Source organism: Deltaproteobacteria bacterium, from assembly GCA_026129095.1.
Classification (GTDB): Bacteria; JAGRBM01; JAGRBM01; order JAGRBM01; family JAHCIT01; genus JAHCIT01.
The window spans coordinates 1-115,343 of the sequence record JAHCIT010000009.1; the positions used below are offsets into that span (position 1 = coordinate 1).

Here is a 115,343-nt window from a genome sequence, read left to right on the forward strand (position 1 = left end):
GCTCGACGGCGCAACCCTGCGCGGTGACTATAGAAAACCGTTCTCGTTCTGGGCGGAAAACGGCGATCGTCTCTTTTGGCGGAGGGTGTGAGATTCGAACTCACGAGGGCCTTGCGACCCTGGCGGTTTTCAAGACCGCTGCCTTAAACCACTCGGCCAACCCTCCAGAGTCCCAGAACTTCGTCCGGGACGGTCGCAGTATGCGCCAAGACGAATACCGACTCAAACTGCTATTTTTTCCTGGCGCGCTCAACCCTGCCCTCTTCCACATCAGCCTCCCACGCTTCGTTCAGCAAACGCTGTTCTTCGGCGCGTATCCCCTCCGCCTTACGCCCAGTCATCCGGGTCAGGCTGTGATCCAGCCTTTTACCGGGAAAATACCCGGAACGGATCATGTGGCGCTCCCCCTGGGGATCAAAGAAGACAAAGTGGGGAACCTTGTCTTTCCACCTGGGATCAATCGAATTGAAGATCAGTTCCCGGTCGGTTTCGCTGGCCGGCATAAAGGTTTCCCACTTGACACCCGCACGCTTGAATAACGCCTCTGCCTGCGCCTTCGTTGAATCCCCATCCATTACGATTGTCCAGAGTTCCACCGGTTCCTTGGCCCAACGCGCTTTCCAGACTTCGCCAATTGAGCGGAAATCCTCCTCACAGGTGGTACACCAGGAGCCCCAGATAATGATGACCCGCCATTTGCCAGTGCCCTTCTGGAACTTGGTCTGAAAAGCCTTGCTGTCCATTTTAGGAAACGCATTTGCGGCCAGCGGCATGACCATACCCATGAGAATGGCCGCCATAATCCCGAAGGCCATACGCCGGACGGTTGCAGAATGACGTGAGATCATAGGCCTGAGCGTAGCCCTACACTGCCATTTCCGCAACGAACCCGACGCTTTGGGCCATATGGCCAGCCAGTTTCTTCTTGACCACCGGAACCATCCACGGGTAAACGGCGTCGGACGGGGAACGGGGACAACGGCCTCCACAACAGACCGCACAATGCCCATGAGCGAAACCAACGACATCTTTGACGTGACCATCCTGGGTGCAGGACCGGTCGGGATGTACGGCGCCTATTATGCCGGTTTCCGGCGGCTCAAGATGAAGCTGATCGATTCGCTCACGGAAGTGGGCGGCCAGATCACGGCACTGTATCCGGAAAAAGACATCTATGACGTGGCAGGCTTCCCTCGCATCCGTGGCAAGGATCTGGTCCGGGCCCTTGCCGACCAGATGAACCAGTACGAACCGACCCTGGCGCTGGGTGAGAAGGCGATGGGCCTTACCCGCCGTGAAGACGGGCTCCTTGAGATCCGCACTGACAAGCAGGTCCATCTGACACGGGTGCTGCTGATCGCCGGCGGTATCGGCCTGTTCACTCCGAGAAGGTACGCTGACGAGAGTATCAACAAGTATGAATGGAAAGGTCTCTACTACGTGATGACCGATCCGCATATCTACCAGGACAAGCGGGTACTCGTCTCGGGTGGCGGCGATTCCGCCGTGGACTGGGCGCTCCATCTTCACCGGATTGCCCGTGACGTGGCCATTATTCACCGCCGGGACGAATTCCGGGCGCATGAGGATTCAGTCCACAAGATGCGTCAGGCGGTCAAGGTGCTCACCCCCTATGTGCTGAAAACTCTCGAAGGCGACAACAAGGTTGAGCGGGCCATTATCACCAACACCAAGACCAAACAGGACGAAGTGTTCGAATGCGACATGGTGCTCGGGTGCCTGGGTTTCATTGCCAATGCAGGTCCTATCAGGGAATGGGGGCTTGAGCTGATCAACGACGGTGTGAAGGTCAATATCCGGATGGAAACCTCAATTCCCGGCGTCTATGCCGCAGGTGATATTTCCCAGTACGAGGGCAAGCCCAAGATCATCAGTGTCGGCTTTGGGGAGGCGGCTGTCGCCATCAATAACGCTTCGGTTTACATCGATCCGCAAAAGCGCATTTTCCCCGGCCACTCTTCGGGGCATTGAGATTTTTCCCGCGGCTGGGTGATGCCGGTACCTCTATCCATTTCAGGCAGTTCCCGCTAGACTCACTCCGCGATGCCGACCTATGGCCTTTCACCGGTACATCCGGTCACCCGTAACGAGATTCTGTCTTTCATCCGCTGGGAAACTGCACTTGCCCGCGATCGGGCTCTAAGACCTCATCGCCTCACTTCTTCACAGTTCAACCAGGTCCGCTATGTCATCAATTTCGCCCGGCTGACGCGCTTCCGGCCCGGCACCGCCGGCAAGGCCACGCGTCCGGAGGGGATATCCCGCTTCGAGATCGACCTGACACAGGAGCTGACGGTCTTTCGAACCCGGGTTCATCGTGTTCTGGGCGAGGCATTCTCCGGTGGGCGCATCCGCTACACCCAGCTCCTCAACGCCACCTGGCGGCTATGGGACGACATGCTGGCGCTTCGCCGCCAGATTATCCTCCGTCATGCCGACGAAATGTCCGAAAATGAACTGGATGCCGAGGTCTGCCGCAAGACGTGGGTCAGCGTTGCGGGCGGCGGTGGTGGCGCAGGATATGTCTATATCGGTGCCTACAAGGTGATGCATGAGCACGGATATGTACCCGGATATATCGTGGGGTCATCCATTGGCTCGATTATGGGCCTGTTCCGCGCCCGTGACCGGGAGCCGGATTTCGACGGCATGATGCAGCTCGCCTATGACATGCGCTGGGACAACTTGTTCAGGGCAATCAGCGTGAAACGCAGGTACGGGCTGCCTGGGCTGCTCCGGCTGTTTCTGCGCGCCGGGATCAGTTCCTACTTCAACCTGCCTGACGGGCGGCCCATGCGGCTGCCGGATCTCGGGATACCTTATGAGGCCGTCGTCGCAGGACTTCCCAAAGGCGCACTGGGAGAAACGATGGAGGAGTTCGAGCACCATCTGCACCCGTTCACCCGCCAGATACCCCCATGGCAGTTCCGTGCCCAGATCGCCCGGCAGCTCGTCAAGCTCGTCGCCTACATGAATCCGCTGCTATGCAAGGAGCTGCTGATCGGCGGCGATGAGCTCACGCGGGATTTCGATGCCGTGGATGCGGCCGGATTTTCGTCAGCCGTGCCAGGCATTCTCCATTACGACGTTACCCGCGATGATCCCGTCATGCACGGAATCCTTGCCGAACTGATGCGTCGAGAAGGGCTGGCTGCACTTGTTGATGGAGGTGTGGCTAACAACGTCGCATGCCGGACCGCATTCCACAGGGTCATGGATGGCAATATAGGCACCCGGAATGTATTCATTCTGGGATTCGACTGCTTCGCCCCCAAGTGGACACAGGAACTGTACCTGCAGGGCATTCAGCGGGTGATCCAGCTCCAGGTTGCCCTGAACAGGCCTTACGCAGCCGATATAGTCGAATTTCCCCGAACACTCTCTCCGCTCAATCTGGTCCCTTCGCGTGCCCAGGTCGACTGGGCGGTCGCGGAGGGATCCCGTATCATGCGAAAAGAGATGGACTGGATCCGCATTCTGATGGAGCCAGTCGAGTTCCGGGCCTGAAATCAGTGCGTGTGGTGATGCAACGACGCCTTGATTGATTCCAGCATCGCAATTGCCATTTCCCCGGTGGTCATTCCATCAAAATCCACGCCGTCCAGCCAGGTATCATAGGCCGCACCTGCCAAAACATGGGTACGGCCCGGTTCGTCCAACTGCAAGGGGCTGGAATTACCACTTTCGTCTTTCAGTTCGATAGTACCGGTGAACGAACTGGCAGATGTGATCAGAAACGGTTCTTCATCATCATATTCACCTTCCAGGTAAATGCTCAGTCCGACCATATCCGGATCATCCGGGAGCCCTTCGGCGTCATCATCAGCCGGACCGATCTGGATGCGTATGGCGCAGTATTCTCCGACAGGTGGTGCCAGTTCCGCAACGGGATATTCCTCGCCAATAATCTCGCTCACGTCAGCCACCACCGGTATACCGCTCTTCAGCGGCGTCGACGGTACATGGACCGGTCCAATAGCTTCCGCATCCAGATTGCCACAGGGAACCAGTTCCACCGACGTCACTACAATGAATGCCCGGTCCAGCGTGATCAGATATCCTTCATCGTTCTCGAACGGATCAACGTGGAGATGGCCTTCGTGCAGGGGCGACAGGCCGGCAGAGAGTGTCATCGTTGTTTCCGCAGCGGAATGCACCCAGAGACCCACTTGCACCTCAATTCCCTCATGGGAATGGCTGCAGGCGGTCATTGCACATGACAGCAGGAGTGCCGTGAACAACTTACGGGGTCTTTGTGGTTGAAAAGTCATATATCATACCTCCCTGTATATAGACACCTTCCTGATGACTCCCATTCAGGCCGTTCGCGGCAGGAATACGGGCAATCACATGAACCAGAAAATCCTCAATGGGACTCCAGATCACACCGGGTGAAACAAAAAGTATTGCACCACCGGAGTTGGGCTGAATAACCCCGCCTTCCCGGTCCCTGCGGGACCAGCGGGTATCAAGCCCCGCCTGGACAGCAACCTGCCTGACAATCTGGTACTGGAGAGTTCCCGATGCGAGAAACGCCTTTCCAGCTTCGTACTGAAGACGCCCCTCAGATGGAAGATGTGCGTAGACAGTCAGATGCATCGACCACGGGTTCCGGTAGTAGCCATACCATCCGCCGATGTTCCCGGCCCATGCACCCGTACCGGGCTGGGCCTCGATCGCAAGCGGAGCACCTGTACCGTCTTGTTCCGTCCTGCTGGTGGGAAAGCGGAGCCCAGCCAGGATACCGAAAAGATGGCGCCGGTATCCCGCATCCGAACCGGGCCAGAAAAACAGTTTGGCGGTCAGTTCGATATCGCCAAGGCCAAACGCTCCCTGCTCTGCGAGGTTAGGCTCGGTCATCTCCTTGCGGACAAGCGGAACCTGAATACCCGCCATCAAACTTTCTACCGGAGCCCATGCCGCTCCGAGTGTAAAGCGGTCCTCTGTAGACCTGATTCGGCCTGCCTGCATGGCACCCGTGCTTTCCGAGCGGCGCCGGTACTCAAGCGATGCCCGGAACCGGTTTTCGAAGGGTTTTTCCTGACCGAAAAGGGTCAGTGTCGGATCGCCGCACGCACAGGAAGCACAGGCAAGAACTGGAGATGGGGAAAGTCCGGTAACCGGCAGCACTGCCAACAGTAACAACATCAACCAGCGCACGCCTGCCGTTATCCTGCCCTTTCGCTTCTGGCATCAGCTACCAGTGCGCAGGTTGCCCTAACAGGCCGCGCCGGATGCGGCAACCTCAGGATATCTTTTCCGGCTCGCGAACAACGGCCGACAGTTCGAGCACGGAAATCTCCGGAGGGCAGTTGAACCGCCAGCGGGGCCCCGCATAGCCAACGCCACGGCTTACGAACAGCCATCCCTGCTCGTTCAGCCGCCGGTCCGGCGGGAACCAGCCGCGGTCATAAAACGGGCGAAGCAACCGGAACTCCGGCAAAAATGGGATATTCGGCGAGATCATCCCGCCATGCGTATGGCCTGCCAGCGTCAGATCAAACGCCCGCTGCACCATCCCGCCCCGCACGACCCACGGACGGTGAGCGAGCAGGATCCGGTATCTGGTCCGGTCGCCCCACAACCATTGATCATCCTTCATCCCGCCGGCGCTGGCTGGGAGTTTGGGATTCTGGCTTACCGGATCATCTATACCGACAATCTCGATCCCGTGTTTCTGCAGGAACTGCTCGTCTGCCGAATTCCGCAGAAACCGCACGGCCGTCCGTTCCTCGACAGCCCTCTGGAGCCGGTCTGCACCCCAATAATGATCGTGATTGCCCGTTATGGCGATAGCCGGAATCTCGTACGGCAGTTCTGAAAGCGGGGCGATGAACGGCTCCAGCCATCGGTCGTTCACCCGGTCGATAAAGTCTCCCGTCAGCGCAATAAGGTCCGGCCGTTCCTTCACTGCCATCTGGAGCGTGTGTCTCCATGCAACGCTGTCGAACATGGGGCCGACGTGCGGATCGGTCACCTGCACGATACGAAAGCCGCTCGCGGCAGCCAGATGCAGCGGTACAGGAACCTTCCACCGTTCAATGATGATCTCGTCAGGCCGGACACGCGAGGACGCCAGAGTCCCAATCCCGGCCAGAACGAAACCGCCACCGGCGGCATTCTTCAGCAGATCTCTGCGGCCAATCGTTACGGCGTTTGCCCGATCGGGTAACGCAGCTTGCGACCGGCCAAACGACAGGCGCCATATCCATCGTCCCCCGAACAGCACCGTAACCAGCAGCGCCGTTATACCGAACAGATAGTGGCCGGTGACAACTCCGTTGTAGAAAGCCCGGTAGATGAAATCTTCTTCGCCAGGCAGCACCCACCTGCCGGGAACCTGGCGCTTGATTCCATGGGCCGCGAGGTTCATTCCCGCAAGCAGTGCCCACAGTGTCCACATGACTCCCTTGCGATGACCTGCAAGGCGCCGTATCCAGTAGACCTCCAGAGCTAGGAAAATGATGAGTCGGAAAAGTGCTGACACGCTGGCTAACAGCCTCCTGCCCCGTTTTTACATTGACACGGCTGCCGCAACAGGGTTAGTGACCTGCGTCATGTCCGCAAGCCGCCTGTCCCTCATCCGGCGATCCTTAGTTTTACTGGTTTTCATCTGTTCTGTTGCAGTTCCAGCCTTCCAGGCTGCTGCCGAAAGTGCAGATGAAACGATTGCCGACACGCCGCCAGCCTCTTCTCCATTATCGCCAGAATCGTCTGTTATCTCCGGAGAGGCTGCCGGCAGTTTCAGGCTCTGGGGAGAGGAACGTCGCCCCTCACAGAGCGAACTCCGCTCCGGGCACAGATTTGACCGTGGCTGGTTTCTGCTGGGTTCACTGGCGGGCGGCTTCTGGCGTGGACACTATCTCACCCCCGGCTCTGTCGGCGGATATCTGACGCCAGATGGTTTCCGGGGAGAACAGCCTCCTGAAGTGGACATCGTATACAGCGCCAATGTGGCAGGCGGACGTTTCATCACGCCCTACTGGTCTCTGGAAATCAATTTTGCCGCCGCGGTCGGTCTGAAACGTCAGAAAGGGCGCGTTGCATTCGGTATCTCGGATCCACCGGGCAGCGGCGACCGTGTATCATCCATTTCCGCCTATCACCTCAGAAACCGGTTTTATCTCTACGACTTCGACGCCGAACGCCGGTTTTTTGCGATCTTCGGAGCGGGATGGACCCAGTTCAACGACTCGTATTATCTGCCCCATACATCAACCACCGAGGCGAAATCGACGATATTTGCACCTTCAATTTCGTCCGGCGCCGGGCTGACCCTGTTACATACCGAAAATTCCCTCGTTTATGTTGAGGGGAACCACTATCACACCTTCAGCACCAAGAATCTCGATTCCAGCCAGGTCTACACATTTGGCATCGGCCTGTCTTTCCCGCTGGACTCCAAGGTATATACGGAAGCAGACATAAGCGAGGTGGCATTCTCCAGGCCGGGGCAGCCCGCTCAGGCCGCATGGCTGGATGCCGGTCCGCTCTCTCCGGTTCTGCCGGGAATGCACCGGCAACGCATTCTCAGCACCGGAGACCTGCGCCTCATTGCCTATCAGAATGCGACAGGCCCCGGCATTCCCAGGGACGCACTGATGCCCCCTGTACGCAGCGGCCTGGATTTCACCGTTGATACAATTGTCATTAGCGGCGTCATCATGGGATTCAAGCGGGCGCTGAATGTCACGTCGGCCAGAGGCCTGCTGCGGGGAGGCTACGAACGGTGGCCGGATAATGTCAGTCAGGTTCCACCCTGGAATGATGGCAACCAGTTCTACACGAACTGGATTCTCCACCCCTATGCAGGGGCCGTTTACTATATGTATTACCGGGACCGCGGCTACTCACGGCTGGCCAGCAGCCTTGGGTCTTTCCTTGTTTCCGCAGTGCACGAGTATCTGATCGAATCGATCTATGAGCCTCCCTCTGGAATAGATATCATTCTGACGCCGGGACTCGGTGTGCCTCTCGGAATCATCATGGATGATACCTCGGTCCAGTGGGCACGCTCCGATTCCGGTCTTAAGCGCACAGCCGCCTATTTTCTGAACCCAATGCTCGGAATGCCATTCGCCCGGTTCCGGCGTGGGCCATACTATGATCCGTCAGCAGACAATCCCTGGACGTTAAACTGGAACTGGAACTGGTAAGGGTTGGTCTCCCTCACCGAACCGTCTAGAGTTAAAGGCACAGGCTGAGGGCATATTGCGGCTTCCTGCTGCGTGGATGCCATTCATGCCAAACCGTTCAATCTATTGGGGTCTACTTGCCGCGATGTTTCTCGCCGGTTGTGGCGATTTTATGGGCGGCACCGGTGGTCCTCCCGGCGACGGTGCTGACGAAAGCATCCATATCATTGCCGTAAAAAACAATCAGCCTGTTCCAGTCACGGTGGGTTTCGACGCCAGCGCAGGTGTTACGGGCGGGCAGGTCACGAGCGGACAGCGCCGTGAATTCTGCTGCTTCGCCCCCGGAACCGCACTCCCAAAAGTAACCAGTTCCCTCGGCCCCTGGTATGAAGAGCCGGGTCCAGTGGTAAATTTCACTGATGCCGATACCAAGACAGCAGAATATGCTGTTGGCTGGAACTCGATATCGCTGTCAGGATCAATTACCTGTTCGAACTGCCCCTGAAACTCCGGGGTTAGTCGTCTGCCACACTAATAAACGGCAGGTTTCTGTACTGTTCATTGTCATCCATGCCGTAACCCACCACAAACGGGTTCCCTTCCAGCTCAAATCCCACGAAGTCTATCAGCTTGCGGAGTTCGCCGGAATCCGGAGCCGTCGCCTTGAACAGCAGGGCGACCGTCCAGAGAGATTCCGGGGATTTCCCCATGAGGTGGCTCCGGATGTATTTAAGCGACATCCCGCTATCAACAATATCCTCAACGATCAGCACCCGCCGTCCGGAAATATTCAGGCTGATATCGGTGAGCAACCGGATTTCACCCGATGATGTACGCGCAGCGCCGTAACTGGCCACTCTCAGGAAGTCGATCCGGCAGGGGCGCTCGATCTGCCGCACCAGATCGGACAGAAAGACAAATGACCCCTTCAGGATTCCAATGACGTCCAGTTCCCCAGGAGGCAGCGTGCGGTTGATCTCACCGGCAACCGCAGTGACCCGATCGCGCAACTGCATGTCCGTATAAAGAGTACGTATCCCGTTCACCGGCCTAACCTATCCCAATCTGAATGCGCCGGGTAGAAGCTTCCTGAGTCTTGCCCGCTGAACCGGACCTGCTCCGCGGTCAAGCACGATCTCCAGATCAGGAAAAAACTCGCTCAAGACCTGCAAACACGCCCCGCAAGGCCGGGGGTATCCTGCCCCTTTGGCTGACACCGCGAGCCGCTTTATCCTGGATGGTTCGATGCCGTCGGAGACCATTCGGGAAATAACACTTCTTTCGGCACAGATAGAAAGACCATAAGAGGCATTCTCGATATTGCAGCCGCTGATATACGCCGACGTCTCTCCGGCGACACGCAGTTCCATCGCTGCGCCCACATTATAGCGGCTATATGGCGCATATGCCTTTCCCGCGGCATTACGCGCGTTTTCGATCAGCGGGTCGCGGTGAAAGCGTTTCGACACGGAGCGTTTCCTCTATCAGCCGGGCCAGAACTGGCTGCATTTCCTTTGACCTGGCGACCACATCGTCATGGGACAATTTCCCGCCAAAACCCCCGGCAAGATTCGTTACCACCGACAACCCCAGCACCCGCATTCCCAGATGCCGAGCAGCGATAGCTTCGATTGCAGTGGACATACCTACGACATCACCGCCGAGCCGGGCAAACGCCTTCACCTCTGCCGGGGTTTCATATGATGGCCCGCGCACCTGGACATAGATGCCGTGCTTCATCCGGACAGCTAGCCGGCGCGCTGCTCTCCGGGCAGCCTTCCTGAGTTTGAGATCATAAACCCAGTTCATGTCCGGAAACCTTGTACCCCAGCCTGCCACATGCTTTCCCTCCAGCGGATTGGCACCGGACAGGTTGATATGGTCATCAAGTATAACGATCTGGCCGGGCTTGTATTCACGGCGAAGCGACCCGGATGCGTTGGTCAGGACCAGATTCTTCACGCCCCATCGTGCCAGTGCCCGCACCAGCCGCACGCATGTTTCGGCCGAATGGCCTTCGTATAGATGAAGCCTTCCGCAGACCAGCAAGAAGTCCTTTTCGCCCGGACGGATCAGTTCCCCCCGATGCCCCTCAACAGACGGCCCAGGTATCCCCGGAAGATCAGAAGATGGTACCTTCACGGCGGGACTGCCCCCCGCAAGCATCTCCGCAACTTCACTTTGCCCTGACCCCAGAACTATCGCGGTGCCCGGAGGAGCACCAAACCGGCCTTCGAGTGCTGCGCGAAGGGCTTCGACGGCCGAGGTCCACGAATTCATTCCGTCTATCCTATCCGTTTCATTACCAGTGGCTTCGCACGAACGGGTGAAGCGGCCACTGCAACGGCTCCCTTCAGGCTCTGAAGCGCATCATCCAACCTGGACCGGTGAGCGTAGTGCAATTCGAGAATTATATCACCGCGGGATACTTTCTGGCCGCTGCCTGCGTGGACAATGGCACCGGCAGCAGGGACAATTTTGTCTGAACGCCGGGCACGGCCAGCGCCCAGTAACCGCAGGGCTTCGCCGAACCGCCAGGTTTCCCGCCACTCCACCCATCCATCCCGTGATGCCGGCAGTACGAATGTCCTGTGGCGGGGAACTATCGACCACGGCCGGTTCATCCATTTTGTCTGTCCCCCTTGCGCCCTGACCATCCGGGCGAATGCCTCAAAGGCGGCTCCCGACGAAAGCACCGTAAAAAGCCTGCGCCGAGCGCTGTCATCGGTTTTTTCCACCTTGGCCATTCGCAGGAGCTCAGACCCGAGCCGCAGCGCCAGTTCCACGACCCGCGCCGAGCGCGGCGATACGTCTCCCCGGAGAATCTCGACGGCCTCTGCCACTTCAACTGCATTGCCGGCCGCCAAACCAAGCGGCTCATGCATATCAGTCACGAGCGCCCGGGCATCCAAACCAAGATCACGCGACACGCTCACCAGTGACCGGGCAAGATGGGCCGCACTCACACTGTCACGCATGAATGCGCCAGAGCCCGCCTTCACGTCATAAACAATATGAGCGACCCCCTCGGCGACCTTCTTGGATACGATGCTTGCGGTAATCAGGGGGGTCGATTCGACCGTCGCCGTGGCATCACGGAGAGCATACAGGATGCGATCGGCTGGGGCGATGGAGGCCGACTGGCCCACGATTGCCCCTCCAGCGTATCTGATCACGGACTGGAATGACCGCAGTTCCAGCGCCGTCCGGAATCCGGGAATGGCTTCCATCTTGTCGATGGTACCCCCGGTAAACCCAAGCGCCCTGCCCGCAATTGTCGGAACCCTGAGCCCGCAGGCAACAAGCATTGGTACCAGCAGAAGCGTTATCTTGTCGCCTTCTCCGCCGGTCGAATGCTTGTCCACCGTCGGAGGCGCGCCTCGCATCTTCCAGTTCAACTGGCGGCCAGAGGCCGCCATCGCACGCGTCAGCTCGACCGTTTCGTCCGGATCAAGCCCGCTCAGCCTCACCGCCATCAGCCAGGCAGACACCTGGTAATCAGGTACCGTATCGCGTACCAGTTCGCTCACAAATCTGGCAATGGCACCCGGTGGATGAGAACGGCTTTCTGCCTTGGTGCGGATAAAATCAACCACATTCATGCGGGAATATCCCCAGACTTGCCGGCCACCGTGGCTTCATCCGGAATTACAATGCCCAGTTCCCGCTCCAGCCGGTTTAGTGCTGCCTCCGGGCCGAGCCGTTCACACAGATGCGATGAATAGAACGCCATGCGTAAGACCCGATTCTGGTCCGCATAGAAGAATGCAGGAACGACAGGGACACTGCTGCTTTCGGCAGCAATGGGGACGCATCCAAACTGTTCCGCGATCTTCCGGTCCGGATCGGCGTGAATAACAACCGGCGCATCTCCGAGCGACAGCTTGAGCTTCTCTTCCATGTCATTCGCCACCAGATGGAGGCTGATGCCGCCCAGGAGCAGCTCTTCAGCCAGTGGACCCAGACCGTTGAGTTCCAGCCGGGAAAACGGCTCGTTTGTACCGGCATTCAGAACGATGACTGCTGGCCAGTTGGCACCCGGCAGGACTGCCGGCACCGGCATTCCGGCCGAAAGCCGTTTTTGCGGCCCAGCAAGCGGGGGATCTGGGAAACGCAAATAGATGAGGTAGAGGAATGACGGGAGTGCGAATCCAACGACCAGCGGGTTCCCGCCGTACATGACAACAAGGATGGCATTCAGAATGGCTGCGAGTGAAAGTCCGACAGGAAGAGGCGGATACCGTGAAAAGTCCCATGCGCGCCAGCAGGCCCACCAATGGGACACTGGCGCTGACACCGAAAAGGCGAGCGTAAGCAGGAGGGCGTGATTTAGCTGGATTGCAGACAGAGGTTTTTCCTATCGGTTCAAGGACCAGTCGTACCGTCTGAACTCAAATCTTGCACTATGCGCATGCTCCCTTAGCCATTCGGCGGTTTTGGCATTATCCAGCCATGACGCCAAAAACCGGGACAGGCCCGAAGGCATGCCCCCAAAATCATCCGCATAGTATTTGAAAATGGACGAGGTCGTCACCAGCTTTGTTCCACTATCAACCACCGTTTCGGCATTGATAAAGGCCCGGGTTGCCATACTGAGCTGGGTGTCGAGCCCCGTTTCTTCATAGAAGCCAATAGGCGGGCACCTTTTGGAGCCGCACACCAGCGCAAAATGAATACGGGGATCCAATCGCCCGAGGGCAAGGACGAGCTGAGACGAACCGGGTGCGAAGTACGGTCCAGATAAAGGATATGGCGGACGGGCGTTTGCCCGGAGAATCCCGTGCTCAATCATGTCAGCAGTCAGAATATGCCCGCCCACATCGTATGCCACACGGGAAAAAACGAGCGGAACCTCCCATACTGTGCTGCGTATGCCCAGTTCTGTAATCGCATCAATAATCATGGCATTATAAAGGTTGATCCAGAACGCCTTGGCTGCATCATCCCTCTTCAGATTCAATGGATTGAACTGGCGCAGGTTCGCGGTGAGGGAGCGAATACCCTGCCATTCGGAACTCTCCCGAAGCCTCTGGTAGTCCACCCGGCCGGTTGCCGGATCGTAGAAGTCCCCTTTAAGCGATATCAGCCTCGACTGGAGTTCAGCCGCAAGAGTGGCTTCTGACGGTCCGGCCCTGGACGCTTCAGCCCGGTTCAGGATGATTTTCCAGCTCAACCCTTTCGGGAATGGCCTCAGTCTCACTGCTTGGACGCTCCCTCGCTGGTTCCATAAGCATTAACGGGACTTGGCCAGCCCGTCGGAATCCTTTATAACTCCCAATGACTGTCCCGTGAAACACCCTGTCAGCCATATGGTTGGCGGCCCTATTTTCAGAGGTTCTGGGTCCATGTTCAACAACAAGAAAGATTCCACCTCCACCGGGAGCAAGGTCGCGGGACTGATTGGCGGTACGCCCAAGCATACATTGACGGCACTCCTCGATGCCGGAACGGCATTTGAAGGACGACTGACCTTTTCGGGGACTATCCATATCAATGGCAAGTTCACTGGAGAAATATCCGGTAATGACCACCTTGTTGTTCTGGATAAGGGAACCGTCAACGGCGAAATCGAGGTAGGCACCCTGGAAATCGCCGGTGAAGTCACCGGCCAGGTCCGGGTTCGCGAGAAGATAATCATTACCTCTACTGGCCGCTTCCGTGGAGAACTGGAAGCCCCTGCGGGCAGCCTCGAAATCCACAACGGCGCGAACTTCGAGGGCACCTGCCGGATGGGTGCGACTACTTCGGGTACCTCCCGGCTTACCCTTGCCGCCGCAGAACCCAGTCGTGGGAAATAGCGGGATTTCGCCAGCCTGGAATGGCTGGAATGGGTATTCCGGTCAGCGTTCACCAATCGTTCAAACAGTCTTGACTTGAAGCAGTCCGGCGGATATTCGCTAGGCCGCTTGGAACGGAACAACGCGCAGTTCCGCCAACTGCCGGATGCTTCTGACGCCCTGTTTCCGGCCCAAAATCACGTTCTTTGCACACTCAAAGGGGAGATGAGTGGACTCTCTGATCGAAACGCTCAGCCATCCGCTTCCCGGCTTTGAAGGCCAGATACCACTTTCCTTCTTTTTCATGCTCCCGATCTTCTGGATCGCGGTTGTCGCCCTGAACAAACTGATGTTCGAGCCGGTGCTTGCGACGGTTGAACGCCGCAAAGCCGCCTCCACGGGTGCCAGTCAAGGTGCAGCTACCCTTCAGGTGGAGGCCGACACACTCGCCCGTGACTATGCGGCCCGCGTGAAAAACGCGACCGACGAAGCCATGACCATGCGGGAAAAACTCATCGGGCAAGCCCGCTCCGAGTGTGAGCAGAAACTCCTTCAGGCCCGCACCGAAGCGGAGCGGAATCTCGACAATTCGCGCAATACCATCCGCAACGAGGCCGAGACCACCCGGGTTGAGCTTCGCAATGAAATCGAGCGCATCGCGACCGAAATGGCCCGCAAGGTAATCGGAGGGGCTGCATGATCTGCCGTCCGGTTACCCTCGGGTTAACATTCGCACTCCTTCCGGTATCAGCGGCTTATGCAGCCGGAAACGGGGAGCACTCCTTCGGCCATACGGTCATTGTTGGAGTGGTAAACTCGGGCATACTTTTCACGGCCCTGATCTTCGCACTCCGCAAGCCGCTAAGAGAGTATTTTTCCACACGTGCCCGCGACTTGAAGGAAGCCATCGAAGCAGCCGGCAAGGCCAGGGTCGAAGCAGAGCGCCTGCTCGCTGAGGCCAAAGACAAAATTGCCAAGGCCGATGCCGATGTAGCAACCCTCCGCCAGCGGTTTGAGACGGAAGCAAAGGCCGAGAGTGAACATCTCCGCCGGGAAGCCGAAAAGACTGCCACCCGGATAGTTGAGGATGCCAGGGCCATGGCCGAAGGCGAGCGCGAGCGCGCACTGATCGCCCTGCGGGCCGAGGCCAACCGGCTGGCAACCGAACTGGCCGAGCAGAAAGCCCGGTCCACCATTACTGCCAACGACCAGACACGGCTCGCCGGGGAGTTCGTGACCCGTCTTGGAGGCGTGCAATGATCAACCGCGCCGTTGCCAAACGCTATGCCCGTGCGCTGATTGAAGAAACCGGCGCCGCGGCACCGGCGGCACTAGCCGCCTTGACAGATCTGGATGCCGAGATTCGGGGGCACGCACATCTCGAAAAACTGCTCTATGGGGGGCTATTCAGTACGGCCCAGCGGCTGGCCGTATTTGAGGACATTGCGGGCAAGCTTGGGATGCCCAAGGCTGCCGTCAACCTGGTCAAAATACTGATCGTGCACAATCGTACACGGGTACTCCCGGTTATTATTGATGAATTCCAGCGTCTTGCCGACGAAAAAGCCGGCATCGCCAGGGCCCAGATCGCAAGTGCCTCAGAACTGTCCGGTGAAATCCGTAGCAAGCTGCAAGTCCAGCTGGAACGGATTGCAAGACGCAAGGTCGAGTGCAGTTACGCGCTCGATCCGGATCTGATCGGCGGGGTTCGGGCACGTATCGGTGACACCGTGCTGGACGGGACCGTCCGGACGCAACTCCAGAAGCTGTCACGGCGCATTGAGCAGGGAACCTGAGCAGGTTCCGGAACAGGATTTAACGCCGTGTGGCGTCCCAATACGGGCTCTGCATGGACAAACTGACGCAAGCGGGACTGTAAAAGTCCCCGGGAACGGAAACCAGGATGAAGATATCAGCCTCTGAAATATCGTCCATCATCAAAAAGCAGATTCACGACTATGAGGCCGCCATTGAAGCCGAGGAAGTCGGAACTGTGCTGCAGGTCGGTGACGGTATTGCCCGCATCCATGGACTGTCCAACGTCCAGGCATCCGAACTCGTGGAGTTCCATAACGGTGTCCGCGGCCTCGTCCTGAACCTGGAAGAGGACAACGTGGGCGTCGCCGTACTGGGTTCCGACGCCGAAATCCGTGAAGGCGACATCGTCAAGCGCACGAAGAAAATCGCATCGGTTCCGGTGGGCAAGGAACTCTGCGGCCGTGTCATCAATGCCGTCGGCGAGCCCATCGACGGAAAGGGCCCGATCAACTCCACCCAATCCCGCTATATCGAGATGAAAGCGCCCGGCATCATCGAGCGCAAGTCAGTCCATGAACCTCTCCAGACCGGTATTAAGGCCATTGACGGCATGATTCCGGTGGGCCGAGGCCAGCGGGAACTGATCATTGGAGACCGCCAGACCGGCAAAACCGCCGTCGCCGTCGATACCATCATCAACCAGAAGACTACCGGCGTATTCTGCATCTATGTCGCTATCGGCCAGAAGGGCTCGACCATCGCACAGGTGGTCGACAAGCTCCGCCAGCACGGAGCAATGGACTACACCATCGTCGTCGCTGCCACAGCTACCGATCCCGCACCGCTCCAGTTTGTGGCCCCATACGTTGGCGCGACAATCGGCGAATACTTTCGCGACAACGGAATGCATGCACTTATCATCTATGACGACCTTTCGAAGCAGGCTGTTGCCTATCGCCAGCTCTCGCTGCTGCTCCGCCGTCCGCCCGGACGCGAGGCCTATCCGGGCGACGTGTTCTATCTTCACTCACGGCTCCTGGAGCGCGCCTGCAAGCTGTCGGACGCCAAGGGTGCCGGCTCGCTTACGGCACTGCCGATCATCGAAACACAGGCTGGTGACGTTTCGGCCTATATCCCGACCAACGTTATTTCGATTACCGACGGCCAGATCTACCTCGAAACGGATCTGTTCTACTCGGGCGTCCGGCCTGCAGTGAACGTGGGCCTCTCGGTATCCCGCGTCGGCGGCAACGCCCAGATCAAGGCCATGAAACAGGTGGCAGGCCAGCTCCGGCTTACCCTCGCCCAGTACCGCGAACTGGCGGCTTTTGCCCAGTTCGGCTCGGATCTGGACGAAGCAACCCAGGAATCGCTGGCCAATGGCGAACGGCTGGTGGAACTGCTCAAGCAGGGCCAGTACGAGCCGATGCCGGTGGAAAAACAGGTCATCCAGATCTACGCCGGCACACAGCGCAAACCCGACGGGAAGACATGGATTCGCGCCTACCCGGTGCCAGCCATCCGCCGCTACTTCAGTGAACTGATCACCTTCATGGACGCCAAGCACCCTGAAGTTGGAAAGCTGATTCTGGAGAAGAAGGAGCTTTCCAAGGAAGTCCGCGAGGCACTCGACAAGTCGCTGGCGGAATTCGCCGGCCAGTTCAAGGCCTGATCCCAGCAACCGGAGCAGCCACCTAACCCATCACACGGAGCCTTGTCCCGATGCCGAGCCTGAAAACCTACCGCACGCGCATCAAGTCTGTGAAGAACACGCAGAAGATCACGCGTGCGATGAAGCTCGTTTCGGCCGCCAAGCTCCGCCGCGCCCAGATGGCCGCTCTCAATCACCGGGAATATGCCAACGGTCTGCGCCGGATCATTACTGAGATGGCCCGGCGCGCTGAACATCGTGGCCACCCCCTGCTCCAGCAACCGGAAAATGGAGCTGACCTGATTGTTCTGGTAACCTCAGACAGGGGCCTGTGCGGCGGCTTCAACGGGAATCTCAGTCGGCGCCTTCGCGGGCAGATCATGCCTGACGACCAGTTACCCTCCCCTGAGAATATCCAGATCCGTTTTGTGGGCCGCAAGGGGCAGGAGTTTTTCAAGGCCTGGGGCTGGAAATCTGATTCCAGCGTCCCGTCCACATCCCCGACATCGCCCAAAGCCGCCCAGGAACTGGAACGGTTCGTGGTAGAAGGATTTACGGGTGGGAAATACCGGTCGGTCACTATCGCCTACAACAAGTTTAAGTCGGCAATTGCCCAGGAAATCACTTTCGAGAAGCTCCTGCCCATCAGTGTTGAAAACGATCCGGCAGTTCCGGCACCACCAGACTACATCTATGAGCCTGCCCGTGAGGAGATACTCTCCACGCTGCTGCCACGATATGTGGCAAGCTGCATACAGCAGGCAATTCTGGAATCGGTGGCGTCTGAACATGCCGCCCGGATGACGGCGATGGAGAGCGCGACAAAGAACTGTTCGGAAGCGATTGGCTCGCTAACGCTCCAGATGAACCGTGCCCGCCAGGCACTGATCACCAAGGAGTTGATGGAGATCATCGGCGGCGCCGAGTCGCTCAAGGGTTGAAATTTCTAGCGAAACGGACCGGGGTGAATACCCCGGTCCAATGGAAACGAGAGGTCAGACAACATGGCAGCCGGTAACGGACGAATTCTGCAGGTAATGGGGCCCGTCGTGGACGTCGAGTTCACTGACACCGCCATTCCCGAAATCTACACGGCTCTTACCGTCACCAACCCGTTCATCAACGACCAGGCAGACAATCTGGTACTCGAAGTGGCACTTCACCTGGGCGAGCATATCGTCCGGACAATCGCCATGGACACGACCGACGGCCTGAAGCGCGGTATGGAGGCCAGGAATACCGGCAAGGGCGTCACGACACCCGTGGGCCGTGAAACACTGGGCCGGATCATGAACGTGGTCGGACAGCCGGTTGACGACGTGGGTCCCGTGACCACCAAGGAACGCTGGGAGATTCACCGCCCGAGCCCGAAGTTCGCCGACCTTTCCACCAAGGTCGAAATGCTGGAAACCGGTATCAAGGTGATCGACCTGCTGGAACCCTACTCCCGCGGCGGCAAGATCGGCCTGTTCGGTGGTGCCGGTGTGGGCAAGACCGTGCTCATCATGGAGCTCATCAACAACATCGCCAAAGGACACGGCGGATTCTCTGTGTTTGCCGGCGTGGGTGAACGCACCCGCGAGGGCAATGACCTTTACCACGAAATGATTGAATCAAACGTCATCGTGGCTGAAAAGGACGACAAGGGGCACCCAAAGAAAGGCCCACACGGTGGTTATGTAATCAAGGTTGACCAGTCCAAATGTGCTCTCGTTTATGGACAGATGAATGAGCCGCCGGGAGCCCGCGCACGTGTGGCGCTTACCGCCCTTACCGTCGCCGAGTATTTCCGCGATCAGGAAGGCCAGGACGTACTCCTGTTCGTCGATAACATCTTCCGGTTTACCCAGGCTGGTTCGGAAGTGTCTGCGCTCCTCGGCCGCATCCCTTCGGCCGTGGGCTACCAGCCGACGTTGTCCACTGAAATGGGCGAGCTTCAGGAGCGGATCACGACAACCAACAAGGGATCAATCACTTCCGTCCAGGCGATCTACGTGCCTGCCGACGACTTGACCGACCCTGCCCCGGCGACGGCCTTTGCGCACCTCGATGCGACGACCGTGCTTTCGCGGCAAATATCCGAGCTGGGCATCTACCCCGCCGTCGATCCGCTCGACTCGACTTCCCGTATCCTCGATCCACAGGTCGTGGGCGAAGAGCACTATCAGGTCGCCCGTCAGATCCAGCAGATTCTCCAGCGATACAAGGATCTGCAGGACATCATCGCGATTCTGGGCATGGATGAACTTTCCGAAGAGGACAAGACCGTTGTGGCCCGCGCCCGGAAGATCCAGCGTTTCCTGTCCCAGCCGTTCCATGTCGCCGAGCAGTTCACCGGACAGGCCGGCCGCTATGTGAAGGTGAAGGACACGATCCGTTCATTCAAGGAAATCCTCGAGGGCAAGCATGACGCCCTGCCCGAGCAGGCGTTCTACATGGTCGGCTCCATCGAGGAAGCCATTGACAAGGCCAAGCAGCTGGCCGGTGCCGCCTGAGTGGCCCGGCGCTAGCGAGGGAGTCAACCAGAAATGGCCGTAGCTGGACCGTTCCACTGTGAGGTGATTACCCCTTTCCGGAAGGCGGCATCACTTGATGTCATAGAGGTGATTGCTCCGGCGGCCAGCGGGGAAGTCGGTATACTTCCTGGCCACACGCCTTTCCTGGCAATGCTGGGCAGCGGCCCCCTTCGCCTGCGTGAACCGGGCGGCAAGGAGCACATCTTCGCCTGCCACGGTGGCTTCCTGCAGGTAAGTGAAAAGGGGGTTGTCGTGCTTGCCGACAAGGCCGAATCCCTCGACGAACTCGATCCTGTGGAGATCGAAAAACAGCGTAACGAGCTTGAGCACGTGCTGAAATCCATCTCGTTCACGAGCGAGGATTACGCCCGGACGGTTTCCAATATCGAGGAAAACCGGACCCGTGCCCACGTTGCACGCCAAAAGACGCACTAACTCTATTTGTATTTCCATCGGTCCCCGGCGGGACCATAGTTAGTCGTGTGGAGATAGCCAGGGTCCATATCGGTATACCCAGCAGCACGTACCGTTTCGATCAGACGGACACGTGAAACACGGTTTGGATCGAACCTGACGTTCAGTATCTGTTTCCTGCGATCCATCCGGGCCTCCAGAAACCCATTCAGTTCTGCCAGATGGCTTCTCAGCTTTCGTTCGTCTTCATCACTCTGGACATTGCAGGTCAGCACTCTGGCTTCATTCTCCGGCAGAGCCTCCTCGATACTAGGCACCCACTCCGTAGCCGCGGATGGTGTTTCCGTACCCCCCGGCTGGAACCGGGTGAGCCGGAGGGCATTTGTTACTACCAGCACCGACGAAAGCGACATGGCGAGCGCCCCATACATGGGGGGAAGGAGGCCTGCCGCAGCTACGGGAATCGCAACGGCATTGAACAGGAATGCCCAGACAAGATTCTGCCGTATATTGGACGCGCACTCCCTGGCCCCTTCCAGTGCGTCAGCGAGCAGATTCATATCATTTCGCAGAAGGACGATATCCGCTGCAGCCTGGGCGGCGCTGGTGCCCGTCCCCATCCCGATGGACAGATCGGCTGCCTGCAGGGCCGCCGTGTCATTGATCCCGTCACCAACCATGGCTACCGGGCCCAGTTCCGAGCGTATCTTCTGGATACGGTCGAGCTTGGCCGCTGGTAACTCATTCGCATGAAACCGGGAGATCCCAAGCGTCTTTGCCACCAGCCCCGCGGCCTGTTCGTTGTCGCCAGTGGAAAGCACCGGCTCTATTCCAGAAGCCCGGAGCCGCGAAACAGCGTTTTCCGCTCCACTACGTATCGGGTCATTCAGGTAGAATATGCCGCCAAGTTTGCCATCTATTGCGACATAGCTACGTGTGGCGTGCGGATGCAGTCCGATCATCCGGAGCAGGTGCGACCGGTCAATCTGATGCCGGGTGACGACATATTCCCGGGAACCCACTGCCACGGCCTTCCCGTTCCACTGGGCGGAGATTCCTTCGCCGGGAAAGTTCATTATCTCCGTAAGTGTTATATCCGCGAGATTTCGGGGCGAGAGATACCGCTCAATGGCCCGGGCAAGGGGATGCTCGCTTCGCCGCTCCAATGCCAGTGCAACAGCCAGCACCTCATCCTGCGGGATAATCCGTGACTGGTGGACATATTCAACCACCTCCGGAAGACCTTGCGTAAGCGTCCCCGTCTTATCCAGAACAATTGCCCTGAGCTGCGGCGATTGCTCAATGGCTTTGCCGCTCCGGATCAGGATCCCCCGCCTGGCCGCCCAACCCGCCAGTGCGGAAACCGCCGCAGGCGTGGCCAGTCCCAAAGCGCAAGGGCAGGCAATCACCAGCACCGTGACCGCCGGGACAAGAGCTTCTGCCAAGTCTCCGGTGAGATACCACCAGATACCAAATGTTAGCCCCGCAATCGCGGCAGTCACCGGAACGAACCAGGCCGAAACCCGGTCGGCCAGCTTCTGGATGCCAGGGCGGATATTCTGGCCTTCACGGGCCAGCCGGATGAGATTCCCGTGGAAACTCGATTCTCCGGTAGCTGTCACCCGGATCGTCAGCGGGGCGTCATTATTGACAGATCCGGCGATAATTCTCGACCCAGACTCCTTCAGAACCGGCAGTGGCTCTCCGGTCAGAAGTGCGGTACTGACTGACGAACGTCCGCCGGTTACCTCCCCATCTGCCGGGACCGCCTCCCCCGGGCGGACAATGATGAGATCGCCGGGAACAAGTGCCGTGGCAGGCACATCATCAGGTTCACTGCCGGCGCCAAGCCGGTGAGCCCACTGGGGAATTGCCTTTTCCAGCTCCTCAAGTGATTCCCCCGTCCGCCGGGAAACCTTTTCCTCCAGATATTTCCCCATCGTGACAAATGAGAGAATGAGGCCCGCTGCCGGGAAATCCACCAGCCGGTGATCGTCCAGCGCTATTCCAGCCCAGCCGGCCATGAAGGCTGTTCCGCTACCCATGGCGACCAGAGAGTCCATGTTCAGGGTCCCCCGCACCGCTGCCCGGAAAGCCCGGCTGTAAATGGCACGGCCAGGCCCCACAACGATAGCGGTAGCCAACGCACCGGATACCAGCATCACGGCAGCCCCGTGACCGGCAAAATGAAGGGCCAGAAGCGGAACTGAGAGAATCAGGGCGATAATTGCATTCTGGCGAGCTGCGTTCACCCGGATGGCAGAGCCGGATTCATCGGTATTGCTTGAGCCCATCGGGCGAAGTTCATAGCCAAGGGACCGAACCGCCGTCTCCATAGCTTTGATATCAGCCTCACCACTTACCTGCGCCTGCTTGGCAGCAAAGTTGACGGCGCAGGATTCCACGCCGGGGATGCTTCTCAAGGCATCCTCGACACGCACTGCACACGATGCACAGTGCATCCCTTCAACCTGATAGTGGTGAACACTGCCCATGATTGCCACTATCTTAACACGGCAAAAACCGGCGGGGGTAGGTTTATTGCCCGTCGGCCTGTTTCAAAAAGATCGCACCCAGGGGAGGAAGCGTCAGTCGCGCTGACCACTGGTGCCCATGCGCAGGAATCTGCTCGGTATCGATACCGCCAAGATTTCCCTGCCCGCTGCCACCATAGTAACGGGAATCGGTATTCAGCAGTTCGGCCCACCGCCCGCCCATCGGCAGTCCGATCCGGTACCCATGCCGGGGCACAGGAGTCAGGTTGAATACCACAGCTACCAGTCGGTCCGGCTTCGTACCCCGCCGAAGGAAACTGACGACGCTTTGCTGGCTGTCGTGACAGTCAATCCACTGAAATCCATCAGGAGCCGCATCAAGCTCGTGCAAGGCCGGCTCACCACGATAGAGACGGTTCAGGTCACCCATCAGGCGCTGCATTCCCGCATGCAGCCCCGTGTCGGCCAGATGCCAGTCAAGGCTCTGGTCGTGATCCCATTCCCGGCGTTGACCGAATTCGGAACCCATGAATAGCAGCTTTTTTCCCGGCTGGGCGAATTGCGCGGCGAACAGGAGCCGCAGGTTGGCAAACTGCTGCCACTCATCCCCTGGCATCTTTCCCAGCAAGGAGCCTTTTCCGTGAACTACCTCGTCATGCGAAAGCGGCAAAACAAAATTTTCAGTAAATGCATAAAGCATCCGGAACGTGATCTGGTTGTGATGAAACTGGCGGAATACCGAATCAAGGGAAAAGTATTCCAGCATGTCGTGCATCCAGCCCATGTCCCACTTGAGCCCGAACCCCAGCCCCCCGACATAAACAGGCTTGGACACCATAGGCCAGGCCGTCGATTCTTCGGCGACTGTCTGCACGTCCGGGTACTGGGCATAGATGGTCTCATTCAGCCATCTCAGGAATGAAATGGCCTCCAGGTTTTCCTTGCCCCCATACCGGTTCGGGATCCATTCGCCTTCCTTGCGCGAATAGTCGAGGTAAAGCATAGATGCGACGGCATCCACCCGAAGGCCATCGGCATGATATTTATCCAGCCAGAAAACTGCGCTGCTCGCCAGGAATGATCTCACCTCATGGCGGCCATAGTTGAAGATATAACTGCGCCAGTCCGGATGATAACCGAGCCTCGGGTCCGCATGCTCATAAAGATGCGTGCCATCAAAGTAGGCAAGCCCATGTTCATCGGAAGGAAAGTGTGACGGCACCCAGTCGAGAATAACGCCGATCCCCTCCTGATGCAGGTGATCGATCAGGTACATGAAATCCTGCGGATTGCCGTACCGGCTGGAAGGGGCGAAATACCCTGTCGTCTGATAGCCCCACGACGCATAAAACGGATGTTCCATGACCGGCAGCAGTTCGACATGGGTAAAGCCCATACGGCGGACATAAGCCGCCAGGCGGGGAGCAACCTCCCGGCACGACAGGATTCGGTCCGGTTCGGAAGGATCCCGTATCCACGAACCCAGGTGAACTTCGTAAATGGAAACCGGCGCCTGCAGTGAGTGATAGTCCCGCCGGGAAGCCATCCAGGCCCGATCATTCCACTCATAATCAAGGTTCCAGATTACTGATGCCGTTTGTGGCGGTATCTCTGCAAAATTTGCGAATGGATCGGTCTTGTCCACCGAATAGCTGCCGATACGCGATTCAATGAAATACTTGTAGCGTTGCCCGGCTGCAGCCCCAGGTACGAATAGTTCCCATACACCGGAACTGCCCCTCGGCTCCATCGCATGGCGGCTCTTGTCCCACCCGTTAAACTCGCCGATTACCGCGATCCGGCCGGCGTTCGGTGCCCATACCGCAAACTGGACGCCCGCAATACCATCCTGAACTACCGGATGGGCGCCAAATTTTTCGTACAAGCGGAAATGCGTCCCCTCGTTGAAGAGGTACAGGTCGTGATCCGTCAGCTTCGCTGGATGGGTCACAGCGTGTCAGCCTCCAGAACTGCCAGTAGAACCGTTCCGTATACGATTTACGAGCGCCAGCAGTTCCATAACCGCCTTGTCGCCAGCCATCGCCCCTATATCGAGGCGGGAGCGACGGCTCCAGTTGGGACATTCGTGCTGGGTACCGGGGGTGTTCTGGGGGTGTTCCTCCCCCCACAGGTCTTCCAGATTGATCAGCATAAGCCACGCGGGGCTCGCAGCCAGCCACTGAAGGCAGGCCCGCAAGACCCCTTGAGGACTTTCATCGCTTTCTGCCATCAATCCCTGTCGCCGCAGGTAGGCAACCACCGACTGCCGGAGCCGGGCCCTCTGCTCCCGTTCATTGCCTGCCATACTCTCGTCAATATGACCCATTACGAGCCGGCGCTCGATATCGCTGCCGCTCCAGAAGGCGGCAAATGGCGGCAGATCGTGTGTATTGAAACTGGCCGCCATTGAAGGCAACGGTGGCTCGATTGCGGCTTCTGCGTTTTCACGGCAGGCGAACTGCATGACATAGAGCCGCTGGAATGAACGGCGCTCCATGCCGGAACGAACTTCATCAGGAACGGTCCCCAGATCCTCTCCGATAACTACCGCGCCCTGTTTTTTGGCCTCTAGTGCCGTTATCGCCTGGAACTCGTCAGCTTCATACCGGACATAGACACCCTCGGTGGCCGGAGCACCCTGGGGAATCCAGTAAAGCCGGTGCATGGCCATCACATGATCTATCCGGAGCAGTTTTGCGTGGCGGAAATGGTGCTGAAGGACTGCCCGCCAGTATGCGTATCCTGCTTCCCTGAGCTGTTCAGGGTGCATGGGGGAAAACCCCCAGTTCTGGCCGCCCATAAAAAACGGATCGGGCGGCGCCCCCGTTGCAATTCCGGTAGCGAACAGGTTTCGGTACTTCCACGCATCATAGCCGTCCGGATGGACGCCGACAGGAAGATCCAGATAGAGCCGGACACCGGCCTTTCGGCAACTTTCTGATGCTGAACCAAGCTGTCGCTCCGAGATCCACTGGGCGTAAATGTAGTAGTCCTGTACCGCAGGGTCGTAGTCCGCATGCAATAGCTGGCCATTACGCGCAGATTCCGGCCAGTTCCACCATGCCGTGTCGTGTTTTTCCATCGCGGCCCGGAAGGCCGCGTAGTCTGCCACGTCAGGCCGGCTTTTACGCCATTCTTCAAATATGTCCCGGCGCTGACCGGTCCGGTCCATCAGGATCCGTGAAAGAGGCTCCAGCAGTTCGCGCTGAAGACGGTATGCCTCCCGCCAGTCGACCAACTCGCCTTCACTAAAGGTTCGCAGCCGGTCCATGCGGCCGGCCATTGAAGCCAGCAGCCCTGAATGCTTTGCCACAGAGTATTCGTGCGTGGCCTCGGCATCTATGTATATTTCATTCCAGAACAGGCGGCTGACCGGTGCATAAGGGCTTGGATCGAACGGCTTGTCCATGAATGTGGGAAGCAGTGGAAGCGTGGCGACTGCAGCCCCGCCCTGCCTGCCGATCCATTCACCCAAACGCCCCAGCCCGGTGTAGGTTGCCGAGCCACTACCCAGCGAATAAAGCGGCAGGAAACCGCCCCACGCCCGTCCAATACCGGTTTCTGCCGGAGACGGCGCCCTTGACGGGGCCTTCACCAGCAGGCTTTGTGCGCCCAGATGTCCGTCAGTAAGTTCCAGCCGGTAGTAATCAGGAACCAGCGAGTCTGGCAGCTCCATTCTTTTGGGAATGGTCCCCGCCTCTTCAAACCGCTCGACATTCGCATCGGGAAGTTGCTCCGGGTAAAAATCAGACGAATAAACTGGAGATCCATCTTCGGTCAGGATATTCAGTTTCCAGGCGCGCGAAAGGCCCTCCACCGGCAAACGGAAGGCAACCGCCCCCGGTTCACCATCCCAGTGGACGACAACCGGGGGGAGTAGGTTCCCGCCTAAGGTTCTCCGTCGCCTGATAGTCGCATCAGAGCAGCTGGCCAGACCTTCAAGCCCGGCACCAAGCGAATTCAGGATCTGGCGGAGTCCCTCTTCGCTGGCATGACGCTCAACGCCCCCGATATCAAAATATGACGTCTGAACGCCATAAAGCCGGGCAAGCTCCCAAATCGTGTTATCTGCGGCCACTTCCCGCTCCCTATCACGAGAAATGGTGTTTCCCAATCCGTCAGCTGGCGATGACGATTGTCAGGAACACCGCAGGGAAGGCGGGTGTTTCAGGCTCGCTGGGCGCGGGGTTTCTTTCGCGTAGAATCCCGCCGGGACTGCCGGGACTGAAGATATCTGGTTACCAGGATAAATACTGGCGACGCCACGAATATCGACGAATAGGTTCCAAAGATGACACCCCAGAGCATGATAAAGGCAAAATCGTGAATCACGCCACCGCCAAAGATCAGCAGTGCCGCTGCTGAAACCGCCGTCGTTCCGCCCGTAATGATCGTGCGGGACAGTGTATCACTGGCACATTGGTCGAAAAGATCCCATAGATCAGCGGTGCGATGGCGGCTGAGCCGCTCACGAATCCGGTCAAATACAACAATCGTGTCATTCACCGAGTAGCCAACCACGGTCAGGAATGCCGCCAGGACCGGAAGTGAAAATTCGTACCCGAAAAGCACAAACATGGCCATCACCATAACGACGTCATGGAATGTGGCGAAAACTGCGCCAGTTCCGAAACCAACCGCCGATGCAAAATCCAGCTGGGAAAACCGGATCAGGATGTAGATGAACAGGAACAGCATGGCATAAACGACAGATTCAATGGCTTTCCGCGACAGATCCTTCACGGCCGCGGGGCCTGCACCCTCCTGGCGGAGGATTTCATATCCGCGCTCACCGAAACCCTTGGTCAATGCCGCCCGGACCGCGGCCGCCCGTTCTGAAATATCCTCACCTTCCATCTTCACCTTGATCAGGTATTCGGGGCCGGTGAGATTCAGGGGCTCGTCCGCTGCTTCCGGCAAAACCGCCGTCGCCTTGCCTGCCTCTTCGGAAATTTCCGTGCCGTCTTTAGCCGGTTCGGCTGCCGCTGTTGCAGCGGCTTTTCCGACCGGAGGCTCAGCCTCACTGCCAGACGCTGTTTCTTCTCCTGCCGCTGTTTCTGCTTGCTTCTCCGCAGTAGCAATGGAACCGGCAGAAACAACTTCTCCCGTTTTCTGGCCCTCCGCCGTCAGCCCCTGGATCAGAACATCGGTCAATCCGGCTTCAGAAAGCTTCTTGCGGACTGCTGCCGTGTTCACACCAGGCTCAAACCGGACCTGAAGATCCAATCCGCCGGCGAAGTCGATCCCGTAGCGGAACTGGCCCGAAAAATACTGCCAGCCGGCAAACACGAACAGGAGCATGGAAAACGCACCGCAAATCTTTGCTGCCCTGGAAAAACGAATCAGGGTGCCCGGTTTGACAAAGGATGTGAACGGGAACTCGGGGAGCTTCTTGCCAGACATGTATGTTCGTCCTCCGCCCTACAGGCTCAGTTGCTTGGGCCGCGCCGACTGGACGAGGCCGTCATAGAAAATCCGCGTGCACCAGTAGGCGGTAAACAGGTTTGCCACCAGCCCGATGACCAGAACCACGGCAAAGCCCTTGATTGGCCCGGTTCCGAAAATAAACAGCACGAACCCTGTAATCAGCGTCGTAAGGTTTGAATCGAAAATCGTCGTGAATGCCCGGTCATAGCCGGCTTCCACCGCGCCCCGGATCGTCTTGCCCGAATAAATCTCCTCACGGATCCGCTCAAAGATCAGCACGTTCGCATCCACGCCCATGCCGACAGAAAGAGCGAGGCCCGCAATACCCGGGAGCGTAAAAACGGCGTTAAATGCCATCATAACGCCCAGAACGATCAGGACGTTCATCATGACAGCCATATTGGCCACCAGGCCGCCGACCCGGTAGTAGACCGCCATGAAGGCCAGGACAGCGAAGGCACCAATCAGCATGGCCCTGACGCCTTGACGGATCGAATCCCGTCCAAGCGTGGGGCCCACCGTGCGCTCTTCGACAATCGTGATCTTCACCGGCAGTGGACCGGACCGAAGCACGACGGCCAAGTCCTGCGCCGATTGCTGGGTGAAATTGCCCGAAATGATTCCATCGCGTGTAATCCGTGCCCGGATGACCGGCGCCGATTTGATCACATCGTCGAGAACAATCGCCAGCTGCTTCCCACGATGAGCCCCGGTCATCTCGCCAAACTGTTGCGCCCCTTCGGCACCAAACCGGAACCCCGTTGCAGGAGCACCGTCCTGGTCAGCCGTCAGGAATGCGTTTTCCAGGAGCGATCCGTCAACAAAGGGAGTCGTCTTGACCAGGTACCATGACGCTTCCTTCCCCGTTGTATCATCGACTTCGGGATAGACCTCAAAGCCCGCCGGTACTTCGCCGCCGTGCGGCTCCAGCAGTTGCCGCCGCGTCGGGGCTTCGGACTCCACCAGCATGAACTTCAGCACCGCTGTCCGCTGGATCACACCCTTCCACCGGGCCGATGAGGCCTGGCCAGCGAGCTGGACGACAATCTTGTGCATCCCCTGCGGATGGATGATCGGTTCAGTGACACCCATTTCGTTAATCCGGCGGTCCACCGTATCGATCGTCTGGGCGATCGTCCGGGCGCGGACATCACGCAGATATATCGACTCAATTGTTACATCCGCCTGGGTGCCGCTAATGCTCAGGCTGGCAATGTTACCAAGGTAATCCTTGATGATGGAGCGGGCGGTCTTTGCCTTCTCTTCGTCAGGGAAACGGATGGCCAACCGGTCAGGGTGCCTCTCGAATACTGCCCCTTCAATACCCTTTTCTTTTAACTGGCTATCCAGCCCGGATTCGATCACCCGGTGCTCATGGTCCAAAAGATCCTGATCATCCAGACGAAGAACCAGATGCACTCCACCCTGCAAGTCGAGGCCCAGTACCGGCGGCCATTTGAACAGGAACAGGAGGGCGATGAGGCTCATTACAATAGCCACGCCAGTCGCCCGGAACCGCACCGCGGCCGGCGCAAGAAATACGGCGCCAATGAGGGCTACGGCCACAACCCCCACCACGATCTTGATTACTAACTCCACTGGATTTCCTTTCCTTCCCGAAGCGGCTCCGCCGGTTGGCCAGACCAGAAAAAGTCATGGCTCATCTGACCGCACACTCACGGCCCTGGAGCCGTGTGGGCAATCACCGTATTTTCCCTTAAGACTTGCCGGATTCGGCTTCCTTCTCTTTGTCTTTCTTGTTGCGAACCGAGGCAACAGCCGAACGTTCAAAATCAACACGCACATTCTGGGCGATCTCGATCGTAAAGATTCCATTCTCAATCCGGGTGACCTTGCCATGAATGCCGCTGCTGGTCACCACGCGATCACCAACCTTGATCGCTTCCAGCATCGTCTTGACCTCTTTTTCCCGTTTTACCTGTGGGCGGATCATCAGGAAATAGAACAGCAGGATCAGAATCGGGAACCAGCCGAGCATGGCCCACACACTCGGCTGCTCCCCCTCTGCCGGGGGTGCTGCCATGGTCAAAGTTCCAATGATTTCAATCAGGTGAGTCACTTGTCATCCTCGCAAGGCGCGAACCCTTATATTCCACAAACCGCCCATCATCAATAGCGTCCCGGGCCTCCTTTAGCAGGGTTTGATAGAAGTGGAGGTTATGTAAGGCGAGCAGTCTTGGAGCCAGCATTTCGTCGGCCAGATAGAGATGCCGCAGGTAGGCCCGCGAGAAGTTCCGGCAAGCCTGACAGTCACATGTTTCATCAAGCGGACGGGGGTCGTTCCTGTACTGAAGGTTCTTGATCTTGACGACGCCCCCGCTGGTAAAGGCCTGCCCGTTACGGCCATTGCGGGTCGGGATCACGCAATCGAACATATCCACGCCCCGTTCGATGGAATTCAGGATATCTTCTGGACGGCCAATCCCCATCAAATACCGTGGCCGGGCCGGGTCCATTGCTTGTGCGGTCGCCTCCACAGTGTCCAGAAACTGCGTTGCCCCTTCACCGAGCCCAAGACCCCCGATGGCGAGACCATCAAACCGGCGGCCATCCAGTTCCATCCTGCCCAGAAGCTCCGCATGGGCCACCCGGCGTCTCGGATCAGCAGCGCCCTGCACTATCCCGAACAGGGCCAGATGCGGCTTTCGCCATGCTCTCAGTGAACGCTCCGCCCAGCGCGAAGTGCGAGCGATGGCCTGATCAAGCAGCTTTTCCGGAGCATCGTGAGGAGGACATTCGTCCAGGACCATCATGATGTCGGACCCCAGACGCTCTTGGATATCAATGACACGTTCAGGGGTCAGTTGTCCGGTACTGCCATCCAGATGGGACTTGAACTCTACACCTGTGTCGTCGAGTTTTCTCAGACTTTCCAGCGAATAAACCTGATACCCGCCAGAATCGGTCAGTATGGGCTTGCCCCATCCCATAAACCGGTGCAGGCCACCCAGTTCCTCAATCAGCTCCACACCCGGACGTAGAAACAGGTGATATGTGTTTGACAGGATGATCTGCGCGCCCATGCCCGTGAGTTCATCGGGGGTGATTCCCTTGACAGTCCCTGCCGTCCCCACGGGCATGAATACCGGAGTCTCCACTTCACCATGAAAAAGCCGCAAACGGCCGCGCCTGGCCAGGCCGACGGTCTTCGTCAGCTCGAAACCGGGCCGGAAGTTGTCAGGCGATGAAACAGGCGTCGCCATAGCTGTAAAACCTGTAACCCATTCCAACCGCCTCACGGTAGGCCTTGAGGATATTTTCCCGGCCCGCGAACGCCGCCACGAGCATCAGCAGACTGGATTGGGGCAGGTGGAAATTGGTAATGAGCCCGTCAATACAGCGAAACGTATAAGGTTCATGAATAAACAGCCGGGTGGACCCCGTGAGGGCTGGCGGTGTCACGCGCCATGCCGACTCCAGTGCCCGAGTCGTTGTGGTCCCAACGGCAATCACCCGTCTGTTTTCTGATCTCGCCTGCACAATCGCCCTAGCTGTTTCAGCAGGGATTTCATAGGTTTCCGACTCCAGCACACCCTGCTCAAGCACTTCATTGCGGACCGGCTGGAAGGTGCCCCAGCCCACGGCCAGATCAAGAAACCGTATAACGACATTCTCCCTGCGAATCCGGTCCAGAAGCTCTGGAGTAAAGTGAAGCCCCGCGGTGGGCGCGGCCACAGACCTGGCCTGCCCTGCGTAGACTGTTTGATACCGTTCCCGATCCATCGGCTCCGCCTTACGTTTAAAATACGGCGGGATCGGCATCTCCCCCACGCGGGAAAACCACTCGTCAGCAGTCAGTCCGGTGTCCGGAGTCAGCTTTACCAGCAGATGTTCTCCCAAACGTTCCCCAACCGACACGGTTGCCTGCGGCAGAATGAGGGGTTCGCCCGGTTTCAGCTTTGTCGTTGGCTTGGCCCGGACCTTCCATATGCCCGGCGCATGTTCTTCCAGAAACAGCAACTCGACGCCGCCGCCCGTGGCCCGCTTTCCCCGGACCCGTGCCTGGCGAACTTTCGTACGATTCAGGACCAGCACATCGCCCGGCCTGAGAAGGGCCGGCAGATCCCGGAATACCCGGTGCTGCAGCGCGCCAGTCTGCCTGTCGATTACCAGCAGGCGCGATTCGTCCCGCTGGGCCGCCGGATACCGGGCGATCTGGCCCTCCGGCAGGTCAAAATCGAAATCCTCAAGTTTCGGGACAGATTCAGTCACGCTCGATCCGCACGCCAAGGTAGTAAAAGCCGAGAATGGCAGGGTAATCCCGTCCCTCTAGAGCCATCCCCTGTGCCCCCCACTGGCAGAGGCCCACTCCATGCCCGTAGCCGGACCCGATAAAATCCACTTTTCCGCCGATCATATCTGCACGGCAGCGCAGGCTCCGAAGCACTGTAGTCCCGGCGGCCGAACGAAACTTTGGCGCATCCACTTTCTCCGTCCCGGCATCCGTCGTAAGGACAAACTCGCGGGCCCGCTTCGATGAAGTTTTCGCGCCCACCTTGATTGCCATCAATTGGCTGCCCTTCGCTCCTGCCTGCGCAGCGGCGGCCATGACCGTTTCTGTCTCTACCTTCGCAGACCACAAATACTCCGGAGCTTCCCGGCAGAATTCACATTCCACGCTCCGTAAATAAGGTGTATCGCGCCCCCACAAGGCAGAACCGGATTCGGTCATTCCACCACAACAGGAGTGAAAAACCGTTTCCGCTATTTTCCCGTCATGGGAGAGCCACTGGCCACTGGTTTCAGCAACCGCCCTGGTGATATTTGCATGATCGCAAACGCCACCGTACGCCTTGTCCTGCGGGCCTGCGACAAAATCATAGTCCGCGTTCCGGCTCCGCCGCCCGCGGCGCAGCCGCTCCATTGCATAAGAACGTGCACACACTGCCTGAGCCTGATGAGCCGCACTCTCCCACGAGGCATAGGTCTCGGCCATCACCACGCCCGGCAGATAATCTTCCATCTGGAGCGTCTCCAGCAGCCGAATCAGGTCGCCCTCAGCCTTCAGTACCAGTTCGCCAGCATACCGGCTTCCGCCGATCAGGATTTCAGGATTTACAGAGGCGGAACTCCCCAGTTTCTTGCCGTCGGCAACGATGGCTCCGCCCGATGCGGATACTGTTACCGGGCCGGTGCCAAACTCCCGTCGCCCAATCCGGAGAGGGAACCCGCGCAAGGTGACCGGCCCCCTGCCTTCGTGGATAAGTATTGTCACACGGGGCCCGCTGGACGCTGTTGCCCTGCGACGCCAGGCAAACGCGGCCGTGGCAGTAACCGCAACCGCGCTTCGGACAAAGACCCTGCGAAAGATATTCCGGCTGCCCATCGGCCTAGATTGCGCCTTCACCGCGTAGCCGGTCCACGTCGGTCTTGCCATAACCAAGTCCGGTCAGCACCGCGACGGTGTGCTCACCAAGCCCTGGTGCCGGGCGCTGATGCGTTGCCGGGGTTTCCGAAAGCTGGAACCCAAGTGCCGGATGCCGGAGCGGCTCACCCGCCGAATTAGGTGCTGTATAAACCATTCTGCTCGCAGCGATCTGGGGGTCTTCACCCGACTCCTTCACTGACTGGACCGGTCCAAAGCAGATATCTTCATCCTCCAGGAGTCCGAGCCAGTGCGCGGACGGCTTCGAAAGGAAAAGCTCGGTCACTTCCTTCTTCAGTTTTTCATTGACGGGCAGCTCTTCGGAAAGGTGGACAGCAATCCACTCTGGATGCCCTACGCGATTGCAGAAGTTTTCCCAGAACTTCGCTTCCAACGCGCCCAGCGTCACATACCGGCCGTCACCGCAACGGTACACACCATAGCAGGCATAGCGGCCCGTCAGGTTTGTATCCCCACGGTGAATCTCCTGGCCGGGACGATCCATCTGCTCGGCCCAATGAAGCAGATTGAGGGAAAACGATGCCTGCATCATCCCGACGTCAACGAACTGGCCCTTGCCGGTCCGGTCACGGGCCCGGAGGGCTGCCAGTATCCCCACGACCCCTTGCAGAGCGCCTCCTGCCAGATCGGCGACCTGTGTGCCAATAAGGGATGGCGTCCCGTCCTTCGGGCCGGTCATGTCGATAATCCCCGCATAGCCCAGATAGTTGAGGTCATGTCCAGGGCGGTTGCGATAGGGGCCTTCCTGGCCATAACCGGTAATGGCGCAATAGATGATCTTCGGATTCAGGGCCCGAAGCGTTTCATATCCCACGCCCAGGCGATCCATGACGCCGGGGCGAAAACTTTCCAGAACGACATCGGCGTCTGCACAAAGCTTCTTCAGTATCTCCCGGCCGGCTGACGTCTTCAGGTTGAGCGTCATTGACCGCTTGTTGCGATTAAGGATTTCAAACGAGGTGCGTAACTTTCCACCCTTCTTGAACCCCTGGTAGCGGGAATAGTCTCCCGTACCCGGTTCTTCGATCTTGATGACATCAGCCCCCAGATCAGCAAGCACCATCGAACAGTACGGTCCTGGCAGAAGCCGGGACAAATCAATGACTTTCAGTCCTTCAAGCGCGTTGGACATCCCCTTATTTCTCCCTAAAGAGCCCCCGGGGATCGAACAGCCTGAGCAGCGCGATCTCCTCCGTAGTGGCCGGTTCCAGCTCCCTCAGTTCGGGATGCCGTTTCAGTGTCCAGCCGAAGGACGGCTCGATATCGGCGGCAATATCAGCGCCCCTGGCTACACCCCAGAGCGCCAGTTCTCCATCCAGTTTCTTCAGCACGGCCTTATCGGTTGCCACATATTCCACGCGGCGGCCGGGGCTCGTGACGTACGGAAGTTCCTTCACAAACCGGTTTTTGGCCAGCACTGTCACGACTACGGTAGCTTCCGCGCCGCTTGCAACGTCGTTTGCGCCGCCTGAACCGGTCAGCACGGCACCGTCAGCAAGCCGCGTCGAGTTCAGGTTACCGGCAGGATCAATCTGGGCAGCGGCCAGTGCACCAAGGCATTTCGATCCGCGTCCGGAGACCATCGTCCCGAGAATGTCCAGTATTCCACCTGTCAACGTGCAGGTGGGTGCATTACGGAAGTTGAACAGGAACGGGTCGGCCGGTCTCGGTGTGAAGCCGAAATATCCGAGTTCGGCCATCAGGCTGACAGCGCCGCCATCCTGCCGGATAAAATACTCGGCAAGCCATGCGGCCAGGTTTGACGGCCCTACCCCGGCGAGAATGCTCTGATACCCTTCCGTGCGGATCAGGTCGCGCATAATCCGGGCACCGAACACGATGCCCTTTTCGGCTGGAGTAATCCCCTCTGATGGCGCCTTAAGCTCCGGGAGCCGGGCGTCGATCTCCGGTTTCCAGCTATCGGGCCGGGTATTTGTATAAATATAGTCGATCCGCTCACGCCCCAGCTTTTCCTGATAATCAGCGGGAGACTTGATTCCGTAAACCCACTTTTCGATCCATTCGTCGTAAACATCACGCCCCTTGCGGGCGGCAAGACGTGTTTCTTCCAGAAAAGGGTAATCGTCAGCGTACCCTCGTCCACCCGGATATCCGTGGCTCGGCATGCCTTTCGGATGGCAGCCCAGCGGGAAATCGACCACCGCCAGCACCTTGTGGGCTGGAATAAATACGTGGTCGCTGTAACGCCGGATTTCTTCGGTCGGGACGATCTTTTCCGCCCCCACGATGACGCCCTTGCTGGCTGCCTGTGCCCCCCACGGTCCTTCGCCCAGGGGAAAAGAAAGAATGACATTCCCGGCTGCATCGGCGGCAATGGCCTGAACGAAGGATATTTCCGGTACCAGCGCCGGGATCAGGGTGATTTTCTCGCCGGGACGATCCGGGTCTTCAATCACCCGGACACCGGTATTTTTCTCCATCGAACTTCCGGCGATCGACCGGGTAACGGTATGCGAGAGCCCTTGCGCTCCCGCCCATAGGCGCTGGCTGTAGCTCAGCAGGGACCAGTGTTCGATTTCGATACTGTGTTTTTTTATGGCTTCACGGGCGATGGGGTTTGGGCCCGGAACAGGATAGGTATCCCCTACGAATGTCGTAACCAGCTTCCGGTACAACCCCGCATCGAGCGAGGCGATCGCCGTGTCGCTGACCGATGCCTGCAGCATCGTAAAATCCGGTTTCCGGCCCCGGAACACCCGGGCGACCGCGTTCATGAGCTGAAAGCCCCGGCCGTGGCCAGCCATGAAGTGCAGTGACGCTCCCGGCTCGACGAAGCGCTGAACGGCTTCCTCTGCGGTCATCAGCTTGCTGGCTCCCGCTTGCGCCGGAATAGTGAACCGTGACGCCAGCAGCGACTTGTATTCCATGAAATTCATTAACTCCGGGGCCGGTGCCTATAGCCGTTTACCCCATGCCTTTCGCGGGGTATAGTTGCGCGAACCGGATTTGACAGGCAAGGCAGGAACCAGAGCACTTGGCTCCATTATGGGCATTTCCCGAATAAAAGAACGACTGTTCCCGCTCGCGGCAGGCATCGCGGTCGTGCTGGTGCTTGGCGCCTGCGGCGCCAAGACGCTCCCAAAAGACCTTTCGGATACCAACCGGTACGCGCAGCTTCGCCAGTCTCTCGCCAAGGGAGAAAAATACATCGTCCTGACCGAGGTGGAAGGGACCAATGTCAAGCATGGGAAGATCATTGGAGTTGTCGATGCGCCCATAGACCTCGTGTGGGCGGTAACAACCGATTACCGGAACCTCTCGAAGATCATGCCGGTGCTGGAGGACGTCCAGCTCACCGAAGCCAAAGGCCGGACGGTAGTGTACCAGATGAGGTTTGGCCTTACCGGCGTGCCGCTCAAATACAACGTCACGTCATCGTTCGTGCACTTTCCGGAAGCCTACCGCGTCGAGTGGACCTACATACGCGGAGATATCCGGAACACCTATGGAAGTTACTCGATGCGGCCGTTCGGGACCGACCGGACGGAAGTCACCTTATCGATGCTGATGGACCTGTCCGGAACCGCAGTTGGGCCGTTTGCACAGACTGGCGCCGGCGTCGTGCTCCCGATGATGGCCGATCGCTTGCGGGAACTGGTAAAGTCAGATGTATACAAGCAGGGACCTCCGCCCCTGCCTGAATATGCCCGGAGGTCGAGCGCACCTCCGACCCCGATCGACATGCGATTCGCTGAATTTGACTGAAATTTACCCGGAGCCCCGACGAGGAAACAAGCTTGCCAGCCGTAAGAAAAAAACTGGGTGAAATACTTATTAGCATGCAGGCCCTCACGGCCGACAAACTGGCCAAGGCGCTGGAAATGCAAAAGATCGGTCGGCAACCGATCGGCACGATCCTGATCCGGCGCGGCTTCTGCAAAAAAGCCGATGTGCTGACCGCCGTCGGCATGCAGATGGGATTGGAACCCGTAGACCTCGAGAATTTCATCCCGCCGCATAACGTTGCCGCATTCATTGATTCACGGACCTGTGAGACCAATGGATGCATGATCGCGGAAATCGACGAAACAACCCGTCCCAAGAAAACCATCACATTCGCAGTTACCCACCTGACCGATATGGCCATGGTGGATACGCTGGCCCGCAAACTGAATGCCGTGATCCGGCAGAAGGCTGCCCTTCATCACCAGATCGAGGAAGCGATCAAGAAGGTCTACTACGCCCAGGATTTCGGTTACGACCTGTCATTTCATGAGAATTCCGGCGGTTTCCGGCATGTAAAAACAGCAGAAAAGGCACATGCCGGGCCGCCAGTGATGGCGGCCTCACCGGCGCCTGATCCCAACGCCATGTCCCACCCTTTTGACGACGAACAGGCCCTTTCGTTCCGGCGGCCACGGGCTGCGGATACCGACAAGGAAATCGATGCCCTGCGCGAGCAGGTCAATACCCTTCAGATGCACCTCAACACCGTGATCCGTATTCTTGCCAAAAAGGGCCAGATTACACGCGAGGAATTCGCGGCCGAGCTGGCCAAACTCTCCGGGCGATAATCACCGGCTTCCCCTTGCCTTGCGCCCGACAGGCCGCACCTTTAGACTCGCCACGCCCTGACTGGCAGGGCCAAACTGGAGCCTGCAGGTACACGCAGCTAGCACATGTCCCGCATACTGATCGCCATGTCCGGAGGCGTTGATTCCTCCGTAGCCGCCGCGCTGTTAAAGCGTGCGGGGCACGATGTCGTGGGTGTCACCATGCGCCTCACGGACACCAGCCCCACCCTGGTTCGGGGCGCCCATAGTTGCTGTGCTCCGGAAGATATCGAGGACGCCCGCCGGGTGGCCGATGCCATTGGAATCCCTTTTTTTGTGGTGAACTACCGTGAACGGTTCCGCGAGCAGGTCATCGACTATTTCGTCGATTCCTACGCCCGGGGGGAAACGCCCAATCCGTGCGCCAAGTGCAATGAGTACGTGAAGTTCGATGCATTGTGGGATCATGCCATGAAGCTCGGCTGCGAGATGCTTGCAACCGGACATTATGCCCGGATTACGCCGGATGGGCGGCTTGCCCGCGGCCATGATGCAGACAAGGACCAGAGCTACTTTCTTTTCACCCTGACCGCGGAGCAGATCGCCCGGACCCTGTTCCCGGTGGGTACACTGGCCAAGACCGAAGTCCGCCGGCTGGCTGCCGAGATGAATCTTCCCGTGGCGGTAAAGCCAGACTCCCAGGAAGTCTGTTTTGTTCCAGCCAACGATACACGTGGCTTTGTGTCGGATGAGCTACGGAAGAAGGCATCCTTGCTCGGGAAAGGCACCATCGAAACTGCCGATGGCCGCGTGATAGGTCATCATGACGGCATTCACCAGTTCACTGTCGGACAGCGCCGGGGGCTCGGAGTTTCCGGCACGGGCGATCCGGTGTTCGTGATCCGGATCGACCCGGAACTGAACCGCATCATCGTTGGAGATGACAGGGAAACCTACTCCCCGGACGCCTTGGTCCGGCTGTCGCGTCCGGATTTTTTCGAGCCCGGCTCGGAGTTCACCGCAAGTGTCCAGATTCGTCACCGCCACCACCCTGCAACTGCCCGTATCCAGGTTCATATGGATGCTAGCCATGCAACCGTATGGTTCGATGAGCCCCAGCGTGCCGTGACGCCGGGGCAGGCGGCGGTATTTTATGATGGCGACACTGTCATTGGCGGTGGCTGGATCCAGAGGGCTCGTGCGATGGGTGCCCCTATTGGGCGCACGGAGCTCCGGCCGGCCGCTCTCCCACGGGACATTCATTCCTGATGAGCGATCTGCCTTCCGATACACTAAACGCCATTGAAACGGTGCTTGGACACAGGTTCCGGGATCCAGCTCACCTGGCTACCGCTCTCTCCCACACCTCCTGGGTACATGAAAGCCAGGCTGGCGATCCAGCACTTGCCTCCAACCAGCGGTATGAATTTCTTGGTGACGCCGTGCTCGGGCTCGTTGTTTCCGGAATCCTTCTGGAAAAATACCCCGAGGCCCGCGAAGGTGATCTATCGAAACTCCGCGCCCAGCTCGTCTGCATGCCTGCCCTCGCACGGCTTGCCCTTCACTGGAGCCTAGATACGCATATACGGCTTTCCGCTGGTGAAATACTCCAGGGCGGACGCAAGAAACCCTCTGTGCTTGCCGATGCCGCTGAAGCCCTCATTGCCGCAGTCTATCTGGATGGAGGGATTGGCGCCGTCACATCCGTCATCGAGCGGTCATGGCAGATTCTGTCAGGTCCGGCCGGCTCGATGGATCTTACGGACTGGAAAAGCCGGCTGCAGGAGTATGCCCAGAAGGGAGGGGGCACGCTTCCCGAATACCAGATTCTGTCCGCCGAAGGCCCCGACCACGCCAAGATTTTTACCATCAAATGCAGCGTCTCCGGACGGGACGCGACCGGTACCGGGCCGAGCAAGAAAGCCGCCGAACAGGACGCTGCACGTAAAGTCCTGCTGTCCCTGACCGACCAATCGAAGGACTGGGAGCTCTGAACCGATGCGGGCATTGACGGACCATGGAGGACACTCGTGAACGAAAAACCCTTCCACTCGGGTTACGTTGCCATCGCGGGTCGTCCCAATGCCGGGAAATCGACCTTGCTCAACCGGCTGCTTGAGCAACCACTCTCCCTTGTCACGGCAAAACCCCAGACGACCCGCCAACGGATACTGGGCATCTGTAACGTTGAGCCATCGGAAGAACTCCCCGGCGGCGCACAGATTCTCTTCATTGATACTCCGGGACTGCACAAGCCCACGCAACCGCTCAACCGGTTTCTGGTCCGTGAAGCCCTGAGCGGGATCGAGGATTCCGATCTGATCCTTTACCTGCTGGATGGCCCCCGCGGGGTTACAGAAGACGACCGGTTCGCCTTTGGCGAACTCAAGAAACGCAAACAGCCCAAATACCTGGTGATTAACAAGGTCGATCTGATCAAGCCCAAGGACCGGCTCCTTCCCTTTATTGAAGAGTTGTCTGCCCTTGGGTTGTTCGATGAGATCATCCCCATATCGGCCCGGAAGGATGCCGGCTTCACAAGGCTGAAAACCCTCGTCGCCCGGCAGATGCCGCCTGGCGAACCCTATTACCCCGCCGATCAGGTTACGGACCGCGATACGCGTTTTGTCACATCAGAATCTATTCGAGGTGCACTTTTCCGGCGTTTAGGCAAGGAACTTCCTTATTCTGTTGCCGTTGAGGTAACGGACTACCACGAAAGCAGGAAACTGGACCGGATCCGGGCGGTCATTTACGTGGAGCGCGATTCCCAGAAGCGGATTGTGATCGGTGAAAAGGGTTCCATGGTCAAGGAAGTCGGCACCGAAGCCCGTAAATATCTGGAAAAACTGCTCGGGAAGAAAGTGTTTCTTGAGCTGGAAGTAAAGGTGCTGAAGGACTGGACTTCAGATCCACGGGCGCTCAAGCGCCTTGGCTATCATCAAGGTGGATAGTTCTTTGAAGTAATCCTCATCATGCCGAGAAAGAAAACCACAGCCTCTTCGCCGCCCACCCGCTGGCTGCCTTCGGCAGCCCGGCCAGTTGTTGCCATCGTGGGGCGCCCGAACGTCGGCAAATCGACTCTTTTCAACCGGCTGACACGGACACGACGGGCTCTCGTCCACGACCGGCCTGGTGTCACACGGGATCGCAACTACGGGATACTGCGTGAAGCCACCCGCGAAGCCGTACTCGTGGATACGGGAGGTTTTGAGGCAGATCCATCAAAAGACCGCCTTGTCTCCCGGGTTCGGGAGCAGGCACGGCTCGCCATTGAAGAGGCCAATCTGGTCCTGTTTGTCATCGACGTTCAGGGCGGAGTTTCACCTGGCGACCGGGAAATCTTCCAGATGCTGCGGCAGAGCCACAAGCCCGTCTTCGTCGTGGTGAACAAGACCGATATCCGGTCGGTTACGCCCGAAGATGCCTATGAACTCGGTTGCGACGAGATCATTCCGGTCTCGGCCGAGCATGGCCGTGGCACGGGGGAACTCCTGGAAAAGATATGGGAAGCGATTCCCGACTGGTCCCCTCCCGAAATCCCCGATGGCACAGAGCGCCCGCTCGCCGTTGCCATCGTTGGACGGCCGAATGTGGGCAAATCGACCCTTATCAACCGGATACTCGGCGAAGAGCGGCTCGTCGCATCCGATGTGGCTGGCACAACACGCGATACGATTGATACCATCGTTGAACGTAACGGCAAGACCTATGTTTTCATTGATACCGCCGGTATTCGCCGCAAGGGACGAATCGGCGACCGGCTGGAGAAGTACAGTGTCATCAAGGCACTGGAATCCGTCTCCCGGTGTGATGTGGCCTGCGTGCTGATCGACTGCGGTGAAGGATTGACCGAGCAGGACATGAATGTGGCGGGACTCGTCGAGGAAGAATCTCGCGGCTGCGTGCTCGTTGCAAGCAAGTGGGATTTGCGCCCCAAGGGCGACAAGGAACGCAAGCAGTTTGAAAAGGATGTCCGGTATTTCCTGAAAGGTCTCCACTACGCCCCGCTTGTCGTCACGTCCAGCGTGACCGGGATGGGCTTTCCGGAACTGATGTCTGCAATTGATCGCGTAGGCGCGGCCTGCCGGAAACGTATTTCCACTGCCCAGCTCAACAAACTCCTTGAGGACATCAAGGCCGAGCGGTCGCTGTCGTCCCATAAGGGCCCACGCGTCAAGCTGAACTACATCAGCCAGGTCCGTTCTTCACCGCCCACCTTTGTCATTTTCACCAACAATCCCGAGGGCATTCATTTTTCCGACAAGCGGTGGATAGCCAACCGGCTGCGCGACACGTTCGGGTTTGAAGGAGTGCCACTCAGGATTATCTACCGGCAGAAAGTGCGGAAGGACTATTCCCAGGGGCGTGGGGCATGACTACGCCCCACTGAGCTCCGGATCGAGGCGGGAGAGCACTTCCCAGGCCGGCGCATAGTCGGAATGCGAGACAAGATTTCGCTTCAAAAATCCCTGCAGCCTCGGAATGAACGGCAGGTAAGCGGGGTTTTTCTTCACCCGATCAATATAAACGAACCGTCCCAGGGCCTTCATGTTTCGCTGAATCGCCTGGTCAACGAAAAGGCGGGAAAATTTCCGGTGATCCAACCTGTAGTGCCTGTCTGCTGTCGCCCGGGCTTCCGCATAAACGTCCACGAGCCGTGCCACCACATTCTCCGGCACTGTAACGTAGGCATCCCGAAGCAGTGAGGCGAGATCGTAGACGTCAGGCCCCATCAGCGAATCCTGAAAATCGATCACACCGATCCCACCTCCCTCCAAAACCATCAGGTTCTTCGAATGATAGTCACGGTGGGTTAGGACCTGGGGTTCGGCAAAAAGCCGTGTCACGATTGGTTCAAATACATCCGCCAGAGCTTTCCGGTCAGCAGCGGACAGCTTTATCCCGAGACGGACCTCGATACCGTATTCGAGATAGTGGTCGAACTCCCACAAAAAAAGTTTTGGCGAAAACTGCTGATGGAAGCCGGTGCAATCTCCTATGGACCGGTCCGATCCCTTCGTGTGGTACCGGGCCATTTCGCGCACAGCTGTTTCATACGCCGCCAGCACATCAGGTGTAAACCCCTTTGCTGTGGCTGCATAAAGACTGGTATCACCAAAATCCTCAATCAGCAGGTAACCCACTTCATCTGCCCGGAAATAGATAACCGGCACACGTACCCCGGCCACGAGAAGATGGCGGTCCATGGAACAGAATGGGTCTTCTCCAGGGCCATTGCCCTCGGTTGCCTCCTCTGACCCAAGGGGCCTGCCAACATTGTTCATCTGCATCAGAACGACTGTGCGAGGCACGTCGTCGTGCGGTTCCAGATGGATCCGGTAATACTTCCTGACGCTTGCATCCCCTTCGATGGGTGAAATCGCCCAAACACGCCAGCCGGGTGCAACATTTCCGGCCAGAAGATTCGCCACATCAGCAATGGGGGTTTCGGGCGTTATTCTTGCGACGGGATCCGGGAGTGGCATAGAGCGGCAGTTAAAACCACCGGACGATGCACGGCAAGCCCTTATCAGGCCACCCGGCTCGTTCTAGCCGATTTTTCAACCTGCCAGTTGTCGAGGGTTCCCATGATCGGATCGCTGGCAGAGGCGAGATGCGGCGCAGCCCAGTAGGCAGATGAATAGTCCGTATTTCCCACTGGATCGGTGCGAAGTTCGATCCGGACTGTTTTCCCGCCAAAAGCTGAAAGATCCAGGTCGAAATGGTGCCAGGCACGATGCGACGGGTCGGTCTTCGGCGCCAGCGACCGGTCGAACAGGAGTGTTCGTAAAAACCGGCCACCCGCGTATACACGGAACCGGACACCATCAGTTCGGCTCCAGACTTCAGGGACAATACCGATACCAAACCTCAGGCGCGAGTCCGGTTTTACCCCCACCCGATAGATCAGCCGCGTCGGTGGATGGGCGCACAGGGCACTGCGTTCCTCATAGTTGAGCTTTGGCGCAGCGATATAGACGTAGCTGGGGTCTGGTGTCACCACCGTGGCCGTATCACGATGCTGGAGCAGGTCGTAATAGCCGCGACGGGCCTTTTCCTCGGCGATCTCGATACCCGAACGAGCAAACTCCCGGTAAAGCTCCAGCAGCCTTTCACGGCTGATAGTAGGGAGGTCCAGAAAGCTGTTCTCGTCGAAATAGCTCGGGTCTGTATCCTGCCGGAGGATCCCCTGTTCTTTCGCCTCGCGGTACAACGACGTACCAGGAAACGGCGTGAATATTGTTACTATGGTCCGGTTGGGGCGTATTTCCCGGTTGAGGTCGATAGAATCCCGGACCGTCTGTTCGGTTTCGCCCGGTATCCCGATGATGTTGTAGGTGGCCGTCTCGATCCCAAGCCTGTCGGCCTCACGGAAACACTTGCGGATATCGTCATTTGATATCCTTTTGATGAGCACTTTCCTTCGTAACTCCTCGTTACCGGTTTCTACCCCTGCCACGACCGAATACAGTCCCACATCGCGCAGGAGTTCCAGGCGTTCGGCATCAATTGTTTTTACCTGTAGCTGGATACGGAAAGGCATCCGCACACGGTCTCCGTAGATACGGGCAAATGCTTTCGTCCACTCCCGGTTCAAGGTAAAAATGTCGTCAATGAAATAGAACGTCCGGTTTCCATAGGTATCGCGGACATATTCACATTCGCGAACGACATCTTCAGGTGTCCGCCAGCGCAAGTTCGAGCCCAGCTCCCGGTTCTGGTCTATCTTCACTTCATTCGAACAATATGAGCACCGGTATGGACATCCCCGGCCCGCCATGACGTTCGCCTCGCCATTCATCATCTCAATGACGCGGCTGAAGTCGAACAGTTCGTGATCCGGCCATCCGAGGCGGTCCAGATCCTCTACCAGCGGCCCCATTGGATTCTGTTCCCATGCGCCAGCAGCAGTTTTCAGCCAGAAGTTGGCCAGGCCTGTTGGCCGACGGTTCCCAGCGCCCAGTTCCTGAACGTACTGGACGAACTGGTCTTCACCTTCCCCGATGCAGATGGCGTCCAGTTCCGGCGCCTGTATGAGCGTCTCGTGGGGAGCCAGCGTCGGGTGGATACCCCCTGCAATTACCTGCAAGCCAAAATGGGCTTTTGCCCAGCGAATCATGGGCACAACGAACCGCCACTGCCCGGAGGTTGTCGAGATGGCGAGAAGGTCCGGTTTCTCTTGCTGAATACGCTGGCAGAACTTTTCTTCAGAAGGCATCTCGGCCAGATGATACAGTGAACGGTCCGCTCCAGCCCGCTTCAATGCACCCGATAGCATCCCGATCCCCATCTGGTAATAGTGGGGCGTCCTGGACGCGATATCAGGATAGAGGAACAGCACTTTCATGCGGCCGCGCTCCTGCTGGATGACTCGGCCCGGCTGGCATCAAGCTCCGGTCCCGCCGCAAATGTGACATGTGGACGGGTTTCAGCCGCATTCCTGTATTCGATCCACGGGTGCCCCCACCCCGCCCATGCCCAGGTGCCATGCCCCTCGGCAGCGGTTGTCTGGAAGATGAATTCGACCTCGCCGGGGGTCTCTCCGGAAAGGTCAATCTCCACGGGAAGCCAGCTACGGTCGGCGGGATTCCGGCGCGGGAAAACAGTCTGGTCCAGCAGTTTCTTTTTCATCCGCCACGGGCGCTTCAGGTACAACCGGAACCGGATTCCGTCTGCATCTGGCTTGTCCCAGACCATCGGATTGACCGCAAGCGCGCACTTGAATACCGATGCGGAATTAAGCCTGACGCGGAATGCCGCTTCTGCCGGGGGATGCTCGAACAGCACGAAACGGCGGTCATTGTTCACGTCAAATGACTGGATGGAGATGTGCTTCTGTTCGGTTTCGGCAATTCGCGCCTCGATGATTTCTGCAAGAAAATCAAAATAACCCCGCCGCTGCTTGCGGAAGAAACTCGTCGTGATGGTTTTTTCAAACTTCTGCCCCAGTTCCATCAGCTTTTCAGGCGGCATGCCGGGCAGATCAAGCACCGACCTGAACCGGTGCAGTTCTGCCTCAAAAAAGTTCGAGAACGTCCGCTCGGAAAGACGCTCGCCCACGACTTCGGGATTTTTCAGATACCCTTCGGCGACAGACCGGCGGTAAAGTTCCGTACCCGGATAGGGATAGAACACGCAGACATTGGAAAAATCCGGCGCCAGCTTCCGGTGGAAACCGATGGTCGCCTCGATATCCTCCGGCTTCTCTCCGGGAAACCCGATCTGGTAGAAGGCCCACGTCTTTATCCCGGCATCACGGCAAACGCGAAATGCCTCCCACATCCGCTCATCCGACATACGGCGATTGAGAATCTCCTGCCGCACCCGCTGGGAACCTGACTCGATGCCTGCGTGAATCAGCGTGCAACCGGCATCAGCAAGCAGCCCGATAAGATCTGGCTTGGCCTGCTCGACCCGCATCAGGAACGAAAATTCCATGCCGACTTCCCGTTTCCATGTGTCGGCGAACTCTTCCATCCAGCCCCGCTTCGAGATGAATACCTCATCAAAAAACTGGATATGCTTCACGTTCCAGCGGCTGATCAGGTACTTGGCTTCCTCGATCACACTTCGGACGCTGCGCTTGCGATAGATTTCATTCCCCTGCCCGTAGTTCTCCAGGTAGAACTTGTTGCAGCAGTAATGGCAATCGTACGGACACCCGCGGCCCGACAGCATGAGAGCCGCAGACTGCCCGTGCCCGTAAGCCAGATGGTAAAAATCGAAAATGTCCCGGTCCGGATAAGGCAAGTCGTCGAGCTGCCGGTTGAGTTCCTGCTTGGCGTTCCGGACAAATCCGCCATCTGCCGTGCGGGCCCACAGGTTCGGTATATCCGTCGCGGACACGCCCCGGGCATGCCGGTCAACCAGCTCCAGCAGGGCTTCCTCGCCTTCGCCCACGCAAACGTAATCAATATGCGGAGTCTCGATGAAGCAGCTTTCGGGGGCCATCATCGCATGGAAACCGCCAACAACAACCGGAAGGCCCGTATCCTCCTTGACCCACTTCACATAACGCTTGGCCTCGCTCCACATGTTTGTAACAAGCGAGAAGCCCACCATATCGGCTCCGAAATCGGAGATCCGGCGGGCCAGGTCCTCCCGGCTGATTTCACGAACCAGGTGTATCAGCGCCGTTTCGTGTCCGGCGGCCTTCAGCGTCGCTGAGAGGTATCCGACCCCGAAATTGTAAGTCGGATTATCATAATTGCCCGGATAGTCCGGATAGATGAACATGAATTTCATGCGTCCGGCCCCTACCTCTGGGCAGCTCCCGCAAAGTCCACCCGTGGCCGCATGTTGATCGGCTCCGTGGTAAGCGAGACCGCGTTAAAAACCCGCCACTGGCGCGTCTTGAGATCGACATGCGGACGGCCCCAGTAGACCGTCGCATATTCAGCAGATGGAGCATCGACACTGGTCTTGAACACCAGTGTCACACGCTTCCCCGCCCACGGCGAAAGATCCACCTCGAAAGGCACCCACGTACGGTGGCTTTCGATCCTGCGTGGCGACAACGTCCCCTTCCACAGGGATTTCTGCCAGAACGTCCTCTGGATGCCGATTTCAAACCGGATCTCATCCGGCACATGACGCTCCCAGCAGTTCGCATCCATGCCAATTTCAAACCGGAGGGCAGAACCCGCCGGAACGTCTATCGTCCAGCGATAAATGGCAGGAGGGTGTGCCTGCAGGCACACCCTCGCACCGGCCGCCAGCGTCACGATACCGAGCCCCGTATGGCCATCAGGAGCCTGGACCCGGACGCTTCCATTACGGCTGGGGCCGCCAAACTCGTCTGTCATGTCCCGCAGGCTGCCTTCACGGGCGGCAGCAACGGCCGAATTGAGTAGCACTTCGTAAAACTCAAGCTGTTTGGCTGCAATCCGCTCCGGGGCGATCGTAACCCCGTTGTAGGAACCGATACGCTTGATATCGATCCAGTGAAGCGGCTTGGCGAAGTTGCTCTCTTCGTATTTCTGGAACAGCGCCGTCCCCGGCATCGGGTTGTAGATCGTCGCCTGAAGGACGTCCGGCATCGCTTCGCGAAGGAAGTCCAGCGTCTTGTCAATACTGGCCTCGGTTTCGCCAGGTACGGCGTACATGTTGTTCAGCTTGACCCGGATACCCCGGCGCTTGCACCCGCGAATAACTTCAAGTGCCTCCTCGTTGGTAAAATATTTCCGGAGAACCTCTTTCCGGAACTGCGGATCCCCACTCTCCATGCCGAATTCGATGCCGACGCACCCGGCCTTCTGGAGCAGATCCAGTATCTCCTCATTGATGCCCTTGAAATGGGCGCTGATCATGAACGGGATGCCACATTCCCTGGCCCAGGTATTACAGAATGCAGCTGTCCACGGCTTGAACATCGTGAACATCTCGTCATCGAACAGTATGGACCGGATATCGTGCTGCTGGCGCATCGCGTTCACTTCAAGGCATATCGATTCCGGAGAACGCACCCGAAGCAGCTTCTTGCCGCCATACATGTCGAGCAATGCTGCGTTCGAGCAATAAGTGCAGTGGTACGGACAGCCGCGTTGCACTTTCATCTGGAACATCCCGCCGTTGCGGCGCAGGATGTCCTTCATGTCAAAAATGCTCCGGTCTGCCCACGGAAGATCATCGAGTTTTTCGACCGCCTGACCATGGCCGCCGTCAATTGCCACTCCCGTGTGCTCGTCAGGAAGCCATACGCCTGGGATTTCGGGCCGTTGGTCGCCTGAAGCGAGCGCCGTCAGATACTGTGGAAATGAGACATCCGCCTCGCCCACGAACACCGCGCCCCAGAGGGGGTCGGCCGCCTCGCCCTCGGCAAAGCCTTGCTGCGGCAGAAAAGTTGTATGGATACCGCCCACGATCCGGGGGCCAAGTCCGGCCTCACGTGCCCAGCAGGCCATTTGCCGGATCAACGGCCACTGAATCGAAGTGGAACTGAAGGCGAACAGGTCAGCACCGGATGCGGCCAGGGACTGGATAAACTCGTCCCTGGCCGGCATCAAATGATAGTTCGAGAGGCCGGTTTCCCATCCCAGTCGCCTGGCAAGTGCCGAGAGCTGCCCGACCCCGTTGTGATAATGCGGGTCGTTGCAGGTCCCAACGTTTGTGTAGATAAAATGGACCCGCACGAAGCCTCTCCGGCGTCAGTTTGCCGCACGTGACACGATAATCGGTTCGCCCCAATACGACGAGCAATACTCAGGCGATCCGGGGGCCTTCGTGATGAAGGCCAGATCGACTGTTTTCCCGGCCAGGGACGAAAGATCTATTTCAGCATCATGCCAGCATCGGTCGTCCTTGTTGTTCTTGGGATCAATCTGCTTTTCGAACAGGGTCCGCTTGCGGAACATCGACCGGGCCTCCACCCGAAACTTCACCGGGCCGCCCTTGTCAGGTGACCAGACGGTCGGCGCCATCGTCACCCCGAATCGCAGTACCGAATTGGGCTTCAGTGTGACCCGGTAGCGAATCTCGCTGTCCGGATGGCAAAGGAGCGATGGCCGTTCGTCGGTATCCACGCGGACCAGTTCAACGTTGATATAACGCGGATCTGAGGTACGCAGCTGGGCACGGGGGAGTTCCTCAAAGAAGTCGTAATACGAACCCATTTTCTGCCTGCGTTTCATCGCGCTGAGCTGGTTTCCCAGCCGGTAAAATTCGTAATAGAGCTCTGTGAGCTTCTGCTTGGAAATTGTCGGCAGGTCCATGAACCCGACATGGGAGAAATAATTGTCGTGTTCGTATTCCTTGAGGTAGCCCTCCGACACACACACTTCATGAAGCTTGGTCCCGGGGAACGGGGTGAATTTGAAAACCAGCGTGTGATCGGGGTTAGCCTGCCGAAGGATATCCATGGACTTCTGAATTGACTGTTCGGTTTCCCCGGGCACACCGACAATGTTGTAACTGCAGGTTTCGATTCCGACTTCGTCGCAGAACCGGAACGTATTGATGATCTGCTCATCGGTCAGGTTCCGGTTCATGACCTCGCGCCGGATGTAGTCATCGCCCGATTCGATGGCGATAATTGCCTGGTAACAACCTGCCTCTGCCAGCCGTCGGGCTGTTTCGCGGCCGAAGGTCTGCATCTGCACCTGCATGTTGAATGGCAGGTCAAATCTCTTTTTGTACTCGTCGAGAAACGCATACAGCCACTTCTTGTTCTCGGTGATGATATCGTCCGAGAACGTTATGTAACGGGCCTCTTCCGGATAGCGGTCAACAATACCCTGTATCTCGTCAATGACGCTTTCCACCGACCTCTGGCGAATGAAACGGCCATTACCGGAATAAAGCCGCATCTGGGCTTCGTTTGAACAGTAGGTGCAGCGGTACGGGCAGCCACGGGAAGTCATGATCTGCACGTTTCCATACTGAAGCCGGAGCGCCTTCGCATAATCGAGGCACTCGCGGTACGGCGGCGGCAGGCTGTCGAGGGGGTCCACCAGCTCGCGCATCTCGTTGACAATCACACGGCCATCGGAAGCACGGGTCCAGATATTGGGTATGCGGTCAGTCGGCTTGCCCTGGGAAACAGCCTCCACAAGATCGAGCAACGCATGCTCGCCCTCGCCACGACAAATGAAATCCATGTTGGGTTCGGCAATGCATTCATCCGGTGACAGTGTCGGGTGAACTCCACCGGCCACCGTAGGCACCGGATGCTCTTCCTTGATCCAGGCAGCCATCTGCCGGACGTATCGCCACTGGACGTACACCGACGAGAAACCGATCAGTTGAGGATCAAACTCCTTGATTGCCGCCATGAGCTTCTGGCGGTTTAGCTGAGGTACCCGCTCGAAACGGGGCTCATGACCGGCAGCCTTCAGCGTGGCAGCCAGGGAGCCCACACCAAGCTGATAGTATATTGGCGTAAGGGTATCGATATCCGGGTACAACAGCATTACGCGCATGGTTTTACCGTCCTCAATTCACGCCGCATCGGCGGTCTTTCTTCAGTTGCCGGGTCCAGCCCTGCGGGAGCTGGGTGCCCTCGCCTCCGCATCCCCTAAAAAGACCGGCGGCGTCCTGAACTGGCTATATTCCCCAAGTTAAGCATGTGCCGGGCCCTCCATCAACCGGAAAACCTGAAAACCCCAGTGATCCGAACCACTTGAAATATTCTCTAAGGGGCAACCGGGCCAATCCATATCACTTTGCCAGATCCGGAAGACCCGTATTTGACATTCCATGCAAAAACCGGTCTTTATGCGGCTCCGGTGGACCGGAGTACGCTTCAACAGGCGGTGACTTCAGGCCTTACGGCTCCCCCCACTGGAACTGAAAAACAACTCCCGTCTGGAAGACGGGGAGAGGCAGCCACAAACAGTCATGAAACGTACGTATCAGCCTCATAATCGCCGTCGTGCCCGCAACCACGGTTACCGGGCCCGTGCAGCGACAGCTAGCGGCCGCAAGATCCTGAAAAATCGCCGGACCAAGGGCCGCAAGCGGCTCGCCGTGCGTATTGCCAGCAAATAGGTGGAAGCCCCTTCCCTGACGGGGAACCCACATCTGGCCTCAATCAAATCCTGCCATCTGAAATAGTGCCGGCAGGTATAAAAGCGGGAAGCAAGGGGTTCAGGGATACACAGTTCCGGTGAAGTCCCGGTTTTCGTGATCGCCCATCCGCCATGATTTCGCACCGGTTTCCCAAAGCGGCCCGGATATCACGCTCAGGCGAGTTCGAGGCCATCTGGAAAGCAGGCAAACGGCAGCGGATAGGTTCACTGGAAGCCCGTTACGAACCAGGCCAGCGGCCACAACTGGGAATCGCCGTTGACCGCCGGACCGGTAACGCGGCAGTCAGAAACCGCCTCAAACGATGGATACGAGAGCACTTCAGAACACATCCCGACCTGTTCAGCCAGCCCTGGCGGCTGGTTCTGGTAGTCCGCAGGGACATGCCGAGGGCATCGCTCACAAGAGATTTCGACCGGTTATGGGCGCGGTGCAAATAGCCGGAAAGCTGCTGGCGCTACCGCTCATCCTGATCGTCCAGGCTTACCAATGGACGATCAGGCCGCTGCTGGGAAACCGCTGCCGCTTCTATCCGTCATGCTCTGACTATTCACTTGGAGCGTTCAAACGCCACGGAGCAGTATTCGGAACGGTCCTGACGGTCCGGCGGCTGGCCTGCTGCCATCCGTTTCATCCGGGCGGTGTCGATCCCGTTCCCGACCGGCTCACGCTCTTCACAAGGAACTCATAAGTGAAAGACGAAACCCGCCACCGCCTGTTCATCATCCTGTCGATGGCTGTTATTATTGGCTGGTATGCCTTGGTGGTACCACCGAGAAAGCCGGCACAGAGTCCCGTCAAGGACGACAAGACTGCCCCGACCACCCAAATTACCGATGCTCAACCGGTGCCTGCTGCCGGGGCACCCGATGATAGTTCAAGTTCCCCGGAGTCGCTTCAGCCGGTCACAGCTCTGGAGCGCGAAATACTTGTTGATACACAACTCTATACGGCCGTTGTTACCACCCAAGGCGGGATTCTCCGGCGGTTTGAACTCAAGTCGTATCAGTCGAATGACCGCTCAGGACTCAAGGATATTATCGACCAGTCGGTTGTTCACCCTCCCCTGTTTGCCCGCATCCGAGGGCTCAAGGCGGCTGAACAGGGTGACCATTTACCTTACGTGTACGATGGCCCTTCCGAAATCATGCTGGCCGGAAAGACCGAAGAAGTCCGCCTGCCACTTCGTTACCGGGATTCAGCTGGCGTAGAAGTCCATAAGGATATCTTTTTCAGCCCGACGACTTACAGCGTCAGAGCAGAGTACCGGGTTATTGCACCTGCCGTCACTACCGCCAGAAAGTTCCAGCCCGTTTACGTCCTCGCACTCGATCATTCCAAGGCACCCAAAACATCGACGGCACGCATGGGAACCCATGCAATCGTCGGTGCATCCGGCACTGATCGCCATGAGTTTGGCGCCCTCGCCGACAAGAGCATAAAAATCACCGATGATCCCCGCTTCGCCGGTTTCGAGGATCACTACTTCCTGACGGCAATTCTGCCGGAAAATCCCAAGCATTCGGCGCTGATCGCATCACGCACATCCCCTAGCCAGTGGGAGACCGCTGTGGAAGGTCCGGAATTGCTGGCTGGAACCGATGCCGCTACGGCCGAGGTCTCGGCGGTCCGGTACTATCTCGGACCTAAAACCGACGCGGCCCTGCTTGCTGTAGATCAAAAGCTGGAAGCAGCCATCAACTACGGATTTGGCCAGACTCTGATCAAGCCCATAGCGAAATTCCTGCTTCTGCTTCTCCGGATATTTCATGGCGTCGCAGGTGACTGGGGACTGGCCATCCTGATGCTCACAGTCATCGTCCGCGTTGCATTGTTCCCGCTCGCCATCAAGCAGTTTCACTCGATGCAGGCAATGGCGACACTCAAGCCGAAAATGGATGCACTCAAGGAGAAGTACAAAGACGACAAGGTGGCATTGAACCAGGCCACCATGGACCTGTTCCGGGAGCATAAGGTCAATCCGCTATCCGGCTGTCTTCCGATTCTTCCGCAGATACCGATATTCCTGGGGTTGTATGTCAGTCTGGATACCTCACTGGAACTCCGGCACGCCGCATTCCTGGGCACCTGGATCCAGGATCTGGCGATTCACGACCCATACTATGTTCTGCCGCTGATTACCTGCGCGACCATGGCGATCTCCATGAAACTGACGCCTTCTCAAATGGACCCAATCCAGCAGAAAGTCATGATGATCATGCCCATCGTGATGTTTTTCCTGTTTATGAATATTGCTGCCGGACTGGTGCTCTACTGGAGCGCATCCAACGTGTTCTCGATTGGTCAGCAGCTTTATTTTAACGCCAGGAACAAGCGGCTCTCTGCCGCACGGGAGCAGGATCCATCAGCCCAGGTGGTGCCGACGACAGCCAAAGAGGTCTCCGGAGAACCGGCAGGCCCACGAAACCGCAAGAAACCGCGCCGCTGACCGTACGAGACATCAGCGAATACAGAACTCAAAGGAAAGGGACGGCAAGCAGCCGTCAGGGAGCAAAGGAACAAAGAAAATGAGCAACGAATACCAGGAATTCCGGGGCAAGAATCTGAATGAAATTCTCGAACGTATCGGGAATCTCTGGAACTGTACGCTGAATGGAATTGACTACGAACTTGTACGTGAAGGATCCCGGGGCGTCATGGGACTCGGCGCCCGCGACGTAGTGATCCGCGCCCGCCGGATCGAACCGCTGGATGACGATGCCTCGCAGGAAGAACGTGCCAGCGGCGCCCCCACGCCAAGCGAACCAAAGGATTTTTCACCGCAACCGGACGGGAATACACGGCGTCAGGACCGTGGACGCGGACGCGGCCGGGAACGGGGCAACGAGCGCGGAAATGACTGGGGCAATGAGCGCCCTCCCCGCCGTGATGCACAGAATATCCGCAACGACCGTCCTCCCCGTGATGAGCGCGACGAAGAGCGGCCCCAGCAGCCGGAGCGGAAATACGTGCGTCCGGAGGTCACTCCTCTTCCTGCCGAAGCCCTTGAAAAGGCGAAGCAGGTGGCCGAGCGGCTCGCCCGTTATCTCGCTCCGGAAACAACCATTGAAATCCGGCCGGGCAATGTCCTTGAGCTGATCAGCGAAAACGGCGCACTCCTTATCGGCCGGCACGGCCAGACCCTCGACGCCATCCAGTATCTCGTGAACAAGATATCCTCACGCGGCGTCGAGCTGCCGGCAGACACCTACATCATCGTGGATACCGAAGGGTACCGTGAACGCCGCGAACAGGCCTTGTTCAGACTGGCCATCCGGCTCGCCCAGAAGGCCCGCCAGTCAGGCCGGCTCCAGTCCGTTGAGCCCATGCCGGCCCATGAGCGCCGGATCATCCATGTGACGCTTCAGGACGAACCTGAAGTCCGGACGGAGAGCCTTGGGGACGGTGACCTGAAACGGGTTGTCGTGGTTCCCGCTCGCCGGGCGGGCGGTAGCGACCGGGGACCGGGTCCGCAGGGACCTGGCCGCAATCGGGGCAACCGCCGCCGGCGCGGACGTGGCCGGGGCCCGCGTCCATCAGGTGGAAGTCCCAGCGGCGAATAGTCCACGCCCCATTTACCTCTCAACTATGGCACCGCTTTCACAGCGGTGCCCGGCTCCGCTTTCCTGCGAGCGGTACAGATATATTACCGGCCGGTTTTACACCGGCATTCGGATGCGTGTAATATTTCACAATGCTGGCATGCGCAGGGTGAGTACCATTGGCTCTGGCGCACTCTGGAATGATTGCTCCGGAAACCGGAGCAGATTCCATTGTCAGCGGCCGGGGGCGGTCCTGGATAGTGCCGACAGTAATTTCCAGTAAGCAGACCTACATCACGCGGAGTCCGGATGGTCTCATGATCGGTCCGGTCAGCCGCCGGGTGGTGGTCGAGCTGATTCGCGATCGCAAGGTCTCCGTAGGGCATACGTTTTCTGTCGACGGAGGGCCACAGGTTCCCATTTACGAAGACGACGAATTCCGGCAATACCTCTCCAAGTTCGGTCCCGTTCCCGCAAAAGGCGGTGCCGCGGCTGCCGATAAGCCGGTGGCTCCGGCCGGACCCCGTCCTTCGGCAGCTGCTGCACCCGCGGTTTCGGTCCCACCCGTTGTCTCTGAGCAAACCCAGCATGATCTGGAAATGCTTGACGACGAGGATGATGACGATGACGACAGCGATTTCACCCTGAGTTTTCACGAAGTAAAGGACGTCGTACTCAGCCTGAGCCGGCAGCGCCAGAAGCTGGAAGACGACGAAGGAGTGCTCGAAACCCTTGATGACGTGCCCCTGGCCGAGATCGTCTCCGCAGATGACGAGGATGTCGTCGCCATAGGTGACGAGATGGAGCTCCCGCCTGACGAAGTGTTTGAGGAAGTCGAAGTGCTGGAACTGGAAGCCGCTGAGACTGGACCGGTCCGGCAGGCCGCCAAAGTACCGACCTCGGGCCGCGCCCGGCTCAAGGCGGAGCTGACCAACCCCAGTAATCGCTACAAGATCCAGAACCCCGATGGCCTGATGCTGGGACCGGTCCGGATCCCTACAGTCCGGGATCTTGTGGAAGCCGGTGCCATTGATCGCCGGGCAAAAATCTCAAAAAACGACGGGCCCTATGTGGATGCCTGGAGCCTGCCAGAGGTACGCTTCCTGATCGTCCGGCTCAGCCAGAAAAAAGGCTAGGTCTTTCCCGCGACGCTTGCGCCGGTTTTACTTCTCTATCTTGACCTTGCTGATCGTCACCGGTGTGACCGGCCGGTCACCGGGACCAGTTGGCGTCTTGGATATCTTCATCACGACATCCAGGCCATCCGTCACCTCGCCGAATATCGCATGCTTGCCATCCAGCCAGGCGGTCGGTGCAACCGTAATGAAGAACTGGGATCCATTTGTATTCGGCCCCGCGTTCGCCATGGACAACATTCCCGGTTTGGAGTGCTTGAGCGACGGGTGGAACTCGTCCGCAAACCGGTAGCCCGGACCGCCCCGTCCGCTGCCTTCCGGGCAACCGCCCTGGAGCATGAACCCGTCAATCACGCGATGAAAGACGAGGCCATCATAAAAGGGCTTGTTCTTCTGGACCTGGCCCTTGGGATCGGTCCACTCCTTGCTGCCCGTGGCCAAGCCAACGAAATTCGCAACGGTATTGGGCGCCTTGTCGTCAAAAAGCCTGATGGTGAAATCGCCCATCGATGTCTCAAATACTGCGTTCATGCATAATCCCTTCTGGCACGGAAACCTTGAGACAGGAAGCTACCACACCCGGCCGGGCTGGCAACAAGTTACGCCCCGATTTTGCGTTTGATATCGACAGGAAGCCTCCGGCGGATAATAATAGCCGCGCCATCTGGCCATATATTTCCGGAACTGGAGTACTCCTATGGGACTCATGGTCACCGTCCTGATTATTGCCTTTCCACTCATCATTGGAATCGTCATTTTCAATTCGCTGGTTGCCCTCCGGGCACAGGCACGTAACGGATGGGCCCAGATCGACGTCCAGCTGAAGCGCCGGGCAGATCTCGTTCCCAATCTCGTGGAAAGCGTCAAAGGCGCCATGAGCCATGAACGGGAGACGCTGGAGAATGTGGTCCGGCTCCGGAATCAGGCGGTCGCTCTCCAGAAAGACGGTGACACTCCCGAACGGATACAGGCCGAAGGTGCCCTCTCGACAGCGCTTGGACGATTGTTCGCGCTCATGGAAAACTATCCCGACATCAAGGCAACCCAGAATATCGCCGCCCTTCAGGAAGAGCTCACCAGCACCGAAAACCGGATCGGCTTCGCACGCCAGCACTATAACGACGTCGCCACCAGCTTTAACGCCCGGATAGAGCAGATACCGGCCAATATTGTGGCCTCAATAGCCGGCATGACAGGTTTTCCACTCTGGGCGATTGAAGACGCGGCCGACCGCGCCGCGCCCAGGGTTGCGCTCAGGTGAACTTTCACGCAGCCCAGACACTGAACCGCAAGCGTACGATCTGGCTGGTCATCATTCTGACCGGGCTGCTTGTGGCCACAGCCTGGGTCTTGAATGCCTGGATACTGGGTGATTTCTTAGCTTTCTTTGGTGGCTTTGGTTCGGGATGTGGTGGCACTGGCGGTTTCAGTTCGCTCGATCACATGCCGCCGGAACTGGCACGTCAACTCGGTGAAGGACAGGGGGCTTCATGCCAGCCCTCCAGCCTGCCGTTCATCCTGACGCCTGCAGGGACGGCGATGGCCGCCCTCCTTTTTGCCGTGGGCACTGCCAGCTTCAGTTACTACTGGGGGGACCGGGCCGTCCTGTATGTTTCCAGTGCACGGCCAGCAAACCCCGCAGAACTCAAGGAAAAGCAGTTCATCAACGTCGCCGAGGAAATGTCCATTGCCGCCGGCCTCCCCCTGCCTACCCTATGGATCTTGCCGGATACCGATCTCAATGCATTTGCAACCGGACGTGATCCCGCACGGTCCGCTATCGCCGTGACCGAGGGGCTTCTAGACCAGCTGAGCCGTGACGAACTGCAGGCCGTGGTCGCCCACGAAATGGGCCATATACGGAACCGTGACACCCTGCTGCTTCTGTTCGTTACCTGCATGCTGGGAGTCATTCTTCTCCTGACCGAACTCATGGTACGTGGAGCCCGCCACCGGGTGGCGGTTTCGGGCGGACGGGGAGGCAAGGCGGCCATCTGGGTGGCGGTGGCCACCATCACCATCTGGTTTGTGGGGAGATTCTTTGCGCGGATCGCTGCCATGGCAGTCTCCCGGGAACGCGAGTACCTGGCAGATGCCACTTCTGCCGAACTGACACGCAATCCGCAGGCCCTTTCCAGCGCTTTGCAGAAAATCCATGCCTCAGTTGAACCCACCCGGCTGTCGCATCCGGCCACCGCGCCGATGTTTATTGACGATCCCCGTGGATCAAAACTGAATGAAAAGGAGTCGCGCTGGGCCGCCCTCATGTCAACCCATCCGCCTATCGCCAGCAGGGTCCGGCGTCTCGATGCAATGGCATTCGCACGGGTCAAGCGTGAACGGATGGATGCGGGGCTTGATCCCTTGACGGGAAAGTCCGAAACCTGAAGCCTATCGTCCCGCCCGGCTGACACGAATAACGTATAGCGTGCCCTTGTTGTCCACCACCGCCAGCAACCCCCGCTCCAGATCGGAGCCAAGGTACCCCCACAGGGCCCCACGCGCTTCGCGCGTCGAGACAAGCTGCCCTGTTTCAGGGTCATAGAACCGGATATCGCCGTTGCTGCGGGGAACGGCGATGAGTCCTTCAATCACAACCGGCTGTCCGAAAATACCATCGGGACGCTGGTTGCAGTCCAGACTCCAGATGAAAAACATCTTGAAGTAGTCCCATTTACCGCATGGCCGGAACCGGAAAGGCTCGGCGAGCCATCTTTCTGTCCCATCAAGACTCCATGCCTTCAACTCACCGTTCTGGTTTCCCGCGGCGACAATGCCGGCAGCCGGATCAACCGCCGCGCCGCTGGTCGCCTTGAAATCCTTCTGCCAGAGCACGATCCCGTCGTCATCGCGAATCCGGCCGATCAACCGGGAGGCGGTCGTGAAGTAACTGGATCCCAGATAGTTCCCCATATGGAAGTCGGTGTCATAAAGATCTATGCCTCGTCCGGCAATTCCGCGTTTTGCCAGTTCCCGTGACCAGAGGACTTTTCCGGTAGATGCCTGCACGGCAACTACCCGCGCATCCCAGCGGCCATAAACGAGCTGGTCGAAGCCGGTAAGTGTCACTCCCGCCGCCCCACGAACGGTGGGACGTCCGTCAAGCAACGCCTCGCCGGGAAGCGTCCAGAGAACATCTCCCTGCTCAATATCGACGGCATACAGGGAGCCATCAACCACCGGCACGAATGCACGATTTTCATGAACGACGATCCTGCCGTTCACCGGAGCATTGACCTGGAATTTCCACCGGGTTTCACCCGACTTGCGATCGAGCCCCGCGACCCAGCCGGCCAGTGAACCTGTCACGACCGTCTCGCCGGCTACGCCAGCCCGGCCCGCCAGCGGACCAATGCCAGGATCCACCGACCATCTCCGCTTCCCCGTCTCTGCTTCATATGCGCGGAACACACCACTGGATGTCCCAACCAGAAGATCCTCACCGGCAAAAAGTGGTTCTGACGCTTCTCCAGCCGGGAACCAGTGGTACTGAAGGTCGGACGGAACGACTCCAAGCCACATTTCCCTGACCTTCAGGCCCTGTTCGACCGGCAGTTGTGCGGTCCAGAGAATGTCAATACTGTACCGAGACCGGTACGCCCGCTCGACTTCGATCCCGCTCAGGCCATCAACAAAGGCGCAGCCACCCGCAGCAATTACAGCAACGAAAACCAGAATTGCGCGCACAAGGTCCGCTCTGTTACCGGTTACCGGCCGCTGACTGACTGGAGTTCAACTCGTCCAGAAGAAAACCGACGCCATGCTCTTCCGCATATTGCGGCTCGGTATTGCGAAGTTCTTCCAGAATTGAACGTGCATCCGAGGCCATGCCCGCAGCCCTGAAATTAAGGGCAGCCTGATACAGGGCCTGCGACTTGAGCACCGCATCTCCGCCACTCTTGGCCACAGCCCGGAATGCCGCCCCTGCCTCGGCGTATTTCCCGGCCTCCGACAATGCGGCGGCACGGGTGTATCCGGCCAGCGCGCCGACCGGCTCCCACGCAGGCCTCGCCTGCTCAATCTTCGCAAAAGCGGCTGCTGCCTCGTCGGGCTGGTTCACCTCCAGCTTCGTTACCGCAGAGTAGAAGGCACCCATGAGTTCCGGGCCCCGTGGCTTCACATTGGCCACGGCATCGGCACCGAGCTGTTCCTGTACTGCCCGCGCCCGCGCTTCACGGTTTTCATAGCGCTTGGCATTGGTTCCACCCTTGGCCGCCGCCTGAAGTTCCTCCAGCGAAGCAAAGCCGGTTTCCACGCCGATCGGCCGCCGGTAGACCGCAATAGCCCGGTCCACCTGCTCAAACGAGTTACGGGCGGCGGAGTCCGCCATCCGGTCGTAGAAAATCCATCCAAGTACCACGATGATGATGCCACCGAGCACGGCTGCCGTGAGAATGACATTCTGTTCAAGCCACAGAAGCATTTTGTCCCCCAGACTATCAGGGGTGATCGTTGTGCGAACCTGTACGGTGCCGGATGGCTGGGTCTGCTGATTGGCCACGGTAAACTGGTCTCCTTGGAAAATCCCCGCCTCTTAAATAGGGCAGGCGCGGTTATTAGGCCACAACCTGTGGCAAGTTCAATATGGGGTTCCCGGACCCTAAAATGTCGAGCCGATAATTACCCGGAATGCCGTTTCCCCGCCAGAATCGAGGCCTTTGGCAATCGAGAGCCTGACACGCATGGGCAGATAGTACAACACCCGGCCGTCCATCCAGACTTCACCACCCGTCCCCTTGGAAAACCGGGAGGTGTCGAACTGCCCGCGATCCCATGCCTGTCCGGCATCAAAGAACCCGATCAGGCGGATACTGTCCAGATGTAATGGCAAGGTACGGATTCCCCGGTGTACCCGCCAGAGTGTCCAGCGGTATTCAGCGTTGAATGCCAGGAAACGATCCCCGGCAAAGCTGGCATCAGGATATCCGCGAAGGAGCGGTATCCGGCCGCTCGTCAGCACAGCGGGCCCCTCCCCTATCGGTCCGCCCAGTACGAATGGCCGGACCATGATTCTGGGCTTGAAACTCGTGCCTGCCGCGCTTCGAAGGGCAATCGACTGCCGGGAAACGAACGGCACTGGCAGATATACCCGGCCATCAACCGATACATTCGCACCAGTCCGGTCGGAACCGGCCTCCTTCAGCACGCCTTCAGCCGCCGCGCTCAGATTGATTCCCTTGCGCGGCCCGGGGCTTTGTGGCGAATACTGGAGGGACGAATAGTCGGCAACGATCCGCGTCCCGACGAGATCAAGCGCACGGAACAGTTCCGGGTTCACACCCGGACGCGAGGCTGCCAAGGCCGTCAGTGCACCATCGAAATCACGGCGGCGTTCATAGAAAGCCGTCGCCGAGACAGAGAGCCCCTGACGGGCATCCTCCAGAAAAGGCACTTGTGCCACAGATAGTGCCGCACTTGTGGTAAACCCGCCACTAACCCGAACCCGGTCGTTCCAGAGATCGCGCTCCTCTTCAATCGTGCTGCCTCCGCTGCCGATGCGTGGAACCCGCGCCCGCCCAAAAGAAACAAGATCGCGGGAAAACTGCACGTATGGCAGGGGGCGTCCAGGGACCGGCAACCGGTGCCCACCCGCCGTGAAAAAGGCCCGTGGAGCTTCACTGTTCAGCCCCCAGTATACGGTTCCGGACCAAAACCCCCGGCGAAGGATATCCTGTCCGCCGGTAAACCCGCCCACCAGAAAGTCATTTGGGGTCTGCGCCCAGAGCGGAAGCCAGAAACGGGGCAGGAACATCGGCCACGGCGAGTAAGGCCGGGGTTCGACGTTCGCCACGGGGACAACAGGAGGCAGGGGTAACGGCGCCCCGGTCCGGTAATGATGACCGGGAACCGGCATCGCATCCTCCACCCTGACTACCGAAACCCCCTCGCCACGGCCCAGATACTCCCGGTAAGCGACCCGGCTACCGTCTGGAGAAACCGCTGGGTCGAGTGCACCACCCACGGCATCTGTCAGCTGGCCGGTTTCTCCGGATTGCGGATCAACCACATAGACGTTGAATACCCCGCTCACGTCACTGGAAAAAACGATCCAGCCGTTAGGCAGGAATACCGGCTGGATATTGCGGGCACCGGTAAAACCGAGAACTGCCTGTTCCTCGAAGGCTGTCGCCTCCATCAGAACCAGCTGAACCACGCCTGCTCGCCGGCGGGCGGCTATGAGATGTTTGCCATCTGGTGAAAACGATGGTGAGGACCAGACTACTCCGGACTCGGCAGCGCGAACGACCACCGGCTCACTGGTGCCATCACCGACCAGAAGTTCCGTGACTGGCGGACGGTTCCGAACGAACGCCCACCGGTTTCCGCCGGGATGAACGGCCGCTTCGAATCCTCGCAGGCCGCCTTCAAATGGCTCCAGTTTCTCCCCCGTCCACCGGAACAGGGAACTCAGGTGAACGCCGGGACGTGGATGCACCACCCGCTCGATCAGCCAGGCGCCGCCCGCTTCAGGCGGTTGCACAACGCTCCGGAACCGGCCTGGATACCGCATCTCCATGCTGTCCGAATCGATTTCACTGCCCGTATCCGGATCCAGATACCAGGTACGCAATCCCCGGTCAGGATCCAGCCCGCGCACCATGATCCCCTGCCGGAGCCAGCGAAGACCTGTCAGATGACCTTCCAGATTCATTATTGGCAGAGGCGTAGACGGCGGACGCTTGCTCGCAGCAGCACTGGCCGCCTCGGCACGAAGTTCACGATGCCACGCATCCCATAGTTCCCGGAATCCCCGCCCGCAGACCTGCGAAATGGACTGCTCAATGAGAAACGGCACCAGTTTACGGGAATGACGGACGACCATCTCTTCCACGGCCCCCTCAGGGCAGGTCCTGTCAAGGTAATCAATGAATGCCGCGCCATAGAGATAGGGCCCCAGTCCGCCGGGATATGGCACGCCCAGTACGGAAACCTCATCCGGCTGGGGTAGGGCATTTCTCAGTGCGGCCGCCCGTATCAGGCCACGCGCCAGCGGGTCCACCACCCGACCTATCCGGCCCGCATTGGCGTTGTCAGGTTTTGATTCCTGCCATACAGCCAGTCCTTCAATGACGAACACCGGTACGGAAGCCCCGGGAGAACCGAGTCCCGGGGCATTGCCAAAAAGGAACCGGGGGATGCTTGCCCAACCTTCCGTCCGGTCGAGATGGTGAATATGGGTCAGTTCGTGCCGGACAAGCAGGTCGATCCAGTCGTCATATCCAGACAGATACTCCCCTTCCCGGGGAGCGGACAGGAATATCTGCACCTGAGGATAGGGAAACGGAACGGCAAACCCATTGGGATCGTCGCTAATATCGTTGACTACAAGCCGGACCGGTGCCGAAGGAATCCAGTTGAAACGTTCGGCCACAAGGCGGGCCGAGCGTTCCGCACGGGCCAGCACTTCACGGCCCTGGGCCTCATCGCGCTCAGGCACATAAACCCAGACCCGCTCCCCCCGAAGCTCGATCCACGGAACGGATGTATCGGGAGGCTCAAAAAGCTCGACTTCCTGCGCCACTGCACGACTGCACGACAGGATCACAACAGCCAAGGGTATCGCCAGAAACGGGACGGCCAGGCGGAAGCAGGTATTGGACACGCGGGAACTATAAAGCTGGCTTTCCAGTGGTCAAACGAACCCCTATTCGTTCCGGGACACAAGTTATGGAAGTGCCGTTTCCTGGCCCAGTACAGTAGCCCTGCTCCAGTCAGTCAGTGTATCCTTAAAGCCGCATCGGTGAGTATGCGATCCTTGTCCTTTGAGAGCGGTCGCTTTTATTGTTCTAGCCGACCGGGACGTTGAATAGGGGGAGCCGGAACGTGCAGTTCCGACGAAGGTGGCTGGTTGCACTGACAAGCATGGCCTTATGGGCTCATGCCGCTGTTTCTGCCATCGCACAGGAACCAGCTCCGACACCACAACGGGTCCGGATTCAGCTCACCCGGCAGGCCATCCGGGAAAAGGCCAAGGTGCAGATCGATACCGGCCAGGCTGATCAGGCCCTTCGCAACCTGAACGCTGTCATTGCCAAGTTTCCCAATGACGAAGAAGCCCTCTACCTGATCGGGAGGGCCTGGGAATCCAAAGACAACATAGACTCGGCAATCCAGTTTTATTCCAAGGCACCAGCAATCAGGGAGGCTCACGCTGCCCTCGCCCGCGTCTATCGTGAAAAGAAACAGGACATGATCGCTGCCGAACGGGCCGCCGACGTGGGGCTTTCAACATTCCCGGCTTACGTTCCGTTACTGGTGGAAAAAACAATTCTCCTGATCAACCGGGAACAGTTTGTGCCCGCCGAACAGAAAATACGGCAGGCGATCGCGCTTCCGACCGGTGACACCATTCCAAACAGGTTCTATCTCGGGCAGGCCCTGTTCGGTCAGAAGAAATACGATGAAGCCAAGCTCGTGTTTACACCCATTGCTGAACAGACGCAGCGTCCCCGGTACGGGCGGGCCGCGAAGGATTACCTCCAGGCCATCACATTCGAGCAGCGTCCAAAGGCCGGGGCACCCAAAACCGAAGAACCGCCACCAAAGGCATGGTCTTTAAGAGCCCGGATCCGCGGTGAATATGACACTAACGTCGCCCTCTACCCGGACGGCGAGAAAATCCCGATCAATCCGGCCAGTCCTTCCGACACTGACGATTTCCGTTTTGTGACAGAGCTGGGTGGCTCGTTCCGGTTTCATGACGCTGAGAACAGGAGCTTTGGTCTTACAGGGAATGTCTACAACGGACTGATGTTCCGGCTGGATACGTTCCAGACTCTGGCCATGGGTGGCGGGGTGTACGGACAGTTCAGGGGTGGCCAGGGGATTGGCGAATGGCTGGTCCGGTCATCGGTTGATGCTGCCCTCGCCTTCTACGGGAAATATGGATCCGACCCTGACGGTCCCGCCAGCAAGCAGTTCCGTGAGTTTGGATATTTTTCACAGACCTACGGGTTCAACAACCGGGGCATATACCGGCTCACAGCCAACTGGCTCATGAACGGAGGACTCTCCCTTAACTACGCCAAGTTCGCCTCCGACGGCTCCATCCGCGACAGCCTCACCGCCGGCCTGAATGCGGGCCCGGGTTACGAAAGTGCGCCTGGTGTCGGCGGGTTTCGCGTGGACCTGACTAGCGCGTTTCGTTACCGGAACGCGAAATCCGATGACTACACCTTTGTCGCCTATGGCGCGGGGCTGACCGGTATCTACCGGCTCATCAAGCAGATCGATTTCGTGGGAGGCATGGTGTTTGACCACCGGAACCATTTCGATTCCGGCCCTGGCGGTGCAGCCAACTACAGCAAGAAGCGTGCAGACAATAATCTGACCTGGTTCACGGGAACCGAGTGGCGGCTGTTCCAGTCGGGCCATACTACCGGGTCCCTGACGCTCACCTATGGCGGGGAAAAGAACCTTTCGACCCTCAACGGAAAGAACGGCAATTCCAATCTCGAATACACCAAGCATGTGATATCACTGGGTTTTGGGGTTCAGCTTTGACCCCGGATAGGTGATTCCTGTCACTGACTTATCCGGCTCAATTCGCTAGTATGAACCGCAACTTACGGCCCCGGGGCAGATCGGAACCTGATGACGTTCACGCATAAGAAACCGTCACACTGGCGGCAATTATTGCCGCTCGCGGGGTTTTTCCTTGCCGTGCTTCTATGGGCTGGCGAAGCCCATGCCGTCATGGCGGGACGCATCAGTTCAGTACAGGGGGACGTGTCCGTCACGCGACTGGGAGAACTCAATCCCCGCCCGGTCACCCGCATGATGGAAATCCATGTCAATGACCAGATCATGACGGGTGCCGATGGCCGTGTGCGTATTCTGCTTGCCGACGATTCCGTTGTGAGCCTCGCGGAAAACTCACGGCTGCGCGTCAGCCGTCATATCTATAATCCTGCGGCCCGCCAGCGCGAATCGGTCATTGATCTTTATCGTGGGCGCGTGCGGTCGGTCGTCTCCCGGTTCCTGAACACACAGATGAACCGGTTCGAGGTCCGGACCCCGACGGCGGTCGCAGGAGTTCGTGGTTCAGACCAGGTCGTCGAATATGATCCGAATTCCGGCAACACCCAGGTCACCATGCTGTCTGGAACCGGGTATGTCTCTGGACTGAATGGCGACAATTTCACGACGGTCGATTCCAATGAGACGGCAAACGGCAGCGGAAGAGTCGGCTTTACTATTACCGCACTCTCCGAAAGCGATGCATCGGAAGCCGGCGAAGGCTTTGATACCGAGCAGTCCTCAGACTCCCCGCCACCGACTGCCAGCAATACTGGCGACAGTGAACAGAGTTCCGGGGGGGAGGAAAGTCAGTCAGGTACTGGAGGGGATGATGGCCCTGCCACCACCGTGCTGGCTTCAAATGACAGTTCAGGAAGCGGAGAAGGGAGCGCCGATACTCCTTCCGCCGAAGGTGGCGGAGATTCCGCCCAGCAGGAAGAAGAAGGCTCAGGTGGCGGAAGCGAAAGCAGTGATGCCGTCGCCAGTGACGACAGCCCGCCACCTCCCAGCGGTCTATCGGAAAGCGACTTCTCGATTCCCGCACCCGACGTCATACCAATCAGTATCGAACCACCGGCCGCGCTGTCGAACATCCGGGTCGTCATTACCCTGCCCGACTGAGCGGTTTTCCCTCACATCTCCACCCATACATGCAGGTCTTGTATCCTGCCATCCATCCCTTGACTCGCACGTCAATTTCGCAGATTAAACACAGATAGGCGGGCTCCATGCGGTTCCATGCCGTATGCCCCGCCCACTACAGCGAACGAGAAGGCCCGCCGATGACCAAGCCTGCCAACATCGAACTCTGGAAGAAACTGGCCCAGAAGGAACTGAAGGACGTCCCCCTGGACTCTCTCTCGCGGGAGACGCCGGAAGGCATCGCCGTCAAGCCGCTTTATACGGCCGAAGATCTGGAGAAACTGGAAGACCTCAATTCGATACCGGGGGCATTCCCGTTTACCCGCGGCCCCCGGGCGACGATGTATGCCTACCGCCCCTGGACGGTCCGGCAGTATGCGGGGTTCTCAACGGCCGAAGAATCCAACGCCTTCTACCGGCGGAACCTCGCCGCCGGCCAGATGGGCCTTTCGGTGGCATTCGATCTCGCCACACACCGGGGCTATGATTCCGACCACCCGCGCGTTTCAGGAGACGTGGGCAAGGCTGGTGTCGCCATCGATTCGGTGGAGGACATGAAAATCCTCTTTGACGGCATCCCGCTGGACAAGATGTCGGTCTCCATGACCATGAACGGGGCCGTGCTGCCGGTACTTGCCAGCTATATCGTCGCTGCCGAAGAACAGGGCGTTCCGCAGGAGAAGCTCTCCGGTACCATCCAGAACGACATCCTCAAGGAGTTCATGGTCCGGAACACCTATATCTATCCGCCCGCACCTTCCATGCGGATCATCGCGGATATTATCGAGTACACCGCCCGGAACATGCCGAAGTTCAACTCCATCTCGATCTCCGGCTATCACATGCAGGAAGCCGGGGCGACTGCCGTCCAGGAACTCGCTTTTACCATTGCCGATGGCCTCGAGTACGTCCGTTCGGCCCTCTCCAAGGGCCTCAACGTGGACGAATTTGCCGGACGCCTCTCGTTCTTCTTCGGGATTGGCATGAACTTCTTCATGGAGATCGCCAAGCTCCGGGCCGCGCGGTACCTGTGGGCCAATCTGATGAAAAGGCAGTTCAGCCCCCAGAAGGACAGTTCCCTCATGCTCCGGACCCACTGCCAGACGTCCGGCTGGTCACTGGCAGCCAGGGATCCGTACAATAACGTCATACGGACAACGATCGAGGCCATGGCAGCCGTTCTGGGTGGAACGCAATCACTCCACACCAATGCACTGGACGAGGCGCTCGCGCTGCCCACCGACAACTCCGCACGTATAGCCCGGAACACCCAGCTCATTATCCAGGAGGAAACCCGGATTACCGACGTGGTGGACCCGCTCGCCGGCTCCTACTACGTGGAGGCACTCACGCACGCCCTGGTCGTCCACGCCGGAAAGCTGATCGACGAGGTGGAAGCCATCGGCGGCATGGCCAAGGCGATCGAAAGCGGCATGCCGAAAATGAAGATCGAGGAGTCGGCCGCCCGCCGCCAGGCCCGGATCGACTCTGGCGAGGAAACCATCGTCGGCGTGAATAAATACACGCTCGAAAGGGAAGATACGGTCGATATTCTCGACATCGACAATGAAAAGGTCCGCCGCCAGCAGATCGAGCGAATCCAGCGGATGAAGAAGTCCCGCGACGCGGCCGCCTGCCAGGCTGCCCTCGATGCGCTCACCAGATGCGCCCAGTCGGGAGACGGCAATCTTTTGGACCTTGCTGTCAAGGCCGCCCGCGCACGGGCCACTGGCGGCGAGATATCCGACGCGCTTGAAAAGGTCTGGGGCCGGTACAACGCTACGATCCGGAGCATTTCCGGCGTGTACGGCGCATCTTACCGGAGCGGCGAGGAGTTTGTCGCGGCCAAGGCTGCCGTCGACGCTTTCGCCAAGCGCGAGGGACGTCGCCCGCGCATTCTTGTCGCCAAGCTGGGCCAGGACGGACATGATCGCGGGGCGAAGGTGATCGCCACGGCTTTTGCCGATCTCGGCTTCGACGTGGATATCGGCCCCCTTTTCCAGATGCCTTCGGAGGCTGCCCGGCAGGCAGTCGAAAACGACGTGCATGTGGTGGGTATCTCGTCCCAGGCCGCCGGCCACAAGACGCTCGTCCCAGAACTTATCGAAGAGCTTAAGAAAGCCGGTGCGAAGGATGTCGTCGTGGTGTGTGGCGGTGTCATCCCCCCCCAGGACTACGACTTCCTGCACAAGGCCGGTGTGGCGGCGGTATTTGGCCCCGGAACGAATATCCCGCAGGCCGCCCAGACAGTGCTCGCCGCTATCGACAAACACCGTCAGAAACTGGCAAGCTAACGGGGACTGCGGTTGGTCAGGCCGCCCCTTATGCCGGAATTCACTCTCGAAGACTATGTAAACGGTGTCCGGACTGGCGACCGCCGTATCCTGGCCAAGGCGATCACCCTGATCGAAAGTCTCAGGGCTGACGACAGCCGCATGGCGCGTGATCTTCTGGACCGCATTCACCCCTTTACAGGCAATGCCGCCCGGGTTGGCATTACCGGGGTTCCCGGTGCCGGGAAAAGCACCTTCATCGATGCATTCGGTCTGCATCTCACCAGCAAGGGGCACAAGGTCGCGGTGCTCGCGGTTGATCCTTCGAGCAGCGTCTCGGGTGGATCAATCCTTGGCGACAAGACCCGTATGGAACGGCTCACCTTGGACCCGAATGCGTTTATCCGGCCGTCTCCATCGGGTGGTGCGCTTGGCGGTGTGGCCCGGAAAACCCGCGAAACCATGATGCTGTGCGAGGCTGCCGGTTTCGATGTGATACTGGTGGAAACCGTGGGTGTTGGGCAGTCGGAAACTGCCGTTGCCTCAATGGTGGATTTCTTCCTAGTCCTGATGATCGCCGGAGCCGGCGACGAACTTCAGGGAATCAAGAAAGGCATCATTGAGCTGGCCGACGGGCTGGTCGTGAACAAGGCAGACGGAGACAACCGTGAGCGGGCGCTCAAGGCCCGTGCAGAATACGAAAACGCCCTCCACCTGCTCCAGCCCTCAAATGACAGTTGGGCGCCGCACGTGCTCGCCGCCAGCGCCATCGAGGGAACCGGAATCCCCGAGGTGTGGGAGATGATCCTTCAATACCGGAAACTGATGACGGAAACCGGCGGCCTTACCACCAAGCGCCGACAGCAGGCCCTCGACTGGATGTGGAACGTAATCGACGATGGCCTGCAGCGCCGTTTCCGCGAGGACAGTATGATCGCCCCACTGGCTGCTGCTGCCGAACGGCAGGTTCTCGCCGGGGAACGTTCACCCACTGCAGCCGCCATTGATCTGCTGGAAAAGTTCCATCCGTCCGCAAAAAAGACCTGACGGCTGCTCCTCATCAAGCGGCCTGAAGAGTGCCAGAGCCCCCCGCGATGGCAGGGACGATCCCCACCTCGTCACCGTCCTTCACCGGCGTGTCGATGGACTCCATGAACCGGACATCCTCGTCATTGAGAAAGATATTGACGAACTTCCGCAACTTTCCATTCTCGTCGCAGATCCGGTCCTTGAGTCCGGGGTGGTTCCTGTCGAGATCGTCGATGATCGCCTTGATTGTCCCGCCGCTGGCGGAGACCTCGGCCTGGTTGGCGGTGTACTTGCGCAAAGGTGTGGGAATACGAACCTTGATTGCCACGGACGTAAAACTCCTTAGGGAAATAAAAACGGGGCCGCTCACCCGCCCATATCAGGTGCGACACGCATGTCACAAACCGGGGGCTGCGGGCAATGGGGGTGTTCAGATGACTGCAATTGATGGGGTTTTTCTCCTGTCATGGACGCAAAACTATCCGATTGACGCGCCAGTCAAAATCGGGATAAATAGGCCGCTGGACTGAACGGCGATTCAGTCGGCCGGATGTGGCCGGCGGACACGACAGTCACTACCCGGACGTGGGCGGCACGGTTTCAATCGCGAAACCCCGCACACTCCATCCAAGGAGTCACTCAAGTCATGCCGGAAGCATATATTCTCGGAGCCACCCGCACTGCCATGGGCAAGAAGAAGGGAACCCTCAAGGAAACCCACCCGATGGATCTCGCCGTCACGGCCCTGAACGGCCTCAAGGACCAGTGCAAGCTGAATAACGAAACCCTGAAGCAGATCGACGACGTGATCATGGGCTGCGTCACCCAGACGGGCGAGCAGGGGACGAACATCTCCCGCGGCGCGGTGCTGGCGGCCGGCTGGCCGATCGAGGTGTCGGGCGTCACGATCAACCGGTTCTGCGGTTCAGGCCAGCAGGCGGTCAATTTCGCAGCGCAGGCGGTGATGTCGGGCGCGCAGGACCTGGTGGTCGGCGCCGGTGTGGAGCACATGACCCGGGCCCCGATGGGCGCCGACATGGGCCCACCAGCCCGCTCCCTGCTCTCCAAGTATTCGCTCGTGCCGCAGGGCGTCTCTGCCGAGATGATCGCCGAGAAGTGGAAGTTCACCCGCCAGCAACTCGACGAATTCTCCCTCAAGTCGCAGCAGAACGCCCACAAGGCAATCAGCGGCGGCCACTTCCGGAACGAGATTACCCCGCTCAAGGTGAAGGTGGACCAGGGCACGGCTGACGCCTACAAGGCCCACCTCCTCAAGTTCATGCCCGAAGCCGAGGCGGCCAAACGGTTCGGCGAGGCGAAAGATGGCAAGGTGGAAGTCACCTTCGATACCGACGAGCATCCGCGCCCGGAAACGACGCTGGAGGGCCTCGCCAAGCTGAAGCTGGTCTTCAAGCCGACTGGCGTCATCCACGCAGGCAACTCGTCCGGTATCGTGGACGGGGCCTCGGCCGTCCTCATCGGCACCGAGCAGAAGGCCAAGGAACTGGGTCTCAAACCCCGTGCCCGTATCGTGGCGATGGCGGTGGCCGGTTCCGAACCGGTCATCATGCTCACCGGCCCTATTCCAGCCACGCAGAAGTGCCTCAAGAAGGCTGGCATGAAGATCGACCAGATCGACGTCATCGAGATCAACGAGGCATTCGCGCCGGTTCCGCTCTGCACGATCCAGGACACGGGCATGGACCCGGCCAGGGTGAATGTGAACGGCGGCGCCATCGCCCTCGGCCATCCGCTCGGCGCAACCGGCTCCCGGCTCATCGCGACGCTGGTGAACGAGCTTGAGCGCAGCCAGAAGCGCTATGGCCTTGCGACCATGTGCATCGGCTTTGGCATGGGCATCACGACGATCATCGAACGCGTGTAATTACGGCCTGATGGCCGCTATCCAGAACAGGGCGCCGGTTCCTTCCATGGGACCGGCGTTTCTGTTTGCCGTTCCGGCAGAGCCGGTGTCACAATCCGGCGCAGGAGATCGTATGGAAGCCAGTTCCAGCCAGCCGGAAAAATGCCTGGGCCCGACCGCATTCATCGACTCGGCGAGCCCCGAAGTCCGGGCCTATGTGGAAGGAAAGATTTCCGGGCTGACGAACCCCGCCGAGAAGGCAAAAGCCCTGTTCTATGGCGTCCGTGACGATATCCACTACGACCCGTACTGTTTTGACGGAACGCTGAACTCATTCATCGCCAGCAAGGTAATCGGGCGCAGCCGCGGATTTTGCGTTCCCAAAGCGGTTGTCCTCGCTGCCACACTGAGGGCGGCCGGCATCCCGGCCCGCCTCGGTTTCGCCGATGTTCGCAACCACCTGACCACCGACAAGCTTCGCTCCCGGATGGGTGGCATCGATGTCTTCGTCTTCCACGGCTATACGGAGGCCTGGCTGGACGGCCGGTGGATCAAGGTAACGCCGACCTTCAACCTGTCGCTGTGCGAGAAGTTCGGCGTGAAACCCCTCGATTGGGACGGCAGAACCGATGCCATCTTCCATCCGTTCGATTCCACCGGACGCAAGCACATGGAATATGTCCGCGACCGTGGCCAGTTCGACGATCTTCCGCTCGCCGAGATCCTGACCGCCTGGAAAGAGATTTACGGAAACTCGCTGGTGGAAAACGGCCTGCCCGGCGGGGATTTCGCCGCCGAGGCCCGTCCGATCAGCAGCTAGCCCGGCGGCCTGCCGGTCTTACCAGCTGTATTTCAGCGCCATCCGAACGCGGTCATCCCGGTCAAACACGCTGAAGAACGACTGGGGATTGGTCCTGTCGCCACCGACAATATCCCCGCCACCGATTATTTCGAAACCATCCACGGGACTCCAGTTGAACTCCGGCTGGACCAGGTAGTCGCCGTTCTGGGCATTGACGAAGAACGGCGTTTGGACCTTGAGGTATTCGGTGAACTTCCATGTGGCCGTACCGACAAAGGCATACCGGTAGAAGTGGATCAGGTTTATCCCCTCCTTCTGGTTGATCGTCGCACCCTTGCGGGGAAGCTCCTCGTCAATGGCGACCTGGGCGATAAGCGTGAGGTCCGAGTCGCCGATGATGTTGGTGAACTCGTAGTCGAAGCCGGTGGTCACCTTGAGATATGGATCGTCCACCCGCGGATCGGTCCCCTTGCGGTCTTCGGTAAAAAAGTAGGCCGCCTCGGTCCGGATCCCCAGCTTCCCGAACAGCTTGACGAAGTCGAAACCGATCATGTGGACACGGTGATAAAACAGCGCCATCTGGATATCGGGGTCGCCAAAATAGGTGTTCGGTGGCGGTCCCGGCGGCGGGTTGGCGGGCGCAGGCGGAGTCATCTGGAACGATGTCGGAACCCGGTTAAAGAACGAGGCGTAGCTCGCGCTGACGTCCCATCCATCAAAGGAACCGCTGATCCGGATACCTCCCTCCGATCTCCTGAGCGAATTGGGGAGGTTCGCACCATCGCTCACGCGGAACCCATCCAGCGAGTCCACCAGTTCCTGTGGTGCTCCGTTGTTCAGCATTTCCTGGCCGAGTTGCCGGTAGACATTTTCCGCATGGAAAAAGCGGTTGTGGCGTTCTCCGAACGGAAAGATGTCGGGGACAAAATAAGGCACGAAGACGCCCTGCACCGTCAGTGGACCGAGGCCGGTAAAGTCGGCCCGGAGCCCCAAAACGCCTTCCTCCGTATCGAGGAAAAAGTCCGAGTAGTCACGCCGGCGCCACACGTCGGTCGGCCTTACCGTATCGGCCTGCCCCCAGGTGACGATCTGTTTTCCAAACCGAAGGTCGAAATCGCCCTTTGTCACCTGCCCGTAGCCCTCATTGAAATAGACCCGGTGACGGTAGGAATCACGCCGCGTGACATCAGTATAGGCCTCGGGCGTCAAGCGGATACGGAACTCATCGGTCAGGTCAAAAGTCAGTTCCATCTGCGCACGGAGCTCGTTGTTGGTATTGTCGAACAGTGGCTGGTGATCCAGCAGGAAACTCTTGTGCTGGTACTGGAGAAATCCCCGGAACGTCACCTTGTCCCACTCCACGGCGCTGGCCACACCGGGCAGCCCGGCAATCATTACCAGTCCAGCACAGGCCATCCACATCCGGTTGGTCATCGCTTCCATCCCCCTGCGAGCCTGTGAGACTTATGCGGCCTTTGACGGAGGCTCGCCAGCCGGTTCCGCGCCCGTAACGGAACTGGCATCCGATGGCTTGCCGTACGGCCGGAGAATCTGGAACAGGACCGGCAGGAACAGCATTGTCGCACCAATGGCCAGGAACATGTTCATGGCTGAAAGCATGCCAAAGTTGCGTGTCGGGTAAAAACTGCCGAACATCATCACGCCAAAGCCGAACACCAGAATGAAACCAGCAGCGAACAGTGCGCGGCCCACATGCTGTGCTGTGTAATGGATGGCATTCCGGTAGTCGTTGCCGCTTTCTCCAATCGCCGTCTCGAAACGGGCGAGATAGTGAATGGCGTTGTCGACCGCCAGACCCAGCACCATGCCGGCTATCAGGATCGTTGCGGGGTCCAGCTTCCAGCCGACGAAGCCCATCATCCCGCCTGTCACGGCGAGGGGGAACACCGTCGGGACCATACCCATCAGCGAACGCTTGAGTGACCGGGTCATGAAGATCAGACACAAGAGCACAAGCGCGAACGACTGTGAAAATGACTTCAGCAGTGTCTCCAGAAAATTGCGGTCCAGAATGCTGTACAGCGGGATCAGGCCGGTGATCTTGTAAACCGGAGCATCGCCGCTTTTCCGGACCGAAGAAACGAACGCGAACGGGTCGCCCGACCTGAAGCCGGGCTGTAGCTGGGTAAAGTCGACCCGCCTGATGTCAGGAAGCAGCTGGGAAATATCCGCCGTGATTTCCTTCACCATGAGCTTAAACTCGGACGATTGCGTCTGGCTGGAACGGATTGTTACCCGGATCCGCGAATAGTCGTAGTTCACGAATGACTTGATATCCTTGTCACCTGACAGCTCGGCAAGCAGCAGATATTGCGCGATCAGTTCCTCCGAATCCGGAACCTTGAAATAGGACTCATCACCGCCGTGCATCGCCCGATGGATCTGCTTCAGGTACACCGTATGGCTGAACACCGTCGAGACATGCGGCCGTGCCTTCACCGTTTCCACCAGCGAATCGACTCGTTTCAGCACGTCCGGGTTTTTCGCGAAATTCTCATCCCCTTCGAAAATGACCTCAATATTGGAAAGGCCTGTCAGCTCGTCCTGGACGGCCGTCATGGCGTACTGGACGTAGTGGGTGTCCGGGATGAAATCGAGATTGTTCGATTCAATCTTGATCTTCGAGGCACCCCACACCGATACGCCCGTCACTGCCACCAGGACAACGATGATGGCAGCCCGGAACCTGATGGTGGCGTTGGCCATTCCTTCCAGGAACCTGGACAGCATCCCGGAACGGAGGGTTTCCAGTTGTTCCGGCTTGGGTTCACGAAGGAACAGCCGGACCGGCCCTCCCAGAATCCGGGCTAGCAGGCTCGTTTCATGACTCCGGGTCCATTGCTCAATCCGGTCCAGTGCCGAGATGATCGCCGGTACCAGGCTGAACGTGAGGATGTAGGCCACCAGCGCACCGAATGCCGCACAAAGTCCAAACCACCGCATCGGCGGCACATAGGCGAAAGAAAAGGTAACGAAGCCGAAGAATGTCGTAATGGAGGTAAACAGACACGGCCAGTTCACCTGCCGGGCGGCCTCCAGAATGGCATCCATCCGCGACACGCCCGGACGCCGCTGGAGGAAATAGGCAGACAGGATGTGCACTGAATCACCCACACAGGCGACAATCAGCACGGGTGCCGTCATGCCCACCAGCATGTTCATCTTCTGTCCGGCGATCACGTACAGGCCCCACACGATGCTGACCACAGCCATCATGAGGCCCATCGGTATGAAGGCCATCGGGATACTGCGGAACATGAGGAGCAGCACGACGATGATCACCGCCAGCGTGAGCGGAGTCATCTCCTGCTGGTCGGCGACCGAAAGCGCGTCGAATTCGTAGTCGAATATCGGAATACCCGCGAGATAGAACTGGATAGGAGCGTTCTTGAACTCGTCCTCGCGAAAATCAATCAGCGCATTGGTGTTCTCGGAGAACACCACGCCCATATCCTTGAATTGCTCCTCCAGACGCCTGAGCGCCGCCTTTGAATCCTCCGTGAGCTTCCGCTTGATGCCCATGTCGTCGGTGGCGACAATCCGGCCGAAAACCGCTGCGAAATTGCCATCGGGAGAGATCAGGTTCCCGACCATGTTTTCGTCTGCCATGGCCCGTTCGCGGGCAAAGGCTATTTCCTCCGGAGTGAACTCCGCATCCTCGGGAAACAGGGGCTCTATCCGGAGCTCAAACTGCTCCTGGCCATCCTCGTCGAGAATTTTCTCGCCCCTGACGTTATTCATCGAGAGGATCGACTTCACATCCTCGATGTTCTGGATTTTCTCCAGTTCAGCCTCGACCGCCCTGATAATTTCCAGCGTCTCCCTGTTGAAGATGCCGTTGCGTGCCTTGATTGCGACAACAACGTTTTCATCGGATTCGAACTCGTCCTTGAAAACGTCGTAGTAGGCGTAGCTAAGGTCATGTCTGGGGAACCAGATACGGGAGGAGTTGTCCTGGTCCTCAATGTGCTTCCCCACCTGGTAACCGAGTGGCACCATGATGAACAGGATTCCCAGCAGCACCCAGAAGGGGTTGCGCACACTGAAACGCGACAGGGCGTTGATTGAGGACTCAACCAGATTTCTCACAGGTGTTGCTCCCGGCGGCATCTCGCCACGGATTTTCAGTCAGGCAGCAGTGGACGGCTAGTTCTTCTCAAGTTCGCGACGGGTAAAGCGCGAGACTTCCAGCCCCGTATTGATCTTCGTATCCGAATACTCGATGGTCGTCGTGTGACCGGACTTGAGTGTGCGCATCTCGATCCGCTCGGCCCGCCACAACTTTCCATAAGGCTTGATGTTCAGGGCCTTGAACTCCTTGATATGCTCGTCCTTCTTGTTGAAGTAGTCGCTCGCCAGAACGATGTAGCGCTCGGGATCGACCTTTCCGACGATCTTTCCATACGCCGTTTCCTTGATCTTTTTGGGGCTCTTGGGGACTGACTCCACGATCCAGACCTTTCGGCCCTCGTAGGCTTCCTCACCAATCTTCTTGTGGTCCCAGTCCTTTTCGTCGAAGGCTTCCATGTCCTCGAACGAAAAATCAGTCCCCATGAACGAGTCGCTCTTGTCGGATGACGATATCCGTCGGGTCCGCTTCAGCGCCGGCAGATAGAGGAACTGGTCGTCATCCCGGTCGCTGAACTCCTCGGTGAGAAGCCCTGTGCCCGCAACGTCACCGGGGGCGATGAACCGGACCAGCGAGTAGTCGTTATCGTCGTCCTTGCGCTTGGTCCAGATGATGATGCGGCGCTCGCGGGTCGTGCCGTTCTTGTTGATGAGCGTCATCTTCGCTTCACGGGTCTCGTCGTCAGACCGGTTCAGCTTGTCCGCCCGCCGCATCAGTTCATTCGCATCCGCAGGCGGAGGAAGAACTGCTTCATCCGCCCGTGCGGCGCCAGCACATGCAAAAACAACCCCGAACATCACCGCTGCCAGCATCCGGTTTCTCATCAATGTCTCTCTTCCTCTCCGGACCCTGTACCGGAGCCTGTGTGCTTTTCTCCGGCGGAGAATTCCGCCGTGACTATTCCTGTCCGGGCAATCCCGTACCGCCGCCGGATCATTTCCCCGACGGGCAAATCCTCGCCCGTCAGCATCCGCTCCATGAATACCGAGTTGTAGGATGCCTCGACCATCGCGGTAATGTCGGATGTGTCCAGTTCCGGACGAATCTCGCCGGTAGCCTTGCCCTCTTCGATCGTCTGGCAGAGCCGTTCGATGACGGCCAGAAACTTTTGCCGGTCGAGACGGAGCCGTTCGGGCCCCTGCGTGTAGTCCTGGATACTGAGCAGATCGAGGAACTGCCGGCGCTGCTCGGCCTCGCGCCCCATGAGCCGTGCCATCGTGTCGAGCCGGGCGACCGGTGGCAGATGGGCCACCGTCTCCCAGTAGCCGAGAACCACTTCCAGGTATTCCTCGGTATAGGCGGAGAGAAAATCGGCCTTGCTCGGGAAGTAGTTGAAAACGGTCGCCCGGGAGACCCCGGCCTCCTGGGCGATGTCGTCGGCCGAGACCTTGTCGTAGCCCCGCTCGCCGAACAGCCGGATAGCCGTGTCGTAAATCCGGCCCCGGTTTTCCAGTTTCTTCTGGTCCCGGCGGCCCCGGATCGGCTCGGTGGCCAGAGACGATATTTTTAGACTTGGGTCCATCTCTGAACGCTTCTATCGAATAGTTAGACTTGAGTCAAGGATTATAGTGCCCCAAAAGCACTGTTTTTCTTAATTTTCGGGATTGTGGCGTTGGATGTCTGCGTTTCGGACCCGTGGTGAGGCGTGGCCAGCCGTGGTGAAGCGTGGTCAGCATGGAAATGACCACTTACGTCGTCCTTGGATTCCAAAGCTTTTCCTCCCCTAGGGTTTCATCTCCAGAAACCCTGTTTCGCCCATCCAACCCAACGTACCCCAAACCGGAACAGCCCCCTGCTCCAGGGCGGGTAAATGCTCAGGGTTGGAACACTGCGTTATCAATATAACTATTTGTATTCATTTGATTTTTAAGTTTGGCACATCATTTGTAATACATAAATTGCCAACCGGCTCCGCCCCCTCCCCCGCAAGGAGCACACGAAACAGGGGCAAGAGACACGGAGGAAACTGACCATGAAGACCCGCAAGACCACCCTGACTGCCTTTTCCGCCCTCGCCGCCCTGTTCCTGACAGCCGGCTGCGCCGAATCGGTGATCGTTGCCAGCACGCTCGTGGCCCCGACTGCCGCCACCGGCGCGTCGGCCCTGATGGCCATGAAGACCGGCGAAACGATGCGCACCACCAAGTGGTACGACGGCATCGAGCGGTTCGACAACCAGGATGCCGAGGCGATCCGTTATGCCCGCCTGCAGGACGCGGCCCGCGAGATCGAGTCCCGCATGGGCGTCAAGGTGAGCCCCGAGGAAGTGGATGTTCTGGCTACCCTCTACAGGGCCCGGAACGCCGACCTGGAAACCTTCGCCAAGGACCGGCGGCTCACCCGCGCCCAGATCGACGAGGCACTGAAGATGCTCCGCAAGAAGGGCCTCATCACCGTCATCGACCAGCCCGGCCGGCCCGGCGGATTCGTGGCCATGGCGACTCCGAAGGCCACCGCCCTGGGTGATCCGATGCAGCTGGGCCGCGATCCCGGCGAGAGCCCCCCGGTGTTCGTGATGAACGCCGCCGGCGAGGGCCGCTGACCACCCCGACCGCCAAACCATCAAAGCAAGGACGTAGAAGCCATGAACGAGAACGAATACTGCAAGCTCCTCGCCAGGATCCGCGAAATCAGAAACCGGGTAAAAGCCCACGGCGAAGGAAGGGCCAGCGGAACGGACGTCGCCCCGGTGATCCCCCTGGACCCCGCGCAACGGCGGCCGGATCCGGCAACGGCCCTGAACCTGCCCGTCATCGACCAGCGGATCGCCTACCTCTAGCAGCGCCGGAAACAGAAACCGCCGCGGAACCTGAAGGGACCGCGGCGGTTTTGCGTCTGGGAGCGGGATGCCGGGATACGAATCCCTACTTCCGTTTCTTCTTTCCCTTGGCCCGCTGACGGCGTTCGGCGTTGATGACAGCCGTGGCGATAATACCCGTAACGGCCGCGGCGGTGGAGACCGCACCCACAATGAGGCCCGTCAGGCGGAGAGCGCGGGAGCGTTTGGCCTGCTCGCGGTAGTAGTGAATGGTTCCGCCAGACCCCCGGATACCGGGGTCGGGAGGCGGCGGCTTCGGGCCTTTGGGCTTCGGAAGTTCGATCGCCAGGTCAGCTGCAACCGTTTCGGTCAGCTTTTCCAGTTGGGTCGCAATATCCCCGGGCACGGCCTGAGCCTTCGCCTGCTTGCGGGATTTCCTGGCCGTGCGGGGTTTCGGAACAGGTTTCGGTTCAGCTTCCACAAGGGCGAATCTTACCAGTATTTGTGGATTGCCGCAAAGACCGCGCCGAACAGGCCGCCGAAAATGGCCCCGTTCACGCGAATCCACTCCAGGTGGCTCTTGGTCTTGGTTTCAAACATCTCGCGAATGTCGTCGTCGGTAAAACGGATCAGGTTCTCCAGCACCATGTCGTGGATACGGCCCTCCATGCTGACGAGCAGGTAGTCCACGATCTGGATCTTGATCCGGTCGAACCGGGCCTTGAGTTCCTCATCAGTCCGCACTTCGTCGGCCGAACGTCCCAGTTCTTCCTGGATGCGCTTGCGGACGTTCTCGTTCGTGGGGAGTCCCTTGACCTGTTCCAGTAGCGTCCTGGCGATGTCGGAGGCCATCACTTCCGTGTCGATAATGCCGACGGCATGGGCCACCTGCCCCACGCGGCCGACACGGTTTTTCACCTGTGACGAGAGAAAGTCGAGAAACTCCTTCGAATCGATCCAGCTTGCCGCGCCCACGGCAATCTGCTTCAGGATCTCCTCAAGGGTCTCATCGTTGTCACGCAGATGCTCAAGCGCCTTTCCCAGCAGGTCACCCAGATCAATACCGGAGAGTTTCGACTTGATAACGTCCGCCGTGAGCCACTCTTCCTCGACGGCACGGGCAAGCCCCTCGACGATGCGGATACGGTTTCGTGGAATGACACCCGATCCCGGCAGGAACCACATCCGGCGGAAGAGCATCTGGATGGCGATGAAATCGACGAAGGAGCCAATGAGCGCCGCCTCGCCGATTCGCTGCACCCACCAGGCGTAGGGCTCTCCGATTGCATAGGAGGATAGGTAGACGGCGAGGCTCGCCACCAGCGAGATCGTGCCCTTGTGGGCATCCAGCCAGCCGATGTCCGGTGCCGACGGGAGCGGCAGCACCCGGCGGGCCGTCGAGATCAGGCCAAACGGGTCGGGCAGCAGCGGTCTCCGCGGCGGCGGAGCGGTCGTCGTCTCCTCGGTCTCCATAAACAGGACAGTTCAGGCGTCCGGATAGTGTTATGGACCCTTCCCCGCTCTTAAAACAAGCAACGGCCCTCTTCAGTTCCCGTAAAAATCCGGTCAAAGTTGCCAGTGCCGCACGTATGAAGGACCGGTGCAGCTGCGTTCGCTGAATATGGATCACCCTACCTATCTCAAGCTGAAATCATTCCTGGAAGACCGCCCCATCTGCCGCGAGGCCGCCCGCCCCTTGAGCAAGTCGGCCGCGGTACGAATCTTCTTCACCGACCACGAGGACGAGTACCAGTTCCGGATGCAGGACGGAATACCCCGGCTGGAACCCGGACAGGCTGAGAAGCCCGATTTCACGCTCAGGCTGCCGACAGGCGCGGTGGATGACCTCATCAACCTTCCCGAGGAGACTATTCCCGCATTCGGCATCAAGCTGATGGAACTGGTCTGGACTGCTGCCCCGGAGCGGAAAATCTCGGCCACAATTCACAACGGCCCGGTCAGGCTTTTTGCCCACGGGTATTTCGGCATCCTGGCCAAGGGCGGCATGCCGGTGATGCGCTACCTCGCCAGCCGGGGGTTCGGGCAGATCGGCACCATTCGCAAACGGATGAGCCAGCTCGTCAAACCGGTCGAATGACCGGGACTTGAAGCCCTCTTGCGGACGGAATACAGTTTCGTCCGTTTCATCAGGGAAACCGGGTTCTAACGAAGGGGAATGGCGCTTTGAGCGAGGCCGCCAAAATACTCGAACCTCAGCGCAAGTACACCATCTTCGTCGTCGATGACGAGGAACTGGTGACGTTCGCCATTGCCCGTGCACTGGGCCGCAACCCCCAGTATGATATCCACACGTTCAACGCCCCGGTGGAGGCTGCCCGCAAGGCTGCCACCATGCCGGTGGACATGGTGATCGCCGATTACATCATGCCGGGCATGACCGGCATCGAACTGCTGACGCAGGTCCGCCAGCTTCATCCCGCCGCCGCCCGGATCATGATTACCGCCTATGCTGACAAGGAAAGTGTCATCAAGGCGATCAACGATGTCGGGCTGTTCTTCTACATCGAGAAACCCTGGAACAACGAGGATCTCCGGCTCGTCGTCCAGCGCGGCCTCGACCAGCGCGACCTCATCGGCCAGCTCGAAGACCGGGTTCGGGATCTGGAGAAGGCCAACAAGGAACTGAAGGACGCACGGGCCGAACTGATCCGCCGCGAACGGCTGTCGGCCATCGGCACCATGGCCTCGTCCATCATCCATGACTTCAAGGGTCCCATGACGGCGATTCTGGGATTCAGCGAACTGCTGGCGATGGACGAGGTGCCCAAGGAGGACAAGGCCAAGATCTACGAAACGCTCAGGGGCGAGATAGACCGCATGGTGGGAATGACGGGCGACGTGCTCGCATTCACCCGCGGCGAGATCGCCCACGCGCCGGAACTCACGGATATCGGCGAGTTCCTTTCCAATACGACATCCGCGCTTTCCAAGCTGCTGGGAAACGCCTCGGTGGAACTGGTCCACGAGTTCAAAGTCCAGCCTAAGGTCCAGATCGATCCACAGCGGTTCCGCCGCGTGATCGAGAATCTCATCTCGAACTCCTGCGATGCCATGCAGGATGGCGGCAAGATTTTCGTCCGTGTCGTTCCCGACGAGGACGGGAAAATCCACGTTGAAGTGGAAGATACCGGACGCGGAATACCCCCGGAAGTGCGCGACAAGCTGTTCGAGCCGTTCGCCACGTTTGGCAAGGCGCACGGGACCGGCCTTGGAATGGCCATCGCGCGCAAGGTCGTAGAGGCCCACGGCGGGACGATCGAACTGGTGGACAAGGATACGCCGGGCGCCATGTTCCGGATCACCATTCCCGCCAGCGGCTGATTCACGATCCATAGCCCAATGCAAACCCCATCAGTAACCACCGATTCCTCGCTGGTTGACCGTTTCCCCGCGCCATTCCGAAAGCTATGGGACTGGTTTTTCACCCTGCCAGAGGGCGTCCACACCGACTGGCGTGCCTACTATGCTGCCGCCCGGATCCGGGTAATATTCGCCGTCACCTTCGGGTTCGTCTACTGGCATTTCTATCTCACCAAGCGCAGTGATCCGTTCTATAACCCCGACGCACTCGACATCTTCATCTCCGTTGATGCTCCACTCAGGGTCGCCTGGTTCACGCTAAATTTCTGGACCCTGTACGCCGCCCGGCCAGAGGGAGCCCGCTGGCGGCACTTCGCCACCGTCGCCATCGAGGTGTTCGTCGCCGCCAACATCATCATCCATATGGGGGCGACGTCATCGAGTTTCCTGTTCGTCTACGTAGTCCATCCCATGATATACCGGCTCGGCTTCGACCGGGTGACCACGATCCTCTCGGCAAGCCTTTGTGTGACTTGCGCCATGGGCGGCGCATACCTGTCAGTCACCGGTATCTATCCGGAAGCTGCTTTCTACTCCGACTTCACGCGGGAAACCCTGCAGAATCCGCAGGTAAGTTTTCTATCGATCGGCAATCTGGCCGGCGGGCTGTTCACTGGAATCGGCCTCGCCGAGTGGTCCCGGCACGTCCTCGACCTGCGCGAGCAGGAACTCCGGCGCGTGAACGTGGAACTGGTCACGGCGATGGACGAGATTGCCCGCCAGCAGAAACAGCTCGCCGAAGCCGGTGCGCTTGCCGCCATCGGCGAATTCGTCCGCGGCGCCGCCCACGAAATCGGGAATCCTCTCGGATCGGCACACAGTCTCGTCAGCGGCGTCCGCGAGGATCTGGAGAGCGCGTCCGGCGAACCGCTGGACCCGAAGCTACGCGAGGAACTCAGTGGCACCCTGGCGATGGCGCTCCAGGGACAGGAACGGGTCCGTTCCATTGTGTCGGTGCTGCACGCCCTCTCAATCCATACGGAAGTAAAGTCGAGCACGTTTGAACTGCCCCACGCGCTCAAGCTGGCGATTGATTCACCCGGCCCGGAAAAGCCGGCAGTCCGTCTGGATGGCGATATCCCGCCCGTCACCATCCATGGCAACTGCGACCAGCTTGGGGATGCCTTTGGGCGTATCATGCAGAATGCCCGCGAGTTTGGCCGTCAGGACGTTACCGTCAGGGCAGAGGTCACCGATGGCGGACGCCGGGTGCAGGTGACGTTCACGGACGACGGGCCGGGTTTCACCAGCGACATGCTGAAAAGCGCGCTGGAGCCGTTCTCGACAAGCCGCAAGGCGGACAAGAAGCATCTGGGGCTTGGCCTGTTCATCGCCCGCATTGTGGTGGGGCGCATGGGAGGGCTTGTCACCGTGTCAAACAGCCCCGAAGGCGGCGCCCGCGTCACCGTTGAACTGCCAGCGGGCTGAAACTCCCCTACGCGACGAGATAGGGCCGGACGACCTCGGACCAGAAGGCATTGCCCTTGCGTTCATAGCAGTCGGCGAACGATTCGCTGGAATGGCGCTCGCGCATGAACACATCCAGCACGGAGCGTACAAGGTCCACGCATTTTTCGGGATAAACCGCCTTGGCGCAGACGTCGCCCACGCGGCCCGCGCCCTGCAGGTGGCCGCCGATGGCGATCTGGTAGGCCTCACGTTTCTTGCCGTCCACGTTCTTCACCAGCCCCATGAACCCCAGGTCCGCCGTATGGTGCTGGGCGCAGGCGTTCGGACAGCCGTTGATATGAACGCGGAAGTTGCGGAACACGACCGAATACCGCTGGTCGCCGCCGAAGGTGTCCATGATCCGGTGCGCCAGTTCGGGGCTCTCCGCCACGGCCTTGTTGCACAGCGTGGTGCCGACACAGGCGACTGTATCGGCCAGATGCGAGTGTCCGTTCACGTCAAACCCGAGCCAGCGGAGCTGGGCCGTCAGTTCGTTCGTGTCGGTCGTGTGAACCCAGTGCAGTTCAAGGTTCTGACGGTTGGTGAAGGTCACCGTGCCGTCACCGTACTTGTCGGCAAGATCGGCCACACGGTAGAGCTGCGAGGCCGAAAGGTCGCCGCGCCTTACCAGCGCACGTATGATCATCCGGTCCCGCTGCTTCTGCGGGTAGATGCCCACGTATTCATCCGGCGGCTGGATGGCGCCGCCCTGCTCGATGGGTGAGGCCGGGATGATCTCGTTTGCGTCCACAGACTCTTCCTGCCGGATGTAGTCCATCAGCGTCTGGCGGAACTTCTCCACGCCCCACTCGGCCAGCACGAACTTCATGCGCGCCTTGGTGCGAACCTTGCGGTTCCCGTGGTCGCGGAACAGCTTCACGAACGCGCGGCTCACCGGGACGACGCTCTCGGCCGGGATGAAATCGAATACCGCTTTGGCGAGGATCGGCTTCGCACCCAGGCCGCCGCCGGCCAGCACGCGGAAGCCGTTCTCGGCGACACCTTCGGTCACCTTGCGTGTGGCGATATAGCCGATATCGTTGATCTGCGGCTGCGCGCAGGAGGCCGAGCATCCGTTAAACGATATCTTGAACTTGCGCGGCAGGTTGCGGAGTTCCTCGCGCACGATAAGGTCGTCATGCACGGCCCGCACGTATGGGTTTATGTCGAACGCCTCGTGGGTGCAGATACCCGCCCACGGGCAGGCGACGATATTGCGAACCGTGTCGCCGCAGGCATTTTTGGTGGTGAGGCCGAGCAGGTCCAGTTCTTCCATCACCTTGTGGACATTCCCGATAGTCACCCAGTGTAGCTGGATATCCTGCCGGGTGGTGAGGTTCATCACGCTGCGGGCGTACCGATCGGCAATGTGGGCGATACCCCGGGCCTGGACCGCCGTGACACGGCCGCCGGGAATCTTGATGCGGATCATGTAGTAGCCGCGGTGGAGCTGGTTATAGACGCCATCGAACTTGAAGAGGTTCCAGTCCTCCTCGGTGATGGCGGCATCCCCGCGCTCGGCCCAGCCGCGGAAGTTGTTGTCAAAGCCCTTTAGTTTGGCCCGTTCGACGTCGTTCATGGTTCCCTGTGCTCCGGCCTGTCCGCGTGGACCAGCGGCTCCTTTAGGAGTCGCTTCTGTTTAGTAGATCAGCCGCCCGGACAGAAGGCGCCAATACCTAACAGTTTTAGTTATATTTAGAACCATCCCTGAGTTCAAGGGGTTGCCAAAGATAACTGGGCAACGGGACTCCCGTGGACAAGCGCCCGCCAAAGGGCCTAAATAAATCCTCAGCGATGGCCGACAAGCGCAAAGCCTACCCCGAAAACCGGCCCGGCCGGTACTACGTGGACGACAACTGCATCGCCTGCGACGCCTGCGTGAATACGGCCCCGGAGTTTTTCGAAATGCACGACAAGGGTTACTCTTTTGTCCGGAAGCAGCCCACTACCCCCGAAGAGACAGCCCTCTGCCGGGAAGCGCTTGAGGGGTGCCCCACCGAAGCGATCGGGGATGACGGCGAGGAGTAAGGTCCACCGTCCGGCAAAAGGAAGCCGCCTTTATTCATGATCAGACGTCTCCAGGCCCTCGCATTTCTCGGCTGGCGGTTTTTCCTCCACTTCGTGAAACTCCTTTCCCCGTTCCACAAGCGGCCGGGGCTGGAGCAGTACCGCGAGAACTACACGAGCGAGGGACTGACGACGGTGTCGGCCACCGAGCGCGAACGGTTCACCGGATTTGAAAAGTGCATCGCCTGCGATCTCTGCCTGCACGCATGGTTCACCGAAGGCGGACGCCGGTACGATCCGAGGGCTGCGACGCCGCGCGACCTCGCCCTGTGCCTCTCCCGCTCGATGCCCGACTACCCTTCCGCCCGTGCCATCGTGGACGGCTGGACCGGCATGGAGGGGTTCGAAAAGATATGCCCCCGCGGGGTGGACCTGCCGGGCATCGTCGAACTGATGCGCCGCCACATTGCCGCCTACGACGAAGCCACCGGCAAGTAGCAGCCATCCGGCCATGCCTGTTCACCAGAGCTATCCGCCCGTCACCCCGGAAACCATCGCACGGCTCCGGCAGATCGCCGGCAGTTCCCATGTCATGACCGACGATGAAACCGTGGATGACTACAGCCATGACGAGACCGAGGACCTCGTCTTCCGTGCCGCCGTGGTGGTGGAACCGGGAACCACTGAAGAAGTATCGGCAATTCTAAAGCTGGCTGCTGAAGCCGGAATCCCGGTGACCCCACGGGCGGGCGGCACCGGTCTGTCAGGCGGCGCGTTGCCGGTCCATGGCGGCATCCTGCTCTCGATGAAACGCTTCAACCGGATTCTGGAGATCGACCGAGCGAACGTGATGGCGGTAGTGGAGCCGGGAGTTATCACCGAGGTCTTTCAGAATGCCGTCGAGGCGGAAGGGCTGTTCTATCCGCCAGATCCCGCCTCCCGTGGCTCCTGTCATCTCGGCGGGAACCTGGCCGAATGTTCCGGCGGCCCTCGCGCCGTGAAATACGGCGTCACCAAGGACTACGTGCTGGGCCTGGAAGCGGTTCTTCCCAACGGCGAGATCATCCGCACGGGCGGCAAACTGCTGAAGAATGTCACTGGATACAACCTCACGCAGCTGATTATCGGCAGCGAAGGAACACTCGCCGTCATCACCCGGATCACCTTCCGGCTCATCCCCCTGCCCCCTTGCCGCGAGACGCTGATGGCGGCCTTCGATTCGCCGGAGGATGCCTGCCGCACCGTCTCATCCCTGTTCCTGGGCGGTGTCGTTCCGTCGGCCTGCGAATTCATGGAGCGTGACGCAGTGGAAAGCTCCTGCCGGCACCTCGGCCGGACGATTCCCAACCGTGACGCCGCCGCGCACCTGCTGATCGAGGTGGATGGCCCCGGACCTGCGGAAGTCCGTGCCCAGGCTGAACGTGTCGCCGAAATCGTCATGGTAGGTGGCGCTCGAGACGTGATCCTTGCCGACGGCCTCGCCAAGCAGAACGAACTCTGGGCGATCCGGCGCGCTACCGGCGAGGCAGTCAAGAAGCGGGCGGTTTACAAGGAAGAAGACACGGTTGTGCCCCGGGCCGCACTCCCGGAACTGCTCCGGGGCGTCAAGTCGATCTGCTCCCGGTATGGCGTCACCAGCGTCTGCTATGGTCACGCCGGAGACGGCAATCTGCACGTGAACCTGCTGAAGGAAAACATCACGGACCACGAGTGGAACGAGAAACTCCCACTCTGCATTGAGGAGATATTCCGTCACACCTGCAGTCTTGGCGGAACCATCTCCGGCGAACACGGGATCGGCTATGTGCAGAAACGATACCTGCCGATCGCCTTCACGGCAGCAGAGATGGCCATTCTCAAAAGCGTGAAATCCGCTTTCGACCCCAAGGGTATCCTGAATCCCGGAAAGATATTTCCGGACGAGTAGGGAAGTCCGGCTCTACTTCGCCACTTCCACGGCGAACGAAACCGGCTGCCGGTGGATGGCGCAATATCCGGCGTCATCCTCGGTAGAGCAATAAAAGTAGAATACCGTGCCGGAAACCGGATACCGGCCCGGCTTTACCTCTGAAGCCACGGGAATGTTCGCCCGGAGTGACGGGATATCCTCGTAGTAGGAGATGCCCAGCCCCTTCGCATCTGCATCTTCCCGGCTGATATCCCGGACTCGGAACCTCTCCTCGCCCAGCCCGATCCCCGGCGCGGGATCGGTCAGCAGGTAGGCCGATGGGTACTGGGGAACCTTGATCAGCTCGCTGGACCGCTCGAAGGCAATCTCGACGAGCGCCTTCCCGCCAGCCCGGATGGCGGGGGGTGGAGCGATACTGAGCCGCAAAGGTTCTTCTTCCGGCATGGCACCACCCAGCGGATCGGCGTTTTTGTCCAGTAAGCTGCCACGTCTGCCCGGAACGACTTCCTTCAGTCCGCTGTCACGCTCGTTAGCCGCATCGTCGGATCCTGTTCCGGAACCGGCCGGTTCAGCGTCAGCTCCACCGTCAGGCTTTGGATCCGCCACTGGCTGGACAAACTCCGGCCAGATGAGCGGCTCGGTCAGGTCACCCGCAAACTGCCCATACAGATTCTGCGGATGGCGGTTATCCAGCCGCGGTAACCGCGTGTCCGGTCCCTGACGCCAGGTGAGCCCCGTGGACTGGAGATTGCCGATCATCACCCGCCCGAAGTTCTGCGTCCCGCTCACCACCACGATGCGGCCGGATGGCCGGATGGCGTCAAGCCACACTTTAGGGAGCCAGTCGGCCGTAAAAGGCACGATAACGCGGTCAAAACCAGGCCGCCCGCTTTCACCTGCACTCTCCGGCACGGCATTCAGCGTCATGGGGTCCGCGCAATGGAACCGCACCCCGCCCCTCGACTTGAGCGATGCGGCCGATTCGTAACGCCGGTAAGCCCGCTCCGATCTCTTGAGATAAGCACAGTCCGCATCAACCACCGTCACGAATGCCGGAACGATCCTGATCAGCGACTCCAGGTATCCGCCCATCGAACCGATCAGGAGAATGTCGTGAAACTGGCCGATGTCGGCGAAGGCAATCAGGCGCGCCAGTTCGGGCATCCCGTAGATTACCCGCTGGACGCCAATCTCCACCGGATGGTCACCATAGGATCCGCCCTTGCTCTCCGGCCCCAGGAAAAGCTCCTGCGGTACCTGGCGGAAAAGCTGGTTCACCCGGTCCGGCATGCCACGGGATTCCAGCAGCCGGAATACAGCCGCCTCTCGACGGCCCCGTTCCCGCTCAATCAGCTTCGGGCCGTCTCCGGAACAACCAGAAGACAGCAGCAGAAGCATTGCAAACAGCAGCGGGCGTGTCAGGCGGGCAGGCACATCAGCAATCCGGTCAGGCAAGGTCACTGTTTTTTCTTTCCAGCCCCGGGTTTTGCCTCCCCGGTGTTGACAGCGTACTGGACCGAAACCAGTTCAAATGGATCGCCGTCGATCTGTCCATTTTCGTCGAAATAGGTCAGCACGATGCGCGACGGCAAGATAAATCCTTCTATCTCCACATAGTAGGGCCGGATCGTATAGTGCAGGTCAACGCTACCGACCCGCACCCCGAAATCCAGCTCGTCAAAAACCAGATTGCCCTTGAACGGAACATAAGTAGTCGTCGTCTGGAAGATTGCCTCCGGCCCGGCACCCTTGAGGACCGTTTTCCGGTAGTCCCTCGAAAAGGACTTCGTAAATGAATCGATTCGGGTATAGGCCACCTTTTTGCGGCCCGTTACGGTCAGCCCTGATGCTGATTTTTCCGTCTGTATGTCAAAATCCCTGAAGAAAAATTCATGCTCATCCGGCACCACCAGGTTAGCCATCTGCTTATGGACGCCTTCATGCCGCTTGAGTTCCAGCGGGTCATACCCGGTCGGCCAGCCATCAATGGCAAAACGGGTCCTTTTGTTGCCATCCCATGCGTAAAGACCTTCCAGACGGATCGAACTGGCGTCTATCGTGAGATCCGGATTACTCGCGCTTTCGGTGATAATCGTGGCCCTGAGCCGACCTTCGAGCTCTTTCACCTCAAACTGCGCCAATAGGCTCTTGAGTCCGCGCCTCTGCGGGTAGTAGTAGTGGGAATCGATTTCGGCAGCTATCCCTCTCCCCTGCTGGGCAGTAGCATTACGGGCCCCAGTGGCCACGGCCGCAAGGGATACCAGAGCCGAATTGTGAAGGAGCTTTCGCCGGGTGAGACGCGTCACGCCAACCCCCTGTAATTCTTGGTTAAAAGCGTAACCCATTTACTGGACTCTCCCAACCGTCCCCCCCTAAAATCTTTCGTGTACATGCGAATTACTCAATCTGATCTGTTCAAGGGCTGGCTGCGGCGGCAGCTGCTGCCCGGCGCTGCAATGCTGTTTATTTTTCCGTTGATCTGGAGTGCAGGCTGCGACAGCAAGGGCAGCGGGCTCCCGCCGGGCCTGTGCCAGCGTGACCCAGACTCCTGCAATGAACCCCCGCCGCCGCCGCCATCGACATCCCCGCTGACTGCGGAAATCCTGAACCCGCACCTGTCGCTGATCCAGAACAACACCGGCGTTGCCGTGCGGTTCAGCCGGAGCGTCAATCCGGACACCCTCGCTACCAACATCAGTATTTCGCCGCTTTCTGGCGGAGTCCCCGGCCCTGCGCTGACGGTCGAACTGGACACGGACATCTTCACCGAATCAAGCGGGACCATCGCCCTCTACCGGGGAACCGGTGGAGTATGGGGGTTCGACGGGGAACAACTGGTCCGTTTTTCAGTCACCCAAGGGGTCCGGGCCGCAGGCGATGGCCGTTCGCTGGAAGCTGCCGTTTCGGCCGACCTCAGCATTACCACCACGAACGACACGTCGGTCTCGGTACCGACCGGTATCCAGATCGACGGCAAGGCCATCGCAACGAACAACCCCCTGTACACGAACAACCTGACCCCCTCCTACTCCCTGCTGCTGGGCGAGCCGGTCCTGTTCCGCGTCATTGGCAGCGGCGATGATCCGATCTGCATGAACCAGAGCGCAACCATTGCCCTGACCGGTATCTCGGTGACCGGAACTTTCCCCGGACTCCTGTTCGATCCCGCCACCGAAATAGAATGCGACCTGACGCTCCGGTTCTGGGATCTCGCCGGGAATACGGCCGACATCGGTCTCACCTACGTGTTTGACGACGTTGCGCCCCTGGCGCCGACGGTCGACCCGACCGATGTTTATCCGGGGAACTTCACCGCCGATGCCTCCGTCATCCTGGAAGTTTCCTTCACCGCAGACAGCACCCTCGACTTCGTCCGGGTGACTGGCGGTTCGGCGCTCACCACCCAGACGATCGATTCCAATCCGGAGCTGGTTACAGTCCCGCTCAACGTGGGGGGCAATTCCCTCTCGGTCCGGCTGGTGGACAAGGCCGGAAACCAGGGCGCAACAACTGCCCTGACGGTTACCCGCGACAATACGCCGCCAGTCGTCACGAACTTTGCGCTGACCAGCCAGGGAACAGTCAAGCGAACGCTCTCCAACCTCGCGCAAACGAGTATCAATGGAACGTCCTTGGGAGCCGGTACGGTCCCGGTCCGCCTGACCATGGCGCTGGATGAACCCGCGACGGTTACGGTTTACGACACTGATGATCCGGACAACCCCTTGGCCGAGGACAGCTTTGCTACCGGGAACATCATTCCGCTGGACTTCACCCTCCCAGCCAACGACACGATGACGATTCGCGTCCGGTCCACCAACATTGTTGGGCTCTCGACCTTGAGCGCCGAATATGCCGTCCGGACAGATACCGTCATCTCACCCAACCTTTCGGTCACCGGTGCGGACACCCCCGGACACGCAATCTACCAGGTTCCGGACACTCCCGCTTTCCGCTCGGCGGGGACCGATTTCGAACTCGAAGGCGTGGTTGAGCGCGGGAGTACGGTGGTTTTCCGGACAAGCGGGATTCCACATTCCGTCCTGGCCGATCCAGATGACGATCTGTTTCCGCCTGCTGCCGGGCCAAAAGCCGTCGTCCAGATTGCCCCGGATTCACAGGCAACAATACTCGGCGGCCTCACCGACCCGGCCGGGAACTCCCTGACCCTCGACCCAGATCCTGTGGCTCTCCTGATCAACGACCAGACACCCCCCGATCCGCCGGATTTTGCAGGGGCCTCGGCGGACGCTGGATGCACTGTCAGCAGCTTCGATCTTGGCGACGGCCTCCATCTGGTCAAGCTCATTGGAGACATCGCCGACTGCGCCTCGATCGAACTGAACGGCACGGTCGAATATGACCTGCCTTTCCCCACAACCGGCGGCGCTACCTATATCCGCGGCACCCTTGGCGGCGATACGTTTGAGCTTCCCGACCCGGTCTGGTCGCCCGATATCCTCGATGAGGGCCCCTGGGAATTCGACCTGCCGGTTGATGGGCTCCAGGCGAATTCGATCCGTGAACTTCACCTGACCGCCTATGACCGTGTGGGCAACGAGAGCGATCCTGTTCGTGTAATCCTGATGACGCTGGATGACCCCGATGCGGGGCTGGAACCGGTCATCCTGAGCGTCATGAACGATTCGACCGGCGGCCGCCCGGACATGGTGCTCGGGCTGGAATACGCGGAAGGCCCCGTTTACACGGCCACGCCGACAAATGCCGGTGCGGTCATTGTCACCGGCCTGACGACGCCGGGTGCCCTTCTCGACATCTTCGAGGGGACTCCGCCGCCGGCAGGAACCTCCCTGTTCGATGATGCCGCACTGCCGCTGCCCGAAGCCGATCCTGTGACCGGACTGTTCAGCTTCACGATCCTGCCGGCCGGAGCATTCGCCGCCCAGACGACCTTCCCGGCCGAGGAGTTCGCCTTCACCATCCGCAGCACGAGCCCCGACGCAACCGATACCGACATCGAACTGCATATCGTCCGTGACGAGCAGACCCCTGCCGCCGATCCCGTCAACTGCCTTGCTGATGTAACGGCGGCCTCACCGGAGGGAGGTGTCCTCGTTTCCACGGTGCTCGTGCTCGGTGCATGCCGCGCCCAGTATCACCGGACCGAACTGGTGGTGGAGAACCTGGGACCGGGCAATCCCGCCTGTCCGGCAGCCAGTGGCGGCAGCCCCGTTTCCGCCCCACTGGCCGAGACAGGTTCCAGCCTGGTCAAGGTGGAGGCGGTCACTGGCGACACTCTGATGATCTACTTCCGCGACGAGGCCGGGAATGAAACCCTGACCGGCAACCGTGCCTGTGCTATCGTGCCGCCGAACCGTGTTGTGGCCGTGCGTCTCGAAACAGGCGGCTCCGAGACTGATCCCGCATTTTACATGATTGATCTCGACGCAGCCGATCCGGAACTGGTCCCCCTGGAAATGTCGCCGATAGACGCCCTCCCCGCGGCCGAGGGCCCCATCGGCTTCTTCGGGGCGGGATTTCTTATCGACATGGGCCGCGCCGATGAGGAAAATCTCTTTCTCCAGAGCTTCAGCATCGGATACCTGCCCGTACCCGGCGCCACACTCGCCGATTCGGCCGTGTTCCCCTTCCAGTTCATCGCCGGCGACGTACGCCGGGATGCCGATGGCGCCGCCTTGCTCGCCCCGTTCCTCAACACCGACGGAAGCGGACCGGCCCAGATACTGCTGGCCGAGATCGATCCCGGAAACGGCCAGTTCCTGTCGGGAGAAATTATCGAGTTTCCCGGCACACTCACCGCATCCCTTCGTTTCCCGCTGGATATCCGCCTCCTGCCCACGGCAGAGGGCAAGCCACGCCGGGCGGTGGTCCTGCGATACCGCCTCGGACTGGAAGACCTGCCCGGTGATCTTCTGTTGTTCAATCTCGATGCGAAAACGTCGGTCTTCCCGGCAGAGCCCTTCGTCAGTACTGAAAACGGATCAAAGGTGGGTTACCAGACCTGCCGCTCGCCATCGCAGGTAACTGCCGCACCTGATGGGCTGAGGGGATATGTGGTCTGCAATACCAGCACGCCGGAAAACGACGAAACCATCAGAACCCTGACCGTCATCGACATGGAACCCGTGACACCGGTTCAGGGGCACGCGACAAGCCACGAGCTCGAATACGATTTCGGAGACGGCCCTGAGGTGATTACGAACCTGCGGGGCATTGCTCCGGTTCCGGACTCGACCTCTGCGGTACTGCTCGATGCAGCCGGTATCCTGTATCTGGTGGAGAACCTGCATCCGGGGCCGCTAGCCGTTGTTGATGCCGTTTTTGTGGATGGCCACTCCTACAGCACCGTTCACGTCACCAGTGACGGCACGCGGGTCATCGCCAGCGACGGGAATATGATTGACGTATTCACTCTGGTCGGCAGCGAGTTCCTGCGCGACGGAGACGACCTCCCTGTGGCCAGCAGCTATCCCTCACCTGAACCGGGCGCCCCGCTTGGCTCCATCGCACCTGTGCCGTGACCGCCATGACTGCGCGTCCGTTCGGCGTGAACGCGCTGTTCCTCAAACCGGGCCTCGTAGGCGGGACTGAGGTCCACCTTCGGGAGCTATTGCCCAGGCTGACCGCCCTGACACCGGGACGCACCTGGAACGTATATACAGGCAGCGAAGTGTCCGGTTTTTTTGCCAGTATGCCCGGAGTCACTGTCCGGCCGCTTCCCGTCCAGGCCGCACACCGGGTACGGCGGACGCTCGCCGAGCAAACCCTGCTGCCGCTGATGCTTCGCCGGGACGGGAACGCAGCGCTCCTCAATCTGGGCGGAACGGCGCTGGCCGCGGCCCCCTGCACTCAGGTGACGTTCATCCACGACCTGCAGTACCACTACCTGCCAACGAATTTTACCACCCCGGAGCGCGTGGCACTTGCAGTTACTGCCAAACTGGCCGTCCGGAGATCAGCGAAGCTGATCGTGCCATCGGAAGAAACCCGCCGGACGATTTGCGAGACATTCCAGGCCGAACCCGATCACATCCGGGTGGTACCCCATGGCACAGGGCCAGAGTTTCATCCCCGGCAGAAGGATACTGACGCATCGGATGCCCTGACACTGGATGAACTGGGCATCAGACGGCCGTATATCCTGTCAGTAGCCGCTGCCCGTCCTCACAAGCATCTGGATATCGTCTGCGATGCGTTTCTCGCCAGCGGCCTGGACCGGACGCATACGCTTGTCATGACCGGCGCGCCGGGCCCTGCGCTGGAAACGCTTCGCCTTCATCCGGCATTCCGCACCGGAACGGCCCGCTGGCTCGGCTGGCTCCCGGAACGGGCTATGCCGGTTCTCATGCGTCAGGCGGAGTTTCTGGCGATTGCATCCGGATTCGAGGGATTCTGCCTGCCGGCACTGGAAGCCGCCGCCAGCGGGATACCGGTTGCTGCCGTTCGCACGCCACCGCTTCCAGAGACCCTGGGCTCCGCTGCCCGGTGGGTACGGCCGGGCGATGCGACCGCACTGGCTGGCGCATTCCGGGAGATTGCCACCGATGCCGGGGTTCGCGGCGAGCTGGCGCAGGCAGGGATCCTCGCCGCCAGACGGTTCTCGTGGGAAATGTCGGCGAAACAAACGCTCGATATCCTTCTGGAGGCCGCCGGATCGTGAACACGGTCTTTGCCGATACGCTTCATTTCTCGGCGCAGTCCGGCGGTCCCGCCCGCGTGACGGCTGGCCTGCTTTCGGCCCTCCGGGATTCCGGCATACGCGTCGCGACATGGGGCCCATCCCTGCCCGCTCCAAACCGGTTGAAACTGGCCGCCGGACTGGCACGGCGGATACTCCTGCCTGCACCCGCCATGCCGCAGGATTCGCTCTATATCGCAGGCGAGATCTGGCCCGTTGCGACGAAAGCCCGCAAGACCGCGATCATCATCCACGATACCTTCGCGCTGGTTCGGCCAGAATCGGCAAAATCCCTTGAGCGAGGAAACCAGCGACGACGTATTGAATGGGCCGCACGGTTTGCCGGTCTGGTCATCGTTCCGAGTGCCGAAGTCAGGCGCAGCCTGGCGGAACTCGCCCCCGGTCTCAAAGAACGCATCCACGTCATTCCATGGGGTATAGGCAACGAATTTCTCTCACACGCTCCGGAACCACCGGATACCGAATCACCCTATGTGGTGGCGGCCGGGGACCGGACTCCCCGAAAGGCGACCCCTGAGCTTCTCGCATGGCACCGAAGTGAATCCGGCCTGCCGAGGCTTGTTACGACTGGCCGGTTCAGCCCTGACGCGCTTGTTTCCCTCATGGCCCGCGCTTCCGCATTCATTTCATTCAGCCATGACGAAGGGTACGGGCTTGCCATCGCCGAAGCAGCGTCGCTTGGGATACCGGTAGCAGCCAGGCGATTCCCCGGCTGCGAGGCCCGGTTCCCCGGTGGAGTCTTCTGGTTCGACCGCGCTGACGGGGCGCGTACCGCACTGGATGCAGCCCTGAAGGCACCACGCATAAAACCTGCATGGGTAACTGCCCGCACCTGGGCGGCGGCCGCCCGGCAGTTCATTAAGGCAGCCTGGACCGCATCCTGAAAAGCTCCGCCTCTTGAACCGCTCCTGCCGCTGATACATGGTCCGCCCGCCGGTAATCCGCCAGAAAGCGGCCCGGTTCCCACCTGATGGAACATCCCCTGCTCCGCTTTGCCGTGTTCGAACTGACGATCCTGCTTCCGCTGGTGGCCGGCTACGTCTGGCGGCGTCGCATGGCCCCCGGACCAGACCTGGCCCGGCGGGTGTTCTGGATCTCGCTGATCGGCTTCGAGACGCCGATCTACATGGCCCTCGGCTGGGGCATGAAGTTCCAGCCGGGCCACCTGAAGCTGCCACTCATCGGACTGGTCATTTCCGTTGCCGGACTTCTGGCCCTCTATATGCTCGGCCGCCGCTGGGGATACGACCGGCCTTCCCTGGGAACGCTTGCCGCCACCGGGGCGCTCTCAAACCAGGGATATTTTCTCGGCGGGTACCTTTGCTTCCTGCTGGCGGGTGAGACGGGGCTTGCGCTCTCCGTCGTGTTCATCCTGTACTGGAACGTCACGGTCTATGGCCTCCTGTTTCCCATCGCCCGCTGGGCCAGCGGAGAATCGGAACACCTGTCATTTGCACCGGTCAGTGCCGTCTGGCAGCTTGTAACTGATCTGAGGGCCATACCGCTCCCGGGGTTTTTGCTCGGACTCCTGCTGAACCGGCTGGATGTGGCCCGGCCGGAGGCGGTCGCGGTTTACCTGCAGGCCGCACCGCCACTCTCAATTCTTGTGGTCCTGTTTGGAGTTGGCCTCAGCATCGAGGCGAGCGAGCTCCGCGCCCACGGCCGGATGGTCTGGGCGGCATCGGCGACGAAGTTCATCTTGATGCCGTCTATCGCCGTGGCGATGGCTTTCGGAATGGGCCTGGAGGAGAACGACCTGCTGGTCGTCGTTATCGAATCGGCCTGCCCGGCAGCGATCTTCTCGGTGGTGATTTCGACACTTTTCAACCTGAACCCCCGGCTCGCAGCCGCCTTGCTCGTCTGGACCACCGCGATATTCCTCGTGGCCGTCTGCCCGGTCCTCGTTCTCGTTTTTGGATAGTGGCGAAACCCGTACCATCCCACTTGAAGCCCGGTGGCCGGACGCTTATTGCTCCCGTTCCGGAGGTTTTCCCCAGTGGATGAACTGATCTATTCGGTCATAAGGCGGCCCTATGTATTTGTCTTCTTCACCGTCTACCTGATCGCCGCCATCACCCATATCGGCCTGAACCGTACGCTGGTCTGGACCGCCGTGGGCTGGGTAATCGCCTTCGCCTGCGAGGCGAGTTCCATCCGCAACGGTTTCCCCTTTGGCCTCTACCACTACAAGGAACAAAATCTCCAGGGAGAACTGCTGATCGCGGGAGTGCCTTTCTGGGACAGCCTCTCGTTCACGTTCCTGTCGTATTTCTCATGGACGACGGCGATGCTCTTCTGGGCTCCCCTGCACCGGAGCCGGACGGACTTCCAGCGACTGGAAACCCCCGAACTCCGCCGCTCCCCGCGGGTGCTGATCCTCGCGGCGTTCCTGATGATGATGATCGATGTGATCATTGATCCGCTGACCCATCAGGGCGACAAGTGGTTTCTGGGCGATATCTACTACTACCCGAATGGCGGCGAACATTTCGATGTACCTATCACGAATTACATGGGCTGGGTTTTTGTCGGCATCTCGACACTAACGGCCTACACACTGATCGAGCGGTACGCGATGCCAGCAGCAAAGGGCAATGAGACCGGCATCCGGTGGCTGCCTTTTGGCGGGCTGCTGGGCCCGCTTGTCTTCGTCGGTGTCATCGGTTTCGGCCTCACGATCACCCTGATGATCGGCGATCTGACCCTGTTCTGGGCGAGCGCCTTCATCTGGATCACCCCCATCTGGCTCTACCTGATCCGGGCCACGCGGCCCGAGTCGGCCGCCGCCCGCGCCGATGTGGCCGCCTTCATCGACGCCTGGCCTGAGTCGCCCATCGTCAGGCGGTGTTACCCGGACGGGCCTTATTCAGGAACACACGGCTCGAAACCGGCACAGTAAGAAGCTATACTTTTCGCACAATGGACCGTTTTAACCAGCGGTGGGCGCTGCCTGTTCTGGCCATCTGCCTGTCAACCCTTCCGGGCTGTCCCGCGTCCGCCCCGCCCCACTCTCCTTCCGCAACCCTGCCGGCCGGATCCCGGCCGCTGATCATCGACATGACCGGAAACGTGGGCGGCACTGTCGAGCCCTGCGGATGCACGCAGGGAGAACTGGGTGGACTGGCACGCCGGGCCCTCATTATCAGCGAAGCCCGCCAGCGGTTCGCCGATCACTACCTGTTCGTTGACTACGGGAACCTGCTCTATCCCGCCACACCGGCAACCGACCTGGAACGCCCCCAGCGGCGGCTCCGGGCGGCGACTCTTGCCAATGCAACCTCGCGAATGCGCATAGACGCCTTCAACCTGTCGGTCCCCGATCTGGAAGGTGGCGCATCCGAGGCCCTTTCCATCATCCGGGCGGCTGGCCTGCCAGTCCTGTCCGCCAACGTCGTGGGCGACGATGGCCGTCCAGTGGTACCATCGCATGTCACCGTGACGAGAGCCGGGCTGAGGATCGCCATCACAGGCATCGCCGAAACCGGTGACGCGCAGGTGTCTCCGCCCGCCGGGTTCCGTATCATCCCGCCGGCCGACGCACTCAGGGAACTCCTGCCGCGTCTCCGAAAAGAGCATGATTTCGTACTGGTGCTGTCCCACGCCCGGCACCTCACCCACGAACGGATCGGCCAGGAACTCGGCCCGCTGCTGCTCCTCGGCTCGCAGTTCGACCAGATGGGTTTCCCCGAACCGCTGGATGGCGGATCGGTAAATGCTGCCGCCACCACGCTGGGCCGTCACGTCGCACGGCTGAATGTCGATATTGCCGCAGCGGGTTCGCCCTTCGCGCCTGTCTCCCCAAAAGGAAGCGAGGCCGCGGGTGGCAAGGCCCTCCAGCGCGCAAATCACTACCGGCTGGAACTGATCCCTGTCTCCCGCATGACGGGCGAGGACCCGGAGACACGCCGGCTCATTGACGACATGAAAAAACGGATGGTTTCCGAATCGATCGAAACCTTCGGCCGGCGGGCAGCGCTTGCCGCCTCCCGGGAGCGGCCTGTCTACGCCGGCGCACAGAGCTGCCAGAAGTGCCACCAGATGCAGTACGACTGGTGGCAGCAGCACGCCCACTCAAAGGCTTACGCAACGCTCGAACAGATGAACAGCCACACCGACATGACCTGCATCGGTTGCCACTCGACCGGATACAACCAGCCGGGAGGCTACGACGGTGGCGTCGTTCCGGCCTTCTTTGCCGGTGTCCAGTGCGAGGCGTGCCATGGCGTTGCCGCAGCCCATGTCAGGGACGTGCTCGCCTACAAACCCGGTAAGCTGGTCGCGAAGGAAACCTGTCTTGCCTGTCACGGCAAGTTCCACGAGCAGAAAGAGTTCAACTACGAAAAGATGCTCGGACTGGCCAGTTGTCCGTCAGCCCGCCCCCGCGATCCTCACGCGCCGCCGCCGGAAAGGGAACCGGACACGGGCGGAGATGCCACGGAAGAAAAGGGATACTGAAACTCACCTGAGCCACGCCGGATCCCCGCCCTGGTCCCGGATCTCCCTTGGAAGGAGGTCCAGATCGGCGCGGGCGCGGGTCAGTTCTCCACACTGGCGGTCCGCTTCGGCAGCAGCGGCGGCCTTCCGTGCGTTGTCGGTGGTTTCGGCATTCAGACGGGTCCAGTAGCTGCAGCCATTCTCCAGATTACCTATCTTCTCCTGAAGCATTTTCTTGCGCCGTTGCCAGAATTCGCGCCCCGACATCACGGGTCCACGGGCGGCGGGGCCGGCCGGGCCAACGTCCAGTTCAATCCGCATGGAACGGGGCGGCTGCACCTGCGGATTTTCCGGTGGCACTGGCGGGGATTCGGACTTTCGGGGCGACTGGATCTCATCGCCGATCTGGAGCGATGGCACCCTGACCGTTGGTGAATGGGTAGCCGCCTTTTTCCGGTAACGCGGAGGGATTTTTTCTTCAGAATCGACGAAATGAACGGTCCCGGTCTCGTCGGTGTATTTGTACATCGCGGCCGGAGAAATGCTGGCAGCCAGAAGCACAAGGGCAGCGCCGGCGCACCACACTCTCGCCGCGCCCATCCTGACTTACCTCAGCCAGCCGGGCGGAGCATTTTTCCGGCGAGCTTCTTCCCGGAGACCGGCGATCTTCTTCGGTATCTCGGCCTTTTCCTTCAGGAGTTCCTCTTTCTCCTTGCCCAGGTTGTATCCGAGCTGGATGGCGGCGGGACTGGCAAACTGCTCCGTCCCGATATCGCCCATATCCTCGATCTCCTTGATCCGTGCATCGATCTGCGCCTCGCGGTCCCTGATCGCCTTCAGCCGTGACGCCCAGTATTCCGGCCCGTTTCCGTCGGAATCGACATCAATGCCAACCCGTTTAGGCGTACCCTCGGCCGGCGGGACGTCGTCCGGCCCGGACGGGGCCTGCGGCGCAACCAGCGGCTGCTGGGCAGGTGTGCCGCGAATCTCCACCGCCTTGTCCCGGTACCGTTCGGGAATCTGCGTCCTCGATTCGACGACGTGGGTCCGGCCCTCGTCATCGGTGTAACGGTAAAGCGCCGCCCAGGCGGGCGATGCCAGGCAAAACCCGGACAATACGGCAATAAGGCTGATGCCAATCCTGCGTGTGCTGTTCATCATGCTCCAAATGTACGCCCTTTCAGCGGAGGCGGCAACCGCCAGCAACGATCCCAAATTGACAGTTCCGGTCCCTTTCGGTAGTGAATTTGCTGCTCAAAGCACAGGTGAGGCCCGGAAGAAGAGGTATTGGCATGGCGCGCAAGGCCCTGGTCGTCGATGATGACGCTTCGATCCGGCTGCTCGTTTCGGTCACGCTCAAGTCGCTGGGATTCGAGTGCATCGAAGGGGAGGACGGTCAGGAAGCGTTCCGGCTCGCCCTCAAGGAGTCACCCGACTTCATCGTGCTCGATCTGAGCATGCCCAATGTCAACGGATTCGAGGCATGCGAGCGGATCCGGGGACATGAAAAGACAAAATCAATCCCCGTCCTGATCCTTTCGGGCGAATCGACCCAGATCAACCGTGAGATCCTGGGCGGTGCACTCAAGGCCAACGGGTTCGTCGCCAAGCCGTTCGACCGGGCAAAACTGCTCGCCGCCGTGCGTGATATCTTTCCGGATCTCGCCTGATGCCGCCTGCTGTTCAGCGCCGGGATTCCAGAGCAGCCGGCAGTTTTGCGTAGATTCCGCCAAACCCGCCGTTCGACATGATGAGGACAACGTCCCCTTCCTTCGCCTCGCTGGCGACGGCGGCGACGATCGCGTCCACACTGGGGAAGGTCCGGGCACTGGCGCCCCTTGCCGCCAGATCGGCGACGAGCTGTTCCACCGAGAACCGCTCGCTTTCATCCACCTTGCCGGGGTTATCCACCGGCGCGACGATGATCTGATTGGCAAGCCGGAGCGCTTCCACATAGTCCTTCTGGAATACCTTCCGCCGCGAGGTGTTGGTGCGCGGCTCGAACACCGCCCACACCCGCTTCAGCGGATAGCGCATCCGGATGCAGAGGATCGTCTCCCGCACCGCCGTCGGGTGGTGCGCGAAGTCGTCGATCACCACAATACCGCCGATGTCGGCAATCACTTCCTGCCGCCGGCGGACACTTTCAAAACTCTCCAGCGCCTCGCGGAACTGCCTTGAAGTTACGCCGATCGAATCGGCCACGGCGGCGATGGACAGGATGTTTTTCAGATTATGGGTGCCGAAGAGCGGCGAGTTCACCTGGGCCCAGAGCTTTCCGTTCTGGTAGACCTCCATCCGGCAATGCACGGGGCTCGCTGATACGATCCGCCCCCACCACTCCTGCTTGTGATCGTCGGTAGAGTAGTAACGGACCCGGCCGGGGCATCCCGTCGCGAGTTCCCGCACGTTGGGATCGTCATGGTGGGCGACGAGGGTTCCGTCTTGCGGAACCAGCGACACGAACTTCCGGAAGGCCGCCTTGATGGCATCAATGTCCCTGAAGATGTCGGCGTGATCGAACTCGCACGAGGTAATCACCGCCGTCCGGGGCTGATAGTGCAGGAACTTGGACTCCTTGTCGAAGAACGCCGTGTCGTATTCGTCCCCCTCCACCACGAACCACGGTCCCTTTCCGGTCCGGTAGCTGGCGTTGAAATTCCTCAATACGCCACCCACGAGGAACGCCGGATCCAGACCGGCCGAAACCGTCAGCCAGGCGGCAAGCCCGCTTGTCGTCGTCTTGCCATGTGTCCCGGCAATCACGATCGAGTGGCGGCCCGTGATGAAGAACCGCCCCAGCGCCTGCGGCATCGAGCAGTATTCGATACCCGACTGGAGCAGGGCCTCGACTTCCGGGTTGGTTCGGGGAACAGCATTGCCAACGACCACCAGTTCGGGGCTCCACGACAGGTTCTCCGCCCGGTAACCCTGGAACACCGGTATCTGCTGCGCTTCGAGCTGGATGCTCATGGGCGGGTACAGATTCTGGTCCGAGCCGCGCACGTCATGGCCCGTAGCCTTCAGCATGCCGGCAAGGGATCCCATCGCGGTGCCGCCAATCGCAATCAGGTGGATTTTCACGGATACCTCCTGGGCCGGGGATCCGTATAGCCCAGAACTTCCATGATGGTGTCATGAATTTTCGCCCGGAACGGGCCGAACCGGGGATTGGACCGGGTTGGACACACCCGGTTGGAAAGGACCAGCGCGATCACGTCGCTGCGGCGGTCGTACCACAGCGAGGTTCCGGTAAATCCAAGATGCCCCACCGATTCGAGCGAAAAGTACCGCCCCGCGGTGGAACCAGTATCGGAAGGCGTGTCCCATCCCGCCGTCCAGGTGTTGCCGGTCGGATCGGGCGAAACCGCCCAGACGCTTTCCAGAAACTGTCGTGAAAAGAGGCGTCCGGTTCCCATCCAGCATCTGCGGAACTCCAGAACGAGGTTGGCCAGCTGGTCGATTGTTCCGAACAGGCCCGACGAGCCACTCACTCCGCCCAGGAACCGCGTGTTCTCGTCCTCGACCACACCATAGAGAGGCCGGAGAAAGCCTTCCGGCACCGAAGTCGCCGCAATGCCGTTCGTCGCGGCCGGGCCGACTCCGTTCGGCCTGAACGAGGGGACATCGGCGCCCAGCGGCTCCGCAATCTCCGACTGGAAAAGCTCATCTAGTCCCTTCCTGCTTTCCGTTTCAAGCAAATGGCCGAGCACCAGATACCCGACATCCGAGTAGCAGACCACCCTGCCCGGCTCGTTTTCGAGCGGAGTGAACTTGGCAAGGTGATATGCGCCCTCCGGACCGTTGGCGTCCATCTGGTCCATCCGGATGATGGCCGGATAGCCGGACGTGTGCCGGAGCAGCTGTTCCAGCGTGATCGCGCCCTGCGGCTCGCCCTTCAGTTCGGGAAAAAAATCATCGAGACGGTCAGCGAGACCCCATTCGCCACTCTGTACGCGAAGCCAGACAAGCGGAGCCGTGCAAACCGCCTTGGTAAGGGAAGCGAGGTCATACAGCGTGCCCAGCGTGACTTTCCTGTCGCCCTGTTCGGACGAGAGGAAGCCCCTCGCCAGACTCACCCTGCATTCACCGCCCTGCCAGCACCCGGCAACGATCCCCGGAGCTGCCGCGCCGGAGACGACCTCCTCCAGCACCCGTTCCAGACGGCCCCAGTCGCTCAACGCCCCCCTCCCCACGGCGGACGAACGAGTTGCAGGCGTCCATCCCCCACAGCCACCTCTGCGCCCAGGGGAAGCGCGAGGTTGCGCCGCCCGTGCCCGGCAGCAAAGCCCGTCCAGACCGGCACTCCCAGTTCAGCACCGGCGGACTTCATCAGTTCCTCGACCGACTGGCGGTACCGTCTTGCACCTGCCGGTGGGCTGAAGTCGCCCAGCACAAGCGCCCGCACCCCCCGGAAAGCACCGCTCAGGCGAAGCTGGGTGAGAAACGCATCAAGCCGGTAGGCCTGCTCATTCACGTCTTCAAGAAAGACAATGCCGCCCAGCCGCGGAGGACAGCCGGTTCCACAAAGGGAGGCCAGCACGGCCAGGTTTCCTCCCGTGAGCCTGCCTTGCACCGGTTTCCCTGTTCTCCCGCCGGGACCGTAAAGAAGCTTCACCCGGCCAAGCGATGCGCCGGGCTCCAGCTTCCCGAACAGCAGTTTTTCATACTGCCGCCGCGTGGCCGGATGGACCGGCTTTCCGAACTGGGCCGGATGGGGCCCATGCAGGGACCATGCGGTTCCGGCACCTGCCAGTACCTGATGAATCACCGTGTTGTCCGAAAAACCCACGAACAGCTTGGCCTGACCGCCGAGCCGACTCTGGAGCAGCGGCGCGATCCGGGCGCAGCCGAATCCGCCACGCACGGCAAACAGCGCCTTGATCCCCGGATCCCGCCAGTATCCGAGGAACTCGTCCGCCCGAAGCGTGTCTGAACCTGAAAGATAGCGGTCCGGTTTTCTCGGAAGCCGGGTCGTCACCTTGAGTCCGAGACTTTCCAGATACCTGATTTCAGCGGCAAGTCTCGCCGCCTTGACGAACCCGGCGGGCGCAACGAGCGCGACGCGGTCGCCCGGCGAAAGCGGAACCGGCACATGTTTTCGGTTCAAATCCCTGACACCCCTGCCGTGGGCCCGGCCGGCCTGATATCCTGTCGCACGAACAGTCCTGATCGTATAAAATCCTTTCGATGTCCACAACCCGTGTACGCCGGGAAATCTTTCCGGCCTCCCCAGGCCGGATGGCGGGACTGCCTGCCGCCAGTTTCCGGCTGGAGCCCTGCCGTGCCTGAAATAACTGACCGGCGGTACATGAGGATGAAGGTGCTGCGCCCGCTATCCTTCACCTATGAGGACGAAACCTATGAAGCCGAGCTACGGGATATCTCACTCTGCGGCGCACTCGTCATTTCCGACGTGCCGGTGGAGACTGGCCGCCGTGTCCAGCTGGAAATAACGCTGCCGGAAACCGCCGAACCGGTCCGGGTGAACGGCAAGATCGTCCGCCTTCTCTCCCTTTCCGCCGGACTCGGCAACGGATTCGGGGTGGATTTCACGGTTGTTTCGCTTTCCAACCGTGAAATCATCGATGGATACGTCCGGTCCACATTCCGGCACTTCCGCAGACTCCAGTTCGAACTGAGCAAGTTCGATGTAGACTGGGACACGGTCAACAGGCTGATTCCCCACACATACCTGCCGGTACGGAACTATTCGGCGGAAACCCTGAGGAGCCTGGTGACAATCGAACTGGAGAGTTTCCGTCTGCGAAAAGTGGTTTCCGCCAGCGCGAACGGTTAATAGGCGCGGGCGATGAGTGCCAGAAAAGTGCCCAAGAAAATTGTCCTGACCGGAGGCCCCTGCGCCGGCAAGACGACCATCGCCGAAGTCCTCTCGCGGGCCTATGCCGGCGACATTGTGGTTGTGCCGGAGGCCGCCTCGACCCTGTTCAACGGCGGATTTCCCCGGTGGCCGGAACGCGAATCGCGGGCGGCGCTTCAGCGAAGCGTGTACCGGGTCCAGAACGAACTGGAAGTGGTCTATCGGGCCCACCATCCAAACCAGCTTCTGGTCCTGGATCGCGGAACCGTTGACGGCGCGGCCTACTGGCCCGATGGACCCGACGCCTTTTTCCAGACCATGCAGACCTCCCTTGAAGCTGAACTTGGCCGCTATCACCAGGTCATCTATCTGGAGAGCGCCGGAGAAGAAGCCTACCTGATTCACGGCAAGCGCAATCCAAACCGAACAGAAACCTGGGCAGAAGCCCGGCATCTTGACGAACTGACGCGAGCCCTGTGGGAGAAGCACCCGGCGATGACCGTCATCCCCAACCAGCGCGCCTTCAGCGAGAAAATCTCGGCGGTGTTACGGATCGTCGAGCAGGCGATGACGGCCTAGCCGCTCCGGCCGGTGGCGCCGCCAATGAGCGTGCGCCGAAGCCCGTACCACAGCTCCCTGAAACGGTCCTGCGGGCGGTCCAGAAGCAGAATGGGAAAGAGGCTGCGCGGTCCGAAGCCAAGCGGCGCACGGCCCATGGTGCAGCGCCGAAGCAGCCGGTCATCACCGGCAACACTGCCGTGTTCCAGTTCTCCCAATGGCGTCCCCAGCAGGCTCGCCGCTGCCCCGAGCGCCAGCATGACAAGCCGCTTCTCACCGCTCTTGCCGGCAAGCACCTCAAATGCGGCAGCGCTAATCTCTGTCTCCGGATGGCGCAGAAACCGGTCCAGGTCGTACAGGAACAGCAGGCGTTCACTGAAACCGTGCCAGGCGGCGTTCCTCGCCAGCCAGTAGAGCGCCGCCTCCGGCGTAAGCACAGGCCGTCCTGCATCCTTCGTCACAACAAAATCCGCAAACCGGAGCGGGCTCCCGGCGAATGGCCGGTCGTGAAGCTCCACGACCGTGCGGAAATCCCCATCAGTACGGACAAACCGCCACGGCCCCTCCTGTTCCCGGTCGAGCCGGTCAGCCCTGGTGTCCATCAGTTCATAACCGGACTGCCGGATTAGCAGCGCCATGTCGGCCCGGAAATCCGTGGGTACAATCAGGTCAATATCGCTCATGGGCCGCATCGCCGGGTCGATGCCCAGACGCTCAATCAGATCGGTCCCCTTGAGCGGTACGACGGGAATCCGGCTGCTCACGGCAGTCTCCAGCAGCTCACAGGCGACGTCGAGCTGAAGCACGGTTCTTGCCCGGATCGACCGGAGCAGCGGCGAGGAGGGGTCAACCCGTTCCATAACAGGCCCGGCAAGGCCGTGACCTGTAGCAGACTGAAACAGGGACGGACGGGGAGGAACCGGGAAAAGCACCCCCCGCAGGATCTTCACCAGCAGATTAAAATCGCCCGGCTCAGACTGGAACGCAACCGCGCCCTGTGAAGCAAAATTGTCTTTGTTTTCCATAGGTTACTGTGAGCCTAATCATGGCATTCAGCACCACTTCAGCCTACAATATCACAAGCTGACCCGAGGGCTGGCCTGTGCAATTTTGTGCGGCCACCGATAGCGCACAACGAGCCGGATGCAGAGCAGACTGAACCATACGAAATGCAAACCCAAGCAGCAGAGGCGGCGGCCGTTTCTGGCCGCGCTCGTGCTGGCCGCTGCCATGGTCGCCATTGAAAAGCCGGCGGACGCATTCATCACCGGATTCGACACCACGCTGGTTCCGCCTGCACCGAACAACTCGCTGGTGCTCGAGGTGCCGGCGGGTCAGCGTGGCACGGTCAGCGCGCTGGTATTTCCCTACAGCGGCGGCACCCCGGCGGCGGCTAACGACCATTTCGGCAATAACCAGGACGGCGGGTTCGCCTGGAACGTGGATGACTGTGCCGGAGCAAAGTACGCCGTCAGGTGGGATCCGGCTGGCGGAGGCGGCGCCGGGGGCGTCCGCCACTACGGCCTCACCAGTTGCAACGGAAACACGGGGAGATCCGGGCTGTTCAACGAGGTCTCCCGAACCCAGACCAACTTCAACGTCACCCCGTTCGGCGACCTGGAAGCCGTGATCCGGATGGAAACCTTCCAGAATGGCGCAGGAGGCGGACAGAACCGCCAGATGCGCGTCGTCCAGAAGACGGTCATCCGCAACAACAACCAGTGGTTCGGCCAGAGCTACCGGTTCACCAATGAAAGCGGTGTCAACTACAGCGACGGCGGCGGCGGACTGTGGTTCTTCAGCGGTGTGGACTGGAACTTCTGCCAGAACTTCAACAACGACGATTCAATCTATGACGCCGCCAGCGACACGATCATCGGCAACAAGCAAACAGCCTCCGTGCCGGCTACCTGCGGAGCCGGAAACTTCGTTGCCGGGGGATTTACCGCTCGCTGCACAGCGGGCGGATGCGCGCCGACCTGGACTTCCGACGTGCGCCGCTGCGCCGCCTACAACACGATCTGGAGCGACATGAACAGCAATGCCGGGACCGGCGGATGCCCGTACGGCGGTGACGCGGGAACTTACCTGCGCTGGAACCTGGGCGCCCTCAATGCCGGTGCGACCACAATTCTTCCGATCATCTGGTCATACCAGCAGAGCAGTTCCGTCGCCAATGCCCGCACGGCGGTCATCAATAGCATCCAGACCGGCATGCCCCAGCGGTACAACGCCTCCGCCATTGACATCACCTTCTCTCCGGAAACCAGCGGCGACCGGTACAACTCCCTCCTGACCGCGAACCTGACCATCGGCGGGAACGTGGGCCTCCGGGGCTGGGTAGACGTAACGGTTCCGTCAAACCTTTCCATCACCGGACCGGCTGGATGTCTTGTTGGAAGCCAGGCCATGACGGCCGTTGATCTGGCCGTTCCCAGCCCCGAGTCGGCCAGCGTCGGAACCTATAACCGCTCGCTGGCGAGCTGCGCCGCCGGTGTCCATACCGTCAATCTCTGCTCGAACCTCACCGATGATTCGACGCCCGGTGACGATTGCGTCTCCCGGACCTTCACCATTTCGACGTTCCTGATCGAGCCGGACGGCAACACGACCGCCGCACCGGGCGATACAGTCAACTACCCGGTCAGCACCTACAAGGACTCCACCGGCACGCAAACCTACGATTTCACGGTCAGCGCGTCCTCGCAGGGATGGACCACACAGCTCTGGTACATCGGCCCGGTAATCGGGGCGTGCGGCGCGCCGCCCTGCCTGATGGCCGAGGACACCGACGGGAACGGCACCTGGGATACCGTCACCGCCGCCTTTGACACGAACAGCAACGGCAACCCCGATTTCGGCGTCTCCAACGGAATCAACAACGGCGCGGGCGCCGGTTCCCCGCGCCTGCAGATCCGCAAGCTCATACCAGTTACGGAAGGGTCTGGAATCACCGACGAAACCGTGTTGACGGGAACTGAGGGAGCCAATACCGACACGCTGACCGTGACGACCTCCACGACGGCGCCCACGCCCGTCACCAAGACGCTTCATCTGCACCCGGCCAACCAGATGAACACGTTCCCGGACACGCAGGTCGCGGCCAGCAACACCGCTGTCGCCCCGGCCTCGACCATTTTCTGGCAGCAGACAACCGCCTTCGCCACCGGGTTCAACATTCTGGGCGCGGGAAACATTGTCGGGCAGATGTACGTCGGGACCGCCGGTGCGAACCGGAGTGTCACCTTTACCCTGCTCACGACCGGCCCCAGCGGCTGCCCGGCGAACCTGGGAGCGGTCACCCAGAACATCAATCAGCCGGCGGCCAACCCTGCGCTCACGACCGTCAATTTCGCCAGCATTCCCACCCTGGAGGTTCCCGCAGGCTGCCGCGTGGTGCTGGCCATCACCAACAACACGGTCACGGCCGGCAACCTCACGGTCTATCACGACAACCAGGGGACCGGGCACCGCAGCCGCATCAACTTCACAACGACGAGCTTCGTGCGCGTGGCGGACATGGACCTTTATTCCGGCGCCTGCCCGGGCACGACGCCCGTCCTGTCGATCGCCCCCACCGGCGCGCCGGGGCCCGACGGCATCACTGCCTGCCTGCGGGCGGTCATCAGCGATCCGTTCGGCGCGGGCGACATCGGTGCGCCCCCGCCCACACCCGTCAACTTTGCCAAGATTTCGGTCACCGACCCGTTCGGCAGCTACATGTGCTACCAGGGCGTCGGCAATCCCTCCACCAACTGCAACCGCATCAACAACCTGGAGATGAACTTCCTGTCGGCGACAGCCTCCAGCAACACGTACACGTTCGGTATTCCGATACCGTCCAAGCATCCGACCTCCGGCGACCAGCAGGCCCAGGCCCAGACCGGGACCTATGAAGTCACGGTCACCGGCTACGAATCCAATGGCGTCACCTATACCCGGTCTTTCACCTTCTTCGTGACCGCCGCACTGGCCGCCAAACTGCTGTCCTTCGAGGGCAGCGGCTATGAAAACCGAAACGACATTCGCTGGCTCACCGGGCAGGAGATCGACACGCTCGGCTACAACATCTACCGGAGTGACCTGCCGGACCGGGGCTTCGTTTCGGTCAATCCGTACCTGATCAAGGGGCTCGGCTACTCGGCCGTGGGCGGCGCCTACCAGTTCGCTGACACCACCGTCGAAACAGGCCGCGGCTACTACTACATTCTCGAAGAGGTTGAATCGTCAGGAAGCACCCACCGCTACGGCCCCATTTTCGTGGAAGCCCGGCTGGACCATGAAGCGCCGCCCTCCGACTTCACCCACGCGAACAACTATCTCACCAGCGTCGTTCCGCCCACCATTCTGGATCCGCTGCTACCGGCCGACGAGATGCCACCCGCACCGCCCGACGCCGCGACGCTCCGGACGAACGAAACTCCGGCAGGAGGCGACACCCCGGCCCAGAGCCGCACGGTAGATGTGGAGATCATCCTCCCGGCTCCGGCGTGGTCCACGGTCGAGATCGGCGATGACGCCTGGGACCGGATCGAGATGCACGGTCTCGACCTGGTGGCTCCCGCCGGATACCCGGCCGTTCCCGGCGCCACGTATCTCATCAAGGCTCCGCAGGGCACATTCACCGGGCACCAGATCACCGGCACGGACTGGTATCCCGACTACGGCCGGCAGATCCTCCCGGTTGCAGAAACCGGGCTTCCCGCCTCCGCACTGAATGACCTCGTTGGAGCCGACACTACCGAGCCGGGACCGCCCTCACCGGACGCCATCGTTTATGGGTCCGACGCGCTCTTCCCCTCCGATGCCGTTGTCGTGAGTCCACCGGTGGAGATCGGCGGCCAGCGGTTTGTCCCCGTGCATGTCACCGGATACCAGTGGAACCCCGTATCCGGCACGGGCCGCGTCATCCAGCGCATCACGCTGAAACTCCAGTTCACGGACGTGCAGGAGACCAATGCCCTGCCCGCCGTCGATACAGCCCTTCAGCGGCAATGGACACTTGCCTCCAGTCCTGCGGCCGTGAAGGTGCTGGTCGGCCATGACGGCATCCAGTCGGTGACGGCTGACGACCTGGGTGCAGCCGGGCTCACGCTCGGCGGCCCTGCCGCCAACATCCAGTGCTTCCGGAAGGGGAAGGAAATTGCCGTCGATGTGATCGACGCGAACGTGAACGGCCTGTTCGATTCGGGCGACGGGATACTCTTTTACGGCGAGAACGACGCGGGTGAATACCGCCTCACCTCGGCCTACTGGTGCATGGCCGGTACCAGCCCGGGCCTCCGGCCTGAAATCGTGGACGCCCAGCCGGATATCGCCCCGCCGGTTCCAGAGGGGTCGTGGTTCCTCGCCAGCCACCGCTACGAGGAGGACAAGGTCTACTTCGAGACGCTGAATGCCCAGGACGAAGACCACTGGTTCTGGAAGACGCTATCGGCACAGGCAGGACAGAACGGCGCCCTGAACAACTTCACCGTCACCGCCAATGGGCTGAACACGGCCGGCCCGCTGGCGGCGGTGACGTTCCAGATCCGGGGGCAGACAGTCAGCACCGCCACACCGGTCAACAACCATCATGTCCGCGTGTTTATCAACGGCACGAAAGTGGATGATTTCCTGTTCACCGGCCGGGAACTGGTCACACGGCGCACGTCCTTCAGTTCATCGCTGCTTGCCTCCGGAAACAACACGGTCGCCTTCCAGGTGATTGGCGACCGGGTGTCGAGCGGATTCGTGACGAGCTGGCTCAACTGGATCCAGATCATCTATCCCCGCAGCTACCAGATGCAGGATGGCCGCCTCGACTTCACCACCCCCGGCGACGGCCGTTACATGGTGACGGACGTGGACGGGAACCCCTGTCTCTACGACGTTTCCGATCCGGTCAGGATCAAGAAACTGACCGGCGGAATGGCCTTCGGCGGAACGCTGACGTTTGCCGTCGCGGGCGACGCCCACAAGCGGATACTCACCGCCGTGACCCCAACAGGGGTGAGATACCCGCCCGTTCAGGCCAATACGCCATCCACGCTGAACGATGTCCGCCGCCGGGCCGATTACATCGCCATCGGGCCGGACGACCTGCTCGCGGCAGCCGAGCCGCTGCTCCAGCACCGTGAACGAGAGGGGATGCGTGTCCTGCGCGCCCGCGTAAGCGACGTGATGGACGAGTTCGGCTGGGGAGACAGCGACCCGCTGGCCATCCGCGGGCTGTTCCGCCACGCCTGGCACCGGTTCCCGTCGAAACCCAAATACGCGCTGCTGGTGGGCGATGCCGACCAGGATGCCCGCGGAATGCTGGCTCCGCCCGCCGCGGGGAACCAGCACCAGACGCCGACGTTCCTCTACGACAATCCGCATTTCCGCGCACCGGCGGACAACTACCTCGCCCTCCTCGAAGGGTTCGATATCGTCCCGGATCTTGCGGTGGGGCGTCTTTCGGCCCGCAATGCCGGAGAAGTGACCGCCCAGGTGGAAAAGATTCTCGCCTACGAGGCGCAGCCGATGACCGCGCCTCATGTGCAAACCGTGACCCTCGTGGCCGACAACGCCATGAACAAGCCCGAGGACAAGCTGATCCGGGCACAAACCGAAAGTGATATCGTACCGATCGTCACGGGCTCCGGCCGCTCGGTAAACCGGCTGTACCTGGCCGACGGTTCCCCCCCACCGAATCTGCCGGCGACGACGGCCGGTGTCGCCGGCAGCCTGAACGCGGGCTCCCTGCTGCTCTATTACCGCGGTCACGGCTCATCGCTCCTGTGGGCGGACGAGCAGATTTTCCGCACCCACAATCCGTTCCTTCCCATCGGACCCAGCAACCGCGAGGACTGGGACCTGGTGTCGAACACCGAGCGGCTCGCGGTTGTCACCACGTTCGGCTGCCTCGACGGAAACTACGTCAACCCCTACACGTCGTCGATGTCGGAAGTGGCTATGCGGCGTGCCGATTCGGGCGTCGCGGCCTACCTGGCAGGCAGCGGCCTCTCGACACCGCCTGCCCATTCGGCGGCCGCACGGGCATTCTACGAAGCCGCCCTCGGGACCGGGCTCGTCCGGATCGGCGACGCCATGCGTGCTGCCATCATGGCCGCGGCCGGAGTGGGAGATGCCGACAGCTTCCTGCTGACCTGGACCCTGTTTGGCGATCCGGCCATGCGGCTCAGGATCAACCATGCGCCAGTGATCGACGCGAAGGTACCCGCCTCGTGGGCCGGCAGTTCGTCCGTTCCGCTCGATGCACGCAACTCCGCCGACCCGAACGGCGATACGGTTTCCTTCCGCTGGACGCTCATCGACAGGCCCGCCGCCGCCACCTCGGCCCAGATCCGCGGCGCCGAAACGGCCCGTGCGGTGCTGGTGCCTGGCGGGACGGGCCGCTACCGGGTACGGCTTACCGTGACAGACTCGTGGGGGCTGACCTCGCTCAGGGATTTCACCACCACTGTCCAGAGCCTCGACACCGACGGCGACCTGGACGGAATCCCCGATTCGGTCGAGATACTCCTCGGGACGAATCCCAACAGCTCCGATTCCGATGGCGACGGCATTGATGACCTTACCGAACTGGGCGACTTCAGCCGGCCCTGGGATACCGACCGGGACGGCGTGATTGACGCCCTCGACACCGATTCGGACGGCGACGGCATCAGCGACCGGCTGGAGGGCACCTCCGACACCGACGGCGACGGCGTGCCGAACTACCGCGACCTCGACTCCGACGGCGACGGAAAGCCCGACAGCATTGAAGGGACGGGCGATCTCGACGGCGATGGCATCCCCAACTGGCTGGATGCCGACGACCACGACGGCCCGCTCGGCGACCCCGACATGGACGGCGTGACGAACCTCGTGGAAAACCTCTGTGGCAGCAGCCCGTGGCATTTCGATTCCGACCGGGACGGCATACCGGACGGCATCGAGGCATTTGTAACCGAAACCGGCTCGTTCGACCTGGACGGCTACCCGGCCGGCGCCATCCACAGCGACTGCGGCCTCCCCGACCGGGATGGCGACGGCATCCCCGACATACTGGACCCCGATACGGACGGCGACGGCATCCCCGACCTTGTGGAAGGTGCCCGTGACCTGGACGGCGACGGCATCCCCAACTTCCGCGACCTCGACTCCGATGGCGACGGCATCCCCGACGCCGCGCTGGAAGACGGCTCGCCCAACTACGAGATCCCCGTCACCACCGAACCCCGCTTCGCAATCGAAGAATAGACGGGTTCGCTTACCCAAA

The 115,343-nt window shown here is 59.8% G+C and carries 96 protein-coding genes and 1 tRNA gene; 50 read left to right on the forward strand and 47 right to left on the reverse strand.

Features of this window, described 5'->3' with window-relative positions; translation table 11 throughout:
- Positions 1–76: 76 nt before the first annotated feature.
- Positions 77–166, reverse strand: a tRNA-Ser gene (locus KIT79_12810).
- Positions 167–230: 64 nt separating this feature from the next.
- Positions 231–800, reverse strand: coding sequence for a hypothetical protein (locus tag KIT79_12815; protein ID MCW5830183.1), 570 nt, complete (start codon positions 798–800; stop codon positions 231–233).
- Positions 801–1,008: 208 nt separating this feature from the next.
- Between KIT79_12815 and KIT79_12820 the strand changes: the two genes are divergently transcribed.
- Complete coding sequence (locus tag KIT79_12820; protein ID MCW5830184.1) at positions 1,009–1,992, forward strand: NAD(P)/FAD-dependent oxidoreductase; 984 nt, start codon at positions 1,009–1,011, stop codon at positions 1,990–1,992.
- A gap of 72 nt (positions 1,993–2,064) precedes the next feature.
- Positions 2,065–3,528 (forward strand): patatin-like phospholipase family protein, encoded by a 1,464-nt coding sequence (locus tag KIT79_12825; GenBank protein ID MCW5830185.1) that lies wholly within the window; start codon positions 2,065–2,067, stop codon positions 3,526–3,528.
- 2 nt (positions 3,529–3,530) lie between these two features.
- Here KIT79_12825 and KIT79_12830 read toward each other — a convergent pair whose 3' ends face one another.
- From KIT79_12830 to KIT79_12840, 3 genes are all read right to left on the reverse strand, one after another.
- Positions 3,531–4,154 carry a hypothetical protein gene (locus tag KIT79_12830; GenBank protein MCW5830186.1) on the reverse strand — a complete coding sequence of 208 codons (624 nt, stop codon included), beginning with the start codon at positions 4,152–4,154 and terminating at the stop codon, positions 3,531–3,533.
- A 109-nt stretch (positions 4,155–4,263) separates the two neighbouring features.
- Positions 4,264–4,917: a hypothetical protein gene (locus tag KIT79_12835; GenBank protein ID MCW5830187.1), complete on the reverse strand. Its 654-nt coding sequence runs from the start codon at positions 4,915–4,917 to the stop codon at positions 4,264–4,266.
- A 349-nt stretch (positions 4,918–5,266) separates the two neighbouring features.
- A complete protein-coding gene (locus tag KIT79_12840) occupies positions 5,267–6,508 on the reverse strand; it encodes a metallophosphoesterase (protein MCW5830188.1) in 1,242 nt (413 codons plus the stop codon).
- A 70-nt stretch (positions 6,509–6,578) separates the two neighbouring features.
- Between KIT79_12840 and KIT79_12845 the strand changes: the two genes are divergently transcribed.
- Entirely contained in the window at positions 6,579–8,177 is a 1,599-nt protein-coding gene (locus tag KIT79_12845) for a DUF3943 domain-containing protein (GenBank protein MCW5830189.1), read from the forward strand.
- Positions 8,178–8,262: 85 nt separating this feature from the next.
- Positions 8,263–8,661: a hypothetical protein gene (locus KIT79_12850; GenBank protein ID MCW5830190.1), complete on the forward strand. Its 399-nt coding sequence runs from the start codon at positions 8,263–8,265 to the stop codon at positions 8,659–8,661.
- A gap of 10 nt (positions 8,662–8,671) precedes the next feature.
- Here KIT79_12850 and hpt read toward each other — a convergent pair whose 3' ends face one another.
- The 6 genes from hpt to KIT79_12880 form a co-directional block, all read right to left on the reverse strand.
- Entirely contained in the window at positions 8,672–9,172 is a 501-nt protein-coding gene (hpt, locus tag KIT79_12855) for a hypoxanthine phosphoribosyltransferase (protein ID MCW5830191.1), read from the reverse strand.
- Positions 9,173–9,211: 39 nt separating this feature from the next.
- The gene (cdd, locus tag KIT79_12860; protein MCW5830192.1) at positions 9,212–9,625 is read right to left on the reverse strand and encodes a cytidine deaminase; all 414 of its coding nucleotides are present in this window, start codon (positions 9,623–9,625) and stop codon (positions 9,212–9,214) included.
- Positions 9,579–10,436, reverse strand: a complete 858-nt coding sequence (locus tag KIT79_12865; GenBank protein ID MCW5830193.1) for a purine-nucleoside phosphorylase — start codon at positions 10,434–10,436, stop codon at positions 9,579–9,581. The genes cdd and KIT79_12865 overlap by 47 nt, the downstream gene beginning before the upstream one ends.
- Before the next feature lie 5 nt (positions 10,437–10,441).
- A complete protein-coding gene (locus KIT79_12870) occupies positions 10,442–11,758 on the reverse strand; it encodes a thymidine phosphorylase (GenBank protein MCW5830194.1) in 1,317 nt (438 codons plus the stop codon).
- A complete protein-coding gene (locus KIT79_12875) occupies positions 11,755–12,441 on the reverse strand; it encodes a hypothetical protein (protein MCW5830195.1) in 687 nt (228 codons plus the stop codon). The genes KIT79_12870 and KIT79_12875 overlap by 4 nt, the downstream gene beginning before the upstream one ends.
- 72 nt (positions 12,442–12,513) lie before the next feature.
- The gene (locus KIT79_12880; protein MCW5830196.1) at positions 12,514–13,197 is read right to left on the reverse strand and encodes a DUF547 domain-containing protein; all 684 of its coding nucleotides are present in this window, start codon (positions 13,195–13,197) and stop codon (positions 12,514–12,516) included.
- A gap of 304 nt (positions 13,198–13,501) precedes the next feature.
- Here KIT79_12880 and KIT79_12885 point away from each other — a divergent pair, with 304 nt between their 5' ends.
- The 8 genes from KIT79_12885 (at position 13,502) to atpC (ending at position 20,293) form a co-directional block, all read left to right on the forward strand.
- A complete protein-coding gene (locus KIT79_12885) occupies positions 13,502–13,954 on the forward strand; it encodes a polymer-forming cytoskeletal protein (GenBank protein MCW5830197.1) in 453 nt (150 codons plus the stop codon).
- Positions 13,955–14,162: 208 nt separating this feature from the next.
- Entirely contained in the window at positions 14,163–14,633 is a 471-nt protein-coding gene (locus KIT79_12890) for an ATP synthase F0 subunit B (protein ID MCW5830198.1), read from the forward strand.
- Positions 14,630–15,193 (forward strand): ATP synthase F0 subunit B, encoded by a 564-nt coding sequence (locus tag KIT79_12895; GenBank protein ID MCW5830199.1) that lies wholly within the window; start codon positions 14,630–14,632, stop codon positions 15,191–15,193. Before KIT79_12890 ends, KIT79_12895 begins: the two co-directional genes overlap by 4 nt.
- Complete coding sequence (gene atpH / locus KIT79_12900; protein MCW5830200.1) at positions 15,190–15,729, forward strand: ATP synthase F1 subunit delta; 540 nt, start codon at positions 15,190–15,192, stop codon at positions 15,727–15,729. The genes KIT79_12895 and atpH overlap by 4 nt, the downstream gene beginning before the upstream one ends.
- 107 nt (positions 15,730–15,836) lie before the next feature.
- Complete coding sequence (gene atpA, locus KIT79_12905) at positions 15,837–17,363, forward strand: F0F1 ATP synthase subunit alpha (GenBank protein MCW5830201.1); 1,527 nt, start codon at positions 15,837–15,839, stop codon at positions 17,361–17,363.
- 50 nt (positions 17,364–17,413) lie between these two features.
- Positions 17,414–18,283: an ATP synthase F1 subunit gamma gene (gene atpG / locus KIT79_12910; GenBank protein MCW5830202.1), complete on the forward strand. Its 870-nt coding sequence runs from the start codon at positions 17,414–17,416 to the stop codon at positions 18,281–18,283.
- A 63-nt stretch (positions 18,284–18,346) separates the two neighbouring features.
- Entirely contained in the window at positions 18,347–19,837 is a 1,491-nt protein-coding gene (gene atpD, locus KIT79_12915) for a F0F1 ATP synthase subunit beta (protein ID MCW5830203.1), read from the forward strand.
- A gap of 33 nt (positions 19,838–19,870) precedes the next feature.
- Complete coding sequence (atpC, locus tag KIT79_12920) at positions 19,871–20,293, forward strand: ATP synthase F1 subunit epsilon (protein MCW5830204.1); 423 nt, start codon at positions 19,871–19,873, stop codon at positions 20,291–20,293.
- A 2-nt stretch (positions 20,294–20,295) separates the two neighbouring features.
- On the opposite strand, the gene cadA is transcribed toward atpC, so the two are convergent.
- From cadA to KIT79_12975, 11 genes are all read right to left on the reverse strand, one after another.
- Positions 20,296–22,767 (reverse strand): cadmium-translocating P-type ATPase, encoded by a 2,472-nt coding sequence (gene cadA, locus KIT79_12925; GenBank protein ID MCW5830205.1) that lies wholly within the window; start codon positions 22,765–22,767, stop codon positions 20,296–20,298.
- A gap of 43 nt (positions 22,768–22,810) precedes the next feature.
- Positions 22,811–24,718 carry a 1,4-alpha-glucan branching protein GlgB gene (gene glgB / locus KIT79_12930; GenBank protein ID MCW5830206.1) on the reverse strand — a complete coding sequence of 636 codons (1,908 nt, stop codon included), beginning with the start codon at positions 24,716–24,718 and terminating at the stop codon, positions 22,811–22,813.
- Between the two features lie 6 nt (positions 24,719–24,724).
- Positions 24,725–26,845, reverse strand: a complete 2,121-nt coding sequence (gene malQ, locus KIT79_12935) for a 4-alpha-glucanotransferase (GenBank protein MCW5830207.1) — start codon at positions 26,843–26,845, stop codon at positions 24,725–24,727.
- Between the two features lie 89 nt (positions 26,846–26,934).
- On the reverse strand, positions 26,935–28,170 hold the full coding sequence (secF, locus tag KIT79_12940) for a protein translocase subunit SecF (GenBank protein MCW5830208.1): 1,236 nt from the start codon (positions 28,168–28,170) through the stop codon (positions 26,935–26,937).
- Between the two features lie 18 nt (positions 28,171–28,188).
- Positions 28,189–29,793: a protein translocase subunit SecD gene (secD, locus tag KIT79_12945; protein ID MCW5830209.1), complete on the reverse strand. Its 1,605-nt coding sequence runs from the start codon at positions 29,791–29,793 to the stop codon at positions 28,189–28,191.
- Between the two features lie 118 nt (positions 29,794–29,911).
- Entirely contained in the window at positions 29,912–30,238 is a 327-nt protein-coding gene (gene yajC / locus KIT79_12950; GenBank protein MCW5830210.1) for a preprotein translocase subunit YajC, read from the reverse strand.
- A gap of 19 nt (positions 30,239–30,257) precedes the next feature.
- Entirely contained in the window at positions 30,258–31,418 is a 1,161-nt protein-coding gene (tgt, locus tag KIT79_12955; GenBank protein ID MCW5830211.1) for a tRNA guanosine(34) transglycosylase Tgt, read from the reverse strand.
- On the reverse strand, positions 31,393–32,427 hold the full coding sequence (gene queA, locus KIT79_12960) for a tRNA preQ1(34) S-adenosylmethionine ribosyltransferase-isomerase QueA (protein MCW5830212.1): 1,035 nt from the start codon (positions 32,425–32,427) through the stop codon (positions 31,393–31,395). Before queA ends, tgt begins: the two co-directional genes overlap by 26 nt.
- Positions 32,420–33,391: a SpoIID/LytB domain-containing protein gene (locus KIT79_12965; protein MCW5830213.1), complete on the reverse strand. Its 972-nt coding sequence runs from the start codon at positions 33,389–33,391 to the stop codon at positions 32,420–32,422. Before KIT79_12965 ends, queA begins: the two co-directional genes overlap by 8 nt.
- 154 nt (positions 33,392–33,545) lie before the next feature.
- Positions 33,546–34,733 (reverse strand): CoA transferase, encoded by a 1,188-nt coding sequence (locus tag KIT79_12970; GenBank protein ID MCW5830214.1) that lies wholly within the window; start codon positions 34,731–34,733, stop codon positions 33,546–33,548.
- Positions 34,734–34,737: 4 nt separating this feature from the next.
- Positions 34,738–36,489, reverse strand: a complete 1,752-nt coding sequence (locus tag KIT79_12975) for a hypothetical protein (protein MCW5830215.1) — start codon at positions 36,487–36,489, stop codon at positions 34,738–34,740.
- 118 nt (positions 36,490–36,607) lie between these two features.
- Here KIT79_12975 and KIT79_12980 point away from each other — a divergent pair, with 118 nt between their 5' ends.
- From KIT79_12980 to der, 6 genes are all read left to right on the forward strand, one after another.
- Positions 36,608–37,327 (forward strand): SRPBCC family protein, encoded by a 720-nt coding sequence (locus tag KIT79_12980; protein MCW5830216.1) that lies wholly within the window; start codon positions 36,608–36,610, stop codon positions 37,325–37,327.
- A gap of 32 nt (positions 37,328–37,359) precedes the next feature.
- On the forward strand, positions 37,360–38,136 hold the full coding sequence (locus KIT79_12985; GenBank protein ID MCW5830217.1) for a hypothetical protein: 777 nt from the start codon (positions 37,360–37,362) through the stop codon (positions 38,134–38,136).
- A 105-nt stretch (positions 38,137–38,241) separates the two neighbouring features.
- A complete protein-coding gene (gene mnmA / locus KIT79_12990) occupies positions 38,242–39,384 on the forward strand; it encodes a tRNA 2-thiouridine(34) synthase MnmA (GenBank protein ID MCW5830218.1) in 1,143 nt (380 codons plus the stop codon).
- Positions 39,384–40,109: a ribonuclease III gene (gene rnc / locus KIT79_12995; GenBank protein ID MCW5830219.1), complete on the forward strand. Its 726-nt coding sequence runs from the start codon at positions 39,384–39,386 to the stop codon at positions 40,107–40,109. Before mnmA ends, rnc begins: the two co-directional genes overlap by 1 nt.
- 36 nt (positions 40,110–40,145) lie before the next feature.
- Positions 40,146–41,069 (forward strand): GTPase Era, encoded by a 924-nt coding sequence (gene era, locus KIT79_13000; protein MCW5830220.1) that lies wholly within the window; start codon positions 40,146–40,148, stop codon positions 41,067–41,069.
- A gap of 21 nt (positions 41,070–41,090) precedes the next feature.
- Entirely contained in the window at positions 41,091–42,494 is a 1,404-nt protein-coding gene (gene der / locus KIT79_13005; protein MCW5830221.1) for a ribosome biogenesis GTPase Der, read from the forward strand.
- Here the strand turns inward: der and KIT79_13010 are convergent, their stop codons facing one another.
- The 5 genes from KIT79_13010 to KIT79_13030 form a co-directional block, all read right to left on the reverse strand.
- Positions 42,495–43,550: a phosphotransferase gene (locus KIT79_13010; protein MCW5830222.1), complete on the reverse strand. Its 1,056-nt coding sequence runs from the start codon at positions 43,548–43,550 to the stop codon at positions 42,495–42,497.
- A 98-nt stretch (positions 43,551–43,648) separates the two neighbouring features.
- On the reverse strand, positions 43,649–45,466 hold the full coding sequence (locus KIT79_13015) for a radical SAM protein (protein ID MCW5830223.1): 1,818 nt from the start codon (positions 45,464–45,466) through the stop codon (positions 43,649–43,651).
- Positions 45,463–47,364, reverse strand: coding sequence for a B12-binding domain-containing radical SAM protein (locus tag KIT79_13020; GenBank protein MCW5830224.1), 1,902 nt, complete (start codon positions 47,362–47,364; stop codon positions 45,463–45,465). The genes KIT79_13015 and KIT79_13020 overlap by 4 nt, the downstream gene beginning before the upstream one ends.
- A gap of 11 nt (positions 47,365–47,375) precedes the next feature.
- Positions 47,376–49,250, reverse strand: coding sequence for a B12-binding domain-containing radical SAM protein (locus KIT79_13025; protein MCW5830225.1), 1,875 nt, complete (start codon positions 49,248–49,250; stop codon positions 47,376–47,378).
- Positions 49,251–49,265: 15 nt separating this feature from the next.
- Positions 49,266–51,035: a radical SAM protein gene (locus KIT79_13030; protein ID MCW5830226.1), complete on the reverse strand. Its 1,770-nt coding sequence runs from the start codon at positions 51,033–51,035 to the stop codon at positions 49,266–49,268.
- A gap of 418 nt (positions 51,036–51,453) precedes the next feature.
- Here KIT79_13030 and rpmH point away from each other — a divergent pair, with 418 nt between their 5' ends.
- The 6 genes from rpmH (at position 51,454) to KIT79_13060 (ending at position 56,320) form a co-directional block, all read left to right on the forward strand.
- On the forward strand, positions 51,454–51,603 hold the full coding sequence (gene rpmH / locus KIT79_13035) for a 50S ribosomal protein L34 (GenBank protein ID MCW5830227.1): 150 nt from the start codon (positions 51,454–51,456) through the stop codon (positions 51,601–51,603).
- Positions 51,604–51,755: 152 nt separating this feature from the next.
- Positions 51,756–52,082: a ribonuclease P protein component gene (gene rnpA / locus KIT79_13040; GenBank protein ID MCW5830228.1), complete on the forward strand. Its 327-nt coding sequence runs from the start codon at positions 51,756–51,758 to the stop codon at positions 52,080–52,082.
- 8 nt (positions 52,083–52,090) lie between these two features.
- On the forward strand, positions 52,091–52,333 hold the full coding sequence (gene yidD, locus KIT79_13045; GenBank protein ID MCW5830229.1) for a membrane protein insertion efficiency factor YidD: 243 nt from the start codon (positions 52,091–52,093) through the stop codon (positions 52,331–52,333).
- Entirely contained in the window at positions 52,334–54,091 is a 1,758-nt protein-coding gene (gene yidC / locus KIT79_13050) for a membrane protein insertase YidC (GenBank protein MCW5830230.1), read from the forward strand. It begins immediately after the preceding gene.
- 79 nt (positions 54,092–54,170) lie between these two features.
- The gene (locus tag KIT79_13055; GenBank protein ID MCW5830231.1) at positions 54,171–55,205 is read left to right on the forward strand and encodes a KH domain-containing protein; all 1,035 of its coding nucleotides are present in this window, start codon (positions 54,171–54,173) and stop codon (positions 55,203–55,205) included.
- 239 nt (positions 55,206–55,444) lie between these two features.
- A complete protein-coding gene (locus KIT79_13060) occupies positions 55,445–56,320 on the forward strand; it encodes a hypothetical protein (protein ID MCW5830232.1) in 876 nt (291 codons plus the stop codon).
- Between the two features lie 27 nt (positions 56,321–56,347).
- Here KIT79_13060 and KIT79_13065 read toward each other — a convergent pair whose 3' ends face one another.
- A complete protein-coding gene (locus tag KIT79_13065) occupies positions 56,348–56,851 on the reverse strand; it encodes a peptidylprolyl isomerase (GenBank protein MCW5830233.1) in 504 nt (167 codons plus the stop codon).
- 166 nt (positions 56,852–57,017) lie between these two features.
- Here KIT79_13065 and KIT79_13070 point away from each other — a divergent pair, with 166 nt between their 5' ends.
- Positions 57,018–57,581: a LemA family protein gene (locus KIT79_13070; protein ID MCW5830234.1), complete on the forward strand. Its 564-nt coding sequence runs from the start codon at positions 57,018–57,020 to the stop codon at positions 57,579–57,581.
- Positions 57,578–58,708, forward strand: a complete 1,131-nt coding sequence (locus KIT79_13075) for a M48 family metallopeptidase (protein ID MCW5830235.1) — start codon at positions 57,578–57,580, stop codon at positions 58,706–58,708. The genes KIT79_13070 and KIT79_13075 overlap by 4 nt, the downstream gene beginning before the upstream one ends.
- Positions 58,709–58,711: 3 nt before the next feature.
- On the opposite strand, the gene KIT79_13080 is transcribed toward KIT79_13075, so the two are convergent.
- From KIT79_13080 to KIT79_13090, 3 genes are all read right to left on the reverse strand, one after another.
- The gene (locus KIT79_13080; GenBank protein ID MCW5830236.1) at positions 58,712–60,007 is read right to left on the reverse strand and encodes a PQQ-binding-like beta-propeller repeat protein; all 1,296 of its coding nucleotides are present in this window, start codon (positions 60,005–60,007) and stop codon (positions 58,712–58,714) included.
- A gap of 13 nt (positions 60,008–60,020) precedes the next feature.
- Complete coding sequence (locus tag KIT79_13085) at positions 60,021–60,821, reverse strand: hypothetical protein (protein ID MCW5830237.1); 801 nt, start codon at positions 60,819–60,821, stop codon at positions 60,021–60,023.
- Between the two features lie 99 nt (positions 60,822–60,920).
- Positions 60,921–63,923, reverse strand: coding sequence for a PD40 domain-containing protein (locus KIT79_13090; protein MCW5830238.1), 3,003 nt, complete (start codon positions 63,921–63,923; stop codon positions 60,921–60,923).
- 221 nt (positions 63,924–64,144) lie between these two features.
- Here KIT79_13090 and KIT79_13095 point away from each other — a divergent pair, with 221 nt between their 5' ends.
- The 4 genes from KIT79_13095 to meaB all read left to right on the forward strand — a co-directional run bounded on the left by KIT79_13095 (position 64,145) and on the right by meaB (position 70,302).
- Complete coding sequence (locus KIT79_13095; protein ID MCW5830239.1) at positions 64,145–65,824, forward strand: tetratricopeptide repeat protein; 1,680 nt, start codon at positions 64,145–64,147, stop codon at positions 65,822–65,824.
- A 90-nt stretch (positions 65,825–65,914) separates the two neighbouring features.
- Positions 65,915–66,961: a FecR domain-containing protein gene (locus KIT79_13100; GenBank protein ID MCW5830240.1), complete on the forward strand. Its 1,047-nt coding sequence runs from the start codon at positions 65,915–65,917 to the stop codon at positions 66,959–66,961.
- A gap of 161 nt (positions 66,962–67,122) precedes the next feature.
- Positions 67,123–69,276 carry a methylmalonyl-CoA mutase gene (gene scpA / locus KIT79_13105; GenBank protein ID MCW5830241.1) on the forward strand — a complete coding sequence of 718 codons (2,154 nt, stop codon included), beginning with the start codon at positions 67,123–67,125 and terminating at the stop codon, positions 69,274–69,276.
- Positions 69,277–69,306: 30 nt separating this feature from the next.
- On the forward strand, positions 69,307–70,302 hold the full coding sequence (gene meaB / locus KIT79_13110; protein MCW5830242.1) for a methylmalonyl Co-A mutase-associated GTPase MeaB: 996 nt from the start codon (positions 69,307–69,309) through the stop codon (positions 70,300–70,302).
- Between the two features lie 13 nt (positions 70,303–70,315).
- On the opposite strand, the gene KIT79_13115 is transcribed toward meaB, so the two are convergent.
- Positions 70,316–70,612, reverse strand: coding sequence for a MoaD/ThiS family protein (locus tag KIT79_13115; GenBank protein MCW5830243.1), 297 nt, complete (start codon positions 70,610–70,612; stop codon positions 70,316–70,318).
- A 318-nt stretch (positions 70,613–70,930) separates the two neighbouring features.
- Here KIT79_13115 and KIT79_13120 point away from each other — a divergent pair, with 318 nt between their 5' ends.
- The gene (locus KIT79_13120) at positions 70,931–72,169 is read left to right on the forward strand and encodes a thiolase family protein (GenBank protein ID MCW5830244.1); all 1,239 of its coding nucleotides are present in this window, start codon (positions 70,931–70,933) and stop codon (positions 72,167–72,169) included.
- A 112-nt stretch (positions 72,170–72,281) separates the two neighbouring features.
- On the forward strand, positions 72,282–72,968 hold the full coding sequence (locus KIT79_13125; GenBank protein MCW5830245.1) for a transglutaminase family protein: 687 nt from the start codon (positions 72,282–72,284) through the stop codon (positions 72,966–72,968).
- An 18-nt stretch (positions 72,969–72,986) separates the two neighbouring features.
- Here KIT79_13125 and KIT79_13130 read toward each other — a convergent pair whose 3' ends face one another.
- Genes KIT79_13130 through KIT79_13145 form a run of 4 tightly spaced genes read right to left on the reverse strand, consistent with a single transcriptional unit; the run spans position 72,987 to position 78,622 of the window.
- The gene (locus tag KIT79_13130) at positions 72,987–74,384 is read right to left on the reverse strand and encodes a hypothetical protein (GenBank protein ID MCW5830246.1); all 1,398 of its coding nucleotides are present in this window, start codon (positions 74,382–74,384) and stop codon (positions 72,987–72,989) included.
- Between the two features lie 30 nt (positions 74,385–74,414).
- Positions 74,415–77,060, reverse strand: a complete 2,646-nt coding sequence (locus tag KIT79_13135; GenBank protein ID MCW5830247.1) for an MMPL family transporter — start codon at positions 77,058–77,060, stop codon at positions 74,415–74,417.
- Positions 77,061–77,117: 57 nt separating this feature from the next.
- Positions 77,118–77,924: an outer membrane lipoprotein-sorting protein gene (locus tag KIT79_13140; protein ID MCW5830248.1), complete on the reverse strand. Its 807-nt coding sequence runs from the start codon at positions 77,922–77,924 to the stop codon at positions 77,118–77,120.
- The gene (locus KIT79_13145) at positions 77,924–78,622 is read right to left on the reverse strand and encodes a TetR/AcrR family transcriptional regulator (GenBank protein ID MCW5830249.1); all 699 of its coding nucleotides are present in this window, start codon (positions 78,620–78,622) and stop codon (positions 77,924–77,926) included. Before KIT79_13145 ends, KIT79_13140 begins: the two co-directional genes overlap by 1 nt.
- A 450-nt stretch (positions 78,623–79,072) precedes the next feature.
- Between KIT79_13145 and KIT79_13150 the strand changes: the two genes are divergently transcribed.
- The gene (locus KIT79_13150; protein MCW5830250.1) at positions 79,073–79,642 is read left to right on the forward strand and encodes a hypothetical protein; all 570 of its coding nucleotides are present in this window, start codon (positions 79,073–79,075) and stop codon (positions 79,640–79,642) included.
- A 42-nt stretch (positions 79,643–79,684) separates the two neighbouring features.
- Positions 79,685–79,879: a hypothetical protein gene (locus KIT79_13155; GenBank protein ID MCW5830251.1), complete on the forward strand. Its 195-nt coding sequence runs from the start codon at positions 79,685–79,687 to the stop codon at positions 79,877–79,879.
- An 85-nt stretch (positions 79,880–79,964) separates the two neighbouring features.
- Here the strand turns inward: KIT79_13155 and KIT79_13160 are convergent, their stop codons facing one another.
- Positions 79,965–80,339 carry a hypothetical protein gene (locus KIT79_13160; protein MCW5830252.1) on the reverse strand — a complete coding sequence of 125 codons (375 nt, stop codon included), beginning with the start codon at positions 80,337–80,339 and terminating at the stop codon, positions 79,965–79,967.
- A gap of 11 nt (positions 80,340–80,350) precedes the next feature.
- Complete coding sequence (locus KIT79_13165) at positions 80,351–81,331, reverse strand: DUF445 family protein (GenBank protein MCW5830253.1); 981 nt, start codon at positions 81,329–81,331, stop codon at positions 80,351–80,353.
- A gap of 127 nt (positions 81,332–81,458) precedes the next feature.
- Between KIT79_13165 and KIT79_13170 the strand changes: the two genes are divergently transcribed.
- The 3 genes from KIT79_13170 to KIT79_13180 all read left to right on the forward strand — a co-directional run bounded on the left by KIT79_13170 (position 81,459) and on the right by KIT79_13180 (position 84,667).
- Positions 81,459–81,956, forward strand: coding sequence for a hypothetical protein (locus KIT79_13170; protein MCW5830254.1), 498 nt, complete (start codon positions 81,459–81,461; stop codon positions 81,954–81,956).
- Positions 81,957–82,042: 86 nt separating this feature from the next.
- On the forward strand, positions 82,043–83,200 hold the full coding sequence (locus KIT79_13175; protein ID MCW5830255.1) for a hybrid sensor histidine kinase/response regulator: 1,158 nt from the start codon (positions 82,043–82,045) through the stop codon (positions 83,198–83,200).
- Positions 83,201–83,218: 18 nt separating this feature from the next.
- Positions 83,219–84,667: a HAMP domain-containing histidine kinase gene (locus KIT79_13180; protein MCW5830256.1), complete on the forward strand. Its 1,449-nt coding sequence runs from the start codon at positions 83,219–83,221 to the stop codon at positions 84,665–84,667.
- Between the two features lie 7 nt (positions 84,668–84,674).
- Here the strand turns inward: KIT79_13180 and KIT79_13185 are convergent, their stop codons facing one another.
- Positions 84,675–86,267, reverse strand: coding sequence for a nitrite/sulfite reductase (locus KIT79_13185; GenBank protein ID MCW5830257.1), 1,593 nt, complete (start codon positions 86,265–86,267; stop codon positions 84,675–84,677).
- 215 nt (positions 86,268–86,482) lie between these two features.
- Between KIT79_13185 and KIT79_13190 the strand changes: the two genes are divergently transcribed.
- The 3 genes from KIT79_13190 to KIT79_13200 are packed head-to-tail and all read left to right on the forward strand — an operon-like array spanning position 86,483 to position 88,622.
- Positions 86,483–86,716: a ferredoxin gene (locus KIT79_13190; GenBank protein MCW5830258.1), complete on the forward strand. Its 234-nt coding sequence runs from the start codon at positions 86,483–86,485 to the stop codon at positions 86,714–86,716.
- Between the two features lie 36 nt (positions 86,717–86,752).
- Positions 86,753–87,193: a hypothetical protein gene (locus KIT79_13195; GenBank protein MCW5830259.1), complete on the forward strand. Its 441-nt coding sequence runs from the start codon at positions 86,753–86,755 to the stop codon at positions 87,191–87,193.
- Between the two features lie 13 nt (positions 87,194–87,206).
- Positions 87,207–88,622: an FAD-binding protein gene (locus KIT79_13200; protein MCW5830260.1), complete on the forward strand. Its 1,416-nt coding sequence runs from the start codon at positions 87,207–87,209 to the stop codon at positions 88,620–88,622.
- Between the two features lie 12 nt (positions 88,623–88,634).
- Here the strand turns inward: KIT79_13200 and KIT79_13205 are convergent, their stop codons facing one another.
- Entirely contained in the window at positions 88,635–90,059 is a 1,425-nt protein-coding gene (locus KIT79_13205) for a hypothetical protein (protein ID MCW5830261.1), read from the reverse strand.
- A gap of 2 nt (positions 90,060–90,061) precedes the next feature.
- The gene (locus tag KIT79_13210; GenBank protein ID MCW5830262.1) at positions 90,062–90,910 is read right to left on the reverse strand and encodes a hypothetical protein; all 849 of its coding nucleotides are present in this window, start codon (positions 90,908–90,910) and stop codon (positions 90,062–90,064) included.
- 84 nt (positions 90,911–90,994) lie between these two features.
- Here KIT79_13210 and KIT79_13215 point away from each other — a divergent pair, with 84 nt between their 5' ends.
- From KIT79_13215 to KIT79_13240, 6 genes are all read left to right on the forward strand, one after another.
- On the forward strand, positions 90,995–95,107 hold the full coding sequence (locus KIT79_13215) for a hypothetical protein (protein ID MCW5830263.1): 4,113 nt from the start codon (positions 90,995–90,997) through the stop codon (positions 95,105–95,107).
- A 5-nt stretch (positions 95,108–95,112) separates the two neighbouring features.
- Positions 95,113–96,246, forward strand: a complete 1,134-nt coding sequence (locus KIT79_13220; GenBank protein MCW5830264.1) for a glycosyltransferase family 4 protein — start codon at positions 95,113–95,115, stop codon at positions 96,244–96,246.
- The gene (locus tag KIT79_13225; protein MCW5830265.1) at positions 96,243–97,169 is read left to right on the forward strand and encodes a hypothetical protein; all 927 of its coding nucleotides are present in this window, start codon (positions 96,243–96,245) and stop codon (positions 97,167–97,169) included. Before KIT79_13220 ends, KIT79_13225 begins: the two co-directional genes overlap by 4 nt.
- Before the next feature lie 86 nt (positions 97,170–97,255).
- Positions 97,256–98,206, forward strand: coding sequence for an AEC family transporter (locus KIT79_13230; protein MCW5830266.1), 951 nt, complete (start codon positions 97,256–97,258; stop codon positions 98,204–98,206).
- Positions 98,207–98,281: 75 nt separating this feature from the next.
- Positions 98,282–99,184, forward strand: a complete 903-nt coding sequence (locus tag KIT79_13235) for a carotenoid biosynthesis protein (protein ID MCW5830267.1) — start codon at positions 98,282–98,284, stop codon at positions 99,182–99,184.
- 20 nt (positions 99,185–99,204) lie between these two features.
- Complete coding sequence (locus tag KIT79_13240; GenBank protein ID MCW5830268.1) at positions 99,205–100,740, forward strand: hypothetical protein; 1,536 nt, start codon at positions 99,205–99,207, stop codon at positions 100,738–100,740.
- Positions 100,741–100,743: 3 nt separating this feature from the next.
- Here the strand turns inward: KIT79_13240 and KIT79_13245 are convergent, their stop codons facing one another.
- Together KIT79_13245 and KIT79_13250 are read right to left on the reverse strand one after the other, a co-directional pair.
- Positions 100,744–101,319, reverse strand: a complete 576-nt coding sequence (locus KIT79_13245; GenBank protein ID MCW5830269.1) for a hypothetical protein — start codon at positions 101,317–101,319, stop codon at positions 100,744–100,746.
- Between the two features lie 6 nt (positions 101,320–101,325).
- Complete coding sequence (locus KIT79_13250; GenBank protein ID MCW5830270.1) at positions 101,326–101,880, reverse strand: DUF4124 domain-containing protein; 555 nt, start codon at positions 101,878–101,880, stop codon at positions 101,326–101,328.
- A gap of 131 nt (positions 101,881–102,011) precedes the next feature.
- Here KIT79_13250 and KIT79_13255 point away from each other — a divergent pair, with 131 nt between their 5' ends.
- Complete coding sequence (locus tag KIT79_13255) at positions 102,012–102,389, forward strand: response regulator (protein MCW5830271.1); 378 nt, start codon at positions 102,012–102,014, stop codon at positions 102,387–102,389.
- A gap of 13 nt (positions 102,390–102,402) precedes the next feature.
- Here KIT79_13255 and mpl read toward each other — a convergent pair whose 3' ends face one another.
- The 3 genes from mpl to KIT79_13270 are packed head-to-tail and all read right to left on the reverse strand — an operon-like array spanning position 102,403 to position 105,829.
- Positions 102,403–103,767, reverse strand: a complete 1,365-nt coding sequence (mpl, locus tag KIT79_13260; protein MCW5830272.1) for a UDP-N-acetylmuramate:L-alanyl-gamma-D-glutamyl-meso-diaminopimelate ligase — start codon at positions 103,765–103,767, stop codon at positions 102,403–102,405.
- A gap of 32 nt (positions 103,768–103,799) precedes the next feature.
- The gene (locus tag KIT79_13265; GenBank protein ID MCW5830273.1) at positions 103,800–104,900 is read right to left on the reverse strand and encodes a beta-lactamase family protein; all 1,101 of its coding nucleotides are present in this window, start codon (positions 104,898–104,900) and stop codon (positions 103,800–103,802) included.
- The gene (locus tag KIT79_13270; GenBank protein MCW5830274.1) at positions 104,897–105,829 is read right to left on the reverse strand and encodes an LD-carboxypeptidase; all 933 of its coding nucleotides are present in this window, start codon (positions 105,827–105,829) and stop codon (positions 104,897–104,899) included. The genes KIT79_13265 and KIT79_13270 overlap by 4 nt, the downstream gene beginning before the upstream one ends.
- A gap of 174 nt (positions 105,830–106,003) precedes the next feature.
- Between KIT79_13270 and KIT79_13275 the strand changes: the two genes are divergently transcribed.
- Positions 106,004–106,519 carry a PilZ domain-containing protein gene (locus KIT79_13275; protein MCW5830275.1) on the forward strand — a complete coding sequence of 172 codons (516 nt, stop codon included), beginning with the start codon at positions 106,004–106,006 and terminating at the stop codon, positions 106,517–106,519.
- A 12-nt stretch (positions 106,520–106,531) separates the two neighbouring features.
- A complete protein-coding gene (locus KIT79_13280) occupies positions 106,532–107,119 on the forward strand; it encodes an ATP-binding protein (protein ID MCW5830276.1) in 588 nt (195 codons plus the stop codon).
- Here the strand turns inward: KIT79_13280 and KIT79_13285 are convergent.
- Positions 107,116–108,123: a nucleotidyltransferase family protein gene (locus KIT79_13285; GenBank protein ID MCW5830277.1), complete on the reverse strand. Its 1,008-nt coding sequence runs from the start codon at positions 108,121–108,123 to the stop codon at positions 107,116–107,118. The two genes, KIT79_13280 and KIT79_13285, sit on opposite strands and share 4 nt — an antisense overlap.
- A 118-nt stretch (positions 108,124–108,241) precedes the next feature.
- Here KIT79_13285 and KIT79_13290 point away from each other — a divergent pair, with 118 nt between their 5' ends.
- Positions 108,242–115,324: a hypothetical protein gene (locus KIT79_13290; GenBank protein ID MCW5830278.1), complete on the forward strand. Its 7,083-nt coding sequence runs from the start codon at positions 108,242–108,244 to the stop codon at positions 115,322–115,324.
- Positions 115,325–115,343: the final 19 nt, after the last annotated feature.

Excerpts from the sequence above, each read along its gene's own strand:
- KIT79_12885 (MCW5830197.1), top strand. The coding sequence starts at position 13,502 with ATGTTCAACAACAAGAAAGATTCCACCTCCACCGGGAGCAAGGTCGCG.
- KIT79_13200 (MCW5830260.1), top strand. The coding sequence starts at position 87,207 with ATGCCTGTTCACCAGAGCTATCCGCCCGTCACCCCGGAAACCATCGCA.
- KIT79_13215 (MCW5830263.1), top strand. The coding sequence starts at position 90,995 with ATGCGAATTACTCAATCTGATCTGTTCAAGGGCTGGCTGCGGCGGCAG.
- KIT79_12975 (MCW5830215.1), bottom strand. The coding sequence starts at position 36,489 with ATGGAATACAAGTCGCTGCTGGCGTCACGGTTCACTATTCCGGCGCAA.
- KIT79_13165 (MCW5830253.1), bottom strand. The coding sequence starts at position 81,331 with ATGGAGACCGAGGAGACGACGACCGCTCCGCCGCCGCGGAGACCGCTG.
- mnmA (MCW5830218.1), top strand. The coding sequence starts at position 38,242 with ATGTCCCGCATACTGATCGCCATGTCCGGAGGCGTTGATTCCTCCGTA.
- KIT79_12980 (MCW5830216.1), top strand. The coding sequence starts at position 36,608 with ATGGGCATTTCCCGAATAAAAGAACGACTGTTCCCGCTCGCGGCAGGC.
- KIT79_13065 (MCW5830233.1), bottom strand. The coding sequence starts at position 56,851 with ATGAACGCAGTATTTGAGACATCGATGGGCGATTTCACCATCAGGCTT.
- KIT79_13250 (MCW5830270.1), bottom strand. The coding sequence starts at position 101,880 with ATGATGAACAGCACACGCAGGATTGGCATCAGCCTTATTGCCGTATTG.
- KIT79_12870 (MCW5830194.1), bottom strand. The coding sequence starts at position 11,758 with ATGAATGTGGTTGATTTTATCCGCACCAAGGCAGAAAGCCGTTCTCAT.
- yajC (MCW5830210.1), bottom strand. The coding sequence starts at position 30,238 with ATGGCAGCACCCCCGGCAGAGGGGGAGCAGCCGAGTGTGTGGGCCATG.
- KIT79_13255 (MCW5830271.1), top strand. The coding sequence starts at position 102,012 with ATGGCGCGCAAGGCCCTGGTCGTCGATGATGACGCTTCGATCCGGCTG.
- atpA (MCW5830201.1), top strand. The coding sequence starts at position 15,837 with ATGAAGATATCAGCCTCTGAAATATCGTCCATCATCAAAAAGCAGATT.
- meaB (MCW5830242.1), top strand. The coding sequence starts at position 69,307 with ATGCCGGAATTCACTCTCGAAGACTATGTAAACGGTGTCCGGACTGGC.
- KIT79_12825 (MCW5830185.1), top strand. The coding sequence starts at position 2,065 with ATGCCGACCTATGGCCTTTCACCGGTACATCCGGTCACCCGTAACGAG.
- KIT79_13100 (MCW5830240.1), top strand. The coding sequence starts at position 65,915 with ATGACGTTCACGCATAAGAAACCGTCACACTGGCGGCAATTATTGCCG.
- KIT79_13125 (MCW5830245.1), top strand. The coding sequence starts at position 72,282 with ATGGAAGCCAGTTCCAGCCAGCCGGAAAAATGCCTGGGCCCGACCGCA.
- cadA (MCW5830205.1), bottom strand. The coding sequence starts at position 22,767 with ATGGGCAGTGTTCACCACTATCAGGTTGAAGGGATGCACTGTGCATCG.
- atpC (MCW5830204.1), top strand. The coding sequence starts at position 19,871 with ATGGCCGTAGCTGGACCGTTCCACTGTGAGGTGATTACCCCTTTCCGG.
- KIT79_12815 (MCW5830183.1), bottom strand. The coding sequence starts at position 800 with ATGGCGGCCATTCTCATGGGTATGGTCATGCCGCTGGCCGCAAATGCG.
- KIT79_12830 (MCW5830186.1), bottom strand. The coding sequence starts at position 4,154 with ATGACACTCTCTGCCGGCCTGTCGCCCCTGCACGAAGGCCATCTCCAC.
- KIT79_13070 (MCW5830234.1), top strand. The coding sequence starts at position 57,018 with ATGGGACTCATGGTCACCGTCCTGATTATTGCCTTTCCACTCATCATT.
- rpmH (MCW5830227.1), top strand. The coding sequence starts at position 51,454 with ATGAAACGTACGTATCAGCCTCATAATCGCCGTCGTGCCCGCAACCAC.
- KIT79_13030 (MCW5830226.1), bottom strand. The coding sequence starts at position 51,035 with ATGCGCGTAATGCTGTTGTACCCGGATATCGATACCCTTACGCCAATA.
- KIT79_13190 (MCW5830258.1), top strand. The coding sequence starts at position 86,483 with ATGGCCGACAAGCGCAAAGCCTACCCCGAAAACCGGCCCGGCCGGTAC.
- hpt (MCW5830191.1), bottom strand. The coding sequence starts at position 9,172 with ATGCAGTTGCGCGATCGGGTCACTGCGGTTGCCGGTGAGATCAACCGC.
- KIT79_13155 (MCW5830251.1), top strand. The coding sequence starts at position 79,685 with ATGAACGAGAACGAATACTGCAAGCTCCTCGCCAGGATCCGCGAAATC.
- KIT79_13290 (MCW5830278.1), top strand. The coding sequence starts at position 108,242 with ATGCAGAGCAGACTGAACCATACGAAATGCAAACCCAAGCAGCAGAGG.
- KIT79_13185 (MCW5830257.1), bottom strand. The coding sequence starts at position 86,267 with ATGAACGACGTCGAACGGGCCAAACTAAAGGGCTTTGACAACAACTTC.
- KIT79_12820 (MCW5830184.1), top strand. The coding sequence starts at position 1,009 with ATGAGCGAAACCAACGACATCTTTGACGTGACCATCCTGGGTGCAGGA.
- der (MCW5830221.1), top strand. The coding sequence starts at position 41,091 with ATGCCGAGAAAGAAAACCACAGCCTCTTCGCCGCCCACCCGCTGGCTG.
- KIT79_13140 (MCW5830248.1), bottom strand. The coding sequence starts at position 77,924 with ATGAGAAACCGGATGCTGGCAGCGGTGATGTTCGGGGTTGTTTTTGCA.
- KIT79_13245 (MCW5830269.1), bottom strand. The coding sequence starts at position 101,319 with ATGGGCGCGGCGAGAGTGTGGTGCGCCGGCGCTGCCCTTGTGCTTCTG.
- KIT79_13230 (MCW5830266.1), top strand. The coding sequence starts at position 97,256 with ATGGAACATCCCCTGCTCCGCTTTGCCGTGTTCGAACTGACGATCCTG.
- KIT79_13150 (MCW5830250.1), top strand. The coding sequence starts at position 79,073 with ATGAAGACCCGCAAGACCACCCTGACTGCCTTTTCCGCCCTCGCCGCC.
- tgt (MCW5830211.1), bottom strand. The coding sequence starts at position 31,418 with ATGGCGACGCCTGTTTCATCGCCTGACAACTTCCGGCCCGGTTTCGAG.
- secF (MCW5830208.1), bottom strand. The coding sequence starts at position 28,170 with ATGTCTGGCAAGAAGCTCCCCGAGTTCCCGTTCACATCCTTTGTCAAA.
- KIT79_13180 (MCW5830256.1), top strand. The coding sequence starts at position 83,219 with ATGCAAACCCCATCAGTAACCACCGATTCCTCGCTGGTTGACCGTTTC.
- KIT79_13015 (MCW5830223.1), bottom strand. The coding sequence starts at position 45,466 with ATGAAAGTGCTGTTCCTCTATCCTGATATCGCGTCCAGGACGCCCCAC.
- rnc (MCW5830219.1), top strand. The coding sequence starts at position 39,384 with ATGAGCGATCTGCCTTCCGATACACTAAACGCCATTGAAACGGTGCTT.
- rnpA (MCW5830228.1), top strand. The coding sequence starts at position 51,756 with ATGATTTCGCACCGGTTTCCCAAAGCGGCCCGGATATCACGCTCAGGC.
- mpl (MCW5830272.1), bottom strand. The coding sequence starts at position 103,767 with ATGGGATCCCTTGCCGGCATGCTGAAGGCTACGGGCCATGACGTGCGC.
- KIT79_12850 (MCW5830190.1), top strand. The coding sequence starts at position 8,263 with ATGCCAAACCGTTCAATCTATTGGGGTCTACTTGCCGCGATGTTTCTC.
- KIT79_13130 (MCW5830246.1), bottom strand. The coding sequence starts at position 74,384 with ATGACCAACCGGATGTGGATGGCCTGTGCTGGACTGGTAATGATTGCC.
- KIT79_12970 (MCW5830214.1), bottom strand. The coding sequence starts at position 34,733 with ATGTCCAACGCGCTTGAAGGACTGAAAGTCATTGATTTGTCCCGGCTT.
- scpA (MCW5830241.1), top strand. The coding sequence starts at position 67,123 with ATGACCAAGCCTGCCAACATCGAACTCTGGAAGAAACTGGCCCAGAAG.
- KIT79_12895 (MCW5830199.1), top strand. The coding sequence starts at position 14,630 with ATGATCTGCCGTCCGGTTACCCTCGGGTTAACATTCGCACTCCTTCCG.
- KIT79_12835 (MCW5830187.1), bottom strand. The coding sequence starts at position 4,917 with ATGGCGGGTATTCAGGTTCCGCTTGTCCGCAAGGAGATGACCGAGCCT.
- atpG (MCW5830202.1), top strand. The coding sequence starts at position 17,414 with ATGCCGAGCCTGAAAACCTACCGCACGCGCATCAAGTCTGTGAAGAAC.
- atpH (MCW5830200.1), top strand. The coding sequence starts at position 15,190 with ATGATCAACCGCGCCGTTGCCAAACGCTATGCCCGTGCGCTGATTGAA.
- KIT79_13120 (MCW5830244.1), top strand. The coding sequence starts at position 70,931 with ATGCCGGAAGCATATATTCTCGGAGCCACCCGCACTGCCATGGGCAAG.
- KIT79_13220 (MCW5830264.1), top strand. The coding sequence starts at position 95,113 with ATGACTGCGCGTCCGTTCGGCGTGAACGCGCTGTTCCTCAAACCGGGC.
- KIT79_13055 (MCW5830231.1), top strand. The coding sequence starts at position 54,171 with ATGAGCAACGAATACCAGGAATTCCGGGGCAAGAATCTGAATGAAATT.
- KIT79_12865 (MCW5830193.1), bottom strand. The coding sequence starts at position 10,436 with ATGAATTCGTGGACCTCGGCCGTCGAAGCCCTTCGCGCAGCACTCGAA.
- KIT79_13285 (MCW5830277.1), bottom strand. The coding sequence starts at position 108,123 with ATGGAAAACAAAGACAATTTTGCTTCACAGGGCGCGGTTGCGTTCCAG.
- KIT79_13280 (MCW5830276.1), top strand. The coding sequence starts at position 106,532 with ATGAGTGCCAGAAAAGTGCCCAAGAAAATTGTCCTGACCGGAGGCCCC.
- KIT79_13020 (MCW5830224.1), bottom strand. The coding sequence starts at position 47,364 with ATGAAATTCATGTTCATCTATCCGGACTATCCGGGCAATTATGATAAT.
- KIT79_12845 (MCW5830189.1), top strand. The coding sequence starts at position 6,579 with ATGTCCGCAAGCCGCCTGTCCCTCATCCGGCGATCCTTAGTTTTACTG.
- KIT79_13240 (MCW5830268.1), top strand. The coding sequence starts at position 99,205 with ATGGACCGTTTTAACCAGCGGTGGGCGCTGCCTGTTCTGGCCATCTGC.
- KIT79_13195 (MCW5830259.1), top strand. The coding sequence starts at position 86,753 with ATGATCAGACGTCTCCAGGCCCTCGCATTTCTCGGCTGGCGGTTTTTC.
- KIT79_13145 (MCW5830249.1), bottom strand. The coding sequence starts at position 78,622 with ATGGACCCAAGTCTAAAAATATCGTCTCTGGCCACCGAGCCGATCCGG.
- atpD (MCW5830203.1), top strand. The coding sequence starts at position 18,347 with ATGGCAGCCGGTAACGGACGAATTCTGCAGGTAATGGGGCCCGTCGTG.